This is a genomic window from Modicisalibacter sp. 'Wilcox', assembly GCF_010993675.1.
Classification (GTDB): domain Bacteria; phylum Pseudomonadota; class Gammaproteobacteria; order Pseudomonadales; family Halomonadaceae; genus Modicisalibacter; species Modicisalibacter tunisiensis.
This window is the reverse complement of sequence record NZ_WNXF01000016.1, coordinates 1-95,592: the sequence shown is the minus strand read 5'-3', so window position 1 is coordinate 95,592 and position 95,592 is coordinate 1. Positions and strand designations below refer to the sequence as shown.

Sequence of the window (95,592 nt, the reverse complement as noted above, 5' to 3'; positions counted from 1 at the left end):
CTCCACCCCGGCAAGTCTTCTCCATACTGCCCGTGTTGGGTCATTTCCAACATACAAGCGACTTCAGTCGCGATGAAGCCGTCATCGGGCTCAGCCATCGGGGATAAATCCCCGCCCCCACGATACTCCGGCGGGCCGGCCAGCCTGGATGACCACCTCCCGATTAGTCGGGTGGGGCTTCCCGTGAACAACCGGGTCGGTTTACACAGCCCGACTCTCCCATGACGTTGCCGGCCACGGGCGCTATAATCGGGCCCATTTTTCCTCACGCCTGCGATCGGTGGCGCGCCGCGACAAGCGAGGCCGCGCTCGGTCGACCCGGCACCGTCAGACAGAGCGCTCATGGACAAGACCTACCAACCCGAACAGATCGAAACCCGCTGGTACCAGCGCTGGGAAGCCGACAACCGCTTCGCGCCCTCGGGCGAGGGCCAGCCCTTCTCGATCATGATCCCGCCGCCCAACGTCACCGGCAGCCTGCACATGGGGCATGCCTTCCAGGACACCATCATGGACACCCTGGTGCGTTACCAGCGCATGAAGGGCCGCAACACCCTGTGGCAGGTGGGCACCGACCACGCCGGCATCGCCACCCAGATGCTGGTCGAGCGCAAGGTCGCCGCCGAGGAAGGCAAGAGCCGCCACGACCTGGGCCGCGAGGCGTTCACCGACAAGATCTGGGAATGGAAGCAGGAATCCGGCGGCCACATCACCCGCCAGCTGCGGCGCATGGGCGCCAGCGTCGACTGGTCGCGTGAGCGCTTCACCATGGACGACGGCTTCTACCAGGCGGTGCAGGAAGTCTTCGTGCGGCTGTTCGACGAGGGCCTGATCTACCGCGGCAAGCGGCTGGTCAACTGGGACCCCACGCTGCACACCGCGATCAGCGACCTCGAGGTCGAGAACAAGGAGCAGCAGGGCCAGTTCTGGCACTTCCGCTACCCGCTGGCCGATGGCGTCACCACCGAGGCGGGCCTCGATCATCTGGTGGTCGCCACCACCCGCCCGGAGACCCTGCTCGGCGATACCGGTGTGGCGGTCAACCCCGACGACCCGCGCTATGCCTCGCTGATCGGCAAGTTCATCGAGCTGCCGCTGGTCGGCCGGCGCATCCCCGTCGTCGCCGACGAGCACGCCGACATGGACAAGGGCTCGGGCTGCGTGAAGATCACCCCGGCCCACGACTTCAACGACTACGAGGTCGGCAAGCGCCAGGGGCTCGCGCTGATCAACGTCATGACCCCCGAGGCCACCATCCGCGAGCGCGCCGAGGCCTTCGACCTGCAGGGTCGTCCGCGTGACGACATCGACACCGCCCTGCCGGCCGCCTACGCCGGGCTCGATCGCTACGCCGCCCGCGAGCGCATCGTCGCCGACATGGAGGCCGCGGGGCTGCTCGAGAAGACCGAGACGATCACCAACACCCTGCCGTTTGGGGACCGCTCCGGCGACGTCATCGAACCGCTGCTCACCGACCAGTGGTTCGTCGCCGTGGAGACGCTCGCCAGGCCGGCCATCGAGGCGGTCGAGAACGGCGACATCCAGTTCGTGCCGAAGAACTACGAGAACATGTACTTCGCCTGGATGCGCGACCTGCAGGACTGGTGCATCTCCCGCCAGCTGTGGTGGGGCCACCGCATCCCGGCCTGGTACGACGCCGACGGCAACGTCTACGTGGCGCGCAGCGAGGCCGAGGCCCGCGACAAGTACGGCCTGGCCGCCGACGTGGCGCTGGCCCAGGACGAGGACGTGCTCGACACCTGGTTCAGTTCCGGGCTGTGGACCTTCGGCACCCTGGGCTGGCCGGAACCCACGCCCGAACTCGCCACCTTCCACCCCTCCAGCGTGCTGGTCACCGGCTTCGACATCATCTTCTTCTGGGTCGCGCGGATGATCATGATGACCCTGAAGTTCACCGGCGAGGTGCCCTTCAGGCAGGTCTACGTCCACGGTCTAGTGCGTGACGTCCAGGGCCAGAAGATGTCCAAGTCCAAGGGCAACGTGCTCGACCCCATCGACCTGATCGACGGCATCGACCTGGACAGCCTGGTGGCCAAGCGCACCGGCAACATGATGCAGCCGCAGAAGGCCAAGGCGATCGCCAAGGCCACCCAGGCCGAGTTCCCCGAGGGCATCGAGCCCCACGGCACCGACGCGCTGCGCTTCACCTTCCTGTCGCTGGCCACCACCGGGCGCGACGTCAAGTTCGACATGGGCCGCCTCGACGGCTTCCGCAACTTCTGCAACAAGCTGTGGAACGCCTCGCGCTACGTGCTGATGAACACCGAGGGCGAGGATGTGGGACTCGATGGCGAGGTCGAGCTGTCGCTGGCCGACCGCTGGATCGTCTCGCGGCTGCAGCGCACCGAGCGCGAGGTCACCCGCACGCTCGACGACTACCGCTTCGACCTGGCCTCCCAGGCGCTCTACGAGTTCGTCTGGAACGAGTACTGCGACTGGTACCTGGAGCTCTCCAAGCCGGTGCTGTGGGACGACAACGCCTCGCCGGCCGCCAAGCGCGGCACGCGACGCACCCTGGTGCGCGTGCTCGAGGCCATCCTGCGCCTGGCGCACCCGATGATGCCGTTCATCAGCGAGGAAATCTGGCAGCGCGTGGCGCCGCTGGCCGGCACGGCCGCCGAGGGCGCGTCGCTCATGACCCAGCCCTGGCCGCAGGCCGACGACGCCCGCCTCGACGAGACCGCCGAGCGCGATATCGAGTGGCTCAAGGGCGTGATCGTCGCGGTGCGCAACATCCGCGCCGAGATGAACCTGGCTCCCGGCAAGCCGCTCGACGTGCTGCTGACCAAGGGCGGCGACGCCGATCGCGAGCGGCTCGTGGCCAATCGTCGCTTCCTCGCCAAGCTGGCCAAGCTGGACAGCGCCGAATGGCTCGACGACCCGGCCCAGGCACCGCTCGCCGCCACCCAGCTGGTCGGCGACATGGAGGTGCTGGTGCCGATGGCCGGGCTGATCGACAAGGACGCCGAGCTCAAGCGCCTGGGCAAGGAGCTCGACAAGCAGGACAAGTTCATCGGCGGACTCGAGAAGAAGCTCGGCAACGAGAGCTTCGTCGCCAAGGCGCCCGCCGAGGTGGTCGAGAAGGAGCGCGCCAAGCTGGCCGAGGCCCAGGCCAGCCGCCAGGTGCTCGCCGAGCAGCGCGACAAGATCGCCGCCCTGTAGCCCCGACCCTGCCGGCCCGGCCGCCTCTGGCCGGGCCGGAGGCGCTCACGAGCGTGACGGTGCGAAGGCCAGCGGCATCTCCCGCATGGCCTCGCGGGGGGCGGGGGATTCGATGTCGTGGCCGCAGACCCGATTGCGCCCGCTGCGCTTGGCGGCATACAGCCGCTGGTCGGCCAGCGCCACCAGGGCATCGAGGTCGGCGGCTTCCCGCGGCACCGCCACGCCGATGCTCACCGTCAGGGACAGCGTGCCGTGGCTCTGCGTCTCGTAGGGCGTGTCGCTCACGCAGGCCCGCAGACGCCGGGCCACGCCCATCGCCTCCTCGCGATCCATGCCCTGCAGCACGGCGATGAACTCCTCGCCGCCGTAGCGGCCCAGCATGTCCTCGTCACGCAGATTGAGACGCAGGCACTCGACCACATGGCACAGCGCGCGGTCGCCGCACTTGTGGCCGTAGGTATCGTTGATGCGCTTGAAATGATCGATGTCCAGCATCAGCAGGGCAAAGGGCGCACCGTCGAACTGAGCACGCTCGACGGCCTTGAGGGCCGCACGCCGGTTGTAGACGCCGGTCAGGGCATCGTGATTGGCCTGACGCCGGTAGCTGACCTCGAGACGCTCGGTCACGCCCTCGAGCTGGCGCAGGATCACGCCGAACAGCACGCTCACCGTGGCCAGGTTCACCACCAGCACGGCATTCGCCACGCCGGGCGCCAGCATGCCCCCGGACGCGCCGTCACGCACCAGCTGCCAGGCGGTCAGCGTCAGCACCCCGGTGCTGACCAGCCACTTCAGGCGCTGGTCGAGGGCGCTGATGTAGGTGATCAGCAGGGTCAGGGCGAAATACAGCTCGAAGCCCCGGCCGCTGCCGTAGACCTGCAGGGCCGAGAGCATGTGGGCGGCCATCATCCCCAGCAGCAGCAGCACGGCACTGCTCATGTAGCCGCGCCGGTGGATCTCGCGGGCCACCAGCGTCACGGCCAGGCCGACCAGCGACACCGCCAGCAGCCGCCGGCTGCCCAGCAGCCAGAACAGCGGGATCAGGTCGACGACGTAGGTGATGATGGCGATCAGGTAGAGTCGCGACAGCGTATGGAAGTAGCGCTGTCGTTCGGGGGGCAGGGCACGCACCGGCAGCATGCGCGCCAGCCGAGCCTGCAAAGGACGGAAGATGCCTCGCATGGAAAGTCCCTTTCTCCTTCCACCGGCCTCGTGCCGGCGGCTGCTTCCTCGTGGCGACCGGGCCGTACGAGGAGCCTCATGGTCCGAATGCTCGATGTCGTCGTGGTGTCACGGACGTCCTTGCCCGGTGGCCCGCGACGACGCATCACGCCTGGCGATGCGACGAGTCTTCGGTTGCGATGTCGTTCTCTTGTGTCCGGATCAGATACGCCCTGCCACTTCGCCCGGCAGGACGCGCCGTCGAGGTACGGCACGCTCGACGGTCCTTAGGGTAGCCGCTCGGTCCCGGCTTTTGTAGGGGCTCGGGGGATTTTGTTCGCGCCGCCCGACGGCGTTGTCTCGTCGTGGAAAGCGTGGCTGGGCCCGGTGACCCAATCATGGAATAGTAGGACGTCACATCAGCCCACCACTCACGGCGAGGAACTCGATGCGCAACACCCTCCACAACGACGCCCTCGGCAAGCTGCTGCTGCGGCTCGGCCTCGGCGGCCTGATTCTCCTGCACGGAATCGCCAAGCTGCTGCACCCCGCCACGCTCAACTGGATCGGCGGGCTCGTCGCCGATCACGGCCTGCCCACCGTCCTGGCCTACGGCGTGCTGGTCGGCGAGGTGGTGGCGCCGCTGATGGCGATCCTCGGCTGGCAGACGCGCATCGCCGGTGTGCTGATGGCCGGCAACATGATCGTCGCCATCGCCCTGGTGCATACCGGGCAGCTGCTGAGCCTGAGCGATCAGGGCGGCTGGGCACTGGAACTGCAGGGGATGTACCTGATCGGCGCTCTCGCTTTGATCCTGCTGGGCAGCGGGCGGCTGGCCATTCGCCCGGACTGATCACACCCCCTGACGCGCCTGTGGTCACCCCAGCCGGCGCGCGGCATCGAGTGATTCCAGGCGTGCCGCCAGCAGGTCCGGAAAGCGCCGGTACCAGGTCTGGTTGAGCGGCGAGGGATGCGGCAGCGGATACAGCCGGAAGGTCGCCGCGTGGCCGTTCTCCAGCTGCAGGGGAGTGTCGTGATGGGTCTCGAAGCGGTCGTCGCGCTTCCAGAACGCGTCGAGCGCCTGGCGCGTCTCGCGGGACTGGTTGATGCCGAACCACAGGAAGGCCTCGCGGCCCAGGGTGATCAGTTCGCGTCCCTGCCAGTGATCCACCAGCACCGCGGCCATCAGCGGCTGGAAGCGGCGCTTGACCGCCATCGGCCAGGCCTTGTTGCCGAGCGGCTTGTAGGGCACGGTGTTGGCCCAGAAGGCCAGCCGGCCGACCTCGCGCGAGGCCTCGAAGTCCGGCAGTGCCGCACCGTGGATCGCCCGGTACAATCCCTCGCGGACCTTCTGCCCGCCGGCGCCGATGAACGGCTCGCCCCAGCGCACCTCCTGCTCCCCCGGGTCACGCCCGAAGAAACCGATCGGGGCCTCGCGCGGGCCAAGGCCGATGATCGGCTCGCACGGGTCGCGGTCGTACTTCTCGTAGACCGCGACATCGATGCCCTCCAGCCCCGTCGCCTCGCGGCGAAAGGCGGCGTGCAACGCGTCATCCAGCTGCATGCGCTCCTCCCCGATCCTGAACCAATACCCAGAGGGTGTTTGCAAATGTTACGAGCGACGGCCAGGCAAGGAAAAATCAGCCGAAATAGCGGACCGGGCTCGCGCACGAGTTTACGTGCCTGTAAATGAGCACTATTGACCGGGCTCGCGCGCGAGCGCGCGCGAGGCTGATTTCGACGCAGCATGGCCTAGCGCAGTAGTTTGCAAGCACCCTCTTTATTTACCAGCTGCCGGTATTCTCCATGGAAGCCCACGGCTCGCGCGGCGCCAGGGCCTCGCCCTTCTGCAGCAGCTCGATGGAGATGCCGTCCGGCGAGCGCACGAAGGCCATGTGGCCGTCGCGCGGCGGGCGGTTGATGGTCACGCCGTTGGCCTGGAGATGCTCGCACAGGGCGTAGATGTCCTCGACCCGATAGGCCAGATGGCCGAAGTTGCGGCCGCCGCTGTAGTCCTCGGGGTCCCAGTTCCAGGTCAGCTCGACCATTGCCGTGCCTTCCTCGCGCGCCCGCGCCTCGTCCTCGGGTGCCGCGAGGAAGACCAGCGTGAAGCGCCCCTTCTCGCTCTCCTTGCGGCTGATCTCCTTGAGTCCCAGCAGGTTGCAGTAGAAGTGCAGCGACGCCTCGAGGTCGCTGACCCGAACCATGGTGTGCAGATACTGCATGTTCACGTTCCTCCGTGGTGGGCTGCCGGGAACGGCTTTTCCCGGCGACGCGTTCTGGGGCATGATGCCCGATGACGGCCGCCGCGTCACACGGGCGGCCCGGGCACCTTCATTCGCGATGCGGAAACCGCCATGGCCGACTACTGTGACCTGGCCCCCGGCCACCCCTACCACGGGCCCTACCACGACCGGGAGTACGGCTTCCCGGTCACCGACGACGACACCCTGTTCGAACGCCTGATCCTGGAGATCAACCAGGCGGGGCTGTCGTGGTTGACGGTGCTCAAGAAACGCGAGGCCTTCCAGGCCGCCTTCGAGGGCTTCCGCGTCGCCCGGGTCGCCGCCTACGGCGACGCCGAGCGCGAACGCCTGCTCGGCGATGCGAGCATCATCCGCAACCGCCGCAAGGTCGACGCCGCGATCCACAACGCCGGCGTGGTGCAGGCCCTGCAGGCCGAGCACGGCAGCTTCAAGGCCTGGCTGGATGCCCATCACCCGCGGTCACTCGCCGAGTGGACCCGGCTGTTCAAGCGCACCTTCCGCTTCACCGGCCCGGAAATCGTCAACGAGTTCCTGATGAGCACCGGCTATCTGCCCGGCGCCCATCGCGAGGACTGCCCGGTTCACGCTCGCGCTCTCGCCCATCGCCCGCCCTGGGCCGCGGCCTGACACGGACGCCGACACACGCCGGTCATCCGGCCGATGTAGACTCATTCGACCGTGCCGTCGCCCCGGGCGGCTGCCACCTTTCAGGAATCGATCGCATGTCACAGCCCCTGACCCTGCACAACCGGCCCCGCCAGGTGATCGACGCCATCACCCGGGCCAACGCGGGCCTCGACGCCGCCGACCGCGAGGCCAAGTATGCCAAGCTGGCCGCCTCGCCCTACCGCTTCTTCCGCGGCACCAACCACCTCTACTGGGACGACGTGTGGCATGACTGGCGCGTCGCCCTGTTCGGCGGCACGCCCGAGACCCAGACCTGGCTGCAGGGCGACGCCCATGCCTACAACTTCGGCGCCTACGGCCACCACGACGACCGCGTGCGCTACGGCATGGACGACTTCGACGACGCCCTGATCGGCGATTACCAGTACGACGTCTGGCGCCTGGCGATCAGCGTGGTGCTCGACGCCCGGGAGAACGTGGGGCTGTCCGCCAAGGCCACGCGCAAGGCGGTCGCCACCCTGCTCACCCACTATCAGGCCGAGCTGGCCCGTCACCGCGAGGGCGAGATTCCCGAGGCCGTCAACCTCGATACCGCCAAGGGCGTGCTCAAGGGCTTTCTCGGCGATGTCGCCGCCAGGAACAGCCGGGCGCGCATGCTCGGCAAGTGGACCCGGCGCGACGGCGAGGGGCGTCGCTTCGCCGAACGCCCCAACAAGCTGGCCGGCCTGCCGGCGGACCAGGCCAGCCAGCTGCGCAAGGCGGTGGAGACGGAATACCCGCAGAGCCTGTCCGGCGGCGCCGCGAACCAGGGCGCCGCGCACTTTCGCGTCAAGGACCTGGCGCGCCGCCTCGACGCCGGCACCGGCTCGCTGGGGCTGGAACGCTATTACGTGCTGATCGAGGCCGACGAGGCCCACGGCCACGACGACGTGATCCTCGACATCAAGCAGCAGACACCGCCGGAGGGCTGGCGGCTGATGGACCGCGCCGAGAAGCGCGCCTGGCGCGCCGCCTTCCCGCACGAAGGCATTCGCCACGCCGCCGCCTTCCATGCCATCGCCGAGCATCCCGACCCGTACCTGGGCTGGCTGCATCTCGGCGAGACGGTGTTCTCGGTGCGCGAGCGCTCGCCGTTCAAGGCCGACTACCCGACCCACAAGATCGACGCCGGCAAGCCCTACCGCAAGCTGGTCCGCCAGTGGGGGCGGATCCTCGCCCGCGAGCACCTGCGCGGCTCACGCTCGCTCAATCCCGACGACCCGGGCCGTTTCGCCCGCCACGTCTGCCACCACCTGGAAGGCCGGCTGGACGCCTTCACCGACCTGGTCATCACCCTGGCGATGCGCTATGCCGACTGCGTCGCCCAGGACCACCGCACCTTCGTCGCATCACGCGCCGGAAACGACGATGCCGGGCGCTGAGGCCCGGCATCGCTGGCGATAGACGGCGCGCTGATTACAGGCGGTCAACCAGCGCATCGATCGCCTGGTGCGCCTCGCCCAGCGCACTCTCACGTGCCTCGTCGCCCATCGCCAGCCCCTCGGCATACACGAACTCGACGTCGCCGATGCCCATCAGCCCCAGCATGTGGGTGAGGTGCGGCGTCTGTGAGTCGAGCGGCGTGCCGGCATACTGACCGCCGCGGGCGGCGAGCACCAGGGCGCGCTTGCCCTCGACCAGCCCCTGCGGGCCATTCTCGGTGTAGCGGAAGGTGCGACCGGCGCGCAGCACGCGGTCGAACCAGGCCTTGAGCTGCGAGGGAATGCCCAGGTTGTACAGCGGCGCCGCCAGCACGATCACGTCATGCGCGAAGAACTCCTCGAGCAGCGTCTCGGAACGCGCGGCCAAGTCACGCTGGGTGGCATCGCGCTCGGCCGGCTCGATCATCCAGCTGCCCAGCTCGGCACCGTCCAGGTGGGGCAGCGCATCGCTCACCAGGTCACGCTCGGTGATGGTCACGCCGCCGCGACGCTCGGCCTGCGCCCTGAAGTGGGCCGCCAGGCCTCGTGACTGGCCGTTGTCGCCGAGAATCGAACTGTTGAGCAGCAGTACCTTGGTCGGTGTCGTCATGGGTCTGACCTCCTGATGAGTGGATCACGTCGCCCATGTTACTTGGCTTTTTTGCAATGAAAATCGCAAAAAACTCCGCCGACCATTCGATGAAATCGACGCATCAGCGTGTCCGCTCGATGCCCTGTCCGCAGCCCTGCAGGACGCGCTCGGGCGTCTCGATACGTACCCGCACCGGATAGGGCTTGCCGCTCATGGCGTCGAAGCAGGCTCGCGCCCGCAGGCGCACGGTGATCGGCTCGCCGTTGTCGTGGGCACGCAGCGTCACGCCGGCCTGCTCGCCGTTGTCGAGGCCGAGCAGCTGATAGCTCAGGGTGCGCGCCTGCTCGCCGTACTCGGTCACCAGATGCAGGCGGGCGGCACGGCGGTCCAGATCCAGCGTCCAGCCCGGCTCGTTGCCCACGGCGTGGAAGATCGAGTCGGGATGATCGGCCCGGGTCAGGGTGCGGCGATGCACGTCCTCATGGCACTCCAGGCGGCCGTTGTCGCTCTCCACCAGCGCCTTGTCGCCCTGATTCCAGAATGACAGGTCTCCCTTCACGTAGCGGGCGCCCGAGGCCACCACCGCCGGGTCGAGCCGGTAGTGGCCCTGGCCCGACCACAGCCGCAGATGATCCTCGGGGAACGCCGAGATCAGGTCCTGGGCCGGCGTGCAGCGCCAGGCGATGAAGGCATCGGCCCCGTCGGCGAAGAACGCCGAGGGCAGCAGCGGAGATGCGGGCGCGGCGCTCGGGTCGGCCGATGCCTCCCCGGAGGCCAGATCGGACACCGCCGGCGGCGGCGAGCCGGGCTGGTGGACGGCACAGCCGGCCAGCCCCAGCGGGCCACCGAGCATCAGAACAAGCAGCGAGGCAGGAATGAGGCGCATGATGACTCCCGTCGGATAAAAGCGATGCGATCGGGACCATCATATCAGTCATCGTGCCGGCGGCGCCGCCCGGCCCCACGCCGGCGACCGGGCGGCGCGTGCAGCCGGCCAGATTCAGCCGAAGCGCCGGCGCAGCTCGCCGGCGGCCTCGACCATCGCCGCGAGCGCCGGTTCGACCTCGGCCCAGCCGCGGGTCTTGAGGCCGCAGTCCGGGTTGACCCACAGCCGCTCGGCGGGGATCTTCTCGGCGGCCCTGGCCATCAGCGCCACCATCCAGTCCACCTCGGGAATGTTCGGCGAATGGATGTCGTAGACACCCGGGCCGATCTCGTTGGGGTAGGCGAAGTCCTGGAAGGCATCGAGCAGCTCCATGTCCGACCGCGAGGTCTCGATGGTGATCACGTCGGCATCCAGCGCGGCGATCGCGGCGATGATGTCGTTGAACTCCGAATAGCACATGTGGGTGTGGATCTGCGTGGCGTCGCGGGCCACCGCCGCGCTCAGCTGGAAGCAGTTCACCGCCCAGTCGAGATAGCCCTGCCAGCGGCTCTGGCGCAGCGGCAGCCCCTCGCGCAGCGCCGGCTCGTCGATCTGGATCACGCCGATGCCCGCGGCCTCGAGGTCGGCGACCTCGTCGCGCAGCGCCAGGGCGATCTGCCGGCAGGTGGTCTCGCGGGGCTGGTCGTCACGCACGAACGACCACTGCAGGATGGTCACCGGCCCGGTGAGCATGCCCTTCATCGGCCGGTCGGTCAGCGACTGGGCGTACTCGCTCCAGGCCACGGTCATCGGCCGCGGACGGCTGACGTCGCCGACGATCACCGGCGGCTTGACGCAGCGCGAGCCATAGCTCTGCACCCAGCCGAAATCGGTGAAGGCGAAGCCGTCGAGCCGCTCACCGAAGTACTCGACCATGTCGTTGCGCTCCGGCTCACCATGCACCAGCACGTCCAGACCCAGGGCTTCCTGGCGCTGGACGGCATGAGCGATCTCCTCGCGCATGCGTGCCTCGTAGGCCTCCTGACTCAGCTCGCCGCGCCTGGCGTCGCGCCGCGCGGCACGGATCGCGGCGGTCTGCGGGAAGGAACCGATGGTGGTGGTCGGGAACAGCGGCAGCTTGAGCCGGGCATGCTGCGCCCGGGCCCGCTCGGGATAGGGGCTGGCGCGGCGGGCATCCTCCGGGCGCAGCGCCGCGAGGCGCTCGGCGACGGCCGACCGATGGATGCGCGTCGAGCGGCGGCGGGCATCGAGCGCCGCGGTGGCAGCCTCGAGCGCGGCCCGGTCGGCGTCATCGCCTCGATTGTCGACCAGCCGCGCCAGGGTGGCCACCTCGTCGAGCTTCTGGCGGGCGAAGGCCAGCCAGCCCTTGAGCTCGGGGTCGAGGCGCGTCTCGCTGGCGAGATCCACCGGCACGTGCAGCAGCGAGCAGGACGGCGCCAGCCACAGCCGCTCGCCGAGGCGCATGCGCGCGGTGGCCAGGCGCTCGCGCAGCGCCGCCAGGTCGGCGCGCCAGATGTTGCGGCCGTCGATCGCCCCCACCGAGAGGATCTTGTAGGCCGGCAGGCGGTCGAGCACCCGTTCGAGCTGGTCCGGCGCCCGCACGCAGTCGATGTGCAGGGCATCGACCGGCAGCCCGGTGGCCAGGCCCAGGTTGTCGCCCAGATCATCGAAGTAGGTGGCCAGCAGCAGCCTGACCGGCGCCGACTGCAGCTTGTGGTAGGCCGTCTCGAACGCCTGCTGCCAGTCCCGCGGCAGGTCCTGGACCAGCGCCGGCTCATCGAGCTGCACCCATTCGACGCCCTGCTCGGCCAGCCGTGCGAGGATCTCGCCGTAGACGGTGACCAGCTCGTCGAGCCGCCCGAGGCGCTCGACGCCCGCCTCCCGGGTCTTGGCCAGCCACAGCCAGGTCAGCGGCCCCGTCAGCACCACCTTGACCGGATGGCCGGTGGCCAGCGCCTCGTCCACCTCGTCGAACAGCCGGGTGCCGGCGAGACGCAGCGACTGATCGCGATACAGCTCGGGGACCAGGTAGTGATAGTTGGTGTCGAAGTACTTGGTCATCTCGCAGGCCGCCGCCGGCGTGCCGGTCGGTGCCCGGCCGCGGGCCATGCGGAAGGCGGTATCGAGCGACACCGCCCCGCGTGCCACCTCGTCCTCGGCGCCGAAGCGCGGCGGCACCGCGCCGACCAGCACGGAGACGTCGAGCACCTGATCGTAGAAGGCGAAGTCGCCCACGGTGATGAAGTCCAGCCCGGCGTCGCGCTGCGCCTGCCAGTGGCGCGCGCGCAGCTCGCGGCCGGTGGCCTCGAGTGCGGCCGCGTCGATCTCGCCCTTCCAGTAGGCCTCGACGGCACGCTTGAGTTCGCGATGTGCCCCGATGCGGGGATATCCCAGGGTATGAGCCAGCGTCATGATTATTCCTTGCCGTCGTGAACCGGTAAAATGTGAACAGGTTTCGCCATTCGCGTTGACGGCAAGTCTCACTGGCCACGCAAGGTGAATCAAACTAAATTAACTAATCATCAACGTGAGTGGCTTTCATGTCATGCTCGAGCTTCGTCATCTCCGCACCCTGATTGCCCTGCGCGATGCCGGCTCGCTGGTCGAGGCCGCCGAGCGGGTCCACCTCACCCAGTCCGCCCTGTCGCACCAGATCAAGGACCTCGAGGAGCGCCTCGGCAATCCCTTGTTCCTGCGCAAGACACGCCCGGTGGCCTTCACCCGCAGCGGCGAACGCCTGCTGGCGCTGGCCGACCAGATCCTGCCCCAGGTGCGCATGGCCGAACGCGACCTGGCGCGCCTGGCCGGCGACGAACAGGGGCGGCTGCACATGGCCATCGAGTGCCACAGCTGCTTCCAGTGGCTGATGCCGACCATCGACCGCTTCCGCGATCACTGGCAGGAGGTCGAGGTCGACATTCCCAGCGGCCACAACTTCGACCCGCTGCCGGCACTCGCCCGGGAACAGCTCGACCTGGTGATCACCGCCGACCCGCAGCCGCTGGCCGGCGTGCACTACGAGCCGCTGTTCCGCTACGAGGGATTGCTGGCGGTGGCCAAGCAGCACCGCCTGGTGGACCGGCCCTACGTGACGCCGGCGGACCTGGCCGAGGAGACGCTGATCACCTACCCGGTGGAACATGCCCGGCTCGACGTCTTCACCCAGTTTCTCGACCCCGCCGGGCTGGCGCCGCGCGAGGTGCGCACCGCCGAGCTGACGATCATGATGATGCAGCTGGTGGCCAGCGGCCGCGGCGTCTGCGCCCTGCCCAACTGGGCGCTGACCGAGTATCTCGAGCGCGACTATGTGCGGGCGCTGCCGCTGGGCGAGCACGGCGTGTGGAGCACGCTGTTCGCGGCAATCCGCGAGGACACCCGCGAGCTGCCGTGGATGGAGGATTTCCTGCGCACCGCCCGCGAGACGTCATTCGCGGTGCTGTCGGGGATCAAGCCGGCTTAGGCTTGTCCTGAAAACCCGGGAATGTCGCGGGTCCATTCGAGAAGGGTCGTGTAGCCGCCCCCGGGCAGCTGCGGGCTGGGCTCCTCGGTGGTCAGCCTCAGGCGCCCGGTGTCGAACGATACGTCGCGGGTCAGGCGGGTGCCCTCCCAGAACGGCAGGCTGGCGATGTCGACGTCATGGTGCACCGCCTCCCCCTCCAGCGCCCAGTGCCCGCCATAGGCGAAGCCGCTCTGGAAGTGGGCGGCCAGGCTGGCCTCGCTGGTCGGATCGAGCGGTGGCCGCCGGCCGGCGGCCACCTGCACCGCCATGCGCGCCGGGCGGCCCGCGGCATCCACCAGATAGAGCAGCCGGCCCCGCGCCTCGCCCAGCGGGGCCAGTTCGCGCCCGTCGGCCCAGCGGTGGACGAAGCGTGCCAGCCGCCAGGCACCCGCCAGCTCAGCGACACTCACGGTCTTCTCAGGGGACATGGGATTTCCTCGGATCAGGTGACGGGGCCCTTGCGCACGACCTGGGTGGTGACCGGCAACAGCAGGCTGAAGCGGGCGCCGCCCAGCCTCGGACTGTCGTCGACCACCACGCTGCCGCCGTGCCAGAGCATGATCTTCTGGACGATCGACAGGCCCAGGCCGTAGCCGCCGGAGCGCCGCGTGCGGCTGTCGTCGAGCCGGGCGAACGGCTTGAAGACCTCCATGCGATGCCCTTCCGGCACCCCGGGACCGTCGTCCTCGACATCCAGGCGCACGGCCCGGGCATCCTGGGAGAGGTGAATCAGCACCCGGCCCTCGGCATGCCGACAGGCGTTGGCCACCAGGTTCTGCAGCGCCCGCTGCAGGTAGCGCGGCTCGGCGACCACCTCGACCTCCGCGCCCGGCGCCACCGACAGCCGGATCCGCGGATGCAGCGGCGCCAGGGCCTCGACGACCCGTTCGGCCATCGCCCGGCAGTCGACGCTGTCGGTTTCCAGGCGCACGCCGCTGGCGTTGTCGCTGCCCAGCCGGGCGTAGGTGAGGATCTCGTCGATGAGCTGGTCGAGTTCCTCGATATCGTTGTCGATGCCCTCGAGCTGGCGGCGCACCGCCTCCTGCTCGGTCATGTCGTCGACCATCTGCACGGCGAAGCGGATCCGCGCCACCGGCGTGCGCAGCTCGTGGGAAACCGCCCGGATCATCTCCTGCTGGGCGCGGATCAGCGACTGCACCTGCGCCGCCATACCGTTGAAGGCCATGCCCAGCCGGCCCATGAAATCGCTGCTGTCGACCTTGACGCGGGTGTCCAGGTAGCCGCCGGCGATGCGCGTCGCCGCCTTCTCGAGCCGCGCCATGCGCGCCTCGACGCCACGCACGATCAGGTAGATGGCGCCGGCCAGCAGCATCAGCGAGATCAGCACCAGTCCCAGGGTCAGGGTCAGCGGCATGGTGTCGAAGGCATGCACCGGCCCCACCTGCAGCCAGCGCGTGCCGGTGCCCTCGTCGCCCAGCGAGAGAAGCCGGGCATGGGCCGACAGGCTGCGCTCGACGGGCTCCAGGCGCAGCACCACCTCGCCGCCGCGCAGCCGCTCGGCCTGGCGCTCGTCGAGATCCTCGGGCGGGTCGGGGCTCAGGGTGATGGGCAGCGACTGCTTGTCGACCAGCGCCTGCAGGCGCCGGTCGGGGTCGGGCACCGACTCGAGCCAGCCGCGCAGGCTGTCGACCAGCCCGCGCATCTGCTGCTCGGTCAACTGCTCGAACATCGCCTCGAGGATCACGGCTTCACCGGGCACCTGCCGCCACAGGTGCCAGGTCCCGTGGCCGTCCCTCTCGACCAGCGGGCGCCCCTCCTGCAGCCGGGCACGCTGGAAGTAATTGATGTCGAGGGTATCCGACCCATGCAGGATCAGGGCGATGTTGAGGCGCTCGCTCTGGCGCTCGAGCCAGGCGGGGCGTTCAAGGGGCGCGACCTCGCCGACCAGGGTCGAGAGCAGCACCATGGGTGCACTGGCCAGGCGCTCGCGATAGTGCTCGCGACGCACCTGGTCGACCACCAGATAGCCCAGCATCGCCAGGCCGAAGGTCAGCACCAGCGCCAGCAGCAGCGCGGCGTAGACCCGCAGGAAGGTGCTGTCGGCCAGCATCCGGCGCATGGCGATCAGGCATCCCTGACGAACAGATAACCCTTGCTGCGCACGGTCTTGATGCGATGCGGCTGGTTGGGATCGTCACCGATCTTGGGCCGGATTCGCGACACGCGCACGTCGATCGAACGGTCCTGGCCGTCGTACTTGATGCCGCGCAGCGAGGAGAAGATTTCCTCGCGGGTCAGCACCCGGCCGGCGTTGTCGGCCAGCAGCCAGAGCAGGTCGAACTCGGCGCTGGTCAGGTCGATGCGCTCGCCTTCCAGCCAGGCCTCGCGGGTGGCGCTGTCGATCACCAGATTGTCGAAGGTCAGGCGGACCGCGCCGCTGGCGCTCTCCATCGGCTCGCTGCGCCGCATCAGCGCCCGCATGCGGGCCAGCAGCACGCGCGGCTGCACCGGCTTGGGCACATAGTCGTCGGCGCCCATCTCCAGACCCAGCACCTGATCCATGTCGTCGGTACGCGCGGTCAGCATCAGAATCGGGCCGGCGTACTGCGGGCGCACCCGCCGGCAGATGGACAGGCCGTCCTCGCCGGGGAGCATCAGGTCGAGGATCACGATATCCGGTTCCAGCTCGACGATGCGCTCGACGGCATGGGTGCCATCCGCCTCGAGCGTCACGCGAAAGCCATTGGCCTCGAGGTACTCCCGAGTCAGGTTCGCCAGGCGCTCATCGTCCTCGATGATCAGTACATGATCCTTGTGTTTGCTGTCCAAGCTGTCATCCATCCTGTTGACTGGGGCGGCCTGCCGCCGCCGACGATCGGTTCCCATCGGCCCCTGCAACCGCTTCCGTGATGCTACACCCTGCAACACGGGGTTACGAGACGGCCCTCCTCAACCCTAGCGAATCGTCGCGGAGGATACCCGTTCTCGTTCCGGCTCGCGGGTCCTGCCAGTCCGGCACCGGCGAGATGCCTGTCTTCGGCATCACGGCCCCGGAGCGACTCGCGCTGAATTGCTGAATAAAGTGCCAATGCATCTCATTGTAAACACTCACGCGCGGCGCCGAAAACGTCCGAAGACGCCGAGAGGCGCAACCATGCACCCTGCAGCCGGGTCGCCGGGAAGCCCCCGGACAAGACACATCTTGCCCACAAGTTATCCACTTGCCGAGCCCCGAAAAGCACACTATCTTGTGCCCATTCACGTCAAGGGCACTATATGCTGTGCCGCCTAACAAGCCAGGCAAGCGCTGTCAATGACCGCATCCGCGGCTCGCTGACCGCGCTGCCATGCCGCCCTGCCGGCGGCAAACTCACTTCACGACCTATCACCAACGGATGACCGGCGCCATGGAAACCACTCTCGCTCCCGACCCGACGGGCATGAACGTGACCGCTCCCAAGCAACTGCGGGTGATCAAGCGCAACGGCGACGTTGCCGCCTTCGACGCCAGCAAGATCTCGGTGGCCATGACCAAGGCCTTCATCGCGGTCGAGGGTGACAACGCCGGCACCTCCTCGCGCATCCGCGACTTCGTCGCCGAGGCCACCGCGCAGATCGTCGAGGCCTTCGAGCGGCGCACGCCGGACAACGGTACCCTGCACATCGAGGACATCCAGGACCAGGTCGAGCTGGCCCTGATGCGCGCCGGCGAGCAGAAGGTCGCCCGCGCCTACGTGCTCTACCGCGAGGAACACGCCCGCGCCCGCCAGGCCGCCGGCGGCGACATCGCCAAGCCCCACCCCACGCTCAACATCACCCTGGCCGACGGCACCGTGCGCCCGCTCGACCTGGGCCGGGTCGAGACGCTGGTGCACGACGCCTGCGCCGAGCTCGACAACGTCGAGCCCAAGAAGATCGTCGACGACTCGCTGAAGAACCTCTACGACGGCGTCAGCGCCGACGGGGTCTCCCAGGCGCTGATGATGACCGCGCGCACCCTGGTCGAGAAGGAACCCAACTACACCTACGTCACCGCGCGGCTGCTGCAGGACAACCTGCGCCGCGAGGCGCTGTCGTTCCTGGGCATCGCCGACGAGGCCACCTACCAGGAGATGGCCGAGTTCTACAAGCCGGCCTTCCAGGCCTACATCGCCAGGGGCATCGAATTCGAGCAGCTCGACCCGGCGCTGGCCGAGTTCGATCTCGAGCGCCTGGGCGACGCCCTCGATCACACCCGCGACAACCAGTTCACCTACCTGGGCCTGCAGACCCTCTACGATCGCTACTTCATCCACCGTGACGACGTGCGCTACGAGCTGCCGCAGGTGATGTTCATGCGTGTCGCCATGGGCCTGGCGCTCAACGAGGACGACCGCGAGGCACGCGCCATCGAGTTCTACGAGCTGCTCTCCAGCTTCGACTACATGGCCTCCACGCCGACCCTGTTCAACGCCGGCACGGTGCGCAGCCAGCTTTCCAGCTGCTACCTGACCACCGTGCCCGACCATCTCGACGGCATCTACAGCGCGATCCGCGACAACGCCCTGCTCTCCAAGTGGGCCGGCGGCCTGGGCAACGACTGGACGCCGGTGCGCGCGCTGGGCTCCTACATCAAGGGCACCAACGGCAAGAGCCAGGGCGTGGTGCCGTTCCTCAAGGTGGTCAACGACACCGCGGTGGCCGTCAACCAGGGCGGCAAGCGCAAGGGTGCCGTCTGCGCCTACCTCGAGACCTGGCATCTGGACATCGAGGAGTTCCTCGAGCTGCGCAAGAACACCGGCGACGACCGCCGCCGTACCCATGACATGAACACCGCCAACTGGGTACCGGACCTGTTCATGAAGCGGGTGTTCGACGACAAGGAGTGGACGCTGTTCTCGCCCTCCGTGTGCCCGGACCTGCACGACCTCTACGGCGCCGCCTTCGAGAAGCGCTACGAGGAGTACGAGGCGATGACCTACACCGGTCAGCTCAAGCTCTTCAAGCGCGTCAAGGCCAAGGACCTGTGGCGCAAGATGCTGTCGATGCTGTTCGAGACCGGCCATCCGTGGATCACCTTCAAGGATCCGTGCAACCTGCGCAGCCCGCAGCAGCACGCCGGCGTGGTCCACAGCTCCAACCTGTGCACCGAGATCACCCTCAACACCAGCGCCGACGAGATCGCGGTGTGCAACCTGGGCTCGATCAACCTCGCCCAGCACGTACTCGACGGTGCCTTCGACGGCGAGAAGCTCAAGAAGACCGTCAAGACCGCGGTGCGCATGCTCGACAACGTCATCGACATCAACTATTACGCGGTGCCCCAGGCGCAGCGCTCCAACTTCCGGCACCGCCCGGTGGGGCTGGGCATCATGGGCTTCCAGGATGCCCTCTACAAGCAGGGCATCGCCTACGCCTCGAATGACGCGGTGAGCTTCGCCGACACCTCCATGGAGCTGGTCAGCTACCACGCCATCGAGGCCTCTTCGGACCTCGCCGCCGAGCGCGGCCGCTACGAGAGCTACGAGGGCTCGCTGTGGAGCCAGGGCATCCTGCCGATCGACTCCATCGAGAAGCTGAAGGCCGAGCGCGGCGCCGACTACATCGAGGTCGACACCTCCACCACCCAGGACTGGCAGCGCATCCGCGACAAGGTCGCCAGCCAGGGCATGCGCAACTCCAACGTGATGGCGATCGCCCCGACCGCGACGATCTCCAACATCTGCGGCGTCTCGCAGTCGATCGAGCCGACCTACCAGAACCTGTTCGTGAAATCGAACCTGTCCGGCGAGTTCACCGTGGTCAACGCCTACATGGTGCGCGACCTCAAGGAGCGCGGCCTGTGGGACGAGGTGATGATCAACGACCTCAAGTACTACGACGGCAGCCTCCAGCCGATCGATCGTGTGCCGGACGACATCAAGGCGCGCTACGCCAGCGCCTTCGAGGTCGAGCCCAAGTGGCTGGTCGAGGCCGCCGCGCGTCGCCAGAAGTGGATCGACCAGGCGCAGTCGCTGAACCTCTACATCGCCGGGGTCTCGGGCAAGAAGCTCGACGTCACCTACCGCATGGCCTGGTTCCGCGGGCTCAAGACCACCTACTACCTGCGGGCGCTGAGCGCCACCTCGGTGGAGAAGTCGACCGTCGACCGCGGCAAGCTCAACGCCGTGAGCAACGCCGGCGCGCCGAGCGGTGAACCGGCCCCCGCCCCGGCCGCCGAGGCGCCCAAGGCCGAGCCGCGCGGCATCGACGACTTCCTGACCGGCAAGGGCGGCAGCGGCTCGCGCGCCCCCTCCGCCGGCGAGATCGACGAGCTGGGCTGCGAGGCCTGTCAGTAATCCGGTCACGGGCAGCGAGCCGCTCGAAGCTCGAAGCTCGAAGCTCGAAGCTCGAAGCTCGAAGCTCGAAGCTCACAGAATCTAGCCACCGGCGTCATGCCCTGACGCCGCCAGCGAGAGAACAGGACAGACACATGCTGAACTGGGACGATTTCCACGAAGACGAGGCCCCGGTCGCCGAGACGCCCGAGCCGGCCCCCGCCCCGCAGCCGGCGCCGCGCAGCGAGCCGGCCGTCCGAGAGACCGGCGGCGACTACCGCCCCGCCGAGGGCGACCGGCTGGCCCGTGCCCGCGCCTCGCTGGAGGAGCTCGACGTGGCCGCCGGGCTCGAGGAACTCGAGATGGGTGCCGCGCGCATCGATGTCGAGGACAAGCGCATGATCAACGCCCGCGCCGACCTCAACCAGCTGGTGCCCTTCAAGTACGAGTGGGCCTGGCAGAAGTACCTGGATGGCAGCGCCAACCACTGGATGCCCCAGGAAATCAACATGAACGCCGACATCGCGCTGTGGAAGAGCAGCGACGGCCTGACCGCCGACGAGCGGCGCATCGTCGAGCGCAGCCTGGGCTACTTCTCCACCGCCGACTCGCTGGTCGCCAACAACCTGGTGCTCGCCGTCTACCGGCTGATCACCAATCCCGAGTGCCGCCAGTACCTGCTGCGCCAGGCCTTCGAGGAGGCGATCCATACCCACGCCTACCAGTACTGCGTGGAGTCGCTGGGCATGGACGAGGGCGAGGTCTTCAACATGTACCGCGAGGTGCCCTCGGTCTCCGCCAAGTCCGCGTGGAGCCTCAAGCACACCCAGTCGCTGGCGCGCCCGGACTTCCACACCGGCACCCCGGAGACCGACCAGGAGCTGCTGCGCAACCTGATCGCCTTCTACTGCGTGACCGAGGGCATCTTCTTCTACTGCGGCTTCAGCCAGATCCTCTCCATGGGCCGGCGCAACAAGATGACCGGCGTCGCCGAGCAGTTCCAGTACATCCTGCGCGACGAATCGATGCACCTGAACTTCGGCGTCGACATGATCAACCAGATCAAGATCGAGAACCCGCACCTGTGGACGCCCGAGTTCCAGGACGAGGTCACCCAGATGATCCTCGAGGGCACCGAGCTGGAGGTCGCCTACGCCCGCGACACCATGCCCCGCGGCGTGCTGGGCATGAACGCGGCGATCATGGAGGAGTACCTGCACTTCATCTGCAACCGCCGCCTGGCGCAGATCGGCCTGAAGGAGCAGTTCCCCGGCGCGCAGAACCCCTTCCCGTGGATGAGCGAGATCATCGACCTGCGCAAGGAGAAGAACTTCTTCGAGACCCGCGTCACCGAATACCAGGTCGGCGGGGCGCTGAGCTGGGACTGAGCGCCACCCCATTCCGCCTGCCGGCGGCGTGTCATCGACGGGCCATGTCACACGACATGGCCCGCTTTGCGTCCCGGCATCGCTGACGGTAGGCTTGCCGCCGTCCCGACTACCCTATCCCCCGATCCATCGTGAAAGGAAACACCATGCAACTCGGTATCATCGGCCTCGGCCGCATGGGCGGCAACATCGCCCGCCGCCTGATGCGCGGCGGCCACGCGGTCGTCGCCCATGACCAGGACGCCGCCGTCACCTCGGCGCTGATCGAGGAAGGCGCCGACCACGCCGCCAGCCTGGCGGCCATGGTCGAGCGCCTCGAGGCACCGCGCACCGTGTGGGTAATGCTGCCGGCCGGCGAGCCCACCGAAGCCACCATCAATACCCTGGCCGAGCTGCTGGCGCCGGGCGACATCATCATCGACGGCGGCAACACCTTCTACAAGGACGACATTCGCCGTGCCCGGGCGCTCGAGCCGAAGGGCATCCACTACGTGGACGTGGGCACCTCCGGCGGCGTCTGGGGGCTGGAGCGCGGCTACTGCATGATGGTGGGGGCCGAACGCGAGGTCTTCGACTACCTCGACCCGCTGTTCGACACCCTGGCGCCCGGCTACGGCGATCTCGAGCGCACCCGCGGCCGCAACGCCCCGGACGACCGCGCCGAGCGCGGTTACATCCACGCCGGCCCGGTGGGCGCCGGACACTACGTGAAGATGGTCCACAACGGCATCGAGTACGGCCTGATGCAGGCCTATGCCGAGGGCTTCGAGCTGATGCAGAGCAAGTCCTCGGAGGCCCTGCCCGAGGACGAGCGCTTCGAGCTGAACCTCGCGGACGTCGCCGAGGTCTGGCGGCGCGGCAGCGTGGTCTCCTCCTGGCTGCTCGACCTGACCGCCCAGGCGCTGGCCGGCGACCCGCGGCTTGACCACTACACCGGTGCCGTCGCCGACAGCGGCGAGGGGCGCTGGACGATCGACGCCGCCGTCGAGCAGGGCGTGGCCACCCCGGTGCTGGCCAATGCGCTGTTCTCGCGCTTCAGCTCGCGCAAGGAGAACACCTACGCCAACCGCCTGCTCTCGGCGATGCGCTTCGGCTTCGGCGGCCACGTCGAGCCGCCGAAGTAACCGCGCCACGGCCGGCTGTGCTCAGAAGCTCGCGAGCAGCCGGCCCAGCGTCTCCATGGCCCGTTCGCTGCGGGCCGTCCAGGGGTGGCCGTAGCTCAGGCGGGCGCAGTGGCGAAACCCCTGGGTGGCGGAGAAGATCGGCCCCGGCGCCAGGCTGACGCCCTCCTTCAGCGCCTGCCGGAAGAGTTCCAGTGAGTCGACCCGCTCGGGAAACTCGCACCACAGGAAATACCCGCCGCCAGGGCGCGTGATGCGGGTGCCCGTCGGGAAGTAGCGATCGGCGGCGGCCAGCATGGCACTCTGCTGGGACTGCAGGGTATGCCGCAACTGGCGCAGGTGGCGGTCGTAGCTGCCTCGCCGGAGATAGTCGGCAATCGCCACCTGGGCCGGGATGGAGGGCGCGATGGTCGTCATCAGCCTGAGCCGCGACACCGCCGAGGCGAACCGCCCCGCCGCCATCCAGCCGACGCGGTAGCCCGGCGCCAGGCACTTCGAGAACGACCCGCAGTGCATGACCAGCCCCGCGTCGTCGAGCCACTTCACGGGCCGGGGCGGGCGTGTGCCGAAATACAGCTCGGCATAGGCGTCATCCTCGAGCAACGGCACCTGATGACGCTTCAACAGCGCGTAGAGCCTGCGCTTCGCCGCGTCGTCGAGGCTCGCGCCCAGCGGGTTCTGCAGGTGGCTCATCAGCCAGCAGGCCCGGATGGGATAGCGCGCCAGACGATCTTCCAGTACCTCGAGGTCGATGCCGTCGCGGGGGTGCACCGGAATCTCGATCGCCCGCAGGCCGAATCGCTCCAGCAGCTGCAGGCTGGCATAGAACGCCGGCGCCTCGATGGCCACCAGGTCGCCCGGGCGGGTGACGCATTGCAGACCCAGGCTCAGCGCCTCCATGGCGCCGTTGGTGATGACCAGCTCCTCGGGCGCCAGCGACAGGCCGTTCAGGCCGTAGCGCAGCAGGACCTGACGCCGCAGGTCGGCATGCCCCTCGGTCATGTCGGCGACGATCGCGGTGGCCGGCAGTTCGCGCAGGCCGCGCGTCATGCTGCCGGCCAGGCGCGCCAGCGGAAACAGCTCGGGGCCGGGGAAGGCCGATCCGAAGGGCACCGTCTCGGTGTCACGCAGGGAGTCCAGCACCGAAAACGCCAGCTCGCTGACCGCCACCTCGGCGGGGTCCAGCCGCTGTGCGGCGACACTCGGCTCGCCCGGCAGCCGCAGGGCCTGTTCACGCACGAAGTAGCCGGAGCGCGCCCTGGCGATGATCAACCCCTGGCGCTCGAGCCGATAGTAGGCCTGAAAGACCGTCGAGGGGCTGATGCCGTAACGCCGACTCGCCTGCCTGACCGACGGAATGCGCTCGCCCGGGGCCAGCACCCGCTTGCGAATCAGCGCGGCGATCTCCTCGGCAAACTGTTCGTAGCGCTTCATGGTCCCCCGCCTTCCCCCTGCCGCCCCACCGCGTCGCGACTATCCGCACGTTCCTTGACCGGGGCCAACTGATCCGGTTTTTTCACGCCCAGCTGATACTGTAACGCATCCTTGAGCTGCCTTAAGCTGGACCGGACACAGCGCGAGCGATGGCAGGCCCCCATGACGCAGCATCGCGCCACACGGTCTGCCGTCCTCTCAGGCACCGGAGAACCAGTATGCTAGACGCCCTCGCCCTGCTGATGATCTTCATCGGGGTCGCCTTCTCGATCTACCAGCTCTATGACATCTACTACGATCAGAACTTCGGCGATGACGAATTGATCGCCCGGGGGGATGTGCCGGACATGGCGGCCCTGGCGCAGCTGGCGTCCGCTGCCGACGACGACGCCTTCCGGCGCGCGATACGCTCGACGTTCGGCGAGCAGGTCGACGAAGGCGTGATCCGCCGGGTCCTGGCCAGCGAGTCGCGTCAGGTCTGCGCCGAGCCGCTGCTGCGTCGCGGTCACCGGCTCGTGCTGGACGGCGGCCTGCGGGTCCGGCACCTGCCGTTCTGGCAGACGCGCCCGCCGCGCCACAGCTTCCGGACCGTGCTGCTGCTGCTCATCCTGGCCTGCTGCCTGACGGTGCTGTTTCTGGGCGGGCTGAGCATCTACACTATCGCCTATCCGCTCTCGGCCGCCTGGCTGAGCTGGGCCAACGTCCCCTGGATACTGATGGTGGTGATCTACGGCCTGATCGCGCTGACCCACCTGCTGGCCCGACTCGACAAGTATCTCCACGACCTCCACGAGCTCGGCCGGCTAGACGAGACGCCGGCCCGCGACGCGCCCCTGCACCCGAAGGCGCCGTAACTCTCACTAACCCTCACTCCACCAGCCCCAGCGAGCGCCGCCAGCGGGCTTCCAGGCTGTCCGGCGCCGTGGCACCGAACAGTGCCCGGGGCTCACCGCGATACCAGGCCCACATCTGGTCGCCGTAGCTGTAGTGCCACCACTCGCTGGGCAGGTTGGCAAAGCCAGCATCGACCATGGCGTGGTAGAGGATGCGCCGCCGGTCGCGCCAGAGGCGCGACTCGGCATCGTCGGCGTGATGCTCGAAATGCACAGTGTGCGAGCTGGCCCGCGCCTCGTCGAAGGCCGAGCCCATGTCGAGCAGCAGCCCATCGGCGTCGCACAGCGTCACGTCCACCGCACCGCCGGTGAGGTGCGGGCTGGGGCACTCCGGACGCTCGCTGGGCGGCGAGACGAAGGCACGGGTCAGCTCTCGGCGGTCCGCGGCGTCGAGATCGGCGTAGCGCGTCTCGACCATGCCCAGCAGGGTGTCGTAGAGGTAGCGCTGCACGACGTAGGGGCGCCAGGCGTCGAGCACCACCAGCCCCAGCCCTTCCGGCAGGTTGCGGGCCACGGTCAATAGCCGCCGGTAGAGTGCCTCGCGGGTCCAGCACTCGGGCACCGCCCGGGGCACGCCCAGGGTGTGGTAGATGGGCAGGGTGCGCAGCGCCGGCGCGGCGAGGCTCAACGGATGCAGCGGCGCGCCCTCGTCGGCGATGGGAATCGCCGCGATGATGTCCCACTGCGGCTCGGCGATGTCGGCGATGGGGCGTCGGGTCGGGTCAGTCACGTTCACGCGGTTGGTATCCAAGATGCAATCAGCCCAGGGTTTCGGGTAGCCAGGTGATCAGGCCGGGGAACAGGATCAGCACCAGCAGCACCGCAACGGCGGTCAGGATGAACGGCCAGATGGTGCGGAACAGCACGGTGATGTCGAGCCGGCTGACCGCCGCGGCGATGAACAGGCAGGCGCCCATCGGCGGGGTGATCAGGGCGATGGTGATGTTCAGGGTGATGATGATGCCCAGCGCCACCGGGTCGATGCCGGCGGCCAGCGCCACCGGCGTGAACACCGGCGAGAGCAGCATCAGCGCCGAGACTTCCTCCATGAACATGCCGGTGACGAAGGTGATGGCGCTGAGCAGCAGCAGCACGATCACCGGCGAGTCGATGAACGGCTCGAGCAGCCCGGCGAAGCGATCCGGCGCCTGGGCATAGGCCAGCTCCCAGCTGATCACCGAGGAGATGCCGATGATCATGAAGATCGCCGCGGCCAGCCGGGTGGTCTCGACCACCGCCCGCCAGAAGGCGCCCGGACGCAGCTCGCCCATCGCCAGGCCGCACAGGGCGACGTAGAGCACGGTCAGCGCCCCGGACTCGGTGGGCGTGACGAAGCCCAGAACGATCCCGGCGACGATGATGAAGGGCGCGACCAGCGCCGGCAACGCGCCACGTACCGCTGTAAACACCTCGCTCATCGCCGGCAGCGTGGTGCGTCGCTCCAGGCCGGCGCGCCGGGCGTGCAAGGCGTTCATGGCCATGAACGCCAGCGCCAGCAGCAGGCCCGGCACCACGCCGCCGAGGAACAGCTGGCCGACCGAGGTGTTGGTCTGCGCGCTGTAGAGGATCATGAAGATGCTCGGCGGGATGATCGGGCCGATCAGCGAGCTGCCGGCGGTCAGCCCGGCGGCGAAGGCGGTGGAATAGCCCTCGCGGGTCATCGCCGGCACCAGCAGCGCGCCCAGCGCCGAGGCATCGGCGGCCGCCGAACCGTTGACGCCGGACATGAAGACGCTGCCCACCACGTTGACGTGACCGATGCCGCCGCGCAGATGGCCGACCAGCAGCCGCGCGACACGCATCAGCCGCTCGGTCATGCCGCAGGCGTTCATCAGGTTGCCGGCGAGAATGAACAGCGGAATCGCCATCAGCGAGAAGCTGTTCAAGCCGCCGAAGAACTGCTGCGGCATCATTCGCGCGACCATTCCCGGGTCGACGAACACGAACCCCACCAGGGCGGTGACGATCAGCGTCAGGAACAGCGGGATGCCCAGCAGGGTGTTGGCCAGCAGGGTGGCGAACATCGTGGCGACCATCATGAGGCGGCCCCCTCGACGGCGTCGTCGGCGCCGGGTTGCGGCAGCGGATTCGGGCCGTGGATCAGCACCTGCAGGGCGAGCAGGCCGAAGCCCAGCGGCATGGCCAGCATCGGGATGGTGCGGCTGATGCCCAGCCCCTGGGAGGTGAAGTAGCCGACCGAGAGCGCGTAGTGCCAGCTCCACCAGGTCATCGCCAGCGCCAGCACCAAGGTCAGCAGCCACTGGTAGCCCAGCAGCACGCGGCGGGCGGTCACGCCCAGCCGGCGCTCGAGCAGCGCCACACGCATGTGCTCGCCGCGCACCCAGACGTTGCCGGCGATCAGCAGCGCCGAGGCGATCAGGCAGTAACGGGCGAGCTCGTCGCTCCAGATCGGCGCCTGGCCGACCACGTAGCGGGTGACGACGCCGTAGAGGATGTCGACCAGGGTGATCAGCAGCGCCAGGCCGCCGAGGCCGGTGGTGACCCGGCCCAGCAGCGTCAGCAGGGTATCTCGGAACATGGCGGTGTCACACGCTCACGGCCGGCCGTGAGCGCGTCTCCTCGGGTGAATGGAAAGCGCGATCAGTCGGCGAGCAGGTCGCCCTGCCCGGCATCCTCGAGCGCCGTCTTGATCCACTCCTCGCCGATGTCCTTCTGCCGGAGCCAGTCGATGTAGGCCGGCTGGCCCTTCTCGCGGAAGGCGGCGAGCTCCTCCTCGCTGGGCTCGATCACCTGCATGCCGTGGTCGGCGAGGAACTGGATGCGCTCGTCGACACGCTTCTCGACGTCCTCGCGGTTGAGCGCGTTGGCCTCCTCCACGGCCGCGTCGATCGCCCGGCGATCCTCCTCGGAGAGGCCGTCGTACCAGCTGCCGTTGGCGATCAGGAACTGGTCCGAGTACTGCACGTTGGCCAGCGTCAGGTACTTCTGCACCTCGTAGAGGCTGCCCATGATGATGTACATCGGCGGGTTCATCTGGCCGTCGGCGACGTTGGTCTTGAGCGCCATGTAGGTATCGGTCCAGGGGATCGGCGTGCCGGAGGCGCCGAATGCCTCGTAGAGCGCCACCTGGCTGGGGTCCATGGCGCGGAAGCGAAGGCCCTCGAAGTCGTCCGGGCTGCTGATGGGGCGCTTGGAGTTGGTGAAATCGAGAAAGCCCCCCTCCTCGATCACCCCGAGCAGTTCGGCGCCGGTGCGTTCCTTCAGGGTATCCTCGACCTTGCTCCAGTAGTCGCCCTCGTCGAAGAACCGGTGGGCGGCGTCATAGTCCTCGAACAGGAAGGGAATCGCGCTGACGTAGATCTCCGGCACGATCGGCGACAGGCCGGCGAACGAGGCGATATTCAGGCTCGGCGAGTTGATCACCTGCTCCATGCGCTCCTGCTCCTCGCCGAGCATCGAGTTGGGATAGAGCTTGAGCTGGATGTCGCCGTCGGTCTTTTCCTCGACCAGTCGCTTGAGATTGCTGGCGAACAGGTGCACGGCGTTCTTGTCGGTGTCGGGCGGGCCGTTGTAGCTCAGGTTGATGGTCGTGGCGGCGTTGGCCAGGCTCGCGGTGGCGAACATGCCCGTCGCGGCGACGGCCAGCAGGGCGTTGTGCAGGGTGGGAATGCGCATGAAAGGCTCCTTGTTGTTATGCGATTCGAGGACGGCTGCGTCGGCCAAGGGCGACATCTCGACGCTAGCCGTTGCGGTGTTGACCTTTCAAGTCATCGAGCGTTGCTTTCAAGGCAACACCTGAGCATCCAGAACGCGCGGCGCGTCGGCACTGAAGAAACGCATGCTGCGCCGCAGATGCCGGATGAACGCCTGGGCGGCCACCGTCAACGGCCGCTCGGCCTGGCTGACGATGCGCGCCCGGGCATGCCGCAGCACGCTCGCGTCCACCTCGCGGGCGACGATGCTGCCTTCATGGATCTCCTCGAGCACGCTCAGCTCGGGCATGAAGGTCACGCCCAATCCCGAGCGCACGAAGTTCTTGAGTACCGAGACCGAATTGGTCTTCATGCGGGGTCGATAGGACAGATGCGTCTCGTAGAGCGCCATGTCCACCAGCTGCCGCATGCCGGTATGGCTGTCGATCAGCGCCAGTGGATGATCGGCGATCGCCGCCAGCGACAGGGGCGCCGAGACCCGGGCCAGAGCGTGCCCGGCGGGCACGATCAGATCCAGCGGCTGGCGGCGGTCGATGTGCGAGACCAGTTGCGGGTCGTCGGGCGGTGCGTAGAGCAGCGCCAGGTCGACGGCATCTTCCCTGACCAGCTGCATCGCTTCGGTCAATCCGGCCATGCGCACCTCGATCTCCAGCCCCGGGTAGGTGGCGAGGAAATTCTGCAGCGGCGCCGAGATCAGGTCGGCGATGAAGCCCTCGCCGACGGCGATGCGCACCTCGCCGCGCTCGAGGTTCTGCAGCGCCTGCAGGCGCGACAGTGTGGCCCGCTCGGCGGCACGCTGGTCTCGATAGTGGCGCAGGATCAGCTCGCCCGCCGGGGTCAGCGCAACCCGCGAGGCACGCACCAGCAGCAGGGTATCCAGCTCCTCCTCGAGGGCGCGCAACTGGCGACTGAGCGCCGACGGATTGACGCCCAGCTGGGCGGCAGCACGGCGCAACGAGCCGTAGTGGACAATGGCGTCGAGGTATTCCAGGGCGCGGGTCTTGAAGGGGCTCATCACGAACTCGGCTCGGCAGGCGGTCTCTTCATCTTTGCGGCCGCGGCGTCGCGACCTTCACGAAAGAGCATCATACTCCGACCACTTCGCTCGAGCGCATTACGTCCCTCGTGACCGTGTTAGGGTGGAGGCATGTCCGCCAACGCTCCCAGCACGCCACATTTGCGCCCCGCCCGAGTCGACGACCTCGACACCGTGCTCGCCTGGCCCGCCGACGCCGCGGCGAGCCGGCGCTGGGCGGGGCCGCGGCTGCCCTACCCGACCACGGCCAACACCGCCTGGATGACGCTCGAGGCCTCCCCGGAGAACAGCTTTGCGCTGGTCGACGCCGACGGCGCGCTGCTCGGTTTCGGCCAACTACTGCGCTGGGACTATCGAGTGGTGCATCTGGCACGACTGATCGTCGCCCCGGCTCAGCGCGGCCGAGGCCTGGGGCGCGAGCTCTGTCGGGCGCTGATCGCCCGCGCCAGCGAGGCGTTCGAGGCCCGCCGGTTGACCCTCAACGTCTATGCTGACAACCATACTGCCTTAAGCCTGTATCGCTCACTGGGCTTCACCGAACTGCTGCGCAACGAGGCCGGTGACGTGATCTTCATGAGCTTGGTATTGTCTTTACGTTGAGCCGTTGCCCCGGGAATTTGCCAGGCGTACCGAGACGCGGTAGCTTGAGGCAACGGAATACTTGAGTGGAGTACTCGGAGAATGAATCAGCGCAAGAGCGTCATCACCCGCGTCTACGTTCCCACCCATGTCCGTGACCTGCCCAACGGCGAACGGGAGACGATTCCCGGGCATTACCGGACGCCCGAGACCGGCCAGGAGTCAACGGACAACGACGGCGATACCCACGACTCCTGAGCCTCGTGCGTCACCGACTCAGGTCGACCTTGATCGTCTGCCCCTTGCCGACCTCGACCTGCTTGAGGATCAGCGGGCTGCGCGACTGGCCGCCGGGAAGCACCACGCTGCCGGCGACATAGAACACCCCTGCGGGGATATCGTGGGCGACAAAATAACCGTTGGCGTCGGTCTCGGCGTAATGGGTGTACTCCCGTGCCCGCGGATCGGCGGGCTCGATGCGCTTGCCGGCCAGCGCCACATCGGCAGCCTCGGCGGAGTATTGTGTCGCCGGCGCGATCGATACCGTCTCGTGGGCGCCGACGAGCGTCTGTCCTTTTGAGGTGGTGTAGCTCAGACGCCCCTTGATCGTCGCGCTGCCGTGCTTGTCGAGCTTGGCGTAGGTCTCGGCGGGAAACGGCACCTTGCGTTCGACCATCCCCGGCTGTCCGGGCGCCTCGCCACCGCGCTCGATGACTGCCGGGGGGCGGCCCGTCTCGCCGCCCCCCGGCAGCATGCTCTGTAATCCCTGACAGCCGCTGAGCAGCAGTCCCAGCAACACCACTCCCATCCATTGGCGCATCACAGCCTCCCCTCCATGCCCAAGCCGCTCGGGCCTGATTTATCGATATGGCGCTTACGTCTCGTCCTGCTCCGGGGCGCGCAGGACCATCTGTGAACCGCGAATGCGGATATCGAAACGGCCCAGAAAACTCATTCCCAGCAAGGCGGTGTCACCCCCGATGCCGGGATTGATCGAACCGCGTACGTCACGGGCCTGAAGACCGCCCAGCGAGACCCGATCGAGTGTAGTCATGAACCCGCTGGCGCGCCCGTTGGCGGTATCGAACGTGGCCCGAATACCGCGCTCGAGCCCCAGGCGATCGGCGAGACCGGCGGGAATCGAGACCAGACTGGCGCCGGTGTCCAGCAGGAAGGTCACCGGCTCACCGTTGATACGCCCGGTGGCCACAAAGTGCCCGCCGGCATTGCGCGTCAGAGTGATCGGCCCAGTACCTTCGTCCTCCACGAGTCCGGCATTAGGATTGTGCCGCGTCGTCAGGCTATCCTGGAACCAGAGTACGGCCAGGCCCAGCAGGATCACCCAGAACAGCACCATCATGCCCAGGCCGGTGCGTCGCACGCCGTCGTTGTCGTTGCTCATATCGCCTCGATCATCGTCCACGTCGTCACCGAGCCCTGCTTTCCGACGGCGTCACCAGGCACCGCCGATGCGGAATCGTTGGCGGAAACGGCTCGATCCAACATTCATTGATGTATGTCACATCGTTGATGCGCCGACAACGGATAATGGCTGCACCGGATCGCTCTCGCCATCATCAGGATACCAGTCATGCCCCAGGAACTCCGCAAGCGCCTCGTGCGCGGTCTGGTCGTCATCGCCATCGTGGTGGCCGTCGCCCTGCTGGGCTGGACAGCGCTGCGACCCGACGGCCTGGGCGACGCCATCGCCAGCGGCAACGGACGTATCGAGGCCACCGAAATCGATATCGCCACCCAACTGAGCGGCCGGGTCGAGGAGATCCTCGTCGACGAAGGCGATTTCGTCGAGCCCGACCAGGTGCTGGCGCGCATGAACACCCGCACCCTGCAGGCGGAGCTCAGCCAAGCCAAGGCCGAGGCGCTGCGTGCCCGCAATGCCCTGCAGACCGCCCATGCCATGGTGGCCCAGAGCGAAAGCAACGAGGCCTCCGCCGAGGCGGTCGTTCAGCAGCGCCAGGCGGAACTCACTGCGGCACGCAAGCGCTACGAGCGCTCCAATACCCTGCTGCAGCGCAATGTCATTTCCCGTCAGCAGGTGGATGACGACCGCGCTGCCATGCAAAGCGCCGAAGCCGCGCTGGCGGCCTCGAGAGCCCAGGTCTCGGCGACCCAGGCGGCCATCGTCGCGGCCCGCTCTCAGGTCATCGAGGCGCAGTCCGCCATCGACGCCGCCGAAGCCGGCGTGGCGAGGATCCAGGCGGACCTGGATGACAGCCAGCTACGCGCCGACCGCCTGGCCCGGGTGCAGTACCGCGTGGCGGAACCCGGCGAAGTGCTGGCCGCCGGCGGCAATGTACTCAATCTGATCGACCTGACCGACGTCTACATGACGTTCTTTCTGCCCACCTCGCAGGCCGGGCGCGTGGCGCTGGGCGACGAGGTGCGCCTGATTCTCGATGCCGTCCCGGCGTACGTGATCCCCGCCCGCGTCAGCTTCGTCGCCAGCACCGCCCAGTTCACGCCCAAGACGGTGGAAACCGCCAGCGAACGGGAAAAACTCATGTTCCGCATCCGGGCGCGCATCGATCCGCAGCTGCTGCGCGACCATCTCGAGCAGGTCAAGACCGGCCTGCCCGGCATGGCCTATCTCAAGCTCGACGCCGACGCCGAGTGGCCCGACTTTCTTAAGCAGAACGTTCTTCAGGTGAACGTGTCGTCATGACCGAGGATAGCGTCGCGCGGCTGCGCAACGTCGGCCTCAAGTACGCCAGAACCGTGGCCCTGGCCGACGTGAGCCTCGAGGTTCCGGCCCGGCGGATGGTCGGGCTGATCGGCCCCGACGGGGTCGGCAAGTCGAGCCTGCTGGCGCTGATCGCCGGGGCCCGACGCCTCCAGCAGGGGCATATCGAGGTGCTCGGCGGCGACATCGCCGACAGCGAGCATCGCCGCCTCACCGGGCCGCGCATCGCCTACATGCCGCAGGGACTCGGCAAGAACCTCTATGCGACCCTGACCGTGCGCGAGAATCTCGAATTCTTCGCCCGCCTGTTCGGTCAGGACCACGACGAGCGCGAGCGGCGCATTGCCGACCTGACCCGCAGCACCGGCCTGGGCGACTTCACCGAGCGCCCCGCCGGTAAGCTCTCCGGCGGCATGAAGCAGAAGCTGGGCTTGTGCTGTGCGCTGATCCACGATCCCGACCTCTTGATCCTCGACGAGCCGACCACCGGGGTCGATCCGCTCTCGCGCAGCCAGTTCTGGGATCTGATCGCCCGCATCCGCCAGCAGCGCCCCCACATGAGCGTGCTGGTGGCCACGGCCTACATGGACGAGGCCCAACGCTTCGACTGGCTGGTGGCGATGAACGACGGCCAGGTGCTCGATACCGGCCCGCCCCGGGCGCTGCTCGAGAAGACTGGCTGCAGCTCGCTGGAGGAGGCGTTCATCCAACTGCTGCCCGAGGAGAGACGCCGCGGGCATCGGCAGCTTGCCATTCCGCCACGTCCTGCCAATGACGAGATCGCCATCGAGGCCCACGGCCTGACCAAGCGCTTCGGCGATTTCACCGCCGTGGATCACGTCGACTTTCGCATCGAGCGTGGCGAGATCTTCGGCTTTCTCGGCTCCAACGGCTGCGGCAAGTCGACCACCATGAAGATGCTCACCGGCCTTTTGCCCTTCGAGGAGGGCGAGGCCCGGCTGTTCGGCCAGCCGGTCGACCCCAGCGACATCGAATCGCGCCGCCGGGTCGGTTACATGTCCCAGGCGTTCTCGCTGTACAGCGAACTCAGCGTGGGCCAGAACCTCGACCTGCATGCCCGCCTGTTTCACCTGCCCGACGACGACTATCGCGCGCGCCGCCAGGAACTGCTGGAGCAGTTCGACCTGCAGGACGTCGTCGATGTCCTGCCCAGCAGGCTGCCGCTGGGCGTGCGCCAGCGCCTGTCGCTGGCCGTCGCGGTCCTCCACCGTCCCGAGATCCTGATCCTCGACGAACCGACTTCCGGCGTCGATCCGATCGCCCGCGACAATTTCTGGGCCCAGCTGGTCAAGATGTCGCGCGAGGATGGCGTCACCCTCTTCGTCTCCACCCACTTCATGAACGAGGCCATGCGCTGCGATCGCATCTCGCTGATGCATGCCGGTCGGGTGCTGGCCAGCGATACGCCACAGGCGCTTCAGGAGAAGCGCGGCGCCGACACGCTGGAACAGGCCTTTATCGCCTATCTGCGCGAGGCCAGCCAGGCCCCGGAGGAACCGGGCGACAGCGCTCCATCCGCGCCCCCCTCCGCGGCCCCGGCGACGGCCGACGCCCCGCCGCCACGCTTCAGCTGGCGGCGGCTGCTCAGTTATGCCCACCGCGAGGGCCTGGAGCTGCGCCGCGACCCGATTCGCGCCACGCTGGCCCTGGCGGGCACGCTGATCCTGATGTTCATCATGGGCTATGGCATTACCATGGACGTGGAGGATCTCTCCTTCGCCGTGCTCGACCGCGACCAGACCACGACCAGCCAGCATTACACGCTCAACCTGTCCGGCTCGCGCTACTTCAGCGAAAAACCGCCGCTGCAGAGCTACACGGAACTCGACGAACGGCTGCGCAACGGCGATATCAGCCTCGCCGTGGAAATACCGCCGCATTTCGGACGCGACCTCAAACGCGGCGACTCGCCTCAGGTCGCCTACTGGATCGACGGCGCCATGCCCAGTCGCGCCAGCACGATACGCGGCTATGTCCAGGGCATTCATGCCCGCTATCTGCAGGAGCTGGCCCGCGATGACGCCCCCGGCAGCGGACAGGTCGATATCGCCCTGCGCTATCGCTACAACCCCGACGTGCGCAGCCTGCCGGCCATGGTGCCGGCGGTCATTCCGCTGTTGCTGATGATGATTCCCGCCATGCTCACCGCGTTGGGCGTGGTGCGCGAAAAGGAACTGGGCTCTATCACCAACTTCTATGTCACCCCGGTGACACGGCTGGAGTTCCTGATCGGCAAGCAGTTGCCCTATGTGGCCATGGGGATGGTCAACTTCGTCCTGCTGATCGTGCTTTCGGTCGTCGTCTTCGCTGTGCCGGTCAAGGGCAGCCTGCTGGTCCTGACGCTGGGGGCCCTGCTCTACGTGATGTGCGCCACGGGGCTGGGGCTTCTGATCTCGGCGCTGTTCAACAGTCAGATCGCCGCGATCTTCGGCACCGCCATCGCCACCCTGGTGCCGGCAATCCAGTTTTCGGGCATGATCCACCCCGTCTCGGCCATGGACGGGGCCTCGGCGGTGATCGGCCAGCTCTATCCCACCAGCCACTTTCTGCTCATCAGCCGTGGCGTATTTTCCAAGGCGCTGGGGCTGCTTGATCTTTATCCCTATTTCCTGGCCCTGCTGGCGACCATTCCGGTGTTGAACCTGCTGAGCCTCGCCAGCCTCAGGAAACAGGAGACATGATGCGCACGCTCTCCAATATTCTTCAGCTCGGGCTCAAGGAACTGCGTACCCTGCTCCGCGATCCGGCCATGATGGTGCTGATCGTCTACGCCTTCAGCATCAGCATCTATTCCAGCGCCACCGCGGTTCCGGAATCGCCCTATCGGGCCACCATCGCGGTGGTCGACGAGGATCGCTCGCCCGCCTCGCAACGCCTCATCGACGCCTTTCAGGAGCCCTACTTTCTCGAACCGGTGCTGATGACCAACCCTGCCGAAATGGACGCCGGCATGGACGCGGGACGCTACACCTTCACGCTGGACATCCCTCCCGGCTTCCAGCGCGACCTGCTCGACGGCGATACGGTCACGATCCAGCTCAACGTCGATGCGACCCAGGTCAGTCAGGCGTTCACCGGGGCCGGCTACATCCAGCAGATCATCAATGACGAAGTCGCCACCTTCCTGGCGGGACACGACCCCGATGCCATCACGCCCGTGCAAGCGGTGGTGCGCGTGGCCTACAACCCCAACCTGATTCAAGCCTGGTTCGGCGCGATAAACGCGGTCATCAATCAGATCACCATGCTGTCGATCGTGCTCACCGGCGCGGCGCTGATCCGCGAGCGCGAACACGGCACCATCGAGCACCTGCTGGTGATGCCGGTGACCCCCTTCGAGATCATGACGGCCAAGGTGTGGTCGATGGGGCTGGTGGTCCTGACGGCCTCCGCCTTCGCCCTGCGCGTGGTCGTGGAAAGCTGGTTGCAGGTTCCCATCCCCGGTTCGCTCGCCCTGTTCCTGTTCGGCGCCATGTTGCACCTGTTCGCCACGACATCGATGGGCATCTTCCTCGGCACCGTGGCCCGCTCCATGCCGCAGCTCGGGCTGCTGATCATCCTCACGCTGATCCCGCTGCAGGTGCTGTCCGGCGGCACGACGCCGCGGGAAAGCATGCCGGTGTTCATTCAGGACATCATGCTCGCCGCACCGACCACGCACTTCGTGATGCTGGGACAAGGCATCCTGTTTCGTGGCGCAGGGCTGGCCATCGTCTGGCCGCAGCTACTGGCACTGGTGGTGATTGGCGCGGTTTTCTTCCTGTTCGCCCTGTCCCGGCTGCGCAAGTCGCTGGGGTGAGCGAACACAAGATGAACAGAGCACAAGCTGTTGCCATGCCTACCGATACCTCTAGTCGTGACGCTCCTGAGATGCCTTCACCCATGACCGAGCCCGGCCACATCGAACAGCGGGACAATCGCCTGGCCATCGTCGGTGCCTGGACTCTGCCGCACTACGCCGCCTTATGCCTTGAACTCGACCGCAGCCCCCGGCGTGAAATAACCGCCGCGGCAATCGATCTCACCGAACTCGGCGCCCTGGACACCGCCGGCGCCGCCTTGTTGGCGGAACTCGTCGGTGCCCAACGACTCGCCGCGATCGACGACTGGGCCCCCGACCTGCCGGCGACGCGCCGCGCCCTGCTGCGCACCCTGGGCGAGGCCATGGCCGACAACCCGCCGCCCCCGGCGCAGCCCACCCGGCCACTGAAGGATAGCCTGGCGTGGACCGGCCAGTTCGTCGAGGGGCTCTGGCAACAGCAGCGCCAGCTGCTCGGCTTCATCGGCCAGGTGCTCGCCACCCTGGCCGCCACCGCCTGGCGACCGGGCCGCTGGCGCCTCACCGCGATGGTGGCCCAGCTGCACCAGACGGGCCTCAACGCCCTGCCCATCGTCGCCCTGCTGACCTTCCTGGTGGGGGCGGTGGTGGCCTTCCTCGGCGCCACGGTGCTGCGCGGCTTCGGCGCCACCATCTACACCGTCAACCTGGTCGCCTTCGCCTTCCTGCGCGAGTTCGGCGTGTTGCTCGCCGCGATTCTGCTCGCCGGCCGCACCGCCAGCGCCTTCACGGCCCAGCTCGGTGCCATGAAGGCCAACGAGGAGCTCGACGCCGTGCGCACCCTCGGCATCGACCCCATCGAGCTGCTGGTGCTGCCGCGGGTGCTGGCGATGATGCTGACCCTGCCGATCCTCTCCTTCGTGGGCATGCTGAGCGGCATCCTCGGCGGTGCCCTGGTCTGCCTGCAGGCCCTGGATATCTCGCTTATCCAGTTTCTGGCCATCCTGCAGCGTGACATCCCGCTCAACCACTTCCTGGTGGGACTCGCCAAGGCACCGCTGTTTGCCTTCCTCATTGCAGTAATCGGTTGCCTGGAGGGCTTCAAGGTCAGCGGCAGCGCCCAGTCGGTGGGCGAACACACCACCTCGAGCGTGGTGCAGTCGATCTTCGTGGTGATTCTGCTGGATGCAGTGGCGGCGCTGTTCTTCATGGAGATGGGCTGGTGAGCGCGTCCCGGGAACCACTGATCCGGGTTCGCGGACTGGCCAACCGCTTCGGCCAGCACAGCGTTCATGAGAACCTCGATCTCGACCTCTACCCGGGCGAGATCCTCGGCGTGGTCGGCGGCTCGGGCACCGGCAAGTCGGTCCTGCTGCGCAGCATCGTCGGCCTGCTGCGGCCCAGCGCCGGGCAGATCGAGGTGTTCGGCGAGGAGCTCCTGAGCCTCTCCGCCCAGGACCGCTCGCGGGTGGAGCGCCGCTTCGGGGTACTCTTCCAGCGCGGGGCGCTGTTCACCTCGCTGTCCCTGCAGGAGAACGTCGCCCTGCCGCTGATCGAGCACATCGGGCTCACCCGCGCCGATGCCGAGGCCCTGGCCCGGGTCAAGCTGGCGCTGGCCGGACTGCCCGGGGAATCCGCAACCCAGTATCCCGCCGAGCTCTCAGGTGGCATGATCAAGCGGGCTGCCCTGGCGCGCGCCCTGGCGCTGGACCCGGAAGTGCTGTTCCTGGACGAACCGACGGCGGGCCTGGATCCGATCGCCGCGGCGGCCTTCGACCGCCTGATCCTGACCCTGCGCGACGCACTCGGCCTGAGTGTCTTCCTGGTCACCCACGACCTGGACACCCTCTATGCCGCCTGCGACCGGGTGGCCGTGCTGTCACGAGGCCGAGTGCTGGTGGCCGACCGCCTCGACGTCGTCGCGGCCACCGACGATGCCTGGATCCATGACTATTTTCACGGCCCACGAGGCCGTGCCGCCCACCTGGCGGCCTACCCCGATGAGGAGTCCTGACGATGGAACCCCGCGCCCATCATGTGCTGATCGGACTGTTCACGGTGATTACCCTGGGCAGCGCGCTGCTGTTCGCCCTCTGGCTCGGCAAGTCCAGCGTCGACCGCGACTATGCCTGGTACGAGATCCGCTTCAACCGGGCCGTCAGCGGGCTCGCCGAGGGCAACGCAGTCCAGTACACCGGCATCGAGGTCGGCGATGTGGTCAGGCTGCGCCTCGATCCCCAGGACCCGCGCCAGGTGCGGGCGCTGATCCGCGTCTACAGCGACGTCCCGATCAAGCAGGATACCCGCGCCAGCCTGGCGCTGGCCAACATCACCGGCACCATGAACATCCAGCTGCTCGGCGGCACGCCCGAGAGTCCACGCCTGCAAGGCAACCGCGACGATCCCCCGCTGATCCAGGCCGAGCCCTCGCCGCTGAGCTCGCTGCTCGCCAACAGCGAGGAGCTCTTCGCCCAGGTGGACCGCTTGCTGACCAATGCCAACCGGCTGCTCTCCGAGGAGAACGCCGAGAGCCTGACGCGCACCCTGGGCAACCTGGAGGTCGTCTCACGGGCTTTGGTCGACCAGCGCCATGCCCTCGGCGAGGCCATGGCGCGCTTCGGTGAGACCGGCGAGCAGCTCGAGGCCTCCCTGCAGAGCTTCAGCCGCCTGGGCGAAAGTGCCAACGCGCTGCTGGACGCCGAGGGGCGCGATACCTTGCAGAGCGCCCGGCGTGCGATGCAATCGCTGGAGTCCACCACCGCCCGGCTGGATCGCCTGACCGCACGCCACGAGGACTCCCTGGCGCGGGGCCTGCAAGGCGTGGGCGAGCTCGACCCGGCCATGCGCGAACTGCACGCGACACTGCGCGCCCTGAACCGTCTGGTGCGACGCATCGAGGAAAATCCCGCCGATGCCCTGCGGGGGCGCGACGCGATACAGGAGTTCTCCCCATGACCCTGCCCCCGATGCCACGGCTCGCGATGGTACTGTCCTTGCTGATGATCGCCGGTCTCCCCGCGGGCTGCAGCCTGCTCCCCGAGCGCGAACCGGTACGCCTGTTCACGCTGTCCGAGCCGTCGCTGTCGGCGTATCATGAGGCCACCCGCGACCTCACCCTGCGCCTCGACACGCCGAGCGCCGGGGCACCGCTGGATGGCCGGCGCCTGCTGGTCATGCCCTCGCCCGGGGAGTTCCAGGCCTATGCCGGGGCACGCTGGAGCGACGATGCCCCGCGGCTGCTGCGCGACCACCTGATCGCGGCCTTCCGCCTCGATGGTCGCCTGGCCGCCGTGGTGAACGACACCAGCCGGGCGCGCAGCGACGCCACCCTGGCGAGCCACCTGGGGGCCTTCCATAGCCGCTACCGCGAGGGCGCGCCCGAGGTAATAATGCGCCTTGACGTCCAGCTTCTCGACGAGTCCAGCCGCGAGGTGCTGGCCAGCCGCCGCATCGAGGCGGTAGTCGCAAGCGAGGATGACAGCCTCGATGCCGTGGTCGAGGCCTTCGACCGCGCCGCCGACCGGCTCGCCAGCGAGCTGGTCGACTGGACGCTAAGAGAAATACCTTTACAAAAGTAGCGAGTGAAGCCCATGCATGGCGAAATCAGCCGAAAAGGGGTCTTTGGATGCATCATAGGGGGTTTAGCTCGGTCAAGCAGACGAACCGACCATTCACTCCTGCGCCAATGGGGTCCGACCGCCACTGGCCATGGATCCGGGTTTGGCATCAGTCGCGTGCCTTCGCCGCCCGCGGCGTCGCGGCTGGCGTCGAGCGGCTCTCGCCCATCGACCGGACGGGGCGCCAGTGCAGCAACCCATGCGCGAGCATGCCGAACACCACGCCCCAGAACGCCGACCCCAGCCCCAGCAGGCTCATCCCCGAAGCGGTCGCCAGGAAGGTGATCACCGCGGCCTCGCGGTGCTCAATATCCTCGACCGCGGCGACCAGGTTGCCGGCGATCGCGCCGATCAGCGCCAGCCCCGCCAGCACAGCGACGAAGGCCGCCGGCAGGGCGCTGAACAGCGCCACGATGGTGCCGGCGAAGAGCGCACCGAAGAGATAGAACACGCCGTTGGCGATACCCGCCACGTAGCGCCGGTCCGGGTCGGGATGGGCGTCCTCGCCGGTGCAGATCGCCGCGGTGATCGCCGCGACCACGGTGGTCACCCCACCGAACAGCGCCGTCGGCAGCGAGACCAGGCCCGCCACGGTGACGATCGGCCGGGCGCGGGTGGTGTAGCCTGCCCCGCGCAGGATCGCCATGCCCGGCAGGAACTGCCCGGTGAGGCTGACCAGTACCAGCGGCAGCGCCAGGCTCAGCACGGCGTGCCAGCTCCACTCGGGGGCGATGAACTGCGGCGTCGCCAGCTGCCAGCGCACGCCGCTCAGCGAGGTGCCCTCGAGCCCCACCGACAGCGCGATGCCGGTCACCAGCAGCAGCACCAGGCAGTAGCGCGGCGCCAGACGCTTGAACACCAGGTAGGCGGCGAGCATGCTCAGCGCCAGCAGCGGCGTGCTCTCCACCGAGCGGAAGGCGCCGAGCCCGAACTGGAACAGGATGCCCGCCATCATCCCGGCGGCGATCCCCGAGGGGATGCGCCGCATCAGCCAGTCGAAGCTCCCCGAGACACCGACCAGCAGGATGATCAGCGCCGCAACGAGATAGGCGCCCACCGCCTCGTTGAGCGACAGCCCCGGGAACAGCGTCACCAGCAGTGCCGTGCCCGGCGCCGACCAGGCGGTGATCACCGGTATTTTCAGCCAGGCGCTGAGCAGGATGCCGGACAGCGCCGCGCCGATCGAGATCGCCCACACCCAGGAGGTCAGCATCTCGGGAGCGACATCGGCGCTGCGGGCCGCCTGGAAGAAGATCGCCAGCGGCCCCGAATAGGAAATCAGCACGGCCAGGAAACCGGCCGCCACGGCGGAAATCGACCAATCCTTGAACATCATCGTCTCTCCAGCGGGTCAGGGAAACCGGCACGCGGAGTCCGGGCCGGTCTCGCGTCGCAAAAAAGGCCCGCACGGCCTGGGCAGCCTGCGGACCAATGGAGGATATCGGGCGGCACGGCAGCGGCCATGCCCCGGGGGCTCGTGGCCTCAGGCGATGGCACCGCGCCCGAGGCGTCTCGGCTCAGGACGCCGAGGGCTCGTTGGCGACCCGGCGGATGAACTCGAAGTCCCTGGTCTCGAAGATCAGCGAGACCCCCACGCCCAGCACCAGGGCCCAGAAGGACGAACCGATGCCCAGGATCTGCAGGCCCGAGGCGGCGATCAGGAAGGAAAACAGTCCGCCCATCTCGTGCTTGCCCGCGAAAGTCATGTACATCGCCGAGGTGATCACCCGCAGCAGGGCCAGGCCGGCGATGATGGCGATGAAGTAGGACGGCATCGCCTCGATCAGGCTGACCACGTAGCCGTAGAAGGGGGCCGCTACCACGAAGATCGCCCCGGCGATCACCGCCGCCACCCAGCGCTTGTCCGGCTTGCCGGCCTCGGGCGAGGAGCAGATGCCGGTCATCGGCGCGGCGATGCAGGTGCTGTGGAGGTTGAAGAAGGACGAGATCATGGTCGCGAAGCCGCCCACCGCGGTGATGGCATTGGCCGGCACCGACTTGTAGCCCATGCCCTGGACCAGGCCGACGCCGGCCGGCGTCTCCATGCCCACCAGGATCAGCGCCAGCGGCAGGCCGTAGGCCAGGAAGGCCTCCAGGGTAAACTTGGGAACGATGAACTCGGGCAAGGTCACCGAGAACGTCACGCCGGAGAAGTCGACCCCGGTGACCAGCATGTAGGCGATGCCCGCCAGCATGGCCACGATCAGCGGCGGTACCCGGCGCAGCAGGCGCGCCGACAGCAGAAAGGCCAGGATCATGATCGAGGCCGGCAGCAGGGCATGCTCCAGCGGGGCGACCATGTTGAGGCCGAACTTGAGCAGGATGCCGCCGACCATGCCCATGACGATGGGCATGGGGATCAGCTTCATGACGATCCCCATCACCCCGGCCAGCCCCGCCACCAGCGAGATGGCCCCGGCGATCAGCGAGGCGCCGAGCGCGGCTTCCACGCCGACCACCGGGATGATCGCCGCGAACAGCAGCGCCCCGGGGATGGAGTTGGCCATCGGCAGCGGCAGCCGGTAGTAGGCGGGCATGAACAGCCCGAACAGGCCGTTGATCATCAGGTAGGCGATGACCCAGATCATGATGAAGTGGGGGTCGAGTCCCGCGGCGGTGCCGGCGCTGATGTGGATCACGCCGGCGCTGAGGCCGAAGATACCGGCCACGACCCCGGCACTGACGTTGTCGACGTTGAGATCACGAATGAAGTCGGCGGGGGCGCGCCGCAGGCTGACGCCCTTCTCGAGGTGTTTCACGGTGTACTCCAGACATTGTTGTCGTTGGAATCGGGAGACGGTGGCGCCGCGCCCCGAGGGGGCGCGGCGGGCAATCAGCCCTGGTCGCCACCGGCCACCGGCAGCACGCTGCCGGTGATGTAGCTGGCCTCGTCGGAGGCCATGAACAGGATCGGTGCGGCCATCTCGTCCAGGGTGCCGTAGCGGCCGAACAGGCAGCTCTGCCTGGTCTGGTCGATATGCGCCTGGAACCAGGCCTGCTCGGTCGCATTGCGCGGCTCCGGGGTGCCGCGCGAGATCTTGCGTGGCGGCGCCTCGGTGCCGCCCGGCGCGGTGGCCACCACGCGGATGCCGTGCTCGGCATACTCGAAGGCCAGCGACGCCGTCATGGCGTTGACGCCACCCTTGGCCGCGGAGTAGGGAATCCGGTGGATGCCGCGGGTCGCCGCCGAGGAGACGTTGACGATCACCCCGCCGCCCTGCGCGATCATCGTCGGCAGCACCGCCCGGCAGCACCACAGGGTGGGCATCAGCGAGCGGGTGATCTCGGCCGAGATCTGCTCGGGGGTAAACTCGGTGAACGGCTTGAAGTTGATCGCCCCGCCCACGTTGTTGATCAGGATGTCGATGCGCCCGAAATGCTCGACACTCCGGGCCATGACCGTCTCGGCCCCCTCCCAGGTCTCCAGGTCGGCCTGCAGGGCGATGGCCTCCGCCCCCTGCCCCACCAGGTCGGCCACCACCTCCTGGACGAGATCGGAACGATCGACCAGCGCCAGGCGCGCGCCCTCGGTGGCGGCCCGCTCGGCGACGCGACGCCCGATGCCCTGGGCCGCGCCGGTGATCACCATCACCCGGTCCTGGAAACGCGAGTCCTGAAAGCGCCTCATGCCGCGCCCCCCGGTGCCTGGTTGGGGGTGAACTTCTCGTAGTAGAAACTCTGCGGGGTGATGCCCTGCTCGTCGAAGTACCTGAGCACCGCATCGACCATCGGCGGCGGCCCGCACAGGTAGACGTCGATGTCGCCGTCGTGCAGTACCCCGGCGTCCATGTGATGGGTCACGTAGCCCTTGCGCGGATGCTCGCTGGCCTCATCCACCACCACGGTGGCATAGGTGAAGTTGTCCAGCTCCCTGGCGAAGTGCTCCAGGGCATCGACCTTGACCAGATGGTCATCCTTGTTGACGCCGTAGATCAGATGGATCGGCTGGTCGTTGACCTCCCCTTCGGCCTTCTTCTGCACCAGCCGCTCGAGCATCGACAGGAAGGGCGCGAGACCGGTGCCGCCGGCCAGCATCAGCACCGGGCGGGTGATGTCGCGCAGGTAGAAGCTGCCCATCGGCCCGGTCAGGGCCAGCCGGTCGCCGACCTTGGCGCGCTCGGTCAGGTAGCCGCTCATCACCCCTTCGGGGATGTTGCGGATCAGGAAGGTCGCCCGCCGATCACCGGGCTTCGAGCTGAAGGAGTAGGAGCGGTGCTCGTCGGTACCCGGCACGTCGATATGGATGTACTGGCCGGGCAGGAAGGCCAGGGCGGCCTCATCGTCCAGATCCACCGCCAGCTCGATGCTGTCCTCGGAGAGCGACTCGACCATGGCCACGGTGCCCTCGAGCCTGCCCACCGCGGTCTTGCACAGCGTGGAGGCGACCGGAATCTGGATGATGCAGTCGGAGGACGGCACCATCTGGCAGGTCAGCACCTGGCCTTCGGCGGCCTCCTCGTCGGACAGCGCCTCGTCCAGGTACTCGTCGCCCAGGTCGAACTCGCCCTTCTCGCAGTGGCCCTTGCAGGTGCCGCAGACACCGTCGGAGCAGTCCATCGGCAGGTTGACCTTCTGGCGATAGGCGGCATCGAGGACCGTTTCCCCTTCCTTGCAGCCAATGAAGCGGGTCACGCCATCTTCGAAGTTGAGGGCAATGGTGTAGCTCATGGTCGAATCTCCTCCCCCACCGGTCATATATGGTAGATATCGATGACCTGGTGGATGTAGTCGTTGTTGAGTTGCACGACTTTCTTCTTGATCAGCGGGGTCTCGCCGGACACGTCCAGGGTATAGAAGCAGGTCCCGAAGTAGCTGTCGGTCCGCTTGTAGCGGTGGCTCAGGGTGTGCCAGTTGAAGCGCAGCTCCACCGTGTCGCCCTCCTGGGACAGCACCTCGAGGTTGCTGACCTGGTGGGTGGTGCGCGGCTCCGGCGTGCTCGCCCCACTGCGTTCGGTCTTGATCCGGTAGACCCGGTCCTCGAGCCCCTCGCGATTCGGGTAGTAGATCAGCGAGATCTCGCTGTGCGGATCCCGGGTCAGCTGGTCGTCGTCGTCCCAGGCCGGCATCCAGAACACCGCGTCCTTGCTGTAGCACTCGAGCCACTCGTCCCACTGGCGGTCGTCGAGCAGGCGCGCCTCGCGGTAGAGGAAGGCCTGGATATCCAGATAGCTGATGCTCATGGTCTCTCTCCCCTTGTCACGCGGTGGCGATGTACTGGCTGCGTTCCTTGTCGATGGCGCGCAGCATTTCCTCGACCCAGTGGCGGTGGTGCAGCACGTAGAGGCCTTCGTCCTCCGGGGCCGCGCCGCTGAGCAGCGGCTTCATGCCGATCGCCCTGGCGTTGTCGTCGGCGCCCTCGATCCACTGCTTGGCCCCGCGGGAGAGGTCGTTCCACTCGGCCAGCGCGCCGTTGTAGCCCTCCTGGCAGGCCCGGAACTCCTCGAGATCGTCCGGGGTGCCCATGCCGGAGACGTTGAAGAAGTCCTCGTACTGGCGGATGCGCACCCGGCGGCTCTCGGCGGATTCGCCCTTGGGCGCGAAGCAGTAGATGGTGACCTCGGTCTTGTCCACGGCGAGCGGGCGCAGCACGCGGATCTGCGTGGAGAACTGGTCCATCAGGTAGACGTTGGGGTACAGGCAGAGGTTGCGGGTCTGGTTGACGATCGAGTCGGCCCGCGCCTCGCCCAGCTCCTTCTCGATCCGGTCCTTCTCGTTGTAGACCGGGCGCACCTCGGGATTGAGCAGCCGCGTCCACAGCATCATGTGGCCGTTCTCGTAGGAGTAGAAGCCGCCCTGGCTCTTCGACCAGCCGTCGGCGTCCACCGCCTTGGTGCCGCCGGCGTCGTAGTTGCGGCGATCCATGGTCGAGGCATAGTTCCAGTGCACGCTGCTGACGTGGTAGCCGTCGGCGCCGTTCTCCGCCTGCAGCTTCCAGTTGCCGTTGTAGGTGTACGACGAGGTGCCGCGCAGGACCTCCAGGCCTTCCGGCGCCTGGTCGACGATGTTGTCGATGACCTTGGTGGTCTCGCCCAGGTACGCCTCGAGCGGCTGCACGTCGTCGCTCAGGCTGCCGAACAGAAAGCCCTTGTAGCTCTCGAAGCGCGGCAGGCGGGTCAGGTCGTGGGAGCCTTCCTGCTTGAAGCTGTCCGGGTAGGCGCCGGTCTTCTCGTTCTTGGCCTTGAGCAGCTTGCCGTCGTTCTTGAAGGTCCAGCCGTGGAACGGGCAGGTGAAGGTGCCCTTGTTGCCGCGCTTGCGCCGGCACAGGGTCGCGCCGCGGTGGGCACAGGCGTTGATCAGGCCGTGCAGCTCGCCCTGCTTGTCGCGGGTCACCAGCACCGGCTGGCGGCCCATGGTCACGGTGAGGTAGTCGCCCGGCTCGGGCAGCTGGCTTTCGTGGCCCAGGAACAGCCAGTTGCCCTCGAAGACGTGCTTCATCTCGAGTTCGAAGAACTCGGGATCGGTGAAGATGCTGCGGTGAACACGATAGATACCGGCGTCGGCGTCATCGACCACGGCACCGCGGACGCGTTCCTCGAGAAGATCAAGCTTGGTCGTCATGATCGGGATCCTCGATGGTTGTCGGGGGAAGGCCCTGGCGGCAGGGCCTTCCCGGTCGTCGGGAAGTAGCGGAGGCGCTGGGCCTCAGACCTTGGCGGTACCGGCCAGCTGGCTGGCCTTGTCCTGCTCGTCTTCCTTGGCACGCGGACGCGCGTGACGATGCTGGAGCTCAGGGTCGTCGGTCGCCGTCAGCACGATATCGAAGGTCACCTCGGAGAACGGGCCGTCCAGCTCGCGCCTGGCGATCTCGTCGGCGTCCTCGATGCGGTTGGCCGGAATCACCAGCTCCTCGCGAGTGGCGTAGGCGAAGTCGTCGAAGGTGTACGGGTCGCCCGCCAGGTTGATCTGGGTGGTCAGGTGCTGATAGCCCGGCGCCGAGATGAAGTAGTGGATATGCGCGGGGCGCTCGCCGTGGCGACCGAGCAGGTTGAGCACCTCCTGGGTCGGGCTGTCCGGCGGGCAGCCGTAGCCGGAGGGGATGATGCTGCGCACCGCGTAGCGACCGTCGCTGTCGGTGATGATGGTGCGACGCAGGTTGTAGTCGCTCTGGGTCGGGTCGAAGAACGAGTAGCCGCCCTTGGAGTTGGCGTGCCACACCTCGACCTTGGCACCGGCGACCGGGTTGCCCTGGGTGTCGCGCACCTGGCCGTTGAGCCACATCACCTCGCCGTCGGTGTCGCTGCCGTCATCCATGCGCCCGGTGCCGTGTACCTCGGGCGCACCGGCCACGTAGAGCGGCCCCTCGATGGTGCGCGGGGTGCCGCCGGTACGCTTGGCCTCGGCATCGGCGGCGTCCATGCGCATGTCCAGGAAGTGGTCGAAGCCCAGACCCGGCGACAGCAGGCCGAACTGGGTGCCCTGCCCCAGGGCGTTGAGCACGCTCACCGCGGACCAGTACTCTTCCGGGGTGATGTCGTAGTCATCGATGGTACGGAACAGGTCCGACAGGATCCGGTGCAGGATCCGCTTGGCGCGATCGTTGCCGCCTTCCTGGTCGAAACCGGCGATGGTGTTCAGGAAGTTCTGGACTTCGGGAGTGTCAAAGATCTTGACGGTCATGGTCTTGCCCTCGCTTTGTTATCGTGGTCTTCGGTGCGTGAAGTGAGCCGGCGCGACGTCAGGCGTCGCCGTCGCGGACGGAGGACGGGTGACGGCACAGCGGCTTGACGGCGATCTCCATGTAGGGGAACAGCGGCAGGTTGGACACCAGCTCCTGGAGCTCGGCGTTGTCCTCGACATCGAAGATGCTGACGTTCGAGTAGCTGCCCGCCACCCGCCACAGGTGACGCCACTTGCCCTGGCGCTGCAGGTCCTGCGAGTAGGCCTTCTCGGTCGCCTTGATCTCGGCGGCCTGCTCGGCCGGCATGTCGGGCGGCAGCTTGACGGTCATTTCCACCTGAAACAGCATGGTTCTCTCCTCTCGATAGGGCGACGCCCGGAGCATGTCTCGCCGGCGAGACGCCGGGATTCATGACGGACATCACGTGAGCGACGTCACCGGCGCGCGTAATGGGCCAGCTTGTCCTCGTCCAGGGTGATGCCAAGGCCCGGTGCCGTCGGCAGCTCGACCCCGAAGTCGTGGTAGTGGAGCGGCTCGGCGACGATGTCGTCGGTGAGCAGCAGCGGTCCGAACATCTCGGTCCCCCAGGCCAGCTCGGGCAGCGTCGCCCAGGCATGCAGCGCGGCGGCGGTGCCGATGGTGCCCTCGAGCAGGGTCCCGCCGTAGAGGCCGATGCCGGCGGCCTGGGCCACATGGGCCAGCTCCAGCACCCCGCTGACGCCGCCGGACTTGGCGATCTTGAGCGCGAAGGCGCCGCTGAAGCCGCCGGCGGCCAGCGTCAGCCCGTCACGGGCATCCTGCACCGCCTCGTCGGCCAGCATCGGCACGGTGAAACGCCGTGAGAGCCGGATCAGGGCATCATGCTCGCGGGCCGGGGTGGGCTATGCCGGCATCCTGGAGCGCCTGGATGCCGCGCACGGCGGTGGCCTCGTCCCAGGCCTGATTGACGTCGACCCGCACGCTGGCGCGATCGCCCAGCGCCGCCTTGATCGCCGCCACATGCCGCACGTCCTGGTCGACCGGGTTGGCGCCGATCTTGAGTTTGAAGTCGCAGTGACGACGCTCGTCGAGACGCTGGAAGGCCTCGTCGATGTCCTTCCGGGTATCGCCGCTGGCCAGGGTCCAGAGCACCGGCAGGTGAGCCTGGCGGGCCCCGCCGAGCAGCTCGGCCACCGGCACGCCCAGCCGCTTGCCCTGGGCGTCCAGCAGCGCGGTCTCCAGCGCCGACTTGGCGATGGCATTGCCGCGCACATGGCGGTTCATCCGCGCCCGCAGCGCATTGACGCTGTTCGACGGCTGGCCGATCAGCAGCGGCGCCAGGTAGGTGTCGATGTTGCACTTGATGCTCTCGGGGCTTTCCGGCCCGTAGGCCAGCCCGCCGATGGTGGTGCCCTCGCCGAGCCCCTCGAGGCCGTCGCTGTGACGCATCCGCACGATGACCATGGTCTGGCAGGCCATGGTGGTCATGGACAGCTTGTGGGGGCGGATGGTCGGCAGATCGACCAGCAGGGTCTCGACGGACTCGACGACGGCGGACATGGCAGCTCCCGAAAGGCTGGATGCATGGAATGTGTGAAAGTCTGCTTGCCGGGGCGAACACCGACCAATATTGTTTGGGTCACCAGCCATACCCAGGAGGTATCATGGAACTGCGCCACCTTCGCTACTTCCGGGTCGTCGCCGAGGAGCTGAACCTGACCCGAGCGGCCCGCCGCCTGCACATGTCACAGCCGCCATTAACAAGGCAAATCAATCAGTTGGAAGAGGAAGTGGGGGCCAGACTGTTCTCCCGCAGCACGCGCGGCATGGCCCTGACCCCGGCCGGACAGTTCTTCCTTGAGCATACCCTGCAGATACTGGAAAAACTCGACACGGCGGTGACCGGCACCCGGCGCCTCGCCCGCCACCACCGCGAGCTCTTCGGCATCGGCTTCGTGCCCTCGGTGTTCTATGGCCAGCTCCCCCTGCTGGTCCGGCAATTACGACAAAAGGATGACATCGAGTTGACACTGGCCGAGCTGACCACCGTGCAGCAGGTCCAGGCGCTCAAGGCGGGCCGCATCGACATCGGCTTCGGCCGCCTGCGCATCGACGACCCGGAGGTGGTCCAGCAGGTGCTCTTCGACGAGCCGATGATCGTCGCCATGCCCACCGGGCATCCGCTGGAGGGCACACGCCCGACCCTCGCCGAACTGGCCGAGTATCCGCACGTGCTGTTCCCCGCCGCCCCTCGCCCCAGCCTGGCCGACATCGTGCTGGGCATGTACCGCCGCCGCGGCCTGAAGATCGAGGTCGTGCAGGAGGCCAACGAGCTGCAGACCACGCTGGGCCTGATCGCCTCGGGCTTCGGCATCACCCTGGTGCCCGAGCAGGTGCGCCGCCTCCAGCGCGACGGAGTCACCTATACCGACCTGGCAGACAGGCACATCACCATCCCCATCCTCTGCAGTCGGCGCCGCAACGAGGCGCCCGGCCCGATCATGCAGGAGGCCAACGCGATTCTCGAGGTGATGGTGGAAAACCGCCGCAGCGGACGTTACCCGTGAGCGTCCCCGGCGTTCCGGAGCGCATCACAGGTTATGGGGCTTCCCGGAATCCGTGACTACGCTGGGCGGGAGTTCGCTGCTCCCGTCCCCGGGAGCCAGCGCGTTCCCAGGCAAGGACAGCAAGGGAGGAAGATGCCCCATGGATTGGCTCGAGGACGTCATCCACTACCTGACGGCTCAAGGCCTGCAGATCACCACTGCGGAGTCCTGCACCGCCGGGCTGGTCGTTTCCGAACTGGTCAGCGTTCCGGGCAGCGGCCAGGCGATCGACTGCGGCCTGGCGGTCTATTCCCCCGAGGCGAAGAACCGCTATCTCGGCGTGCCCTACGAAGCGATGTCGCGGGACGGCCTCACCAGCGAGGCCACCTCGCGGGCGATGGCGCTGGGTGCCCTCAACAACAGCGCCGCCAACCTGGCGATCGCCAATACCGGCATCGCCGGCCCCAAACCGGGAGATGACGGCACCCCGGTGGGCACCGTCTGTCTGGCCTGGGCGTTCCGCCACGAGGGCCGGGTCTATGTGACCAGCGAGACGCAACGCCTCGCCGGCAAGCGCAACGAAGTCCGCCTGACCGCGGCACATCAGAGCCTGTCGCGCATTCCGGACCTGCATCGCCGGGTCTGCGACGGCACTATCTCGCCGCTTTGAGTAAGCCGCCAGTCAGCCCACTCCGCCGGGTGGCTTTCGCCACCACGGCCGTGCAAACGCCAAGGAGGTCAGAATGAGCACGGAGTCCCTCTCGAACGAGCAGCGCGCGATCGCCGACGCCCTGGGGGTCGACACCCGCCGCGGCGCCGAGGAGCAGGTCGAGCACCGGCTGCGCTTTCTGGCGCAGGCAATGCGCGACAGCGGCCAGCACGCCCTGGTACTGGGGATCAGCGGCGGCATCGACTCCACCGTGGCCGGGCGCCTGTCGCAACGCGCCGTCGAAGCGGTCCGCGGCACGCTGCCCGACGCTCGCTTCTGGGCATTGCGCCTGCCCTACGGCACCCAGCAGGATGACGACGAGGCTTCCCGGGCGCTGGATTTCATCGCTCCCGACGAGATCCTGACGATCGACATCAAGCCGGCCAGCGACGCCATGCTCGACGCCCTCGAACAGGGCGGGCTGCGCTTTCGCGACGACGCCCACCGCGACTTCGTGATGGGCAACATCAAGGCGCGCCAGCGGATGATCGCCCAGTATGCGGTGGCGGGCACCCACGGCGGTCTGGTGGTCGGCACCGACCAGGCCGCCGAGGCGGTGATGGGCTTCTTCACCAAGTTCGGCGACGGCGCCTGTGATGTGACCCCGCTGGCCGGGCTGACCAAGCATCAGGTGCGGGAGATGGCCAGCCACCTGGGCGTCCCCCAGCGGCTGGTCGACAAGGTCCCCACGGCGGATCTCGAGTCGCTGCGTCCCCAGCGCAGCGACGAGGACGCACTGGGCGTCAGCTATGCCGCCATCGATCGCTTCCTGACGGGGGAGCCGGTCGAGCCGCAGGACGCCCGCATCATCATCGATGCCTACCGCAGGACCGAGCACAAGCGCCGACTGCCCAAAGCGCCCGAGTGAACGCCCGGCGGGGCGCCGTGTCGCCCCGCCGGCCTCGCTCCTGCGTTCCGCGGGATCGTCTCCGCCCGCGCCGCCGGTTCAGGGCAGCACCGGCAACGCCAGATGCCAGCGGATGGCGGCCAGCCGCAGCGTCAGCGTGATGCCGAGGCACGCCAGCATGGCCGCCCCGACGGGCAGCGCCAGCCTGAACAGCACCACATAGGCGGTGGCCCCGGCCATCGAGGCCGTGGCGTAGATTTCCTGACGCAGCACCAGCGGCACGCGGCGGGCCAGCACGTCGCGCAGGATGCCGCCGGCCACCCCGGTCAGCATGCCCATCAGCACGGCCACGCTGCCGCCATGCCCCAGCACCAGGGCCTTGTGGGTGCCGATCGCCGTGAACAGCGCCAGGCCGAAGGCATCGAGCACCGGCAGGACGGCCTGGGAGAGCCGATGGACGTGGCGCAGGCCGATCAGCGACAGCGTCACGGTGGCGGCGATCACCCACAGATAGCTGGGGGCGGTGACCCAGAACACCGGCCGCACGCCGAGCAGCAGGTCGCGCAGCGTGCCGCCGCCGATGCCGGTCACCGCCGCCAGTACCAGCATGCCGAACGGGTCCATGCGGGTGCGGCTGGCGAGGATCACCCCCGACAGCGCGAACACCGCCACCCCGGCCAGATCCAGCCAGTAGATCCAGTGGCCCATGCTCACCGCCCCGTCGATGCCGGTTCCGCCATCAGGAGGACGCCCCCTGCCCCAGCCAGGCCAGTGCCCCGCTCGCCAGGGCTTCGATGCCGGTGCGCAGGGTCACGGGGTTGCCCGGGAAGTAGTAGGGCGAGTGCGGCATCTCCAGGTGGCGCATCTTCTCCGCCACGCTCTGGCCCGGCGTGGCCTGCCAGCGCTCCTCGGGGGTGGCGCCGATGAACCAGTAGACGTAGGGAATGTCCTCGCCGCCGAAGCCGCCCGCCGCGGCCGTGCCGAAGTAGGGGAAGTCCTCGCTGCCGTTCAGGCGCGGCATGGCGAACACCTGGGCCTCGCCGAACTGCGCGGCATGGGCCCGCTGCAGTCGCGCCACGCCGTCAGGATCGTTGTGCAGGGCGAGGGTCTCCGAGATCACCCGGAACTCCGGTTCCCTGGGCGAGCGGCCCGCCTCGCACTCGGCGTGGATGATGCGCCGGATCGACGCCAGCACCTGCTGGTGCAGGGTATCGTCGAAGCCGCGGACGTTGATCTCCAGCTCGGCGCTGTGCGGGATGATGTTGCCCTGGGTGCCGGCCTGCAGCTTGCCCACCGTCACCACCACGGTCTGCTCCGGCGGCACCTCGCGGGAGACGATGGTCTGCAGCCGCGTGACCACATGCGCGGCGATCACCACCGGATCGACGGTCTGCGCCGGCATCGAGCCGTGGCCGCCGGCGCCGTGGATGGTCACCCCCAGGGTGGTGGCGGCGGCCATGGCGCTGTCGGCGATATGCCCCACCGTGCCGGCCAGGGCCGGCATGTTGTGCTGACCGAGCACGATGTCGGGCCGCGCGAAGCGCTCGTAGAGGCCGTCGTCGAGCATCGCCTGGGCGCCGCCGAAGACCTCCTCGGCGGGCTGGCAGACCAGCATCAGGGTGCCCCGCCACTGCTCGCGAAGTTCCGCCAGCACCGTCGCGGCACCCACCAGGCAGCTGCTGTGCAGGTCGTGGCCGCAGGCATGCATCACCGGCACCTGCTTGCCCTCGGGCGTCTCGGCACGTTCGTGGCTGGCGAAGTCGAGCCCGGTCTGCTCGGCGATGGGCAGGGCGTCCATGTCGCCGCGCAGCATCACCGTGGGGCCGTCACCGTTGCGCAGCAGGGCCACCACACCGGTGCCCCCGACCCCGCGGGTCACCTCATAGCCCAGGGCCTCCAGCGCCTCGGCGAGGCGGGCGCTGGTTTTGTGCTCCTGGAACGGCAGCTCGGGGTGCTCGTGAATCCAGCGATAGAGGGCCTGGACCGTCTCGAGGGCGGCGTCCGTCCGGCGGCCGATCGCGTCCCTCAGGTCGGAAGAATGCGCTTGTGTCGTCATCGGAAGACTCCTGAATCGGTTAGTGATGCCGGCCCGCCAGGGAAGGCCCCCGGGCGGCTGGCTGCATGAAGGCCTGACAGGCGATGACCACGAGGACGTTGAGCAGGATCGCCCAGACCCCGGCGTGCCAGCCCAGCGGCGAGGACCAGACGAAGTCCATCAGCAGGTAGGCCACGCTGCCGACCAGGGCACCCAGCATCACGCTGGCGCGACGCAGGCGCGGCAGGAACAGCGCCCCGAGCACCATGGGGAACAGCTGCACGATCAGGCCGTAGGCGGTGAGCAGGATCATCACCAGCGAGCCGGGGTTGAGCAGCGCCAGCCCATAGGCGGCCAGCGACAGGCCCAGCACGCTCCAGCGCGTCGCACCGACCGTGGCCTTCTCGCTGGCGCCCTTCATCACGGTGGGCGTGAGGACATCGCGCACCAGCACGATGGCCGCGGTGTGGGCCAGGTTGGCGCCGGTGGACATCGCCGCCGCCAGGGCGCCGGAGAGCATCAGCCCGATCACCCAGGGCGAGAAGTTGGCCACGTCCAGCACCATCTTCAGCAGCACGGTGTCGGGGCGCGCCAGCGGCGCGTCGGCGAAGGTCAGGATGCCGGCGAAACCGATCAGCAGCAGCGGCACCAGCAGGTAGGCATAGAGCGGGTAGAAGACGCTCACCTTGCGCAGGGTGCGGCCGCTGTCCGCCGAGTAGAACTTCATGAACAGGTGCGGCCACATGGCCCCGCCGAAGGCGCTGACCAGCACCGCGGTACTGAAGTAGCCCCAGCTCATGTCGGTGGCGCCCGGCATGGTCAGGTATTCGGGCGCGGTCTGCTGGATCTGCGCGAACATCTCGCCGACCCCGCCGTAGAGACGATCCGAGACCGCCAGCCCCAGGAACCAGGCGATGAAGATCATCATGATGCCCTGCACCAGGTTGGTCCAGCCGATGCCGCTCAGGCCGCTGCAGAACACGTAGGCCGCCACCACCACGAAGGCCAGCAGGCCGCCCAGCCAGAACGGCACCAGGCCGTCGGTGGCCGCCTGGAACAACAGGCCGGCCCCGGCGATCTGGATGGTCAGGTAGGGCACCAGCGCCACCACGCCGATGACCCCGGCCAGCATGCCCAGCGGCTTGCTCCGGTAGTGATCGGCGATCATGTCGCCCTGGGTCAGGTAGCCCCGCTCGCGCCCCAGCCTGGCCACCCGCGGGCCCAGCACCCAGATGGTGATCGGCACCAGCGACAGATAGGCGAGGATATAGAAGGCCGGCGCCCCGCGCTGGTAGGCCCAGCCGGGCGTCCCCAGGAAGGCGAAGGCGGAGAAAATCTCCGCGCCGAGGATGAAGAACAGGATCATCACCCCGACATGGCGGCCGCCGGCGACATAGCCCTCCAGGCTGGAGTTCGACTGGCCGCGGGCGCGCAGGCCGACCACCAGCACCATCGCCAGGTAGGCGAGCGTGATGCCGACCACGATCATGGAATCACTCATGGCGGTCACCTCCATGACGGACGATGAAGGCCACCCACATGCCGGCGAACAGCACCAGCATCCACAGGATGTACCAGAAGAACAGGAAGGGAAGGCCGAGCACGGTGGGCTCGATGCGATTGGCGATCAGAGCGCCGGGCCAGATCATCGCCAGGGTACAGATGGCGAAGTGCAGCCCGACCAGACACTGGTAGGTCTTGGTCATGGTTGATGTCCCCCTCGCTCGCGGCGAGGTTGTTGTGGATTGTCACTCCACTATGGGCCTCCCTTCAGCATAGAAAAAATATTTATAATCGATCTCATCCATACCACTTCGGCATGGGAATCGACAGGGAGCCCTCCATGGAATTCCGGCAACTCCACTACTTCCTGGCCGTGGTCGAGGAAGGCTCGGTGTCGGCGGCCAGCCGCCGGGTCCACATCGCCCAGCCGGCGCTGACCCGCCAGATCCGGCTGCTCGAGGAGGACCTGGAAACCCGGCTGTTCGACCGTCACGCCCGCGGCATGCAGCTGACCGTGGCCGGCCGCACGCTGGTCGAGGAAGCCCGGGCACTGCTCGATCACCACGACCGCATCCGCTCCCGGCTCGCGGCGCTGGGCCAGGGGGTGATCGGCAAGGTCAGCCTGGGGGTGACGGTGACCCACCTGTGGGTGCCGCAGGTGGCGAGGCTGCTCGCCGGCTATCGCCAGCGCTATCCGAGCGTCGCCTTCGAGGTCTTCCCGCTGCTCTCCGGCCCCCAGCTCGACCGGCTGCGCGAGGACCAGCTCGACGCCGGCATCCTCTACCTCGACGGCGCCGAGCAGCCGGGCCTGGAAACGCGCCTGCTGCACCGCGACCACCTGATCCTCGCGGTGCCCGAAAACTCCTGCTGGGCGGGCTCACCGCCGGCGACACTCGCCGAGCTCCACGACGCCGACTTCGTCTGGGGCTTCCGCCGGGTATCGCCGGTCTACTACGACCGCATGCTCGACCACTTCCGGCGGCTCGACTTCCATCCCCGGGTGGTGCAGTACGGCGCCGACAACATCGCCATCCTCAGCCTGGTCGCCGCGGGGCTGGGCATCGCCGTGGTGCCCGCGGCCAGCAGTGCCCACCCGATGCCCGGCATCCGCTTCCTGCGCCTGCCCGAGCTCGACGCCTGCGACATGCCGCTGTGGTTCGCCTGGCGGACCGGCAACGACTCGCCGGCGCTGGCCAACCTGGTCGCGCTGGTGGAAGAGACGATGTGATGGCCCGTCACTACAGGATCACTAGGCAAGAGGCGCGGGAACCAGGAAGCTCGGCAAGCACACTCGCCAGCCACGCTCATCGCGCTCAGCCGCGCAACGATGGCATTGACAAGGCAGCCGACTCGGCGGGGTTCTTGTCCCTCCCCGGGGGAAGCCAATGAGTTGACGCCCAACGCGGCTCACCATCGGACACCGCCAGGACTCGCTCGCAGCTCATCCTGTATCATGTTGCGACATTTCTGCAGACGCCCGTGCCCCTATGTCTTTCAGCGATAGCATTGACACCCTCGTTCGCACCTTTCAACAACGCCGCCCCCTGCGTACTGGCTCCCTCATCATCACGCTATACGGCGACGCTATCGTCCCCCGTGGCGGCACGGCGTGGCTCGGCAGCCTGGCCAGCCTGCTCGAGCCGATGGGCATCAACGAACGCCTGGTGCGCACCTCGGTGTTCCGACTGACCAAGGAGTCCTGGCTGCAGGGCGAGAAGATCGGACGCCGCAGCTACTACAGCCTAAGCGGCCCCGGCCGTCGACGCTTCGAGCAGGCCTTCAAGCGCGTCTATCATGGTCAGCCGCCCGAGTGGCCCGGCAACTGGACGCTGGTGTTGTTGACCCAGCTCGAGGACAGTGCCCGCCAGCGCGTCAAAGAGGAACTGGAGTGGCAGGGCTTCGGCAGCCTGACCCCGGGGGTCATGGCACACCCCACCCTGGGCCGCCTCGATGCCCTGACCCTGCTGCAGGAGCTGGGGGCCGCCGAGGACACCGTCATTCTCTCCGAGGCGACGAGCGCCCCCATCGCCCCGCGCCCCCTGTGTCTACAGGTCCGTCAGAGCTGGCAGCTCGATGAGCTGGCCGCGCACTACCAGCGTTTCCTCGAACAGTTCCGCCCCCTGTGGACCCAGTTGCGTGATGACGACCACCTGAATGCGCAGGAGTGCTTCATCGCCCGGACCCTGCTGATCCATGAGTACCGCAAGGTACAGTTGCGCGATCCCCTGTTGCCCGACGCGCTGCTGCCCACCGCCTGGGAAGGCCATAATGCCCACCAGCTGTGTCGCAACATCTACCGGGCGATCTACCGTCGTGCAGAACGCTGGCTCGACCATCACCTGGAGACGGCGGAAGGCCCCCTGCCGGCCCCCGGCCCCAGCTTCTATCAGCGCTTCGGCGGCCTCGACTGACGCCCATGGCACCGCCCCGCCATGCAGAACGCGCCCCCTGCCAAGGCAGGAGGCGCACGATTCAGGCCCGTTCACGGTGCTCCTCAGCGGTGCCGGAACACCGGCTTGCGCTTCTCGGCGAAGGCGGCCATGCCCTCGCGACGGTCCGCGAAGTCGAAGGTGCCCTGGAAGGCCCGGCGCTCGAACAGCAGACCGGCCTGCAGGCCGGTCTCGAAGGCCTGGTTGACCGACTCGCGGATCTGCATCACCACCGGACGCGAGTGGGCGGCGATGCTCGCGGCCAGCGCCCTTGCCTCCTCCAGCAGCGCTTCCACCGGCACCACGCGGCAGACCAGGCCGGCACGCTCGGCTTCCTCGGCATCCATCGTCCGCCCGGAGAGGCACAGCTCCATGGCCTTGGCCTTGCCGATGGCCCGCACCAGGCGCTGGGTGCCGCCGGCGCCGGGCATGGTGCCGATCTTCACCTCCGGTTGGCCGAACTTCGCCGTCTCGCTGGCCAGGATGATGTCGCAGGCCATGGCCATCTCGCAGCCGCCGCCCAGGGCATAGCCCGATACCGCGGCGATCAGCGGCTTGCGGCAGCGCGCCAGGCGCTCCCAGCCCTGACCGTGGGCGAAGGGAAAGTCCTCGACAAACAGGCCGGCGTGCTCGCGCTCCAGCATCTCGCCGATATCGGCCCCGGCGGCAAACACCTTCTCGCCTCCGGTGACCACGATGGCACCGATGGCGTCATCGGCCTCCAGCGCCTCCAGCGCCTGGCCCAGCTCGGCGATCAGGCCATTGCACAGAGCGTTGTAGGCCTCGGGACGATGGAGGCGAATAATGCCCACCGCGTCCTCACGGGACAACTCGATAAACTCATGCTGCATGACTCGACTCCTCATTCTGCCCTATCCAGCGCGGCCTTGGTCGACTGCGACTTGGGAGCGGTCTGGCCAGCCGCGAGCGACGGGCGATCGACCTCACGCTCGGCCAGCGGCTGACACTCTTCCATGTGCTCGCGGCAGCGTGTCACCAGGCGCTGATACTCCCGGGTGCCCTGCTGCTTCCAGGCCACTTCCTCATCGCTCAGCTCACGCTTGACCTGGGCCGGCGAACCCAGCACCAGGGACTGCGGCGGGCATTCGAAGCCGGCCTTGACGAAGGCCGCGGCGGCGACGATGGAGCGCTCGCCGATCACCGCGCCATCCATCACCACCGCGTTCATGCCGACCATGGCATCGCACCCGATCACACAGCCGTGCAGCACCGCGCCGTGGCCGATATGGCCGTCCCGTTCCACTCGGGTGATGCAGCCGGGGAAGCCATGCATCACGCAGGTGTCCTGCAGATTGGCACCCTCCTCGAGCACCAGCCGGCCGAAGTCGCCGCGCATCACCGCGTTGGGCCCCACGTAGCAGCGCGGACCGACGATGACATCCCCGATCAGCACGGCGGTGGGATGCACATAGGCCGAGGGGTCCACCACCGGTATCACCCCTTCCAGTCGATAGCAGGGCATACAGCGCCTCCATGTCGAACTTGTCAGATACCCAGCGAGACAGGCGCCGGGGACAAGATGAAGCGAGGGTCTTTTGCCAGGGACGGCAAAAGTAGCGCCCACGGATGGGTTTACAGCGCCCTCGCGCAAGCTTGTCGCCGGGAAAGCTCATCTCCTGTGCCACGTCGTGAGAGAAGCCCTTAGCTCGCCTGTCCATGACGACGGCTCTGCACCACCACGAAGCGGCGGGCGACGAAGGCCTGGTCGCACAGCGCGGCCGTGGCCGCCGGGTTGCCGCCGGTGGCATGGAAGTCGCTGTAGGCCGCCGACTGGTTGACGAACACGCCCCCATCCAGGTTGAGCGACAGCGGCGTGGCGATGTCCATGGCCAGCTCCTCGAACTGCGCGGCCACGACCTCGTCGGTGGTGTAGGCCCCCAGGGTGATGGCTCCCTCCTCGGCGATCACTTCCCGGGCCAGCGCGATGCTGTGCCGAGTGTCGTCGGTGGCGACGATGAAACTGATCGGGCCGAAGCGCTCCTCGCTGTAGGCCGCCTTCTGGTCGGCGTCCACTTTGAGCAGCAGCGGTGTGTGGACGCGGGCCCGGGGGAACTGCGGGTGCTCGCGGGCCTCGCTGTCCAGCAGCACCTCACCGAGTGCGCGGCACTGCGCGATACGCTCCACTGTGGCCAGCGACTGGATGGCGCCGAGCACCGCACAGGCGCGGTCGTTGTCGGCGAGGAACTTCTCCACCGCCCTGGCCAGGGCCCCGGCCACCTCGTCGAAGCTCAGACGGCCGTCGGCTGTCTCGATCCCGCCCCTGGGCACGTAGATCGCCTGGGTGGTGGTGCACATCTGCCCGGCGTAGAGGCTCAGGGTGAAGGCCAGGTTCTGGGCCACCGGCTTGAGGCTGTCGACGCTGTCGATGATCACGCTGTTGATGCCGGCCTTCTCGGTGAACACCTGGGCCTGGGTGGCGTTGCACTCCAGCCACTCGCCGAAGGCGCTGGAGCCGGTGAAATCGATCAGCCTGACCGCCGGATCGAGGGCCAGGGTCTTGGCGACCGGCGCCTCCGGGGTATCCGGTACCAGACTCACCAGACAGGGATCGAAGCCGGCCTCCTCCAGCACCTCCTGGGCCACCCGAGCGGTCATGGCCACCGGCAGGATGGCTCCCGGGTGCGGCTTGAGGATCACCGGGTTGCCGGTGGCCAGGCTGGCGAACAGACCCGGGTAGGTGTTCCAGGTGGGGAAGGTGGAACAGGCCACCACCAGGGAGAGGCCCCGCGGCACGATGTGGTAACGCTTGTCCAGCACCAGCGGGTCATGCTTGCCCTGAGGCTTGACCCATTGGGCGCTGGCCGGCACCCGGGACATCGCCTGCCAGGCGTAGGCCACAGCCTCGAGACCACGATCCTGGGCATGGGGGCCGCCGGCCTGAAAGGCCATCATCGGCGCCTGGCCGCTGGTGTGCATCACCGCCTGGGCGATCTCCGGGCTCATGGCGTTGAGGCGCGCCAGGATCTCCAGGCACACCCCCACCCGCGCTTCGGCCCCGGCATCGCGCCAGGCCGGCATCGCCGCCTGCATGGTCTCGATCAGCGCCGCGGGTTCCGGCTGGTCATAGGTGATGCCCAGCTCGAAGCCGTAGGGCGAGACCTCGGCGCCGACCTGGCCGGCCACTGCCGTGGCCTTGCGCAGGGCGAAGGGCTGGCGCAGCAGGGCCTCGAAACGCTGCGGTGCGGCCTTCACGGCGTCTTCCGGGTACTGCTTGAGGCTCTCCGGATAGGGCGTCCAGTACTCTCGGGAATCGATGGCGGCAACCGCCTTCTCGAGAGTCTCGCGATGACGATTGAAGAATGACTGGGCGTTCTGGGGCATGGGTCGGCTCCTGTGTCGACTCTTGATACATCGATTCCCCAAAGGCTAACCACGAGGTAACGACACATCAAAACATTTTTTTGCTTGTTAATGTATCTTTTTTGGCGAAATGCAGTAATTAATTGATTTATATATAAAATTTGCCAATTTTTTGCTAATGGCATTATACCTACGACCATGGTCTAGGCATCGGAAATGCCATTTGAATTGTTATTCAAATGATTGATTTTAAATAGATTTTTATAAACAACCTCCGAAAGGGATACATATAATACGCTTGATATTATTGCCCCGTATCAAGAAAAACATATACTCGTTGTCATCCATTTCCTGCCATCCAGGTATCACGTTTCATGACGATACAGACGCGAGGCACCATGCTGGATCACCTGCTCATCACCGGCCCCGACAAGGGGGTGCTGCAGATTGCCCTGAATCGCCCCGAGGCGCTGAACGCTCTCAATACCCGGCTGCTGGAGGAACTGGCCGGCGTCCTGGTGGCGGCCGAGGACGAGGCCGAGGTCCGCGCCGTGGTGATCACCGGCAACCGCCGCGCCTTCGCCGCCGGCGCCGACATCAAGGAGATGGCCGAGCGGGATCTGGTGGGCATGCTTGATGACCCTCGTCAGCGCCACTGGGCCACCCTCGCGCGGTTCACCAAACCGATCATCGCCGCCGTCAACGGTTTCGCGCTGGGCGGCGGCTGCGAGCTGGCCCTGCAGGCCGACATCATCGTCGCCGGCGAGGACGCCCGCTTCGGCCAGCCGGAGATCAACCTGGGCATCATGCCCGGCGCCGGTGGCACCCAGCGCCTGGTACGGGCCGTCGGTCAGAGCTTGGCCACGCAGATGGTGCTGACCGGCGAGCCGATCGATGCCCGTCGCGCCCAGGCCGCCGGCCTGGTCATCGAGATCACCCAGCCCGAACTGACCCTCGAGCGGGCCACCGCCATCGCCGAGACGATCGCCGCCAAGGCGCCGCTGGCGGTGCGCCTGGCCCGCGAGACCCTGCGCAAGGCCCAGGACACCGACCTGGCCACCGGCCTGCGCTACGAACGCCATGCCTTCACGGTGCTGGCCGGCACCGCCGACCGCGAAGAAGGCCTGAGCGCCTTCCAGGAAAAACGCCCCGCCCACTTCAGAGGATGCTGATCGCCATGACTGACCAGACCGTGCTCCTGAGCATCGAGGACGGCGTCGCCCGGATCACCCTGAACCGTCCCGACAGCCTCAACAGCTTCACCCTCGCCATGCACGAACAGATGCGCCAGGCCCTCAAGACCGTGCGCCAGGATCCCGGCGTGCGGGCCCTGCTGCTCACCGGCAGCGGCCGAGGCTTCTGTGCCGGCCAGGACCTGTCGGATCGCAGCGTCGCGCCGGGGGCCGAGGCGCCGGACCTGGGGGAGTCGCTGGAGCGGCACTACAACCCGCTGCTGCGCAGCCTGCGCAACCTCACCATCCCCACAGTCTGCGCGGTCAACGGCGTGGCCGCCGGCGCCGGCGCCAACCTGCCGCTGGTCTGCGACTTCGTGCTGGCGGCGCGCTCGGCCAAGTTCATCCAGGCCTTCTGCAGGATCGGCCTGATTCCCGATTCCGGCGGTACCTGGAGCCTGCCGCAGCTGGTGGGCATGGCCCGCGCCAAGGGCCTGGCGATGCTGGGCGAACCGCTCGGCGCCGAGCAGGCCGAGCAGTGGGGGCTGATCTGGCGCTGTGTCGATGACGCGGCCCTGCAGGACGAGGCGCTGATGCTGGCCCGTCACCTCGCCACCCAGCCGACCCGCGGCTTGGCACTGATCAAGCGTGCCCTGCACGCCAGCACCGACAACGGCTTCGACGCGCAGCTCGACCTGGAGCGCGACCTGCAGCGCCTGGCCGGTCGTACCATCGACTATCGCGAGGGCGTGAGCGCCTTCATGGAAAAACGCACCCCGCACTTCATGGGAGAGTGAGATGTCCGCCTTGCCTGCTACCGCCATCATCGGGGTGATCGGCGCCGGTGCCATGGGCGCCGGCATCGCCCAGGTCGCCGTCCAGGCCGGCCATCGCGTCTGCCTGCATGACAATCGCGACGGGGCCGCTGCCGCCGGCATCGAGGGGATTCGCCAGCGGCTCGAGCGCCGGGTCGCCAAGGGCAAGCTGACCCGGCAGGACGCCGATGCCATGGTGGCGAACCTGGTGCCCGCCGAGGAGCTCGAGGGCCTGGCCGACTGCCAACTGGTCATCGAGGCGATCGTCGAGAACCTCGAGGTCAAGCAGGAGGTCTTCCGGCGCCTCGAGACGCTGTGCCGCCCGGACACCCTGCTGGCCAGCAACACCTCGTCGCTGTCTATAACCGCGATCGCCGCCGGCCTCGAGGGCCCCGAGCGCCTGGCCGGGCTGCACTTCTTCAACCCGGCGCCGGTCATGGCGCTGGTCGAGGTGATCTCGGGCCTGGCCACCGCGCCCGAGGTCGCCGACACCCTCCACGCCACCGCCGCCGCCTGGGGCAAGATCCCGGTCCATGCCCGCTCCACCCCCGGCTTCATCGTCAACCGAGTGGCGCGGCCCTTCTATGCCGAAGGCCTGAGGCTGCTCGAGGAAGGCGTGGCCGCCCCGGCCACCCTGGATGCGCTGCTGCGCGACGCCGGCGGCTTTCGCATGGGCCCCTTCGAGCTGACCGACCTGATCGGCCATGACGTCAACTACGCGGTGACCCGCTCGGTGTTCGACGCCTACTACGGCGACCGCCGCTTCACCCCGTCGCTGGCCCAGCAGGCCCTGGTGGACGCCGGCCGGCTGGGGCGCAAGAGCGGCCGGGGCTTCTACGACTATCGTGATCAGGCGCGTGATGGCGCCGAGCGCCCGACGCCGGCCTATGCCGACGCCGTCGCGGCCGAGCTGCCGGCGCTGATCGTCGAGGGTGACCCCGGCCTGCTCGCGCCGCTGGTGGCGCGGGCCGAGCGCGCGGATCTCGAGGTGATTCGCCAGACGACCGAGCTCCAGCGGACCGCGGCGTCCCCGCGCCTGCGCCTGGGCGAGCTGACGCTGGCGCTCAGCGACGGCCGCTGCGCCGCCGAGCGCGCTGCCGACGAGGGGCTCGAGGCCTTGGTGCTGTTCGACCTGGCCCACGACTACGCCACCGCCACGGCGCTCGCCCTGACCGCCAGTCCCGGTGTCGACTCCCGAGGCCGCGACCAGGCCACCGCCCTCTTCCAGCACCTCGACCTCGACGTGGCCTGGCTCACCGACACCCCGGGGCTGGTGGTGCTGCGCAGTGTCGCCATGCTCGCCAACGAGGCCGCCGATGCGGTGCTGCAGGGCGTGTGCAGCGCGGCCGACGGCGACCTGGCCATGCAGGCCGGGGTCAATTACCCACGCGGGCCGCTGGCCTGGGCCGACGACCTGGGGCTGCCCTTCGTCCACCGCATCCTGACCCACCTGCAGCAGAGCTATGGCGAGAGCCGCTACCGCCCGTCCTTCCTGCTGCGCCGCAAGGCCCTGGCCAAGGAGGTCTTTCATGGCTGAGATGTCCCCCCAGCAGCTGGCCGAGGCCTGTGCCGATGCCATGTTCGCCCGTGACACGGCCAGCCGCGAACTCGGCATGACGCTCACCGCCGTCACCCCCGGGCAGGCGACCCTGACCATGACGATCACCGCCGCGATGATCCAGGGCCATGGCTCCTGCCACGGTGGCTATCTGTTCACCCTGGCCGACTCCGCCTTCGCCTTCGCCTGCAACACCTATGATCTGGCCACCGTGGGGGCCGGCTGCAGCATCGACTACCTGCGCGGCGCCCGCGAAGGGGACCGGCTGACCGCCCAGGCGGTGGAGCGCTCGCGAGGCAACCGCACCGGCGTGTACGACGTCACCCTCACCAACCAGCACGGCGAGACCATCGCCCTGTTCCGCGGCAAGTCGTATCAGGTTCGCGGCCACGTCATTCAACCGGAGCAAGCCCCGTGAGCAATGTTTCCTCCCTCCAGGACGCCTACATCATCGACGCCGTGCGCACCCCGGTCGGCCGCTACGGGGGCGCTCTGGCCCGCGTGCGCGCCGACGACCTCGGCGCCCTTCCACTGCGCACCCTGATGGCGCGTCACTCCGGCCTGGACTGGGCGCAGATCGACGACGTCTTCTACGGCTGCGCCAACCAGGCCGGCGAGGACAACCGCAACGTGGCCCGCATGTCGGCATTGCTGGCCGGCCTGCCGGTGACGGTGCCCGGCACCACCCTCAATCGCCTGTGCGGCTCCGGCATGGACGCCATCGGCAGCGCGGCACGCGCTATCCATTGCGGCGAGGCCGGCCTGACTCTCGCCGGCGGCGTGGAGTCGATGTCCCGGGCACCCTTCGTGTTGGGCAAGGCCGAGCAGGCCTTCTCGCGCAGCGCGGCGATGCACGACACCACCATCGGCTGGCGTTTCGTCAACCCGCTGCTGGAGCAGCATTATGGTATCGACTCGATGCCCGAGACCGCCGAGAACGTCGCCGAGCAGTTCGGTATTTCCCGCGAGGATCAGGATGCCTTCGCCCTGCGCAGCCAGCAGCGCACCGCCGCCGCCATGGAGGCCGGGCGTCTGGCCGAAGAGATCGTGCCAGTGGAGGTGCCGCGCCGCAGGCAGGAACCGCTGGTGGTCGACACCGACGAGCACCCGCGCCCCACTACCACCCTCGAGCAGCTGGCGGGCCTGCCCACCCCGTTTCGCGAGGGCGGCAGTGTGACCGCCGGCAACGCCTCCGGGGTCAACGACGGCGCCTGCGCCCTGCTGCTGGCCGCCCCCGCCCAGGCCGAGCGCTTCCAGCTGCGTCCGCGGGCCCGGGTGGTGGGCATGGCCACCGCCGGGGTGGAACCGCGGATCATGGGCTTCGGCCCGGCACCGGCCACCCGCAAGGTGCTGGCCCAGACCGGCCTGTCGCTCGAGCAGATGGACGTGATCGAGCTCAACGAAGCCTTCGCCGCCCAGGCCCTGGCCGTGCTGCGCGACCTGGGCCTCCCCGACGATGCCGATCACGTCAACCCCAACGGCGGCGCCATCGCCCTGGGCCACCCGCTGGGCATGAGCGGCGCACGCCTGGTCACCACCGCCCTGCACGAACTGGAGCGCCGCCAGGGCCGCTATGCCCTGTGCACCATGTGCATCGGCGTCGGCCAGGGCATCGCCTTGATCATTGAACGCCTCTGAGTCACAACAAGCCTACAAGTATCAGGAGCTCCTCATGATGAACGCCAACGCCGTCCGCCCCCTGGCCGCCCTGGATCCCCTGGAGACCGCCAGCATCGACGAGCTGCGCGCTACCCAGCTCAAGCGCCTGAAGTGGTCGCTCAAGCACGCCTATGACCACGTGCCCTTCTACCGTCAGGCCTTCGATACCGCCGGTCTCCACCCCGAGGATATCCAGCACCTGGAGGACCTGGCCAAGCTGCCCTTCACCACCAAGGCCGACCTGCGCAACCACTACCCCTTCGGCCTGTTCGCCGTGCCCAAGCGCGATATCGTGCGAATCCACGCCTCCAGCGGCACCACCGGCCAGCCCACCGTGGTCGGCTACACCCAAAATGACATCAACGTCTGGGCCGACGTCGTGGCGCGCTCGATCCGCGCCGGCGGCGGCCGCCCCGAGGACACGCTCCAAAACGCCTTCGGTTACGGCCTGTTCACCGGCGGGCTGGGCGCCCACTATGGTGCCGAACGCCTGGGCTGCAGCGTGGTGCCCATGTCCGGCGGCCAGACTGAGAAACAGGTCCAGCTGCTGCGCGACTTTCAGGCTGATATCATCATGGCCACCCCCTCCTACATGCTCAATATCGCCGACGAGATCGAGCGCCAGGGCATCGATCCCAGGGAGTTGCCGCTGCGCCTGGGCATCTTCGGTGCCGAACCCTGGACCGACAGCATGCGCGCCACCCTGGAACAGCGCCTGGGCATCGACGCCCTGGACATCTATGGCCTCTCCGAAGTGATTGGCCCCGGCGTGGGCATGGAATGCCTGGAGACCAAGGACGGCCCCACTCTCTGGGAAGACTATTTCTATCCCGAGATCATCGATCCGGCGACCGGGGAGGTGCTGCCTGATGGCGAGTATGGCGAGCTGGTATTTACCTCACTGACCAAGGAGGCCCTGCCGATCATCCGCTACCGCACCCGTGACCTGACCCGGCTGCTGCCGGGTACTGCACGGCCGATGCGGCGCATCGACAAGATCACCGGGCGCAGCGACGACATGCTGATCATCCGCGGGGTCAACGTCTTCCCCACCCAGATCGAGGAGCAGCTGCTCACGATCGAGGCCCTCACCCCCCACTACGAGATCGAGGTCAGCCGCCAGGGCAATCTGGACATGGTGCAGATCCGGGTCGAGGCCGCCAGCAACGACATCGCCCGCGACCCGGTGCTCTGCGAACAGCTCGCCGGCGAGCTGCAGCACGCCGTCAAGACCTATGTGGGCATCAGCACCCGGGTCGAGGTGTGCGGCGTCGAGGAGGTCATGCGCTCGGTCGGCAAGGCCAGGCGGGTCAAGGACCTCCGCTGAGCCGACAATAATGACTCATTAAAGCCCCCTAAAGGGGGCTTTTTTGTGTCTTCAGTATCCACCCTTTCTCCATACCCCTCCGACAGACCTGACAATAAAATCTTATAAAATAATAAGTTAAACCTTAAATTCCGAACCCATCGGCATCAAAACCGGCAACCTTATCCCAAGGTATAAAGCGACACATTAAAAACAGAATTGATAAAAATTTTTGTGTCACTATACTCGAATCAGCATCCAAGAAACGGGATTTCCCCGAACGCCGACGACGCGGAGGTCACCATGTACGCCCAACTGGTCGAGACCGGTACCCGACAACTCAGGACCCTCGACGAGATGAGTCCCGAAGAGCGCCAATTCCAGGAGCGCATCGACGCCGAGATCAAGATCGAGGCCAAGAACTGGATGCCGGAGGCCTATCGCAAGACGCTGATCCGCCAGATCTCCCAGCACGCCCACTCCGAGGTGGTCGGCATGCTGCCGGAAGGCAACTGGCTGACCCGGGCGCCGAGCCTCAAGCGCAAGCTGCAGCTGATGGCCAAGATCCAGGACGAGGCCGGCCACGGGCTCTACCTGTACAGTGCCATGGAGACCCTGGGCGCCGATCGCGACGAAGAAATCGCCAAGCTCCACGACGGCCGCGCCAAGTACTCGAGCATCTTCAACTATCCCACCCTCAACTGGGCGGATATGGGCACCATCGGCTGGCTGGTCGATGGTGCGGCGATCGTCAATCAGGTGCCGCTGCAGCGCACCTCCTATGGCCCCTACTCACGCGCCATGATCCGAGTCTGCAAGGAAGAGAGCTTCCATCAGCGCCAGGGCTACCAGATCCTGCTGACCCTGATGCGCGAGGGCACCGACGCGCAGAAGGCGATGGTGCAGGACTCCATCAACCGCTTCTGGTGGCCGGCGCTGATGATGTTCGGGCCCTCCGACGCCGCCTCGCCCAACAGCGCCCAATCGATGGCCTGGAAGATCAAGCGCCACACCAACGACGAGCTGCGCCAGCGCTTCCTCGACCAGACCGTGCCGCAACTGGAGCTACTGGGCTGCACCGCCCCGGACCCGGACCTCAAGTGGAACCCCGACACCGGCCACTACGACTTCGGCGAGATCGACTGGCAGGAGTTCTTCGACGTGGTTCAGGGCAAGGGCCCCTGCAACCGGGAGCGCATCGAGGCGCGTCGCCGCGCCATCGACGACGGCGCCTGGGTACGCGAGGCCGCCCGGGTCCACGCCGCCAAGCACGCCCCTTCACAGGCCGCCTGAACGACCGATTCACTGCATCCATCAAGAGGAATTCACCATGGCAGACTGGCCGCTCTTCGAAGTCTTCGTGCGCAGCAAGCACGGCCTGAACCACAAGCATGTCGGCAGCGTGCATGCCGCCGACCGCCGGATGGCGCTCGACAACGCCCGCGAGCTCTACACCCGCCGCAGCGAAGGCGTGAGCCTGTGGGTCGTTCCGGCCAGCGCGATCACCGCATCTTCCCCCGACGAGCGTGAGCCGCTGTTCGACCCGGCCAATGACAAGGTCTACCGCCACGCCTCCTTCTATGAGCTGCCCAGCGAAGTCGGCCATATGTAATGTAAGGGGTGAGACCATGCAGAACCTGTCACAACTGACACAGACACCGCTGATCGACTACTTGCTGCGCCTCGGTGACAGCGCCCTGATCCTCGGCCAGCGCCATGCCGAACTGTGCGGCAAGGCGCCGGCCCTGGAAGAGGAGCTGGCGCTGATGAATGTGGGGCTCGACCTGTTCGGCCAGGCCCGCCACTGGCTCGGCTATGCCGCCGAGCTGGAGGGGCAGGGCCGCGATGCCGACGACCTGGCCTTCCGTCGCGACGCTCCGGACTTCCGCAACCTGCTGATCACCGAACAGCCCAACGGCGACTTCGCCGAGGTCATGGTGCGCCAGTTCCTGTTCGACGCCTGGCATCACCCGGTCCTCGAGGCACTGGCCGAAGCCCGCGACCCGCGTATCCAGGAGATCGCCGCCAAGTCGCTCAAGGAGGTCACCTACCACCTGCGCCGCTCGTCCCAGTGGATGATTCGCCTGGGCGACGGCACCGAAGAGAGTCACGCCCGCATGCAGCGCGCCCTCGACAGGCTGTGGCGCTTCACCGGCGAGCTGGTGCAGGCCGGCGAGGGCGACGCGGCCCTGCACGAGGCGGATATCGCCCCCGACAGCGAGCGCCTGGCCAGTCGCTGGCAGGCCCGGGTCGGCGAGGTGCTCGAACAGGCCACGCTGACGATGCCACCCCAGGACAGCTGGATGTACACCGGCGGCACGGTGGGCCATCACACCGAGCATCTGGGCTACCTGCTTGCGGAAATGCAGTTCCTGCCGAGGGCCTATCCCGATGCGCATGTCTGGTAACCCCGTGTCTGACAACCCACGGCCCGCGCCGGTCTTCGACTGGCCCGCCAGCGACCTGATCGGCACCGACCGCCGGGGACTGCCCCCGGCCGGCGCCGAGGGCGATGTCGATGCCGTGCGCGCCGTGCTGCAGGAGGTGCTGGACCCGGAGGTCCCGGCGGTCAGCGTGGTCGAACTGGGGATCGTGCGCGAGATCGCCTGGCACGCGGGCCGGCTGCACGTCGGGGTCACCCCGACCTACTCCGGCTGCCCGGCCACCGAGACCATCGAGGCGCAGATCCACGAGGCGCTGGTGATCGCCGGCTACCCCGACCCGCGCATCGAGCGGCGCCTGTCGCCGGCCTGGACCACCGACTGGATCACCGACCAGGGCCGCGAGAAGCTGCGCGCCTTCGGTATCGCGCCGCCGTCGGGCGCGCGTGGCCGGCACGGCGAGGCCCCGGTCGTGGCCTGCCCGCAGTGCGGCAGCGAGCACACCGAGCCGGTCAGCGAGTTCGGCTCCACCGCCTGCAAGGCGTTGTATCGCTGTGTGAGCTGTCTGGAGCCCTTCGACTACTTCAAGTGCCTATGAGAAATGCCTGCGCGGGCGAATCGCTGCGTTGCGCGGTGCTCGAAAGCCTCACCTATACCCCATAGGCTCCGGTTTCTGCGCTCCGTGCGCCTGGCGCTTCATCCCGCTCGGCGATTTCTTCCGCGCTCCCAAAGCGCTTGATCAACGAGAGATGACTATGAGCCGCTTCCATACCTTGACCGTGCAGGACGTTCGCCAGGAAACCCGGGATGCCGTGTCCATCGCCTTCGCCATTCCCGACGAACTGAAGGACACCTTCCGCTTCACCCAGGGCCAGTATCTGACCCTGCGCCGCGAGATCGACGGCGAGGAGATCCGTCGCTCCTACTCGATCTGTACCGGCACCCTGGACAACGAGATCCGGGTGGCGGTCAAGCGGGTGCCGGAGGGGCGCTTCTCGACCTTCGCCAACCAGTCCCTCGCCGTGGGTGACACCCTCGAGGTGATGCCGCCCCAGGGGCGCTTCCACACCTCGCTGGATCCCGCGCGTCAGGGCCACTACCTGGCCGTGGCCGCAGGCAGCGGCATCACGCCGATCCTGTCGATCATCGCTACCACCCTGGAGGTGGAGCCCCGGAGCCGCTTCACCCTGCTCTACGGCAACCGCTCCACCGCCGGCACCCTGTTCCGTGACCGCCTGCAGGGCCTCAAGGATCGCTACCTCGAGCGCCTCAACCTGGTCTACATCTTCAGTCGCGAGGAGCAGGAGATTGACCTCTACAACGGCCGGATCGACGCCGGCAAGTGTCACGCCCTGTTCGACCGCTGGGTCGACGTCAAGGGACTGGAGGCCGCCTTCCTGTGCGGTCCGCTGGAGATGACCGAACAGGCCCGCGACGCCCTGAAGGCCCATGGCCTGGCCGGCGAGCGCATCCATCGCGAGCTGTTCGGCACGACGCTGCCCACCGCCGGCAGCAGACCACGCCAGGCCACGGGGGTCGGTCAGGTCGATGTCGACCAGGCCCGGGTCGAGGTGATGATTGATGGTCGCCGCCTCGCCTTCGAGATGCCCCGCGACGGCGAGAGCATCCTAGAGGCCGGCAACGCGCACGGCGCCGAGCTGCCCTTCTCGTGTCAGGCCGGGGTCTGCTCCACCTGCCTGGCCAAGGTCGAGGAAGGCGAGGTCGAGATGTACGCCAACTACGCCCTCGAGGACTACGAGATCGAGGCTGGCCTGGTGCTCAGCTGCCAGTGCCGCCCGGTCAGCGACACGGTGATCCTGAACTTCGACCACTGAACCGGCTGGCTCCACCACGGAGCCGGCTCAAGACCGCCTAGCCGGCCATGACGTTGACCCCACTAGACGACCGGTCTATATTCTCGGACATGACACGAACCGCATCCCCGCCCCGCCGCGGGCGGCCGCCCAGAACGCCCCGCGACGACCCCGATACCCGGGCCGCGCTGATCCGCAGCGGCACCGAAGTGCTCACCGAGCAGGGCTTCGCGGTCTCCGGTATCGACGGCATCTTGAAGCGCGTCGGCGTGCCCAAGGGCTCCTTCTACTACTACTTTTCCAGCAAGGAGGCCTTCGGTCGCGCGGTCATGGAGCATTACGGGCAGTACTTCGCCCGCAAGCTCGACCGCCACCTGACCAATCCCGAGCTGACGCCGCTGCGCCGCATCGAGGCCTTCGTCGGCGATGCCCGGGCCGGCATGGCGCGCCACGACTTTCGCCGCGGCTGCCTGGTGGGCAATCTCGGCCAGGAGGTCGGCGGGCTGTCGGACGACTACCGCCAGTGGCTGCGCGACACCCTGGCGGACTGGCAGCAGCGCCTGGCCCGCTGCCTGCGGGAGGCCCAGGATGCCGGCGAGCTGTCGCCCCGCGCCGACTGCGAAAGACTCGCCGAGGCCTTCTGGATCGGCTGGGAAGGCGCCGTCATGCGTGCCCGGCTCGAGGCCGATGCCTGGCCGCTGGACGCCTTCGTCACTCACTTCCTGGCGGGGCTGCCCCGCTAGGCGTTTTTTCAGGCCACCGACTAGACGCCCGGTCCAAAAGGAGACAACCGCATGTTCAAGGCCATCCTGATCGACAAGACCGACAACGGCCAGCAGGCCACGCTCGAGACGCTGGACGAGGCCCGCCTGCCGGACGGCGACGTGACCGTGCGGGTCGAATGCAGCACCCTCAACTACAAGGACGCCCTGGCGATCACCGGCAAGGGGTCGGTGGTGCGCGAGTTCCCCATGGTGCCGGGGATCGACCTGGCGGGCACCGTCGAGGCGTCGAGCCACCCCGACTACCGCCCCGGCGACGCGGTGGTCCTCAACGGCTGGGGCGTCGGCGAGAAGCACTGGGGCGGGCTGGCCGAGAAGGCCCGGTTGAGCGGCGACTGGCTGATCCCGCGCCCAGCCGCCTTCAACGCCCGCCAGTGCATGGCCATCGGCACCGCCGGCTACACGGCGATGCTCTCGGTCATGGCGCTCGAGCGCCAGGGCGTGACGCCGGAAAGCGGCGAGATCCTGGTGACCGGCGCCAGCGGCGGCGTGGGCAGCTACGCCATCACGCTGCTCAACCGGCTGGGCTATGCCGTGGTGGCCTCCACCGGCCGCCCCGAGGAAGCCGACTACCTGAAGTCGCTGGGGGCACAGGAACTGATCGACCGGCGCACGCTGTCCGACCCCGGCCGCCCGCTGGCCCGCGAGCGCTGGGCGGGCGCCGTCGACGCGGTAGGCAGCTACACTCTGGCCAACGTGCTGGCCGCCACCCGCTATGGCGGCGCGGTAGCGGCCTGCGGTCTCGCCCAGGGCATGGACCTGCCCGCCACGGTCGCCCCCTTCATCCTGCGCGGCGTCACCCTGGCGGGCATCGACAGCGTGATGCAGCCGCGCGAGGTGCGTCTCGAGGCCTGGCGTCGGCTGGGCGAGCTGCTGCCGGCGGAGTCGCTGGACGCCATCACCCGCACCATCGGCCTGGACGAGGCCATTGCCCAGGCCGACGAACTGCTGGCCGGGCGCGTGCGCGGCCGCCTGGTGGTCACACTGGACTGACCCGGCACGCCACGGCCCGGGTCAGGTGTGCTGGACGTCGTCGCCGCGCCACAGCAGCTTGCCGCACTCGCTCAGGTCGTAGCCGCCCAGCGACTGGGCCAGGGTCAGCCCGGCGGGGTCGTGCAGGTAGTCGAACATCTGCTGCAGCAGGGAGCGGAAATACACGTTGCGCGGCGTCACCAGGTCGAACGCCTCCTCGGTGATGGGGATGAACCCCAGCCCGAACTCGTTGGCCGCCGACAGCGTGCCCGGCCCGATGTCGGCCTCGTGGCGGGCGATCAGCGACGCCGTCTCCCGCTCGCTGTAGGCGATGGCCTGGGTGTTGAGCTGCTCGGGACGCAGCTGGTGGCCGGCCAGCCACTCCTTCAGGAAGCGCTGCCCGCCGGCGCCCTCCTGGCGTACCACCCAGCGGCGGCCGGCGCCGAACAGCCCCGAGGGGTCATGCGGCTGATGACGGTCCTCGGCGCGGATGATCAGCCCCTGGCTGCGACGGAACAGGCGCACCAGCACCCAGTTGCGGTAGCCGCTGTGGCTGCGCACCAGCGCCGGATGACGCAGTTCGCTCTCCTCGGCGCGCCCCCAGTGGATGCCGCAGGCATCGGCGCGCCCCTGGGAGAGGAGCGACAGCCCCAGCTGGGTGCCGGTCACGCTGTAGCCGTAGAAGGCCTGGGCCTGCTGGCGCTGGTTGAGACGCATGATCAGCGCCGCCAGCAGCGGGTCATCGCTGCCGGTGATCATCAGGCGATCCGCCAGCACGCCGTGGTGGCAGGACTCCAGGATCCACTGCTCCACCAGCCGCCGGGGGAACAGCCACTTGCCGGTGACCTTGGTGGAGGGAATCGCGCCCTCGCTGGCCAGCTGGTAGATCTTCTTCTCGTTGAGGTGCAGCAGTTCGGCGACCTGATGCACGGTCAGAAACGGCGAGGCGACGGTCTCACTCATCGGCGCCCCTTGCACGGCGTGATGAACGATCCCCCGGCCGCGGCGCCGGCACGGCATCGAGGCGCAGCCGCGACTGGTCGTCGACGACCTGGAAGTGGCGCCCCTTGGCCCGTGCCACCAGCAGCACACCGAAGCGCCGCGCCAGCTCGACGCCCTTCTGGGTCATGCCCGAGCGCGACACCAGCACGCTGATGCCCATCTGCGCCACCTTGAGCACCATCTCGGAGGTCAGCCGCCCGGTGGTATAGAAGATGTCCGCCTCGCCCAGCTCGGCGTCCTCGGCCGGGCCCTCGCCCAGCGCCGCCAGCCACTGCCGGCCGGCGAGGGTATCCACCGCGTTGTGCCGCCCCACGTCCTCGACGAAGCCCAGCACGCGATCCTGACGGCACAGCGCGCAGCCGTGCACGGCCCCTGCATTGCGGTAGGTCTCGTTGAACGCCTTGAGGTTCTCGAGCAGGCGATACAGCACCGACTGTGACAGCGGCGTGCGCGGCAACGGGTTCAGGTCGGTGGCGTCCAGCAGGCGCCCGAACACCGTGCCCTGCCCGCAGCCGGTGGTCACCGTGCGCTGTGCCAGCCGGTCATCGAGATCCTCGGGCAGCGCCCGGGTGACCACCGCCGCGGCCTCCACGTCCCAGTCCACCTGCAGCACCTCGACGTCCTCGGCGCGGGTCAGCAGCCCCTGATTGCGCAGGTAGCCCAGCACCAGCGCTTCCGGCTCGGCCCCCAGCGTCATCAGGGTGACGATCTCGCGGCGATTCAGGTACACGGTCAGCGCCCGCTCGGCGGCGATCGCCTGGCGACGCGGCTCGCCGTACTCATCGGTCACGGTGATCTCGACCGTGGTCGGCCTGCGCGCCCGGCTCAACACGATAGTGGCCATGCGTTGCTCCTTTCGGTTTGCCGACAGGATACTCAAAGCGCCACCGACCTGCGCAAGCAAAATCCCCGGGCAGGCAGAGCCCTCGCGGTTAGTGCCGCCAAGGGCTGATCCGCCGACAGGTCTACGAGGGGGCGCTGTGGACCCCTCCATGGGCGCTACCTACGCCATCTGACCGCCATGGATGGCGGAAATGCCGGAATGGAAAGGAACACTTTCCGGCCATGGCGTAGGACCCCCTCTTCGACCTGTCCCCGGCGCCCTTGCCGGGGACAACGACGATTACCCTGACCGGACAGGCCCGCTCCGACGGGTTTCCCGCACCGTCAGGCACGGCGCTTGCAAGCAATTGCGGCACGTTGGCGCACGGCAACCCGCCAGCCCCGACAGCACAGGATCCCCGCAACCAGGAGGCCAGCACCCCCATGGCGACCGACGACAACCTGCGACACGTCAGCCTCGAGCTGACCTGCCGGACCCGCGAGATCAAGGGCTTCACGTCCCGGTCCTGGCACATCACCGCCCTGGGCTGTCACGACCGCGGCCCGCATGTGCTGCCGCTGACGCTGTTCCTCACCGAGCGCACGGCCTATCGCTTCAACCTCGAGTCCCGCCAGCCGCGGCTGTTCGTGCGCTGCGAGGCCGGCGACGACACCCTGACACCGCGCGAGGTCACCGCCAGCCAGGAGGTCGCCGCCAACTGGATGGACGGCGAGACGCAGGTCCTCGACGCCCCCATGCCGCCGGCGATTCATGCCTGGATCGAGGCCTACCTGGCACGCCACGGCGAACGCATCGATGCCGGACGCAAGAAGAAGCGCGCGGGTGCCGGCCGCGCGCGTCAGGAGTGACGCCATGAGCTTCATGAACCGCTGGTCGCAGCGCAAGCGCAGCCAGGGCGAGGAACCCCCCGCCCCGACCGATGAAACAACGCCGGACGCGACAACCGAGGAAACCGACGCCGCCCCGACCGGTGCCGCCGCGCTGATTCCCGGCTACGACCCGCAGCGTCCACTGGACGAGCAGCTACCCGACCCCGACACGCTCGGCGCCGGCGACGACTTCCGCGCCTTCCTGCTGCCCGGCGTCGGCGACCTGCTCAAGCGACGCGCGCTGCGGCGCCTGTTCAAGGTCGGCAACTACAACGTGCGCGACGGCCTCAACGACTACGACGACGACTACACGACCCTGAAGAGCCTGGCGCCGGAAGCCGGTGAACGCATCCGCCAGTGGCTGCGCCGCGATGCCGAACAGGCCGAACCGCAGACGCCCCCCGCCGCCTCCGAAACGGCGGCCGAGGCGACCGACGACGAGCCTCTCGCCGAGTCCACCGACGAGGCGGCCGACGAGGCGGCCGATGAAGCAGCCGAGCGGACAGCCTCGACCACGCAGGCCACCGCGCCGGCCGATGGTGACGAAACGACACCAAATGACCCAGTCCGGCATCCGAGTGAGTCAACTTGACCCACACGCACGACCGGCGGGCCCGAAACACTCCCATATCTTGCCCGGTCCCCCCTTCGTTTGCAGCGGGAATGGGAACCCCGCCTGCAATGGAAAACGCCAGATAACCGGACCCGACGCAGATCGGGCCGCCGCCACCCGTGTGGCAGGCACAAGACCGTGGCAAGACCGACACGCTGATGAGGTGACATGCCCCAGTTCATCGATACGCGGGCGCTGAACGACGACGCCCGCAATGCCGCCGCCCGCGAGGCCGCCCTGCAACAGGTGTCCTGGCCGCGCAACCTGGCCCCCGCCACCGTGAGCTACACCAGCCACGGTCATGTGGCCCTCGTCGGCCCGGCCGAGGCGATCGGCCCGGCCGCCCGGGCGCTCGCCGACAGCGAACTCGCCAGCCTCACCCTGGTCGCGACCCGCCACGCGGCACGGAACACGGTCGCCGACATTCCCGGCGCCCATGCCGTCGCCTGCGCCGCACCGCAGCTTGCGGGCCACCTGGGCGCCTTTCACCTGACCGCCCGCGACGGCGGGGAGTCGCTGGCCCGGGCGACCATCGGCCGCGATCATTTCGACGCCGTGCTCGACCTGGGCACCCCGCCGCTGCTGGGACACGACCTGCCGCCACCCGGCTACTATCGTGTCGGGACGCGCGCCGGCACGGACATGCCCCTGGCGGATGCCCTGGCGGCGCTGCGCGAGTGCGTCGGCGACTTCGAGAAGCCGCGCTACTTCCAGATCGACAGCGACCTCTGCGCCCATGCCGGCCGCGGCCAGACCGGCTGCACCCGCTGTCTCGAGGTGTGCCCGGCCGATGCGATCTCGAGCCTCAAGCAGGAGATCGTCATCGACCCGTTCCGCTGTCACGGCGCGGGCAGCTGCACCAGCGTGTGCCCCACCGGCGCCATCCGTTACGCCCTGCCCGCCCCGGAAAGCCTGGACGCCTACATCGCCCGCCTGCTGGCGACCTATCACGCCGAGGGCGGCGAGACGGCGGTGGTGCGCTTCCTCGACCAGGAAGCCCATGGCGCCGAGACCGACACGACCGCGGGCCATGTGCTCGATATCCCCCTCGAGGAGATCGGCGCCGCCGGGCTCGACCACTGGCTGGGTGCCCTCGCCCGCGGCGCCGGGGAGGTGCGGGTGGTGCTGCGCGACGACCTGCCGCCGTCGCTGGCGCGACTGGTCCGCGACCAGTACGCCCAGGCCCGCGCCCTGCTCGAGGCACTGGGCCACGACACGCGCCGCCTGACCCTGATCGCCGACGGCGACACCGCGGCCCGCGATGCCCTGCCGATCCTGACGCCGCTGGCCGGCCGCCTGGAGGGCGAGCGCCCCACCGCCAAGCGCGAGGCGCTCAACGCCGTCCTCGACTTCCTCGCCGCCCACGCCACGCCCGCCGAGGCGCGGGTGACGATGCCCGAGGGCGCGCCCTTCGGCACGCTGGCCATCGACGCCGACCACTGCACGCTGTGCATGGCCTGCGTGGCGGTCTGCCCGACCCGGGCGCTCTCCACCGCCGGGGACACGCCGAGCCTGCACTTCCAGGAAAGCGCCTGCGTGCAGTGCGGCCTGTGCGAGAGCGCCTGTCCGGAACAGGTCATCCAGCTCGAGCCGGGGTTCCTGGCCACGCCCGAGGCGCGCCACCGTGTCGAGACGGTCAAGGAAGAGGCCCCCTTCGAGTGCATCAGCTGCGGCAAGGCCTTCGCCACCGCCAGCACCATTGCCTCGATCAAGGAGAAGCTGGCCGCGCACCCGTACTTCGCCGGCGATGCCATCAAGCGCCTGGAGATGTGCGAGGACTGCCGCGTCAAGGACATCTGGCATGACCTGGCGCGTGACCCCAATGCTCAGCTGAAGGTGTGACCATGACAACGCCCGAGTCCCTCGCCATGGCCGACGCCACCGTCCCGAGCACGGAAGCCGCGGAGCGCAACGCCCTGCGCGCCGATATCTACCGGCTGCTGGCACGCCTGGTCCGCGAGACCCCCAACGCCGAACTGCTGGACTTCCTCGCCGGCCTCGAGCCGGATGACGAGAATTCGCCGCTCAAGCGCCACTGGGCCTCGCTGTCGCTGGCCGCTCGCCATGCCCGGGTCGAGTCCCTGCACGACGTCCACTTCGGCCTGTTCGTCGGCGTCATCCAGGGCGAACTGGTGCCCTACGCCTCCTGGTACCTGACCGGTTCGCTGATGGAGATGCCGCTGGTCGCGCTGCGTCAGGACCTCGCCCGGCTGGGCTTCGAGCGCGCCGAGCACGTCAAGGAGCCCGAGGATCACTTCTCGGCGATGTGCGAGGTGATGGCCATGCTCATCGACGCCGGCGACGCCGCCCAGGCGGGCTTCTTCCAGCGTCACCTCAGCCCCTGGGCGCTGCGCTTCATGCAGGACCTGGCCCGCGTCGAGTCGCCGTTCTACGCCGGCGTCGGCGCGCTGGGCGAGGCCTTCCTCGCCCGCGAGAATGCTCAGCTGCCTCTCGACCCCGACACCCGGGTCGTGATGGTTTCGCCCTCCGCCGCCTCGTCCGACGACGAGGCCGGCGATTCATGAACCCCGTACACCGCCGCTCGAACGGCGATACCCGGTACGCAATGAACCAAGGAGTTGCCCCATGAAAGAGCCGAACAGCCCCGCCCGGCGTCGCTTCCTGCGCAACATCGGCATTGGCACGGCTACCGCCGGTGCGGCGGTGGCCGTGGGTCACGTCACCCTGGCCCAGGCCCAGTCGGACGAGTCGGACACGCCCGACGGCCAGGAAACGAAATACCGTGAAACCGACCACATCAAGGCGTTCTACGCCACCCTGCGCGACTGAACGGTCGTCGGAACCGGAATCGAGGACCCCACCATGCGATTGACTCGAAAATCCTCCCAGCCCACCGGCCAGGATGGGCTGGGCATCAGCCGCCGCCAGTTCCTGCAGCGCAGCGGCGTGGCTACCGGCGGCCTCGCGGCGGCCGGCTTCATGGGCCAGGGCATGATGAAAGCCGCCTCCGCCCAGGAAAAGACCGCCTACTCCGATGCGCCGGTCGAAACCAAGCGCACCATCTGCTCGCACTGCTCGGTGGGCTGCGGCGTCTATGCCCAGGTGCAGAACGGCGTCTGGACCGGCCAGGAACCCGCCTTCGACCACCCCATCAACCGCGGCGCGCACTGCGCCAAGGGCGCCTCGCTGCGCGAGCACGGCCACTCCACCCGGCGCCTGAAGTACCCGATGAAGCTGGTCGACGGCAAGTGGCAGCGCCTCGAGTGGGACCAGGCGATCAGCGAGATCGGCGACAAGGTGCTGGAGCTGCGCGACCAGTACGGCCCCGACAGCGTCTACTGGCTGGGCTCGGCCAAGTTCAACAACGAACAGGCCTACCTGATGCGCAAGCTGGCCGCGCTGTGGGGCACCAACAACACCGACCACCAGGCACGCATCTGCCACTCCACCACCGTGGCGGGCGTGGCCAACACCTGGGGCTACGGTGCCATGACCAACTCGCTGAACGACATGCACTTCAGCAAGGCGATCCTGTTCATCGGCTCCAACCCCAGCGAAGCGCACCCGGTGGCCATGCAGCACATCCTGCACGCCAAGGAGCGCAACCAGGCCCAGGTCATCGTCGTCGACCCGCGCTTCACCCGTACCGCCGCCAAGGCCGACAAGTACGTGCGGCTGCGCCCGGGCTCCGACGTCGCCTACATCTGGGGCCTGCTCTGGCACATCTTCGAGAACGGCTGGGAAGACACCCAGTACATCGAGCAGCGCGTGTTCGGCATGGACGACGTGCGCCAGGAAGTGGCCCAGTACACCCCCGACGTGGTCGAGCGCATCACCGGCGTGGGCGAGGCCGACATGCGCGACGTCGCCCGGCGCATCAGCGAGAACCGCCCCGGCTGCGTGGTGTGGTGCATGGGCGGCACCCAGCACACCACCGGCAACAACAACACCCGCGCGTACTGCATCCTCGAGCTGGCGCTGGGCAACATCGGCGTCTCCGGCGGCGGTGCCAACATCTTCCGCGGTCACGACAACGTCCAGGGTGCCACCGACCTGGGACTGATGTCGCACTCGCTGCCCGGCTACTACGGCTTGAGCGAAGGCGCCTGGCGCCACTGGGCCAAGGTCTGGAACCTCGACTACGAGTGGATCAAGAACCGCTTCGACCAGACCGAGTACAACGGCGACCTGCCGATGCATTCCAACGGCATCACCGTCTCGCGCTGGATCGACGGCGTGCTGGAGGACGACGCGAACATCGCCCAGCGCAGCAGCCTCAAGGCCATGTTCTACTGGGGCCACGCGGTCAACTCGCAGACCCGCGGCCCGGAAATGAAGAAGGCCATGAGCCAGCTCGAGCTGATGGTGGTGGTCGACCCGTATCCCACGGTCGCCGCCGTCATGAACGACCGCACCGACGGCGTCTACCTGCTGCCGGCGGCCACCCAGTTCGAGAACACCGGCAGCGTGACGGCCACCAACCGTTCCATCCAGTGGCGGGATCAGGTCATCGAACCGATGTTCGACTCCAAGCCCGACCACGAGATCATGTACCTGCTGTCCAGGAAGCTGGGCTTCGCCGACGAGTTCACCCGCAACATCGCCGTCGAGAACAACCGGCCGGCCATCGACGACGTGCTGCGCGAGATCAACGCCGGCATGTGGACCGTGGGCTACACCGGCCAGAGCCCGGAGCGCCTGCGCCAGCACCAGCAGAACTGGCACACCTTCAACTTCGACACCCTCAAGGGCGAGGGCGGCCCCGCCGACGGCGAGTTCTACGGCCTGCCGTGGCCCTGCTGGGGCACCGCCGAGTTCAAGCACCCCGGCACGCCGCTACTCTATGACATGAGCAAGCCCGTCAAGGAAGGCGGCCTCACCTTCCGCGCCCGCTTCGGCGTCGAGTACGACGGCCAGAACCTGCTGGCCGACGGCGTCGCCAGCAAGGGCTCCGAGCTCAACGACGGCTATCCCGAGTTCACCGCCGACATGCTCAAGCAGCTGGGCTGGTGGGACGACCTCACCGCGGAAGAGAAGGCCGCCGCGGACGGCAAGAACTGGAAGACCGACCTCTCCGGCGGTATCCAGCGCGTGGCCATCGAGCACGGCTGTGCGCCGTTCGGCAACGCCAAGGCCCGCTGCCGCGTCTGGACCTTCCCGGACGAGATTCCCAAGCATCGCGAGCCGCTCTACACCAACCGCCGCGACCTGGTGAAGGACTACCCGACCTGGGACGACGTGGCCTCGTTCTATCGCCTGCCGACGCTCTACAGCTCGATCCAGGAGAAGGACGTCAGCCAGGAGTTCCCGATCATCCTCACCTCCGGGCGCCTGGTCGAGTACGAGGGCGGCGGCGAGGAGACGCGCTCCATGTCGTGGCTCGCCGAGCTGCAGCAGGAGATGTTCGTCGAGATCAACCCCGCCCAGGCCAACGACCTCGGGATCAAGAACGACGACACGGTGTGGGTCTACGGGCCGGAAGGCGGCAAGGTCAAGGTCAAGGCCCTGGTGACGCCGCGCGTGGCACGCGACGTGGCGTTCATGCCCTTCCACTTCGGCGGCGTCTTCGAGGGCGAGAGCCTGGCCGACAAGTACCCGGAAGGCGCGCGGCCCTACGTGCTCGGCGAGGCGGCCAACACGGCCACCACCTACGGCTATGACCGGGTGACGCAGATGCAGGAAACCAAGGCCACCCTGTGCCGGATCGAGAAAGCCTCCGCCTGAACCGACGACGCTTGAAAGACCGGCGAGGCCACGCGCCTCGCCGGTGAGAGGAGAACACCATGGCTCAAATGAAATTCCTGTGCGACGCCGAACGCTGCATCGAATGCAACGGCTGCGTCACCGCCTGCAAGAACGCCAACGAGACCGAGTGGGGCATCCAGCGCCGCCGGGTGGTCACGCTCGACGACGGCCAGCCCTCGGAAGTGTCGATCTCCGTGGCCTGCATGCACTGCGACGACGCCCCCTGCATGGCGGTCTGCCCCACCGACTGCTTCTACAAGACCGATGACGGCATCGTCCTGCACGACAAGGACATCTGCATCGGCTGCGGCTACTGCCTGTACGCCTGCCCGTTCGGCGCGCCGCAGTTCCCCAAGCAGAACGCCTTCGGCGAGCGCGGCAAGATGGACAAGTGCACCTTCTGCGCCGGCGGCCCCGCCGAGACCAAGGAAGAGGAGTACGAGAAGTACGGCGCCAACCGCATCGCCGAGGGCAAGCTGCCGCTGTGCGCCGAGATGTGCTCCACCAAGGCGCTGCTCGCCGGGGATGCCCAGACCATCTCCGACATCTTCCGTCAGCGCGTGGTCTATCGCGGTCACAAGGACGGCGGCTGGTCCTCCGTCGACAAGGCACAAGCGTCGGCCCCGGATGTCTCGGCCAATCTCGACAACATGGCCTACGACGCCACCCGCGCTGAAAAGTGAGGAGCGTTCCCATGCACACACTCATGCAATGCCTGCAACGGCTGCACGTGCTCGGTGTGATACTGATGCTGGCGGTGCTCACCGCCGGCCTGGTATCGACCGCGCAGGCCGCCGATCCCGACCAGGAGCTCAACCAGGCGGTCGGCACCATCAACGCCGACACCTGGCGCGAGGTCAAGAACGGCGAGAACTTCATCGACACTCGCCATGACTCCACCTACAGCCTGATCAACACCAGCGGCGAGACCTGGCGCCAGATCCGCAACGACTGGATCTCGCCGGCCGGTCTCATCGCCCTGGGCAGCATGCTGGCGATCCTGGTGATCTTCTACCTGATCGTCGGCCGCAACGACCTCGACGAGGAGCGCACCGGCCGCAAGCTGCTGCGCTGGACCGCGCTGGAACGGGCCATGCACTGGACCGTGGCGACGCTGTTCATCGTCCTGGCGCTGACCGGGCTCAACCTGCTGTACGGCAAGTTCGTCTTCCGCCACGCCTTCGGCGACGCCTTCTGGGCCAACCTGATCGCCTTGACCAAGCTGACCCACAACTACGTGGGCCCGGTGTTCGGCATCCTGCTGCTGCTGATGCTGGCCAAGTGGCTCACGGTCAACCTGCCCAGGAAGCACGACTGGCAGTGGTTCAAGCAGGGCGGCGGCATGGTCGGCAACAAGCACCCCGACGCCGGCTTCGCCAACGGCGGGGAAAAGGCCTGGTACTGGATCCTCGCCAGCGTGGGGCTGCTGGTGATCGTCAGCGGCTTCGTGCTCGACTTCCCGCTGTTCGGCCAGACCCGCGACAACATGCAGTGGGCGAACATGTTCCACGCCGTGACCTCGCTGATCCTGATGGCCGTGGCCCTGGGCCACATCTACATCGGCACCCTGGGCACCGAGGGCGCGCTGGAGGGCATGACCACCGGCTATGTCGACGAGACCTGGGCCAAGCAGCACCACAACCTGTGGTACGAGGAGGTCAAGGACAGCGCCGGCCAGCCCGAGCAGGACAACCCGCCGGTGGACGACGACACGGCGACCGCCAATCGGCCCAACTGAGCGTTGAATCACTTTTTGCACCGACACCGCCTCCGGGCGGTGTCGTGCTTTGATATGCTGGAATTCTTCCCAACCAGGAGACCGAGTCCATGCAGCATCTCGACGCCACCACCCGTACCGAGCTCGAAGCCGCCGCGTTTCGTCGGCTGCTGGAGCACCTCGACGCCAACAAGGACGTGCAGAACATCGATCTGATGATTCTTGCCGACTTCTGCCGCAACTGCCTGTCCAAGTGGCTGGTGGCCGCCGCCGAGCAGCGCGGCATCGAACTCGACTACGAAACGGCCCGCGAGCATGTCTACGGCATGCCCTACAGCGAGTGGAAGTCGCTCTACCAGACACCGGCCAGCCCCGAGCAGCTCGCCGCGCTGGAAGCGCGCCAGCAGGCCCGGAAGGACGCCAAGGCATGAGCGACGCCGACTTCGTCCCGCTGAAGATCGCCGTGCTGACCGTCTCCGACACGCGCACGGAGGACACCGACCGCTCCGGGCAGGCGCTGGTGGAACGCCTGGAGCGCGACGGCCATGAACTCGTCGTCAAGCGCATCGTCCCCGACGATGTCTACCGCATCCGCGCGGTGGTGGCGCAGTGGATCGCCGACGAGGCCGTGCAGGTAGTCATCGCCACCGGCGGCACCGGCTTCACCGGGCGCGATTCCACGCCCGAGGCGGTCTCGGTGCTGATCGACAAGCACATCGAGGGGTTCGGCGAGCTGTTCCGCCACCTGTCGTGGCAGGAGATCGGCAGCTCCACCGTGCAGAGCCGCTGCCTCGGCGGGCTGGCCAACCGCACCGTGGTGTTCTGCCTGCCCGGCTCCACCGGCGCCTGCCGTACCGCCTGGGACGGCATCCTCCACGAGCAGCTCGACAGCCGCCACAAGCCGTGCAACTTCGCCAACCTGGTGATCCCCGGGCGGGGGCAGCATGGCTGAGCTGCAGAGCGTCGAACGGGCCCTCGAGGCGCTGCTGGACGGCGTCGCGCCGCTCGAGGCCGAACCGGTCGCCGCCGAGCAGGCGGCCGGGCGCGTGCTCGCCGAGACGGTCACCGCCCGCCTCGACGTGCCGCCCGCCGACAACAGCGCCATGGACGGTTACGCCCTGCGCCACGCCGACGCCGGCGGCTGGCTGCCGATCAGCCAGCGGGTGGCGGCCGGGCATGCGCCCGCGCCGCTGGCGCCGGGCAGCTGCGCGCGCATCTTCACCGGCGGCGAGATCCCGCCGGGCGCCGACACCGTGGTGATGCAGGAGCGCGTGGAGATCCGGGAAGACCGCGCGTTCATTCCCGGCGACATCGCGGCCGGCGACAACGTCCGCCGGTGCGGGCGCGATGTCAGCACCGGCGAGCCGCTGCTGGAGGCCGGCACGCTGCTGGAAGCCGCCGCCCTGGGGCATCTGGCCGGCCAGGGCATCACCCGCGTGAGCGTGCGCCGCCGCCCGCGCGTGGCGCTGCTGTCCACCGGCGACGAGATCGTCGACCCCGGCCAGCCGCTCGGCCCCGGGCAGATCCACAACTCCAACCGGCCCATGCTCTCGCGGCTGCTGGAGCGCTTCGGCGCCGAGCTGGTGATGCGCGAGACCGTGCCCGACGACTTCGCCACGACGCGACGGATTCTCGGCGAGGCCGCCGAGCGTGCCGACGTCATCATCACCACCGGCGGCGTCAGCGTCGGCGAGGAGGATCATGTCCGGCACGCCCTGGAATCGCTGGGCCGGCTCGACCTCTGGCAACTGGCCATGCGCCCCGGCAAGCCGCTGGCGCTGGGACGCATCGGCCGGGCCCGCTTCGTCGGCCTGCCGGGCAATCCGGTATCGTGCTTCGTCGGCGCCTGGGTCTACCTGCGCCCGCTGATGGGTGCGCTGCTGGGCAGCCCGCGCATGGCCGAGCTGCCGCGCCTGTGGGCCCGCGCGGCCTTCACCACGCGCACCCAGGCCCGCCGCCACTACATGCGCGTCGCCCTCGACTTCACGCCGGAAGGCGTGCTCGCCCGGGCCTTCGCCGACCAGAACTCGGCGGTGCTGTCATCGTGCCTGGACGCCGATGCCTTGGCGGTGATTCCGGCGAACAGCACGCTCGAGGAAGGCGACACCGTCGAGTGTCTGTGGCTGACCCACTGACCCACTACCGGGCGTACCAGCCACAACGGTGAACGGCCTCCATCGCGAGGCCGTTCATTGTGTCAGGTCAGATCACCGAACGGCTGAATGGTCACCGGCTCGCCCGCCTCGACGGTGGCGCGGTCGTCGCCGATCTCGATCAGGCAGTTGGCCGCCACCATCGAGCTGAGAATGCCGGAGCCCTGACGGCCGGTGGTGCGCACCCACAGCCGTCCTGTCTCGTCGCTGCTGTAGACGCCACGGTGGAAGTCGACGCGCCCGTCACGGCTCTTCAGGGGTTCCGCGGCCAGCGCGGTCAGGCGCAGCGGCTGCCAGTCGCGCTCGCCCTGCATGCGACGCAGCATCGGCTGCACGAACTGCAAAAACGTCACCATCACCGCCACGGGATTGCCGGGCAGCCCGAAGAACGGCACCTCGCGCTCGCCGTCCCGGCGGATGCGCCCGAACGCCATCGGCCGCCCCGGACGCATGGCGATCCGCCACAGCCCCAGCTCGCCGATGGCCTCCAGCGCCGGCTTGACCCAGTCGGCCTGCCCCACCGAGACACCGCCGCTGGTCAGTACCATATCCGCATCGCGAGCCGCCGCCGCGAGCGCCTCGCGCATGCCGTCGAGCTCGTCGCGCAGGATGCCCAGGTCGATCACCTCGCAGCCCAGGCGCGTCAGCAGCCCGCGCAGCGAGAAGCGGTTGGTGTCGTAGATGCCCGCGGCGGGCAACGGCTCGCCCTGGGCGGTCACCTCGTCGCCGGTGGAGAACACCGCCACGCGCAGCGGCCGGAACAGCTCGACCTCGGCCAGCCCCAGCGAGGCCAGCAGGCCCAGATGCTGCGGGCGCAGCCGGGTGCCCGCAGTGAGCGCCGTCGCGCCCCGGGCGAGATCCTCGCCGGCCTGGCGCACGTTCTGACCGTGACGCACGCGCTCGGGCCGCTCGATCACCACCCGCGCGGCGGAATCGGCCGCGGCGAGCTGCTCGCTCATGATCACGGTGTCCGCCCCCGGCGGCAGCGGCGCGCCGGTGGTGATGCGCACCGCCTGCCCGGACGAGAGCGTCATCGCCGGCCGCGAGCCGGCCAGCACCTCGCCGACGATCGCCACCTCGCTCGCCGGGTGCCGCTCGTCCCAGGCCAGGGCGATGCCGTCCATGGCGGCGTTGGTGTTCTGCGGCACATCGACCGGCGAGATCACGTCCGCCGCCAGGATGCCGTCGACGGCCTCGCTCAGGGGCACGCGCCGGGCGGCGACCGGCGGCGGGGTCATCGCCGCCAGGGCGTCCAGGGTCTCGTCGACGCCGAGCATGCGCTGGCCCAGCTCAAAGCAGGATAGTGTCATGTCATCTCCCTCGGGCCGCGGCGCATCTCGGGCCAGCGCTGCGGCCATTGGCGCAGCCAGGCGACCAGCGCGTCGTGATCGTCCATCGCCAGGCGCTCGACCCCCGGCGGCAGGGCAATGTCATCCGGCGTGGCCACCGCCCGCACCCAGGGGTCGCGATCGGCCATCAGCGGCTTGTCCAGCGCCCGGCGATGCAGCTCCAGCTTGGGCAGCGGCCAGGCCTTGAAGCCCTCCACCAGGATCAGGTCCGGTGCCAGGGACAGTACATGGGGAATCAGCGCCGCCAGGTCCGCCTCCTCGCGCTCCGGGGTTTCCATCATCAGGGCAAAGCGCTGGCCCGAGGCCACCAGCATCGGCGTGGCCCCCGCCTGGCGCAGTCGGTGGCTGTCCTTGCCCGGCTGGTCGACGTCGAAGGCATGATGGGCGTGCTTGATGATGGCCACCTGCAGCCCCGCATCGGCCAGTCGCGGCAACAGCGCCTCGAGCAGCGTGGTCTTGCCGGTTCCGCTCCAGGCGGCAATGCCCAGCAGCGGGGTCTCCAGCGTGTCAAGCGACAAGGTCATCGGGTTCTCTCGATCGTCGGGAAAACTATCGCGTCTCGGAAGCAACAGGCATGCCGACGCTCGGCCCCGCCAGGGGCAACAGGTCGGCGTCGTTCCTCGTGATTTCGCCCGGTGCTGGCGGCCCGGGTCAAAACGACCCGTCCGCCCGCAGGCGCCGCTCCATGGCGTCGCGCTCGTCGGGCGAGTTGAGGTTGGCGAAGGCCTCGCGGCGATCGGCGAAGTCGACGTGACACCAGGGGTGACGCGCGTACCAGCGGTCGATCTTGCGCTCGCCGCCGGCCAGGGCCTCGCCGAGGTCGTCGCGCAGTGCGGTGTCGATCAGCGCCACCACCGGATGGGCGCGCTCGCCGTCATGGGCCACGGCGATGCGGCACTCGCCGATGCCCTCGCGCAGGCGGGCCACCAGATCCTCGGGCAATGCCGGCGAGTCGCAGGGCACGAACAGCGCCCAGGGGGTCTCCACCGCACACAGTGCGCTCCACATGCCCATCAGCGGGCCGTGGTAGCCGGCCTCGCGATCGCTGACGAGCGGGTAGCCCAGTTCGCGGTAGCGTTCCAGGCTGCGATTGGCATTGATCAGGACCCGATCGACCTGGGGCGAGAGCCGGTCCAGGACATGCGCGATCAGCGGCCGGCCGGCGAGCGGCTCCCAGCCCTTGTCGCGCCCGCCCATGCGGCGCCCTTCCCCGCCGGCCAGTATCACGGCGGTCACTTCACCCTCGCGCATGACCTTCACTCCCCCTTGAAGCAGTATCCCGGCATCATACCCGCCTCAGGAGTTCGCGCCGAGGGGCCAGGCTTCCGGAATATCGGCCCTCGTCCCGCCCACCTGCAGGCCGCCTCTCTCCAGGTGCCATTCGGCGTCGCAGTGCTCGGTCAGCACGCTCTGCTGATGGGCGCTGAGCACGATGGCGCAGCCCGTCTCGCGCAGCGACAGGATCAGTACCGTGATGTCGTCGATCGCCTGGCGGTCCAGGCTCGCGGTGGGCTCGTCGAGCAGCAGCACGCGGGGCGACAGCAGCCAGGCCCGCGCCAGCGCCAGACGCATGCGCTCACCGCCGGACAACGACCGGGCGTGCTGGCGAGCATGGTCGGCCAGCCCGCAGCGCGAAAGCATCGCCGCGATGCGCGAGCGCGCGTCGTCGCCGCGCCAACCCTGCCAGCGTGCCACATGGCGCAGATTGCCGGCCACGCTGGTATCGAACAGGTAGGGTTGCTGGTGCAGGTAGAGCAGATCGCCGAAGCGCGGCGGCGCCGCTGGCGCGCCATCGTCCAGCGCCCAGCGGATGGTGCCGCGGCGCGGCGTGTCCAGCCCGGCCAGCAGGCGCAGCAACGTCGTCTTGCCGCTGCCGTTGTCGCCGCGCAGATGCACCAGCGAACGCCCGTCCCAGCGCAGGTGCGGGATCTCCCACAGGGGCGGCCGACGACCGAAGCCATGGGCCAGCCGGCTTACCTCGAGCATGATCGGTTCCTCGGCGATTCATAGAGGGTGTTTACAAACGTCACGAGCGACGGCCAGACAAGGCGAAATCAACCGAAACAGCGCAGTTTATGAGTCGATAAATGAGCATTTTAAGGTTAATTTCAACGCCGTATGGCCTAGCGCAGTAATTTGTAAGCGCCCTCTCAGGCACTCACCATCTGCTGCCCCCTTCCACGCATCACCCCCAGCAGCACATTGAGCAGCAGTGCCAGCAGCAGCAGCACCATGCCCAGCGCGATGCCCTGGGCGAACTCGCCCTTGAGGGTTTCCAGCGCGATCGCCGTGGTGATGGTGCGGGTGAAGTGCTCGATGTTGCCGCCGATCATCACCGCGCTGCCGACCTCGGCGATGATGCGTCCGAAGGCGGCCAGCACCGCCGCGATGACGCCGAAGCGCGCCTCGCGGATCAGCATGGCGAAGGCCTGCAACCGTCCCGCGCCCAGCTGGCGGGCGGTTTCCCAGGCGCGCTGGTCGATGCTCTGCAGCGAGCTGTGCAGCATGGCGATCAGGATCGGCGTCGCCAGGATGATCTGGCCGACGACCATGGCTCGCTGGGTGAAGAGCAGCTGCCACTCGCCCAGCGGGCCGCTGCGCGACAGCAGCATGAAAAGCACCAGCCCCACGACCACCGTGGGCACCGCCATGAAGGTGTTCACCAGCGAGATCGCCAGCCAGCGCCCCGGAAAGGCGACGCGCGCCAGCACCAGTGCGACCAGCAACGCCGGCGGCAGCGCCACCAGGATCGCCGTCAGCGAGACGCGAAATGACACGCCGATGATCTCCCACAGCGCCGGGTCGAAGGAGACCAGCAGGTGCAGCGCCTTCCCCATCGTGGCCATGAGTTCATTCATCGACGCGTCCTCGTGGGCTCAATAATCGGGCCCGCCCCCATGCGGAGGCGGGTGGGAGGGAGAAACATCTCAGTTGGCGCCGACCGCCTTGGACGGGTCCACCGTCTCGCCGGCGCTGGCGTGGAACAGCACCTTGCCCTTGAGGCGGAAGGCGTCGATCAGGGTCTGCCCCTCGTCGGAGATCAGCCACTGCGCCAGGGTCCGTGCACCCTCGGTATTGAGGTTCTTGTAGCGTTCGGGATTGACCAGAATCACCTGGTAGGGGTTGAACAGCTTGGTGTCGCCCTCGACCAGAATGGAGAGATCCAGGTTATCCTTCATGGCCAGCCAGGTGCCGCGGTCGGTGAGCGTGTAGCCCTGCAGCTCGCTGGTCATCTTGAGCACGGCGCCCATGCCCTGGCCGGCGGCCTTGTAGTTCGAGAAGTCGGGAGACACGCCCGCCGCCTTCCACAGGTGGTTTTCCTTCTTGTTGGTGCCGGAATCGTCGCCGCGGGACACGAAGGTCGCGTTCTTGTCGGCCAGCGTGGCCAGCGCCTTGACGGCATCATCGCCGCCCTTGATGCCGGCCGGGTCGTCGCTCGGGCCCACGATGACGAAGTCGTTGTACATCACGCCGTGGGGCTCGACGCCGTAGCCGGCATCGACGAAGGCCTTCTCCGCCGCGGGGGCGTGGGTGAGCACCAGGTCGACGTCGCCGTCCCGACCCAGGCGCAGCGCCTTGCCGGTGCCCACAGGGATGACCTGGATCTGGTAGGGATGATCCTGTTCGAACTTGGGCAACAGGTAGTCGAGCAGGCCGGAGTTGTAGGTGCTGGTGGTGGTCGCCAGGCGAATGATCTCGGCCGCCTGGGCCCCGGTCGCCAGCATGGCGGTGACGGCCGCGATGGCGAGCAGTGAAAGCCGACGTTTCAGCATGGGATCTCCTCGTGTCGTGTCGGATTGCGATGTGCTCGCTTCCTCCAGCAATTTCTATGCCCGACTGCGGCATCAAGTCCCCGACACCGGGCTGTCGCGATCATGTCAGCGAGAGGCGCCGGGGACAGGCCGGAGAGGGGGTCCTCGGCCCAGGGAGGGCCGAGGTAGCGCCCAGGGACGGGTTTACAGCGCCCCCTCGAAGGCCTGTCGCCGGGACAGCCTCGAGCGATCCCGCCGACAACGATCACGCGAGCCCCTGCTTCCGGACAATTGCCGGATTCCATCCCGGCTTTTACCATGAAAATAATCCGGTCGCTCACTAGATGTAACAAATTGACCCAATATCGGGACACTTTGTCCCGAGACGCAGAGAACGCCGTACATGACCGCATCCACCGAACTGCCGACCGCGTCCGTCCTCATCGTCGACGACGAACCCGGCATGCGCAGCTATCTGTCCAAGGCGCTGGCCTCGCGCTTCGCGCTGATCGAGACCGCCGACTCGCTGAGCGCGGCGGAAGCCCTGCGCCAGCGGCTGCACTTCGATCTGCTGCTGGTCGACATCCGCCTGCCCGACCGCTCGGGGGTCGACTGGCACGAGGCGCTGGGCCCCGAACGGCGCAGCGACGTCATCTTCATGACCGCCTATGCCGACCTCGACATGGCGGTGAAGGCCCTGCGCGCCGGCGCCAGCGACTTCATCATCAAGCCCTTCCGCCTCGAACAGCTGCAGAGCGCCGTCGACCGCTGCCTCGCCCAGCGCCGCCTGGCACGGGAAAATTTCGTCCTGCAGCGCGAGTCACGGCGCCTGCGTCACGCCGACGAGAGCATGATCGGCGACAGCCAGGCCATGGCGCAGGTGCGCGCACTCATCGAGCGGGTCGCGCCGACCCCCTCGGCGGTACTGATCCACGGCGAGTCGGGCACCGGCAAGGAACTGGTGGCCCGCGACCTGCACCGCTTCTCGGGTCGCTTCGGCGCCTTCGTGCCGCTCAACTGCGGGGCCGTCGCCGGCGACCTGCTGGAATCCGAGCTCTTCGGCCACGTCAAGGGCGCCTTCACCGGCGCGGTCAAGACCCGCGACGGCCTGTTCACCTACGCCGACGGCGGCACCCTGTTCCTCGACGAGATCGCCGAGATGCCGCTGGCGATGCAGGCCAAGCTGCTGCGCGTGCTGGAGAGCAAGCGCATCCGCCCGGTGGGCAGCGAGCAGGAGCGCCCGGTGGACGTGCGCATCGTCGCCGCCACCCATCGCGACCTCCAGCAGGAAGTCAGCGAAGGCCGCTTCCGCGAGGACCTCTACTTCCGCCTCAATGTGCTGACCCTGACGCTGCCCGCGCTGCGCGAGCGCCCCGAGGACATTCCCGCCCTGGCGCATCACTTCTCCCGGCAGCTCTCCCGCGATCTCGGCCTGGCCGCCCTGCCCTGGCAGCACGCCGACCTCGAGCGCCTGACCCGCTACGCCTGGCCCGGCAACATCCGCGAGCTCAAGAACTTCATCGAACGCTGCATCCTGCTCGGCAAGCTGCCCGGCGAGCTGCTCGACGACAGCCCCCCCGCTCCCGAGGACGCCCCCGGCGCCGGCTACCCCAGCGACTGGACGCTCGACGCCGTGGAACGCGCGCACATCCTCGCCGTGCTCGACGCCCACGGCCACACCAAGTCGAGCGCCGCCCGCGCCCTGGGCGTGTCGCGCAAGACCCTCGATCGCAAGCTGGCCGCCTGGCAAGGCGCCGACACATGAGGCGGCTGCGGCGCTGGGTCCGCGCCTCGATCCGGCGCCGCCTGCTGTGGCTGGCCTTCGCGCCGCTGGTGCTGCTGATCCTGGCGCTGACCGCCCTCACCGCCTACTGGACCTCGACCTACAACGATCGCCAGCTGTACATGAAGGTGCGCGCCGACCTGGCGGTGGCCTCGCGGGTGCTCGACGGGCTCAGCCAGCGCCAGCAGGCACGCCTCGAGGAGCTCGGTCACAGCCATGCGCTGGGTTCGGCGCTGAACGGCGAAAGCACCCAGTCGCTCGCCGCGCTGCTCGACGAGACCCGCGCCGCCATGCAGCTGGACTGGCTGCGTGTCGTCCCGCTCACGGCCTTCGACGACGCCCCCGAGCTGCAACGACGCCTGCAGTCGCCTGCCGATGACGGCGGCCTCTCGGGGCTGGACGTGCTCGACGCCGGGCGGCTCGACAACCTCGCGCCGGGGCTCGCCCGCCGGGCGCGCATCGCCCTGCGCAAGACGCCACGGGCGACCCCCAGCACCCGGCAGTACGAGACCCGCGGCATGGTGCTGCGCACGCTCTATACCCTGCCCGCCACCACCGGTCACCCCCGCCTGCTGCTGGATGGCGGGCGCCTGCTCAACGGCGCGACCGATCCCGTCGACGACATCCGCGACCTGGTCTACGGCCCCGGCACGCTGCCCGAAGGCACCACCGGCAGCGTCACCCTGTTTCTCGACGACGTGCGCGTCGCCACCAACGTGCGCCTGGACAACGGCGAGCGCGCCCTGGGCACCCGCGTCTCCGAGCCCGTCAGCCGCCGGGTGCTGGGCGACGGCAAGCGCTTCATCGACAACGCCTTCGTGGTCAGCGGCTGGTACGTGGCCGCCTACGCGCCGCTCGAGTCGCTGACCGGCGAGCGCATCGGCATGATCTACGCCGGCTTCCCGCTGGCGCCCTACGAGGCGCTCTACCGCGAGACCCTGCTGCAGATCGGCGCCGTGCTGGCGGTGATCGTGCTGATCTCGGGGCTGCTGGTGATCCGTGGCGTGGACGTGCTCGCCGGCCCGGTGCGCCGCATGCACCACGTCATCCACGGCATCCGCGAGGGCCGCCGGCTGCGCATCGGCCACCTCAACGGCCAGGACGAGCTGGCCGAGCTGGCCCAGGAGTTCGACGCCATGCTCGACCGCCTGGACGCCCACCAGGACGCTCTGCAGCGCGCCGCGCAGACCCTCGAGCGGCGCGTCGAGGCGCGCACCCGCTCGCTGAGCGAGAAGACCCGCGCCCTCGAGGAGCACGTCGCCCTGCTCAAGCAGGCCCGCGCCAGCCTGATGACCCAGGAGAAGCTCGCCGCCCTGGGCGAGATGACCGCCGGCATCGCCCACGAGATCAACAACCCCGCCGCGGTGATCCTCGGCCATATCGAGGTGCTCGCCGACCGGCTGGGGCCTGATGTAGAGCCGGTCCGCGACGAGGTCGAGACCATCATCGCCCAGGTCGAGCGCATCCGCGCCCTGATCGACAACCTGCTGCAGTACTCCCGGGCCGGCCGCCACGACACCCGCTTCCACCGCGAGGACATCAACGCCATCGCCGCCGACACCGAGCTGCTGGTGCGCCACGCGCTCGACCGCCACGGCCACCGCCTGCACCTGGCGCTGCACGCCACCAGGGCGGTGGAATGCCACCGCGGCCAGCTCCAGCAGGTGCTGGTCAACCTGCTGCTCAACGCCACCCAGGCCAGCGACGCGCCAATGACGCTGCACCTGCGCACCCGCGACGCCGACCGTGATCTGCCCGGCCACGGCCGGGTCGAGGGCGTGGACATCCGCGTCGCCGACCCCGGCCCCGGCATCCCCCTCAAGCTGCGCGAACGCATCTTCGACCCCTTCTTCACCACCCGCGAGGCCGGCTCCGGGCTGGGCCTGGCGATCAGCCGCGGCATCGTCCGGCGCAGCGGCGGCGAACTGAGCGTCGCCTCCTCGCCGGGGCGTGGCACCATCTTCCACGTCTGGCTGCCCGCCCGGGCGATCCCCAGCGGCGCCGAGGAAACCACCACCCGCAAGCTGCTCGACTCGCTGAGTGATATGTCCACGCCCTCGGCGCGGGGGTAGGGCGGGGATAGGGCCGCCCCGCTACGTAACAATGCCCTGAATCCGTGAGACCGGCCCCCAGGAATGCTTCTAACCTACTGAACTGCATGGCAATATAGCGAATATCGCCATT

The 95,592-nt window shown here is 68.2% G+C and carries 91 protein-coding genes; 49 read left to right on the top strand and 42 right to left on the bottom strand.

Annotation, left to right across the window (positions count from 1 at the left end):
• Window positions 1-342: 342 nt before the first annotated feature.
• Window positions 343-3,183 carry a valine--tRNA ligase gene (locus G7A98_RS14250; protein WP_163650340.1) on the top strand — a complete coding sequence of 947 codons (2,841 nt, stop codon included), beginning with the start codon at window positions 343-345 and terminating at the stop codon, window positions 3,181-3,183.
• 45 nt (window positions 3,184-3,228) lie between these two features.
• On the opposite strand, the gene G7A98_RS14245 is transcribed toward G7A98_RS14250, so the two are convergent.
• Window positions 3,229-4,365, bottom strand: coding sequence for a GGDEF domain-containing protein (locus G7A98_RS14245; RefSeq protein WP_163650339.1), 1,137 nt, complete (start codon window positions 4,363-4,365; stop codon window positions 3,229-3,231).
• 427 nt (window positions 4,366-4,792) lie between these two features.
• On the opposite strand from G7A98_RS14245, the gene G7A98_RS14240 reads away from it, so the two are divergent.
• Complete coding sequence (locus G7A98_RS14240; RefSeq protein WP_163650338.1) at window positions 4,793-5,197, top strand: DoxX family protein; 405 nt, start codon at window positions 4,793-4,795, stop codon at window positions 5,195-5,197.
• A 24-nt stretch (window positions 5,198-5,221) separates the two neighbouring features.
• Here the strand turns inward: G7A98_RS14240 and G7A98_RS14235 are convergent, their stop codons facing one another.
• Window positions 5,222-5,908: a uracil-DNA glycosylase family protein gene (locus tag G7A98_RS14235; protein ID WP_163650337.1), complete on the bottom strand. Its 687-nt coding sequence runs from the start codon at window positions 5,906-5,908 to the stop codon at window positions 5,222-5,224.
• Between the two features lie 220 nt (window positions 5,909-6,128).
• Complete coding sequence (gene gloA, locus G7A98_RS14230; protein WP_163650336.1) at window positions 6,129-6,569, bottom strand: lactoylglutathione lyase; 441 nt, start codon at window positions 6,567-6,569, stop codon at window positions 6,129-6,131.
• A 132-nt stretch (window positions 6,570-6,701) separates the two neighbouring features.
• Between gloA and G7A98_RS14225 the strand changes: the two genes are divergently transcribed.
• Window positions 6,702-7,238 (top strand): DNA-3-methyladenine glycosylase I, encoded by a 537-nt coding sequence (locus tag G7A98_RS14225; RefSeq protein WP_163650335.1) that lies wholly within the window; start codon window positions 6,702-6,704, stop codon window positions 7,236-7,238.
• Between the two features lie 95 nt (window positions 7,239-7,333).
• Window positions 7,334-8,659 carry a DUF2252 family protein gene (locus G7A98_RS14220; protein WP_163650334.1) on the top strand — a complete coding sequence of 442 codons (1,326 nt, stop codon included), beginning with the start codon at window positions 7,334-7,336 and terminating at the stop codon, window positions 8,657-8,659.
• A gap of 34 nt (window positions 8,660-8,693) precedes the next feature.
• Here G7A98_RS14220 and G7A98_RS14215 read toward each other — a convergent pair whose 3' ends face one another.
• From G7A98_RS14215 to metE, 3 genes are all read right to left on the bottom strand, one after another.
• Window positions 8,694-9,308: an NAD(P)H-dependent oxidoreductase gene (locus G7A98_RS14215; RefSeq protein ID WP_163650333.1), complete on the bottom strand. Its 615-nt coding sequence runs from the start codon at window positions 9,306-9,308 to the stop codon at window positions 8,694-8,696.
• A 103-nt stretch (window positions 9,309-9,411) separates the two neighbouring features.
• The gene (locus G7A98_RS14210; RefSeq protein ID WP_240464759.1) at window positions 9,412-10,176 is read right to left on the bottom strand and encodes an MliC family protein; all 765 of its coding nucleotides are present in this window, start codon (window positions 10,174-10,176) and stop codon (window positions 9,412-9,414) included.
• A gap of 114 nt (window positions 10,177-10,290) precedes the next feature.
• Window positions 10,291-12,588, bottom strand: a complete 2,298-nt coding sequence (gene metE / locus G7A98_RS14205; RefSeq protein WP_163650332.1) for a 5-methyltetrahydropteroyltriglutamate--homocysteine S-methyltransferase — start codon at window positions 12,586-12,588, stop codon at window positions 10,291-10,293.
• A 133-nt stretch (window positions 12,589-12,721) separates the two neighbouring features.
• On the opposite strand from metE, the gene G7A98_RS14200 reads away from it, so the two are divergent.
• Window positions 12,722-13,636 carry a LysR family transcriptional regulator gene (locus G7A98_RS14200; RefSeq protein WP_163650331.1) on the top strand — a complete coding sequence of 305 codons (915 nt, stop codon included), beginning with the start codon at window positions 12,722-12,724 and terminating at the stop codon, window positions 13,634-13,636.
• Here G7A98_RS14200 and G7A98_RS14195 read toward each other — a convergent pair.
• From G7A98_RS14195 to G7A98_RS14185, 3 genes are read right to left on the bottom strand one after another with little or no spacing between them, the layout of a single operon-like run.
• A complete protein-coding gene (locus G7A98_RS14195; protein WP_163650330.1) occupies window positions 13,633-14,103 on the bottom strand; it encodes a lipocalin-like domain-containing protein in 471 nt (156 codons plus the stop codon). The genes G7A98_RS14200 and G7A98_RS14195 overlap by 4 nt on opposite strands.
• A 14-nt stretch (window positions 14,104-14,117) precedes the next feature.
• The gene (locus tag G7A98_RS14190; RefSeq protein WP_163650329.1) at window positions 14,118-15,755 is read right to left on the bottom strand and encodes an ATP-binding protein; all 1,638 of its coding nucleotides are present in this window, start codon (window positions 15,753-15,755) and stop codon (window positions 14,118-14,120) included.
• Window positions 15,756-15,760: 5 nt separating this feature from the next.
• Window positions 15,761-16,477 carry a response regulator gene (locus G7A98_RS14185; protein ID WP_163650328.1) on the bottom strand — a complete coding sequence of 239 codons (717 nt, stop codon included), beginning with the start codon at window positions 16,475-16,477 and terminating at the stop codon, window positions 15,761-15,763.
• 566 nt (window positions 16,478-17,043) lie between these two features.
• Here G7A98_RS14185 and G7A98_RS14180 point away from each other — a divergent pair.
• The 3 genes from G7A98_RS14180 to gnd all read left to right on the top strand — a co-directional run bounded on the left by G7A98_RS14180 (window position 17,044) and on the right by gnd (window position 22,444).
• Complete coding sequence (locus G7A98_RS14180; RefSeq protein ID WP_163650327.1) at window positions 17,044-19,953, top strand: ribonucleoside-diphosphate reductase subunit alpha; 2,910 nt, start codon at window positions 17,044-17,046, stop codon at window positions 19,951-19,953.
• Between the two features lie 134 nt (window positions 19,954-20,087).
• Complete coding sequence (locus tag G7A98_RS14175) at window positions 20,088-21,320, top strand: ribonucleotide-diphosphate reductase subunit beta (protein WP_163650326.1); 1,233 nt, start codon at window positions 20,088-20,090, stop codon at window positions 21,318-21,320.
• Between the two features lie 146 nt (window positions 21,321-21,466).
• Entirely contained in the window at window positions 21,467-22,444 is a 978-nt protein-coding gene (gnd, locus tag G7A98_RS14170) for a phosphogluconate dehydrogenase (NAD(+)-dependent, decarboxylating) (RefSeq protein ID WP_163650325.1), read from the top strand.
• A gap of 21 nt (window positions 22,445-22,465) precedes the next feature.
• Here gnd and G7A98_RS14165 read toward each other — a convergent pair whose 3' ends face one another.
• Window positions 22,466-23,875, bottom strand: coding sequence for a PLP-dependent aminotransferase family protein (locus G7A98_RS14165; RefSeq protein ID WP_163650324.1), 1,410 nt, complete (start codon window positions 23,873-23,875; stop codon window positions 22,466-22,468).
• A 218-nt stretch (window positions 23,876-24,093) separates the two neighbouring features.
• On the opposite strand from G7A98_RS14165, the gene G7A98_RS14160 reads away from it, so the two are divergent.
• Complete coding sequence (locus G7A98_RS14160; protein ID WP_163650323.1) at window positions 24,094-24,729, top strand: hypothetical protein; 636 nt, start codon at window positions 24,094-24,096, stop codon at window positions 24,727-24,729.
• A gap of 13 nt (window positions 24,730-24,742) precedes the next feature.
• On the opposite strand, the gene G7A98_RS14155 is transcribed toward G7A98_RS14160, so the two are convergent.
• From G7A98_RS14155 to G7A98_RS14135, 5 genes are all read right to left on the bottom strand, one after another.
• Window positions 24,743-25,504 (bottom strand): M15 family metallopeptidase, encoded by a 762-nt coding sequence (locus tag G7A98_RS14155; protein ID WP_205596280.1) that lies wholly within the window; start codon window positions 25,502-25,504, stop codon window positions 24,743-24,745.
• A 22-nt stretch (window positions 25,505-25,526) separates the two neighbouring features.
• A complete protein-coding gene (locus G7A98_RS14150) occupies window positions 25,527-26,807 on the bottom strand; it encodes a TRAP transporter large permease (RefSeq protein WP_163650322.1) in 1,281 nt (426 codons plus the stop codon).
• The gene (locus G7A98_RS14145) at window positions 26,804-27,307 is read right to left on the bottom strand and encodes a TRAP transporter small permease (RefSeq protein ID WP_163650321.1); all 504 of its coding nucleotides are present in this window, start codon (window positions 27,305-27,307) and stop codon (window positions 26,804-26,806) included. The genes G7A98_RS14150 and G7A98_RS14145 overlap by 4 nt, the downstream gene beginning before the upstream one ends.
• A 62-nt stretch (window positions 27,308-27,369) precedes the next feature.
• On the bottom strand, window positions 27,370-28,353 hold the full coding sequence (gene dctP / locus G7A98_RS14140; protein WP_240464760.1) for a TRAP transporter substrate-binding protein DctP: 984 nt from the start codon (window positions 28,351-28,353) through the stop codon (window positions 27,370-27,372).
• Between the two features lie 159 nt (window positions 28,354-28,512).
• Complete coding sequence (locus G7A98_RS14135) at window positions 28,513-29,457, bottom strand: LysR substrate-binding domain-containing protein (protein WP_163650319.1); 945 nt, start codon at window positions 29,455-29,457, stop codon at window positions 28,513-28,515.
• 132 nt (window positions 29,458-29,589) lie between these two features.
• On the opposite strand from G7A98_RS14135, the gene G7A98_RS14130 reads away from it, so the two are divergent.
• Complete coding sequence (locus G7A98_RS14130) at window positions 29,590-30,078, top strand: GNAT family N-acetyltransferase (protein WP_163650318.1); 489 nt, start codon at window positions 29,590-29,592, stop codon at window positions 30,076-30,078.
• Between the two features lie 81 nt (window positions 30,079-30,159).
• Entirely contained in the window at window positions 30,160-30,315 is a 156-nt protein-coding gene (locus tag G7A98_RS14125) for a hypothetical protein (RefSeq protein WP_163650317.1), read from the top strand.
• A gap of 10 nt (window positions 30,316-30,325) precedes the next feature.
• On the opposite strand, the gene G7A98_RS14120 is transcribed toward G7A98_RS14125, so the two are convergent.
• Together G7A98_RS14120 and G7A98_RS14115 are read right to left on the bottom strand one after the other, a co-directional pair.
• Window positions 30,326-30,877 carry a carboxypeptidase regulatory-like domain-containing protein gene (locus tag G7A98_RS14120; protein WP_163650316.1) on the bottom strand — a complete coding sequence of 184 codons (552 nt, stop codon included), beginning with the start codon at window positions 30,875-30,877 and terminating at the stop codon, window positions 30,326-30,328.
• A 54-nt stretch (window positions 30,878-30,931) separates the two neighbouring features.
• The gene (locus tag G7A98_RS14115) at window positions 30,932-31,459 is read right to left on the bottom strand and encodes a TIGR02281 family clan AA aspartic protease (protein WP_163650315.1); all 528 of its coding nucleotides are present in this window, start codon (window positions 31,457-31,459) and stop codon (window positions 30,932-30,934) included.
• Window positions 31,460-31,648: 189 nt separating this feature from the next.
• On the opposite strand from G7A98_RS14115, the gene G7A98_RS14110 reads away from it, so the two are divergent.
• The 7 genes from G7A98_RS14110 (at window position 31,649) to G7A98_RS14080 (ending at window position 40,135) form a co-directional block, all read left to right on the top strand.
• Window positions 31,649-32,740, top strand: a complete 1,092-nt coding sequence (locus G7A98_RS14110; protein WP_163650314.1) for an HlyD family efflux transporter periplasmic adaptor subunit — start codon at window positions 31,649-31,651, stop codon at window positions 32,738-32,740.
• Complete coding sequence (gene rbbA, locus G7A98_RS14105; protein WP_110062538.1) at window positions 32,737-35,460, top strand: ribosome-associated ATPase/putative transporter RbbA; 2,724 nt, start codon at window positions 32,737-32,739, stop codon at window positions 35,458-35,460. The genes G7A98_RS14110 and rbbA overlap by 4 nt, the downstream gene beginning before the upstream one ends.
• A complete protein-coding gene (locus G7A98_RS14100) occupies window positions 35,460-36,578 on the top strand; it encodes an ABC transporter permease (RefSeq protein ID WP_110062539.1) in 1,119 nt (372 codons plus the stop codon). The genes rbbA and G7A98_RS14100 overlap by 1 nt, the downstream gene beginning before the upstream one ends.
• 83 nt (window positions 36,579-36,661) lie before the next feature.
• Window positions 36,662-37,783: an ABC transporter permease gene (locus G7A98_RS14095; protein WP_240464758.1), complete on the top strand. Its 1,122-nt coding sequence runs from the start codon at window positions 36,662-36,664 to the stop codon at window positions 37,781-37,783.
• Window positions 37,780-38,571, top strand: coding sequence for an ATP-binding cassette domain-containing protein (locus G7A98_RS14090; RefSeq protein WP_181396336.1), 792 nt, complete (start codon window positions 37,780-37,782; stop codon window positions 38,569-38,571). The genes G7A98_RS14095 and G7A98_RS14090 overlap by 4 nt, the downstream gene beginning before the upstream one ends.
• A gap of 2 nt (window positions 38,572-38,573) precedes the next feature.
• The gene (locus G7A98_RS14085; RefSeq protein WP_110062541.1) at window positions 38,574-39,512 is read left to right on the top strand and encodes an MlaD family protein; all 939 of its coding nucleotides are present in this window, start codon (window positions 38,574-38,576) and stop codon (window positions 39,510-39,512) included.
• The gene (locus G7A98_RS14080; RefSeq protein ID WP_110062542.1) at window positions 39,509-40,135 is read left to right on the top strand and encodes an ABC-type transport auxiliary lipoprotein family protein; all 627 of its coding nucleotides are present in this window, start codon (window positions 39,509-39,511) and stop codon (window positions 40,133-40,135) included. The genes G7A98_RS14085 and G7A98_RS14080 overlap by 4 nt, the downstream gene beginning before the upstream one ends.
• Window positions 40,136-40,283: 148 nt before the next feature.
• Here G7A98_RS14080 and G7A98_RS14075 read toward each other — a convergent pair whose 3' ends face one another.
• From G7A98_RS14075 to G7A98_RS16830, 10 genes are all read right to left on the bottom strand, one after another.
• Window positions 40,284-41,510, bottom strand: a complete 1,227-nt coding sequence (locus G7A98_RS14075; protein ID WP_346427281.1) for a benzoate/H(+) symporter BenE family transporter — start codon at window positions 41,508-41,510, stop codon at window positions 40,284-40,286.
• A gap of 181 nt (window positions 41,511-41,691) precedes the next feature.
• Complete coding sequence (locus G7A98_RS14070; RefSeq protein ID WP_163650313.1) at window positions 41,692-42,933, bottom strand: benzoate/H(+) symporter BenE family transporter; 1,242 nt, start codon at window positions 42,931-42,933, stop codon at window positions 41,692-41,694.
• 74 nt (window positions 42,934-43,007) lie between these two features.
• Entirely contained in the window at window positions 43,008-43,802 is a 795-nt protein-coding gene (benD, locus tag G7A98_RS14065; RefSeq protein ID WP_163650312.1) for a benzoate diol dehydrogenase BenD, read from the bottom strand.
• On the bottom strand, window positions 43,799-44,842 hold the full coding sequence (gene benC, locus G7A98_RS14060; protein WP_163650311.1) for a benzoate 1,2-dioxygenase electron transfer component BenC: 1,044 nt from the start codon (window positions 44,840-44,842) through the stop codon (window positions 43,799-43,801). The genes benD and benC overlap by 4 nt, the downstream gene beginning before the upstream one ends.
• Window positions 44,843-44,865: 23 nt before the next feature.
• Complete coding sequence (benB, locus tag G7A98_RS14055; protein WP_163650310.1) at window positions 44,866-45,354, bottom strand: benzoate 1,2-dioxygenase small subunit; 489 nt, start codon at window positions 45,352-45,354, stop codon at window positions 44,866-44,868.
• A 16-nt stretch (window positions 45,355-45,370) separates the two neighbouring features.
• Window positions 45,371-46,732, bottom strand: a complete 1,362-nt coding sequence (locus G7A98_RS14050) for a Rieske 2Fe-2S domain-containing protein (RefSeq protein WP_163650309.1) — start codon at window positions 46,730-46,732, stop codon at window positions 45,371-45,373.
• An 84-nt stretch (window positions 46,733-46,816) separates the two neighbouring features.
• Window positions 46,817-47,791 carry a catechol 1,2-dioxygenase gene (catA, locus tag G7A98_RS14045; RefSeq protein ID WP_163650308.1) on the bottom strand — a complete coding sequence of 325 codons (975 nt, stop codon included), beginning with the start codon at window positions 47,789-47,791 and terminating at the stop codon, window positions 46,817-46,819.
• Window positions 47,792-47,849: 58 nt separating this feature from the next.
• Window positions 47,850-48,140 carry a muconolactone Delta-isomerase gene (catC, locus tag G7A98_RS14040; protein WP_163650307.1) on the bottom strand — a complete coding sequence of 97 codons (291 nt, stop codon included), beginning with the start codon at window positions 48,138-48,140 and terminating at the stop codon, window positions 47,850-47,852.
• Window positions 48,141-48,226: 86 nt separating this feature from the next.
• Window positions 48,227-48,613 (bottom strand): enolase C-terminal domain-like protein, encoded by a 387-nt coding sequence (locus tag G7A98_RS16835; RefSeq protein ID WP_276207500.1) that lies wholly within the window; start codon window positions 48,611-48,613, stop codon window positions 48,227-48,229.
• Window positions 48,614-48,650: 37 nt separating this feature from the next.
• Entirely contained in the window at window positions 48,651-49,331 is a 681-nt protein-coding gene (locus tag G7A98_RS16830) for an enolase C-terminal domain-like protein (protein WP_276207499.1), read from the bottom strand.
• A gap of 104 nt (window positions 49,332-49,435) precedes the next feature.
• Here G7A98_RS16830 and G7A98_RS14030 point away from each other — a divergent pair, with 104 nt between their 5' ends.
• The 3 genes from G7A98_RS14030 to nadE all read left to right on the top strand — a co-directional run bounded on the left by G7A98_RS14030 (window position 49,436) and on the right by nadE (window position 51,894).
• On the top strand, window positions 49,436-50,338 hold the full coding sequence (locus G7A98_RS14030) for a LysR family transcriptional regulator (protein ID WP_163650306.1): 903 nt from the start codon (window positions 49,436-49,438) through the stop codon (window positions 50,336-50,338).
• 139 nt (window positions 50,339-50,477) lie between these two features.
• A complete protein-coding gene (locus tag G7A98_RS14025; RefSeq protein ID WP_163650305.1) occupies window positions 50,478-50,987 on the top strand; it encodes a CinA family protein in 510 nt (169 codons plus the stop codon).
• 73 nt (window positions 50,988-51,060) lie between these two features.
• Window positions 51,061-51,894, top strand: a complete 834-nt coding sequence (gene nadE / locus G7A98_RS14020; protein WP_163650304.1) for an ammonia-dependent NAD(+) synthetase — start codon at window positions 51,061-51,063, stop codon at window positions 51,892-51,894.
• A 78-nt stretch (window positions 51,895-51,972) separates the two neighbouring features.
• On the opposite strand, the gene G7A98_RS14015 is transcribed toward nadE, so the two are convergent.
• From G7A98_RS14015 to G7A98_RS14000, 4 genes are read right to left on the bottom strand one after another with little or no spacing between them, the layout of a single operon-like run.
• A complete protein-coding gene (locus G7A98_RS14015) occupies window positions 51,973-52,581 on the bottom strand; it encodes a trimeric intracellular cation channel family protein (RefSeq protein WP_163650303.1) in 609 nt (202 codons plus the stop codon).
• A 31-nt stretch (window positions 52,582-52,612) separates the two neighbouring features.
• The gene (locus G7A98_RS14010; RefSeq protein WP_163650302.1) at window positions 52,613-53,929 is read right to left on the bottom strand and encodes an amidohydrolase; all 1,317 of its coding nucleotides are present in this window, start codon (window positions 53,927-53,929) and stop codon (window positions 52,613-52,615) included.
• 19 nt (window positions 53,930-53,948) lie between these two features.
• Window positions 53,949-55,409 (bottom strand): sodium:solute symporter family protein, encoded by a 1,461-nt coding sequence (locus G7A98_RS14005; protein ID WP_163650301.1) that lies wholly within the window; start codon window positions 55,407-55,409, stop codon window positions 53,949-53,951.
• Window positions 55,402-55,614 carry a DUF3311 domain-containing protein gene (locus tag G7A98_RS14000; protein ID WP_163650300.1) on the bottom strand — a complete coding sequence of 71 codons (213 nt, stop codon included), beginning with the start codon at window positions 55,612-55,614 and terminating at the stop codon, window positions 55,402-55,404. The genes G7A98_RS14005 and G7A98_RS14000 overlap by 8 nt, the downstream gene beginning before the upstream one ends.
• Before the next feature lie 137 nt (window positions 55,615-55,751).
• On the opposite strand from G7A98_RS14000, the gene G7A98_RS13995 reads away from it, so the two are divergent.
• Both G7A98_RS13995 and paaX read left to right on the top strand, forming a co-directional pair.
• On the top strand, window positions 55,752-56,639 hold the full coding sequence (locus tag G7A98_RS13995) for a LysR family transcriptional regulator (RefSeq protein ID WP_163650299.1): 888 nt from the start codon (window positions 55,752-55,754) through the stop codon (window positions 56,637-56,639).
• A gap of 259 nt (window positions 56,640-56,898) precedes the next feature.
• Window positions 56,899-57,822 carry a phenylacetic acid degradation operon negative regulatory protein PaaX gene (gene paaX / locus G7A98_RS13990; RefSeq protein ID WP_163650298.1) on the top strand — a complete coding sequence of 308 codons (924 nt, stop codon included), beginning with the start codon at window positions 56,899-56,901 and terminating at the stop codon, window positions 57,820-57,822.
• An 83-nt stretch (window positions 57,823-57,905) separates the two neighbouring features.
• Here the strand turns inward: paaX and G7A98_RS13985 are convergent, their stop codons facing one another.
• The 3 genes from G7A98_RS13985 to paaN all read right to left on the bottom strand — a co-directional run bounded on the left by G7A98_RS13985 (window position 57,906) and on the right by paaN (window position 61,182).
• Entirely contained in the window at window positions 57,906-58,691 is a 786-nt protein-coding gene (locus tag G7A98_RS13985; protein WP_163650297.1) for an enoyl-CoA hydratase-related protein, read from the bottom strand.
• Window positions 58,692-58,702: 11 nt separating this feature from the next.
• Window positions 58,703-59,323: a phenylacetic acid degradation protein PaaY gene (gene paaY, locus G7A98_RS13980; RefSeq protein ID WP_163650296.1), complete on the bottom strand. Its 621-nt coding sequence runs from the start codon at window positions 59,321-59,323 to the stop codon at window positions 58,703-58,705.
• Window positions 59,324-59,502: 179 nt separating this feature from the next.
• Window positions 59,503-61,182: a phenylacetic acid degradation protein PaaN gene (gene paaN / locus G7A98_RS13975; protein WP_163650295.1), complete on the bottom strand. Its 1,680-nt coding sequence runs from the start codon at window positions 61,180-61,182 to the stop codon at window positions 59,503-59,505.
• A 377-nt stretch (window positions 61,183-61,559) separates the two neighbouring features.
• On the opposite strand from paaN, the gene paaF reads away from it, so the two are divergent.
• The 13 genes from paaF (at window position 61,560) to G7A98_RS13910 (ending at window position 73,641) form a co-directional block, all read left to right on the top strand.
• Window positions 61,560-62,333, top strand: coding sequence for a 2,3-dehydroadipyl-CoA hydratase PaaF (paaF, locus tag G7A98_RS13970; protein WP_163650344.1), 774 nt, complete (start codon window positions 61,560-61,562; stop codon window positions 62,331-62,333).
• A gap of 5 nt (window positions 62,334-62,338) precedes the next feature.
• On the top strand, window positions 62,339-63,130 hold the full coding sequence (paaG, locus tag G7A98_RS13965; protein WP_163650294.1) for a 2-(1,2-epoxy-1,2-dihydrophenyl)acetyl-CoA isomerase PaaG: 792 nt from the start codon (window positions 62,339-62,341) through the stop codon (window positions 63,128-63,130).
• A gap of 1 nt (window position 63,131) precedes the next feature.
• The gene (gene paaH, locus G7A98_RS13960) at window positions 63,132-64,685 is read left to right on the top strand and encodes a 3-hydroxyacyl-CoA dehydrogenase PaaH (RefSeq protein WP_163650293.1); all 1,554 of its coding nucleotides are present in this window, start codon (window positions 63,132-63,134) and stop codon (window positions 64,683-64,685) included.
• Window positions 64,678-65,124 carry a hydroxyphenylacetyl-CoA thioesterase PaaI gene (gene paaI / locus G7A98_RS13955; protein WP_163650292.1) on the top strand — a complete coding sequence of 149 codons (447 nt, stop codon included), beginning with the start codon at window positions 64,678-64,680 and terminating at the stop codon, window positions 65,122-65,124. Before paaH ends, paaI begins: the two co-directional genes overlap by 8 nt.
• The gene (gene pcaF / locus G7A98_RS13950) at window positions 65,121-66,344 is read left to right on the top strand and encodes a 3-oxoadipyl-CoA thiolase (protein WP_163650291.1); all 1,224 of its coding nucleotides are present in this window, start codon (window positions 65,121-65,123) and stop codon (window positions 66,342-66,344) included. Before paaI ends, pcaF begins: the two co-directional genes overlap by 4 nt.
• 34 nt (window positions 66,345-66,378) lie before the next feature.
• A complete protein-coding gene (paaK, locus tag G7A98_RS13945) occupies window positions 66,379-67,692 on the top strand; it encodes a phenylacetate--CoA ligase PaaK (RefSeq protein WP_205596279.1) in 1,314 nt (437 codons plus the stop codon).
• 282 nt (window positions 67,693-67,974) lie between these two features.
• On the top strand, window positions 67,975-68,964 hold the full coding sequence (gene paaA / locus G7A98_RS13940) for a 1,2-phenylacetyl-CoA epoxidase subunit PaaA (RefSeq protein WP_163650290.1): 990 nt from the start codon (window positions 67,975-67,977) through the stop codon (window positions 68,962-68,964).
• Between the two features lie 37 nt (window positions 68,965-69,001).
• Complete coding sequence (gene paaB / locus G7A98_RS13935; protein ID WP_163650289.1) at window positions 69,002-69,283, top strand: 1,2-phenylacetyl-CoA epoxidase subunit PaaB; 282 nt, start codon at window positions 69,002-69,004, stop codon at window positions 69,281-69,283.
• Window positions 69,284-69,299: 16 nt separating this feature from the next.
• Window positions 69,300-70,079, top strand: a complete 780-nt coding sequence (gene paaC / locus G7A98_RS13930; protein WP_205596278.1) for a 1,2-phenylacetyl-CoA epoxidase subunit PaaC — start codon at window positions 69,300-69,302, stop codon at window positions 70,077-70,079.
• The gene (paaD, locus tag G7A98_RS13925; RefSeq protein WP_163650288.1) at window positions 70,063-70,650 is read left to right on the top strand and encodes a 1,2-phenylacetyl-CoA epoxidase subunit PaaD; all 588 of its coding nucleotides are present in this window, start codon (window positions 70,063-70,065) and stop codon (window positions 70,648-70,650) included. Before paaC ends, paaD begins: the two co-directional genes overlap by 17 nt.
• A 157-nt stretch (window positions 70,651-70,807) precedes the next feature.
• Window positions 70,808-71,887, top strand: coding sequence for a 1,2-phenylacetyl-CoA epoxidase subunit PaaE (paaE, locus tag G7A98_RS13920; RefSeq protein ID WP_163650287.1), 1,080 nt, complete (start codon window positions 70,808-70,810; stop codon window positions 71,885-71,887).
• 89 nt (window positions 71,888-71,976) lie between these two features.
• Window positions 71,977-72,609 carry a TetR/AcrR family transcriptional regulator gene (locus G7A98_RS13915; RefSeq protein ID WP_163650286.1) on the top strand — a complete coding sequence of 211 codons (633 nt, stop codon included), beginning with the start codon at window positions 71,977-71,979 and terminating at the stop codon, window positions 72,607-72,609.
• Between the two features lie 51 nt (window positions 72,610-72,660).
• Complete coding sequence (locus G7A98_RS13910) at window positions 72,661-73,641, top strand: MDR family oxidoreductase (RefSeq protein WP_163650285.1); 981 nt, start codon at window positions 72,661-72,663, stop codon at window positions 73,639-73,641.
• A gap of 21 nt (window positions 73,642-73,662) precedes the next feature.
• Here the strand turns inward: G7A98_RS13910 and G7A98_RS13905 are convergent, their stop codons facing one another.
• Both G7A98_RS13905 and G7A98_RS13900 read right to left on the bottom strand, forming a co-directional pair.
• Window positions 73,663-74,583 (bottom strand): helix-turn-helix transcriptional regulator, encoded by a 921-nt coding sequence (locus G7A98_RS13905; protein ID WP_163650284.1) that lies wholly within the window; start codon window positions 74,581-74,583, stop codon window positions 73,663-73,665.
• Window positions 74,576-75,466 carry a formate dehydrogenase accessory sulfurtransferase FdhD gene (locus G7A98_RS13900; protein ID WP_163650283.1) on the bottom strand — a complete coding sequence of 297 codons (891 nt, stop codon included), beginning with the start codon at window positions 75,464-75,466 and terminating at the stop codon, window positions 74,576-74,578. Before G7A98_RS13900 ends, G7A98_RS13905 begins: the two co-directional genes overlap by 8 nt.
• 422 nt (window positions 75,467-75,888) lie before the next feature.
• Between G7A98_RS13900 and G7A98_RS13895 the strand changes: the two genes are divergently transcribed.
• The 11 genes from G7A98_RS13895 (at window position 75,889) to glp (ending at window position 86,506) form a co-directional block, all read left to right on the top strand.
• Window positions 75,889-76,314 (top strand): DUF3305 domain-containing protein, encoded by a 426-nt coding sequence (locus tag G7A98_RS13895; protein ID WP_163650282.1) that lies wholly within the window; start codon window positions 75,889-75,891, stop codon window positions 76,312-76,314.
• Between the two features lie 4 nt (window positions 76,315-76,318).
• Entirely contained in the window at window positions 76,319-76,927 is a 609-nt protein-coding gene (locus G7A98_RS13890) for a DUF3306 domain-containing protein (RefSeq protein WP_163650281.1), read from the top strand.
• Between the two features lie 189 nt (window positions 76,928-77,116).
• The gene (locus G7A98_RS13885) at window positions 77,117-78,790 is read left to right on the top strand and encodes a 4Fe-4S binding protein (protein ID WP_163650280.1); all 1,674 of its coding nucleotides are present in this window, start codon (window positions 77,117-77,119) and stop codon (window positions 78,788-78,790) included.
• A 2-nt stretch (window positions 78,791-78,792) separates the two neighbouring features.
• On the top strand, window positions 78,793-79,473 hold the full coding sequence (locus G7A98_RS13880; protein ID WP_224420690.1) for a molecular chaperone TorD family protein: 681 nt from the start codon (window positions 78,793-78,795) through the stop codon (window positions 79,471-79,473).
• Between the two features lie 61 nt (window positions 79,474-79,534).
• The gene (locus G7A98_RS13875; protein ID WP_163650279.1) at window positions 79,535-79,738 is read left to right on the top strand and encodes a twin-arginine translocation pathway signal; all 204 of its coding nucleotides are present in this window, start codon (window positions 79,535-79,537) and stop codon (window positions 79,736-79,738) included.
• 33 nt (window positions 79,739-79,771) lie between these two features.
• The gene (locus tag G7A98_RS13870) at window positions 79,772-82,633 is read left to right on the top strand and encodes a formate dehydrogenase subunit alpha (protein ID WP_163650278.1); all 2,862 of its coding nucleotides are present in this window, start codon (window positions 79,772-79,774) and stop codon (window positions 82,631-82,633) included.
• A gap of 59 nt (window positions 82,634-82,692) precedes the next feature.
• Entirely contained in the window at window positions 82,693-83,337 is a 645-nt protein-coding gene (gene fdh3B / locus G7A98_RS13865) for a formate dehydrogenase FDH3 subunit beta (protein WP_163650277.1), read from the top strand.
• A gap of 11 nt (window positions 83,338-83,348) precedes the next feature.
• Complete coding sequence (locus tag G7A98_RS13860) at window positions 83,349-84,392, top strand: formate dehydrogenase subunit gamma (RefSeq protein ID WP_163650276.1); 1,044 nt, start codon at window positions 83,349-83,351, stop codon at window positions 84,390-84,392.
• 89 nt (window positions 84,393-84,481) lie between these two features.
• On the top strand, window positions 84,482-84,802 hold the full coding sequence (locus G7A98_RS13855) for a DUF1244 domain-containing protein (RefSeq protein ID WP_163650275.1): 321 nt from the start codon (window positions 84,482-84,484) through the stop codon (window positions 84,800-84,802).
• Window positions 84,799-85,323, top strand: a complete 525-nt coding sequence (moaB, locus tag G7A98_RS13850) for a molybdenum cofactor biosynthesis protein B (RefSeq protein WP_163650274.1) — start codon at window positions 84,799-84,801, stop codon at window positions 85,321-85,323. Before G7A98_RS13855 ends, moaB begins: the two co-directional genes overlap by 4 nt.
• Window positions 85,316-86,506 (top strand): gephyrin-like molybdotransferase Glp, encoded by a 1,191-nt coding sequence (gene glp / locus G7A98_RS13845; protein ID WP_163650273.1) that lies wholly within the window; start codon window positions 85,316-85,318, stop codon window positions 86,504-86,506. The genes moaB and glp overlap by 8 nt, the downstream gene beginning before the upstream one ends.
• A gap of 62 nt (window positions 86,507-86,568) precedes the next feature.
• Here glp and G7A98_RS13840 read toward each other — a convergent pair whose 3' ends face one another.
• The 6 genes from G7A98_RS13840 to G7A98_RS13815 form a co-directional block, all read right to left on the bottom strand.
• A complete protein-coding gene (locus G7A98_RS13840) occupies window positions 86,569-87,834 on the bottom strand; it encodes a bifunctional molybdopterin-guanine dinucleotide biosynthesis adaptor protein MobB/molybdopterin molybdotransferase MoeA (RefSeq protein ID WP_163650272.1) in 1,266 nt (421 codons plus the stop codon).
• Window positions 87,831-88,397: a molybdopterin-guanine dinucleotide biosynthesis protein B gene (mobB, locus tag G7A98_RS13835; protein ID WP_163650271.1), complete on the bottom strand. Its 567-nt coding sequence runs from the start codon at window positions 88,395-88,397 to the stop codon at window positions 87,831-87,833. The genes G7A98_RS13840 and mobB overlap by 4 nt, the downstream gene beginning before the upstream one ends.
• A gap of 127 nt (window positions 88,398-88,524) precedes the next feature.
• A complete protein-coding gene (gene mobA, locus G7A98_RS13830) occupies window positions 88,525-89,124 on the bottom strand; it encodes a molybdenum cofactor guanylyltransferase MobA (protein ID WP_163650270.1) in 600 nt (199 codons plus the stop codon).
• A 45-nt stretch (window positions 89,125-89,169) separates the two neighbouring features.
• Window positions 89,170-89,859 carry an ATP-binding cassette domain-containing protein gene (locus tag G7A98_RS13825; protein WP_163650269.1) on the bottom strand — a complete coding sequence of 230 codons (690 nt, stop codon included), beginning with the start codon at window positions 89,857-89,859 and terminating at the stop codon, window positions 89,170-89,172.
• Between the two features lie 164 nt (window positions 89,860-90,023).
• Window positions 90,024-90,731 (bottom strand): ABC transporter permease, encoded by a 708-nt coding sequence (locus tag G7A98_RS13820; protein WP_163650268.1) that lies wholly within the window; start codon window positions 90,729-90,731, stop codon window positions 90,024-90,026.
• Window positions 90,732-90,800: 69 nt separating this feature from the next.
• Entirely contained in the window at window positions 90,801-91,646 is an 846-nt protein-coding gene (locus G7A98_RS13815; RefSeq protein ID WP_163650267.1) for a substrate-binding domain-containing protein, read from the bottom strand.
• 382 nt (window positions 91,647-92,028) lie between these two features.
• Here G7A98_RS13815 and G7A98_RS13810 point away from each other — a divergent pair, with 382 nt between their 5' ends.
• Complete coding sequence (locus G7A98_RS13810) at window positions 92,029-93,390, top strand: sigma-54 dependent transcriptional regulator (protein WP_163650266.1); 1,362 nt, start codon at window positions 92,029-92,031, stop codon at window positions 93,388-93,390.
• Window positions 93,387-95,480, top strand: a complete 2,094-nt coding sequence (locus G7A98_RS13805) for a cache domain-containing protein (RefSeq protein ID WP_163650265.1) — start codon at window positions 93,387-93,389, stop codon at window positions 95,478-95,480. Before G7A98_RS13810 ends, G7A98_RS13805 begins: the two co-directional genes overlap by 4 nt.
• Window positions 95,481-95,592: the final 112 nt, after the last annotated feature.

What these genes read in the sequence shown, in the direction of transcription:
- G7A98_RS14250 (WP_163650340.1), top strand. Translation starts at nt 343, where the DNA reads ATGGACAAGACCTACCAACCCGAACAGATCGAAACCCGCTGGTACCAG.
- G7A98_RS14245 (WP_163650339.1), bottom strand. Translation starts at nt 4,365, where the DNA reads ATGCGAGGCATCTTCCGTCCTTTGCAGGCTCGGCTGGCGCGCATGCTG.
- G7A98_RS14240 (WP_163650338.1), top strand. Translation starts at nt 4,793, where the DNA reads ATGCGCAACACCCTCCACAACGACGCCCTCGGCAAGCTGCTGCTGCGG.
- G7A98_RS14235 (WP_163650337.1), bottom strand. Translation starts at nt 5,908, where the DNA reads ATGCAGCTGGATGACGCGTTGCACGCCGCCTTTCGCCGCGAGGCGACG.
- gloA (WP_163650336.1), bottom strand. Translation starts at nt 6,569, where the DNA reads ATGCAGTATCTGCACACCATGGTTCGGGTCAGCGACCTCGAGGCGTCG.
- G7A98_RS14225 (WP_163650335.1), top strand. Translation starts at nt 6,702, where the DNA reads ATGGCCGACTACTGTGACCTGGCCCCCGGCCACCCCTACCACGGGCCC.
- G7A98_RS14220 (WP_163650334.1), top strand. Translation starts at nt 7,334, where the DNA reads ATGTCACAGCCCCTGACCCTGCACAACCGGCCCCGCCAGGTGATCGAC.
- G7A98_RS14215 (WP_163650333.1), bottom strand. Translation starts at nt 9,308, where the DNA reads ATGACGACACCGACCAAGGTACTGCTGCTCAACAGTTCGATTCTCGGC.
- G7A98_RS14210 (WP_240464759.1), bottom strand. Translation starts at nt 10,176, where the DNA reads ATGCGCCTCATTCCTGCCTCGCTGCTTGTTCTGATGCTCGGTGGCCCG.
- metE (WP_163650332.1), bottom strand. Translation starts at nt 12,588, where the DNA reads ATGACGCTGGCTCATACCCTGGGATATCCCCGCATCGGGGCACATCGC.
- G7A98_RS14200 (WP_163650331.1), top strand. Translation starts at nt 12,722, where the DNA reads ATGCTCGAGCTTCGTCATCTCCGCACCCTGATTGCCCTGCGCGATGCC.
- G7A98_RS14195 (WP_163650330.1), bottom strand. Translation starts at nt 14,103, where the DNA reads ATGTCCCCTGAGAAGACCGTGAGTGTCGCTGAGCTGGCGGGTGCCTGG.
- G7A98_RS14190 (WP_163650329.1), bottom strand. Translation starts at nt 15,755, where the DNA reads ATGCGCCGGATGCTGGCCGACAGCACCTTCCTGCGGGTCTACGCCGCG.
- G7A98_RS14185 (WP_163650328.1), bottom strand. Translation starts at nt 16,477, where the DNA reads ATGGATGACAGCTTGGACAGCAAACACAAGGATCATGTACTGATCATC.
- G7A98_RS14180 (WP_163650327.1), top strand. Translation starts at nt 17,044, where the DNA reads ATGGAAACCACTCTCGCTCCCGACCCGACGGGCATGAACGTGACCGCT.
- G7A98_RS14175 (WP_163650326.1), top strand. Translation starts at nt 20,088, where the DNA reads ATGCTGAACTGGGACGATTTCCACGAAGACGAGGCCCCGGTCGCCGAG.
- gnd (WP_163650325.1), top strand. Translation starts at nt 21,467, where the DNA reads ATGCAACTCGGTATCATCGGCCTCGGCCGCATGGGCGGCAACATCGCC.
- G7A98_RS14165 (WP_163650324.1), bottom strand. Translation starts at nt 23,875, where the DNA reads ATGAAGCGCTACGAACAGTTTGCCGAGGAGATCGCCGCGCTGATTCGC.
- G7A98_RS14160 (WP_163650323.1), top strand. Translation starts at nt 24,094, where the DNA reads ATGCTAGACGCCCTCGCCCTGCTGATGATCTTCATCGGGGTCGCCTTC.
- G7A98_RS14150 (WP_163650322.1), bottom strand. Translation starts at nt 26,807, where the DNA reads ATGATGGTCGCCACGATGTTCGCCACCCTGCTGGCCAACACCCTGCTG.
- G7A98_RS14145 (WP_163650321.1), bottom strand. Translation starts at nt 27,307, where the DNA reads ATGTTCCGAGATACCCTGCTGACGCTGCTGGGCCGGGTCACCACCGGC.
- dctP (WP_240464760.1), bottom strand. Translation starts at nt 28,353, where the DNA reads ATGTTCGCCACCGCGAGCCTGGCCAACGCCGCCACGACCATCAACCTG.
- G7A98_RS14135 (WP_163650319.1), bottom strand. Translation starts at nt 29,457, where the DNA reads ATGAGCCCCTTCAAGACCCGCGCCCTGGAATACCTCGACGCCATTGTC.
- G7A98_RS14130 (WP_163650318.1), top strand. Translation starts at nt 29,590, where the DNA reads ATGTCCGCCAACGCTCCCAGCACGCCACATTTGCGCCCCGCCCGAGTC.
- G7A98_RS14125 (WP_163650317.1), top strand. Translation starts at nt 30,160, where the DNA reads ATGAATCAGCGCAAGAGCGTCATCACCCGCGTCTACGTTCCCACCCAT.
- G7A98_RS14120 (WP_163650316.1), bottom strand. Translation starts at nt 30,877, where the DNA reads ATGCGCCAATGGATGGGAGTGGTGTTGCTGGGACTGCTGCTCAGCGGC.
- G7A98_RS14115 (WP_163650315.1), bottom strand. Translation starts at nt 31,459, where the DNA reads ATGAGCAACGACAACGACGGCGTGCGACGCACCGGCCTGGGCATGATG.
- G7A98_RS14110 (WP_163650314.1), top strand. Translation starts at nt 31,649, where the DNA reads ATGCCCCAGGAACTCCGCAAGCGCCTCGTGCGCGGTCTGGTCGTCATC.
- rbbA (WP_110062538.1), top strand. Translation starts at nt 32,737, where the DNA reads ATGACCGAGGATAGCGTCGCGCGGCTGCGCAACGTCGGCCTCAAGTAC.
- G7A98_RS14100 (WP_110062539.1), top strand. Translation starts at nt 35,460, where the DNA reads ATGCGCACGCTCTCCAATATTCTTCAGCTCGGGCTCAAGGAACTGCGT.
- G7A98_RS14095 (WP_240464758.1), top strand. Translation starts at nt 36,662, where the DNA reads ATGACCGAGCCCGGCCACATCGAACAGCGGGACAATCGCCTGGCCATC.
- G7A98_RS14085 (WP_110062541.1), top strand. Translation starts at nt 38,574, where the DNA reads ATGGAACCCCGCGCCCATCATGTGCTGATCGGACTGTTCACGGTGATT.
- G7A98_RS14080 (WP_110062542.1), top strand. Translation starts at nt 39,509, where the DNA reads ATGACCCTGCCCCCGATGCCACGGCTCGCGATGGTACTGTCCTTGCTG.
- G7A98_RS14075 (WP_346427281.1), bottom strand. Translation starts at nt 41,510, where the DNA reads ATGATGTTCAAGGATTGGTCGATTTCCGCCGTGGCGGCCGGTTTCCTG.
- benD (WP_163650312.1), bottom strand. Translation starts at nt 43,802, where the DNA reads ATGAGGCGCTTTCAGGACTCGCGTTTCCAGGACCGGGTGATGGTGATC.
- benC (WP_163650311.1), bottom strand. Translation starts at nt 44,842, where the DNA reads ATGAGCTACACCATTGCCCTCAACTTCGAAGATGGCGTGACCCGCTTC.
- benB (WP_163650310.1), bottom strand. Translation starts at nt 45,354, where the DNA reads ATGAGCATCAGCTATCTGGATATCCAGGCCTTCCTCTACCGCGAGGCG.
- G7A98_RS14050 (WP_163650309.1), bottom strand. Translation starts at nt 46,732, where the DNA reads ATGACGACCAAGCTTGATCTTCTCGAGGAACGCGTCCGCGGTGCCGTG.
- catA (WP_163650308.1), bottom strand. Translation starts at nt 47,791, where the DNA reads ATGACCGTCAAGATCTTTGACACTCCCGAAGTCCAGAACTTCCTGAAC.
- catC (WP_163650307.1), bottom strand. Translation starts at nt 48,140, where the DNA reads ATGCTGTTTCAGGTGGAAATGACCGTCAAGCTGCCGCCCGACATGCCG.
- G7A98_RS16835 (WP_276207500.1), bottom strand. Translation starts at nt 48,613, where the DNA reads ATGCTGGCCGACGAGGCGGTGCAGGATGCCCGTGACGGGCTGACGCTG.
- G7A98_RS16830 (WP_276207499.1), bottom strand. Translation starts at nt 49,331, where the DNA reads ATGTCCGCCGTCGTCGAGTCCGTCGAGACCCTGCTGGTCGATCTGCCG.
- G7A98_RS14030 (WP_163650306.1), top strand. Translation starts at nt 49,436, where the DNA reads ATGGAACTGCGCCACCTTCGCTACTTCCGGGTCGTCGCCGAGGAGCTG.
- G7A98_RS14025 (WP_163650305.1), top strand. Translation starts at nt 50,478, where the DNA reads ATGGATTGGCTCGAGGACGTCATCCACTACCTGACGGCTCAAGGCCTG.
- nadE (WP_163650304.1), top strand. Translation starts at nt 51,061, where the DNA reads ATGAGCACGGAGTCCCTCTCGAACGAGCAGCGCGCGATCGCCGACGCC.
- G7A98_RS14015 (WP_163650303.1), bottom strand. Translation starts at nt 52,581, where the DNA reads ATGGGCCACTGGATCTACTGGCTGGATCTGGCCGGGGTGGCGGTGTTC.
- G7A98_RS14010 (WP_163650302.1), bottom strand. Translation starts at nt 53,929, where the DNA reads ATGACGACACAAGCGCATTCTTCCGACCTGAGGGACGCGATCGGCCGC.
- G7A98_RS14005 (WP_163650301.1), bottom strand. Translation starts at nt 55,409, where the DNA reads ATGAGTGATTCCATGATCGTGGTCGGCATCACGCTCGCCTACCTGGCG.
- G7A98_RS14000 (WP_163650300.1), bottom strand. Translation starts at nt 55,614, where the DNA reads ATGACCAAGACCTACCAGTGTCTGGTCGGGCTGCACTTCGCCATCTGT.
- G7A98_RS13995 (WP_163650299.1), top strand. Translation starts at nt 55,752, where the DNA reads ATGGAATTCCGGCAACTCCACTACTTCCTGGCCGTGGTCGAGGAAGGC.
- paaX (WP_163650298.1), top strand. Translation starts at nt 56,899, where the DNA reads ATGTCTTTCAGCGATAGCATTGACACCCTCGTTCGCACCTTTCAACAA.
- G7A98_RS13985 (WP_163650297.1), bottom strand. Translation starts at nt 58,691, where the DNA reads ATGCAGCATGAGTTTATCGAGTTGTCCCGTGAGGACGCGGTGGGCATT.
- paaY (WP_163650296.1), bottom strand. Translation starts at nt 59,323, where the DNA reads ATGCCCTGCTATCGACTGGAAGGGGTGATACCGGTGGTGGACCCCTCG.
- paaN (WP_163650295.1), bottom strand. Translation starts at nt 61,182, where the DNA reads ATGCCCCAGAACGCCCAGTCATTCTTCAATCGTCATCGCGAGACTCTC.
- paaF (WP_163650344.1), top strand. Translation starts at nt 61,560, where the DNA reads ATGCTGGATCACCTGCTCATCACCGGCCCCGACAAGGGGGTGCTGCAG.
- paaG (WP_163650294.1), top strand. Translation starts at nt 62,339, where the DNA reads ATGACTGACCAGACCGTGCTCCTGAGCATCGAGGACGGCGTCGCCCGG.
- paaH (WP_163650293.1), top strand. Translation starts at nt 63,132, where the DNA reads ATGTCCGCCTTGCCTGCTACCGCCATCATCGGGGTGATCGGCGCCGGT.
- paaI (WP_163650292.1), top strand. Translation starts at nt 64,678, where the DNA reads ATGGCTGAGATGTCCCCCCAGCAGCTGGCCGAGGCCTGTGCCGATGCC.
- paaK (WP_205596279.1), top strand. Translation starts at nt 66,379, where the DNA reads ATGATGAACGCCAACGCCGTCCGCCCCCTGGCCGCCCTGGATCCCCTG.
- paaA (WP_163650290.1), top strand. Translation starts at nt 67,975, where the DNA reads ATGTACGCCCAACTGGTCGAGACCGGTACCCGACAACTCAGGACCCTC.
- paaB (WP_163650289.1), top strand. Translation starts at nt 69,002, where the DNA reads ATGGCAGACTGGCCGCTCTTCGAAGTCTTCGTGCGCAGCAAGCACGGC.
- paaC (WP_205596278.1), top strand. Translation starts at nt 69,300, where the DNA reads ATGCAGAACCTGTCACAACTGACACAGACACCGCTGATCGACTACTTG.
- paaD (WP_163650288.1), top strand. Translation starts at nt 70,063, where the DNA reads ATGCGCATGTCTGGTAACCCCGTGTCTGACAACCCACGGCCCGCGCCG.
- paaE (WP_163650287.1), top strand. Translation starts at nt 70,808, where the DNA reads ATGAGCCGCTTCCATACCTTGACCGTGCAGGACGTTCGCCAGGAAACC.
- G7A98_RS13915 (WP_163650286.1), top strand. Translation starts at nt 71,977, where the DNA reads ATGACACGAACCGCATCCCCGCCCCGCCGCGGGCGGCCGCCCAGAACG.
- G7A98_RS13910 (WP_163650285.1), top strand. Translation starts at nt 72,661, where the DNA reads ATGTTCAAGGCCATCCTGATCGACAAGACCGACAACGGCCAGCAGGCC.
- G7A98_RS13905 (WP_163650284.1), bottom strand. Translation starts at nt 74,583, where the DNA reads ATGAGTGAGACCGTCGCCTCGCCGTTTCTGACCGTGCATCAGGTCGCC.
- G7A98_RS13900 (WP_163650283.1), bottom strand. Translation starts at nt 75,466, where the DNA reads ATGGCCACTATCGTGTTGAGCCGGGCGCGCAGGCCGACCACGGTCGAG.
- G7A98_RS13895 (WP_163650282.1), top strand. Translation starts at nt 75,889, where the DNA reads ATGGCGACCGACGACAACCTGCGACACGTCAGCCTCGAGCTGACCTGC.
- G7A98_RS13890 (WP_163650281.1), top strand. Translation starts at nt 76,319, where the DNA reads ATGAGCTTCATGAACCGCTGGTCGCAGCGCAAGCGCAGCCAGGGCGAG.
- G7A98_RS13885 (WP_163650280.1), top strand. Translation starts at nt 77,117, where the DNA reads ATGCCCCAGTTCATCGATACGCGGGCGCTGAACGACGACGCCCGCAAT.
- G7A98_RS13880 (WP_224420690.1), top strand. Translation starts at nt 78,793, where the DNA reads ATGACAACGCCCGAGTCCCTCGCCATGGCCGACGCCACCGTCCCGAGC.
- G7A98_RS13875 (WP_163650279.1), top strand. Translation starts at nt 79,535, where the DNA reads ATGAAAGAGCCGAACAGCCCCGCCCGGCGTCGCTTCCTGCGCAACATC.
- G7A98_RS13870 (WP_163650278.1), top strand. Translation starts at nt 79,772, where the DNA reads ATGCGATTGACTCGAAAATCCTCCCAGCCCACCGGCCAGGATGGGCTG.
- fdh3B (WP_163650277.1), top strand. Translation starts at nt 82,693, where the DNA reads ATGGCTCAAATGAAATTCCTGTGCGACGCCGAACGCTGCATCGAATGC.
- G7A98_RS13860 (WP_163650276.1), top strand. Translation starts at nt 83,349, where the DNA reads ATGCACACACTCATGCAATGCCTGCAACGGCTGCACGTGCTCGGTGTG.
- G7A98_RS13855 (WP_163650275.1), top strand. Translation starts at nt 84,482, where the DNA reads ATGCAGCATCTCGACGCCACCACCCGTACCGAGCTCGAAGCCGCCGCG.
- moaB (WP_163650274.1), top strand. Translation starts at nt 84,799, where the DNA reads ATGAGCGACGCCGACTTCGTCCCGCTGAAGATCGCCGTGCTGACCGTC.
- glp (WP_163650273.1), top strand. Translation starts at nt 85,316, where the DNA reads ATGGCTGAGCTGCAGAGCGTCGAACGGGCCCTCGAGGCGCTGCTGGAC.
- G7A98_RS13840 (WP_163650272.1), bottom strand. Translation starts at nt 87,834, where the DNA reads ATGACACTATCCTGCTTTGAGCTGGGCCAGCGCATGCTCGGCGTCGAC.
- mobB (WP_163650271.1), bottom strand. Translation starts at nt 88,397, where the DNA reads ATGACCTTGTCGCTTGACACGCTGGAGACCCCGCTGCTGGGCATTGCC.
- mobA (WP_163650270.1), bottom strand. Translation starts at nt 89,124, where the DNA reads ATGCGCGAGGGTGAAGTGACCGCCGTGATACTGGCCGGCGGGGAAGGG.
- G7A98_RS13825 (WP_163650269.1), bottom strand. Translation starts at nt 89,859, where the DNA reads ATGCTCGAGGTAAGCCGGCTGGCCCATGGCTTCGGTCGTCGGCCGCCC.
- G7A98_RS13820 (WP_163650268.1), bottom strand. Translation starts at nt 90,731, where the DNA reads ATGAATGAACTCATGGCCACGATGGGGAAGGCGCTGCACCTGCTGGTC.
- G7A98_RS13815 (WP_163650267.1), bottom strand. Translation starts at nt 91,646, where the DNA reads ATGCTGAAACGTCGGCTTTCACTGCTCGCCATCGCGGCCGTCACCGCC.
- G7A98_RS13810 (WP_163650266.1), top strand. Translation starts at nt 92,029, where the DNA reads ATGACCGCATCCACCGAACTGCCGACCGCGTCCGTCCTCATCGTCGAC.
- G7A98_RS13805 (WP_163650265.1), top strand. Translation starts at nt 93,387, where the DNA reads ATGAGGCGGCTGCGGCGCTGGGTCCGCGCCTCGATCCGGCGCCGCCTG.